General features: G+C 68.8%; 94 protein-coding genes, 1 tRNA gene, 6 pseudogenes and 1 riboswitch (1 of these 102 only partly in view). Of the genes and pseudogenes, 46 read left to right on the top strand and 55 right to left on the bottom strand.

Translation table 11 applies throughout. The annotated features are described in order from the left end of the window. Positions 1–107 carry the 3' portion of a non-homologous end joining protein Ku gene (ku, locus tag OHT77_RS15740; protein WP_443048031.1) on the top strand. Its footprint begins 973 nt before the window's first position, so the window shows 107 of its 1,080 coding nt (coding positions 974–1,080); its start codon lies off the left edge, out of view; its stop codon occupies positions 105–107. Between the two features lie 188 nt (positions 108–295). Here ku and OHT77_RS15735 read toward each other — a convergent pair. Together OHT77_RS15735 and OHT77_RS15730 are read right to left on the bottom strand one after the other, a co-directional pair. Beyond that, positions 296–1,548, bottom strand: a protein-coding gene (locus OHT77_RS15735; protein WP_328829066.1) for an IS3 family transposase whose coding sequence is annotated in 2 segments (ribosomal slippage) — positions 296–1,266 and positions 1,266–1,548 — 1,254 coding nt in all. Because the reading frame shifts where the segments join, the coding sequence is not laid out codon by codon here. A 381-nt stretch (positions 1,549–1,929) separates the two neighbouring features. Further along, complete coding sequence (locus tag OHT77_RS15730) at positions 1,930–3,654, bottom strand: beta-ketoacyl-[acyl-carrier-protein] synthase family protein (RefSeq protein ID WP_328829065.1); 1,725 nt, start codon at positions 3,652–3,654, stop codon at positions 1,930–1,932. Between the two features lie 456 nt (positions 3,655–4,110). On the opposite strand from OHT77_RS15730, the gene OHT77_RS15725 reads away from it, so the two are divergent. Then, positions 4,111–6,507 (top strand): endonuclease/exonuclease/phosphatase family protein, encoded by a 2,397-nt coding sequence (locus OHT77_RS15725; RefSeq protein WP_328834251.1) that lies wholly within the window; start codon positions 4,111–4,113, stop codon positions 6,505–6,507. Between the two features lie 169 nt (positions 6,508–6,676). Here OHT77_RS15725 and OHT77_RS15720 read toward each other — a convergent pair whose 3' ends face one another. Next, positions 6,677–7,993, bottom strand: a complete 1,317-nt coding sequence (locus OHT77_RS15720) for an acyltransferase family protein (RefSeq protein WP_328829063.1) — start codon at positions 7,991–7,993, stop codon at positions 6,677–6,679. Between the two features lie 445 nt (positions 7,994–8,438). Between OHT77_RS15720 and OHT77_RS15715 the strand changes: the two genes are divergently transcribed. Together OHT77_RS15715 and OHT77_RS15710 are read left to right on the top strand one after the other, a co-directional pair. After that, positions 8,439–8,975 carry a lamin tail domain-containing protein gene (locus tag OHT77_RS15715; RefSeq protein WP_328829062.1) on the top strand — a complete coding sequence of 179 codons (537 nt, stop codon included), beginning with the start codon at positions 8,439–8,441 and terminating at the stop codon, positions 8,973–8,975. 193 nt (positions 8,976–9,168) lie between these two features. Next, positions 9,169–9,396, top strand: a complete 228-nt coding sequence (locus OHT77_RS15710; RefSeq protein ID WP_328829061.1) for a hypothetical protein — start codon at positions 9,169–9,171, stop codon at positions 9,394–9,396. A gap of 214 nt (positions 9,397–9,610) precedes the next feature. On the opposite strand, the gene OHT77_RS15705 is transcribed toward OHT77_RS15710, so the two are convergent. Beyond that, entirely contained in the window at positions 9,611–9,814 is a 204-nt protein-coding gene (locus tag OHT77_RS15705; protein ID WP_328829059.1) for a hypothetical protein, read from the bottom strand. Between OHT77_RS15705 and OHT77_RS15700 the strand changes: the two are divergent. Further along, a pseudogene (locus tag OHT77_RS15700) lies at positions 9,769–10,715 on the top strand (tyrosine-type recombinase/integrase); the annotation flags it as partial. The gene OHT77_RS15705 and the pseudogene OHT77_RS15700 overlap by 46 nt on opposite strands. Positions 10,716–10,793: 78 nt before the next feature. Here OHT77_RS15700 and OHT77_RS15695 read toward each other — a convergent pair. The 7 genes from OHT77_RS15695 to OHT77_RS15665 form a co-directional block, all read right to left on the bottom strand. Continuing rightward, positions 10,794–11,303, bottom strand: a complete 510-nt coding sequence (locus OHT77_RS15695; protein WP_328829058.1) for a hypothetical protein — start codon at positions 11,301–11,303, stop codon at positions 10,794–10,796. A gap of 190 nt (positions 11,304–11,493) precedes the next feature. Further along, positions 11,494–11,554, bottom strand: a tRNA-Arg gene (locus tag OHT77_RS15690). A gap of 893 nt (positions 11,555–12,447) precedes the next feature. After that, a complete protein-coding gene (locus OHT77_RS15685; protein ID WP_328829056.1) occupies positions 12,448–12,921 on the bottom strand; it encodes a hypothetical protein in 474 nt (157 codons plus the stop codon). Between the two features lie 63 nt (positions 12,922–12,984). Further along, a complete protein-coding gene (locus OHT77_RS15680) occupies positions 12,985–14,742 on the bottom strand; it encodes a hypothetical protein (protein WP_328829055.1) in 1,758 nt (585 codons plus the stop codon). 5 nt (positions 14,743–14,747) lie between these two features. Next, positions 14,748–15,380, bottom strand: coding sequence for a hypothetical protein (locus OHT77_RS15675; RefSeq protein ID WP_328829053.1), 633 nt, complete (start codon positions 15,378–15,380; stop codon positions 14,748–14,750). 171 nt (positions 15,381–15,551) lie between these two features. Then, on the bottom strand, positions 15,552–15,839 hold the full coding sequence (locus tag OHT77_RS15670) for a hypothetical protein (RefSeq protein WP_328829051.1): 288 nt from the start codon (positions 15,837–15,839) through the stop codon (positions 15,552–15,554). Continuing rightward, the gene (locus OHT77_RS15665; protein ID WP_328829049.1) at positions 15,826–19,185 is read right to left on the bottom strand and encodes a CHAT domain-containing protein; all 3,360 of its coding nucleotides are present in this window, start codon (positions 19,183–19,185) and stop codon (positions 15,826–15,828) included. Before OHT77_RS15665 ends, OHT77_RS15670 begins: the two co-directional genes overlap by 14 nt. A 160-nt stretch (positions 19,186–19,345) precedes the next feature. Between OHT77_RS15665 and OHT77_RS15660 the strand changes: the two are divergent. Both OHT77_RS15660 and OHT77_RS45030 read left to right on the top strand, forming a co-directional pair. Further along, positions 19,346–19,441 (top strand): annotated as a pseudogene (locus OHT77_RS15660) (IS5/IS1182 family transposase); the annotation flags it as partial. 486 nt (positions 19,442–19,927) lie between these two features. Next, positions 19,928–20,347 (top strand): transposase, encoded by a 420-nt coding sequence (locus OHT77_RS45030; protein WP_443048210.1) that lies wholly within the window; start codon positions 19,928–19,930, stop codon positions 20,345–20,347. A 75-nt stretch (positions 20,348–20,422) separates the two neighbouring features. Here the strand turns inward: OHT77_RS45030 and OHT77_RS15655 are convergent, their stop codons facing one another. Genes OHT77_RS15655 through OHT77_RS15640 form a run of 4 tightly spaced genes read right to left on the bottom strand, consistent with a single transcriptional unit; the run spans position 20,423 to position 28,683 of the window. Beyond that, on the bottom strand, positions 20,423–24,472 hold the full coding sequence (locus OHT77_RS15655; protein WP_328829048.1) for an SAV_2336 N-terminal domain-related protein: 4,050 nt from the start codon (positions 24,470–24,472) through the stop codon (positions 20,423–20,425). Then, a complete protein-coding gene (locus OHT77_RS15650) occupies positions 24,469–25,536 on the bottom strand; it encodes an AAA family ATPase (protein WP_328829047.1) in 1,068 nt (355 codons plus the stop codon). The genes OHT77_RS15655 and OHT77_RS15650 overlap by 4 nt, the downstream gene beginning before the upstream one ends. 25 nt (positions 25,537–25,561) lie before the next feature. Further along, complete coding sequence (locus OHT77_RS15645) at positions 25,562–27,481, bottom strand: VMAP-C domain-containing protein (protein ID WP_328829046.1); 1,920 nt, start codon at positions 27,479–27,481, stop codon at positions 25,562–25,564. Further along, positions 27,478–28,683 (bottom strand): hypothetical protein, encoded by a 1,206-nt coding sequence (locus tag OHT77_RS15640; RefSeq protein ID WP_328829045.1) that lies wholly within the window; start codon positions 28,681–28,683, stop codon positions 27,478–27,480. Before OHT77_RS15640 ends, OHT77_RS15645 begins: the two co-directional genes overlap by 4 nt. A 421-nt stretch (positions 28,684–29,104) precedes the next feature. Here OHT77_RS15640 and OHT77_RS15635 point away from each other — a divergent pair, with 421 nt between their 5' ends. From OHT77_RS15635 to OHT77_RS15625, 3 genes are all read left to right on the top strand, one after another. Next, complete coding sequence (locus OHT77_RS15635; protein ID WP_328829043.1) at positions 29,105–29,479, top strand: hypothetical protein; 375 nt, start codon at positions 29,105–29,107, stop codon at positions 29,477–29,479. Next, complete coding sequence (locus OHT77_RS15630; RefSeq protein ID WP_328829042.1) at positions 29,476–29,793, top strand: hypothetical protein; 318 nt, start codon at positions 29,476–29,478, stop codon at positions 29,791–29,793. Before OHT77_RS15635 ends, OHT77_RS15630 begins: the two co-directional genes overlap by 4 nt. 160 nt (positions 29,794–29,953) lie before the next feature. Beyond that, on the top strand, positions 29,954–30,703 hold the full coding sequence (locus OHT77_RS15625) for a transposase family protein (RefSeq protein ID WP_328829041.1): 750 nt from the start codon (positions 29,954–29,956) through the stop codon (positions 30,701–30,703). A 28-nt stretch (positions 30,704–30,731) separates the two neighbouring features. Here the strand turns inward: OHT77_RS15625 and OHT77_RS15620 are convergent, their stop codons facing one another. The 4 genes from OHT77_RS15620 to OHT77_RS15605 all read right to left on the bottom strand — a co-directional run bounded on the left by OHT77_RS15620 (position 30,732) and on the right by OHT77_RS15605 (position 39,580). Further along, positions 30,732–33,674 (bottom strand): RNaseH domain-containing protein, encoded by a 2,943-nt coding sequence (locus OHT77_RS15620; protein ID WP_443048030.1) that lies wholly within the window; start codon positions 33,672–33,674, stop codon positions 30,732–30,734. 32 nt (positions 33,675–33,706) lie between these two features. Continuing rightward, positions 33,707–37,024, bottom strand: a complete 3,318-nt coding sequence (locus OHT77_RS15615) for a hypothetical protein (protein ID WP_328829038.1) — start codon at positions 37,022–37,024, stop codon at positions 33,707–33,709. Further along, entirely contained in the window at positions 37,021–38,292 is a 1,272-nt protein-coding gene (locus OHT77_RS15610) for a restriction endonuclease-related protein (RefSeq protein ID WP_328829037.1), read from the bottom strand. The genes OHT77_RS15615 and OHT77_RS15610 overlap by 4 nt, the downstream gene beginning before the upstream one ends. A 64-nt stretch (positions 38,293–38,356) precedes the next feature. Further along, a complete protein-coding gene (locus OHT77_RS15605; protein WP_328829036.1) occupies positions 38,357–39,580 on the bottom strand; it encodes a helix-turn-helix transcriptional regulator in 1,224 nt (407 codons plus the stop codon). A 246-nt stretch (positions 39,581–39,826) separates the two neighbouring features. On the opposite strand from OHT77_RS15605, the gene OHT77_RS15600 reads away from it, so the two are divergent. The 3 genes from OHT77_RS15600 to OHT77_RS15590 all read left to right on the top strand — a co-directional run bounded on the left by OHT77_RS15600 (position 39,827) and on the right by OHT77_RS15590 (position 45,436). Further along, the gene (locus OHT77_RS15600) at positions 39,827–41,218 is read left to right on the top strand and encodes a tyrosine-type recombinase/integrase (protein ID WP_328829035.1); all 1,392 of its coding nucleotides are present in this window, start codon (positions 39,827–39,829) and stop codon (positions 41,216–41,218) included. 1,042 nt (positions 41,219–42,260) lie between these two features. Further along, positions 42,261–44,807, top strand: coding sequence for a NucA/NucB deoxyribonuclease domain-containing protein (locus OHT77_RS15595; protein ID WP_328829034.1), 2,547 nt, complete (start codon positions 42,261–42,263; stop codon positions 44,805–44,807). Positions 44,808–44,881: 74 nt separating this feature from the next. Next, on the top strand, positions 44,882–45,436 hold the full coding sequence (locus OHT77_RS15590; protein ID WP_328829030.1) for an SMI1/KNR4 family protein: 555 nt from the start codon (positions 44,882–44,884) through the stop codon (positions 45,434–45,436). Positions 45,437–46,193: 757 nt separating this feature from the next. Here the strand turns inward: OHT77_RS15590 and OHT77_RS15585 are convergent. Next, positions 46,194–48,863 carry a lectin gene (locus tag OHT77_RS15585; protein ID WP_328829029.1) on the bottom strand — a complete coding sequence of 890 codons (2,670 nt, stop codon included), beginning with the start codon at positions 48,861–48,863 and terminating at the stop codon, positions 46,194–46,196. Beyond that, positions 48,856–49,266, bottom strand: coding sequence for a hypothetical protein (locus tag OHT77_RS15580; protein WP_328829028.1), 411 nt, complete (start codon positions 49,264–49,266; stop codon positions 48,856–48,858). The genes OHT77_RS15585 and OHT77_RS15580 overlap by 8 nt, the downstream gene beginning before the upstream one ends. A gap of 51 nt (positions 49,267–49,317) precedes the next feature. Beyond that, positions 49,318–49,469, bottom strand: a riboswitch (M-box (ykoK) riboswitch). Between the two features lie 227 nt (positions 49,470–49,696). Between OHT77_RS15580 and OHT77_RS15575 the strand changes: the two genes are divergently transcribed. After that, entirely contained in the window at positions 49,697–49,852 is a 156-nt protein-coding gene (locus OHT77_RS15575) for a hypothetical protein (RefSeq protein ID WP_443048029.1), read from the top strand. A 196-nt stretch (positions 49,853–50,048) separates the two neighbouring features. Here the strand turns inward: OHT77_RS15575 and OHT77_RS15570 are convergent, their stop codons facing one another. From OHT77_RS15570 to OHT77_RS15560, 3 genes are all read right to left on the bottom strand, one after another. Continuing rightward, on the bottom strand, positions 50,049–50,444 hold the full coding sequence (locus OHT77_RS15570) for a type II toxin-antitoxin system VapC family toxin (protein ID WP_328829027.1): 396 nt from the start codon (positions 50,442–50,444) through the stop codon (positions 50,049–50,051). Positions 50,445–50,455: 11 nt separating this feature from the next. Beyond that, positions 50,456–50,737 (bottom strand): type II toxin-antitoxin system Phd/YefM family antitoxin, encoded by a 282-nt coding sequence (locus OHT77_RS15565; RefSeq protein WP_328829026.1) that lies wholly within the window; start codon positions 50,735–50,737, stop codon positions 50,456–50,458. 159 nt (positions 50,738–50,896) lie between these two features. Beyond that, positions 50,897–51,160 carry a CopG family transcriptional regulator gene (locus tag OHT77_RS15560; protein ID WP_328829025.1) on the bottom strand — a complete coding sequence of 88 codons (264 nt, stop codon included), beginning with the start codon at positions 51,158–51,160 and terminating at the stop codon, positions 50,897–50,899. Between the two features lie 284 nt (positions 51,161–51,444). Between OHT77_RS15560 and OHT77_RS15555 the strand changes: the two genes are divergently transcribed. Further along, positions 51,445–53,406 (top strand): ATP-binding protein, encoded by a 1,962-nt coding sequence (locus OHT77_RS15555; RefSeq protein WP_328829023.1) that lies wholly within the window; start codon positions 51,445–51,447, stop codon positions 53,404–53,406. 342 nt (positions 53,407–53,748) lie between these two features. On the opposite strand, the gene OHT77_RS15550 is transcribed toward OHT77_RS15555, so the two are convergent. Then, positions 53,749–54,012 (bottom strand): hypothetical protein, encoded by a 264-nt coding sequence (locus OHT77_RS15550; RefSeq protein ID WP_328829021.1) that lies wholly within the window; start codon positions 54,010–54,012, stop codon positions 53,749–53,751. Between the two features lie 170 nt (positions 54,013–54,182). Beyond that, positions 54,183–54,737, bottom strand: a complete 555-nt coding sequence (locus tag OHT77_RS15545) for a TerD family protein (protein ID WP_328829020.1) — start codon at positions 54,735–54,737, stop codon at positions 54,183–54,185. A 464-nt stretch (positions 54,738–55,201) separates the two neighbouring features. Between OHT77_RS15545 and OHT77_RS15540 the strand changes: the two genes are divergently transcribed. Further along, positions 55,202–55,957 carry a DUF4118 domain-containing protein gene (locus OHT77_RS15540; protein WP_328829019.1) on the top strand — a complete coding sequence of 252 codons (756 nt, stop codon included), beginning with the start codon at positions 55,202–55,204 and terminating at the stop codon, positions 55,955–55,957. An 11-nt stretch (positions 55,958–55,968) separates the two neighbouring features. Here OHT77_RS15540 and OHT77_RS45025 read toward each other — a convergent pair whose 3' ends face one another. From OHT77_RS45025 to OHT77_RS15530, 3 genes are all read right to left on the bottom strand, one after another. Then, on the bottom strand, positions 55,969–56,112 hold the full coding sequence (locus OHT77_RS45025) for a hypothetical protein (RefSeq protein ID WP_443048028.1): 144 nt from the start codon (positions 56,110–56,112) through the stop codon (positions 55,969–55,971). Next, on the bottom strand, positions 56,112–56,453 hold the full coding sequence (locus OHT77_RS15535; protein WP_443048027.1) for a hypothetical protein: 342 nt from the start codon (positions 56,451–56,453) through the stop codon (positions 56,112–56,114). The genes OHT77_RS45025 and OHT77_RS15535 overlap by 1 nt, the downstream gene beginning before the upstream one ends. 93 nt (positions 56,454–56,546) lie before the next feature. Continuing rightward, positions 56,547–57,350, bottom strand: a complete 804-nt coding sequence (locus tag OHT77_RS15530) for an alpha/beta fold hydrolase (protein ID WP_328829018.1) — start codon at positions 57,348–57,350, stop codon at positions 56,547–56,549. Positions 57,351–57,708: 358 nt separating this feature from the next. On the opposite strand from OHT77_RS15530, the gene OHT77_RS15525 reads away from it, so the two are divergent. After that, positions 57,709–59,109, top strand: coding sequence for an amino acid permease (locus OHT77_RS15525; RefSeq protein ID WP_328829017.1), 1,401 nt, complete (start codon positions 57,709–57,711; stop codon positions 59,107–59,109). 848 nt (positions 59,110–59,957) lie between these two features. Here OHT77_RS15525 and OHT77_RS15520 read toward each other — a convergent pair. Beyond that, positions 59,958–61,400: an NB-ARC domain-containing protein gene (locus OHT77_RS15520; RefSeq protein ID WP_328829016.1), complete on the bottom strand. Its 1,443-nt coding sequence runs from the start codon at positions 61,398–61,400 to the stop codon at positions 59,958–59,960. A 293-nt stretch (positions 61,401–61,693) separates the two neighbouring features. On the opposite strand from OHT77_RS15520, the gene OHT77_RS15515 reads away from it, so the two are divergent. From OHT77_RS15515 to mctP, 5 genes are all read left to right on the top strand, one after another. Beyond that, positions 61,694–62,104 carry an OsmC family protein gene (locus OHT77_RS15515; protein ID WP_328829015.1) on the top strand — a complete coding sequence of 137 codons (411 nt, stop codon included), beginning with the start codon at positions 61,694–61,696 and terminating at the stop codon, positions 62,102–62,104. A gap of 33 nt (positions 62,105–62,137) precedes the next feature. After that, positions 62,138–62,902, top strand: a complete 765-nt coding sequence (locus OHT77_RS15510; RefSeq protein WP_328834250.1) for an FAD/NAD(P)-binding protein — start codon at positions 62,138–62,140, stop codon at positions 62,900–62,902. Between the two features lie 20 nt (positions 62,903–62,922). Further along, positions 62,923–64,125: a hypothetical protein gene (locus tag OHT77_RS15505; protein WP_328829013.1), complete on the top strand. Its 1,203-nt coding sequence runs from the start codon at positions 62,923–62,925 to the stop codon at positions 64,123–64,125. Next, entirely contained in the window at positions 64,125–66,218 is a 2,094-nt protein-coding gene (locus OHT77_RS15500) for a histidine phosphatase family protein (protein WP_328829012.1), read from the top strand. The genes OHT77_RS15505 and OHT77_RS15500 overlap by 1 nt, the downstream gene beginning before the upstream one ends. An 85-nt stretch (positions 66,219–66,303) precedes the next feature. After that, positions 66,304–67,947: a monocarboxylate uptake permease MctP gene (gene mctP / locus OHT77_RS15495; RefSeq protein ID WP_328829011.1), complete on the top strand. Its 1,644-nt coding sequence runs from the start codon at positions 66,304–66,306 to the stop codon at positions 67,945–67,947. Here the strand turns inward: mctP and OHT77_RS15490 are convergent. Then, positions 67,940–68,542, bottom strand: a complete 603-nt coding sequence (locus tag OHT77_RS15490) for a TetR/AcrR family transcriptional regulator (protein ID WP_328829010.1) — start codon at positions 68,540–68,542, stop codon at positions 67,940–67,942. The genes mctP and OHT77_RS15490 overlap by 8 nt on opposite strands. Positions 68,543–68,997: 455 nt before the next feature. Here OHT77_RS15490 and OHT77_RS15485 point away from each other — a divergent pair, with 455 nt between their 5' ends. Beyond that, positions 68,998–69,648 (top strand): peroxiredoxin-like family protein, encoded by a 651-nt coding sequence (locus tag OHT77_RS15485; protein WP_328829009.1) that lies wholly within the window; start codon positions 68,998–69,000, stop codon positions 69,646–69,648. Between the two features lie 525 nt (positions 69,649–70,173). Here OHT77_RS15485 and OHT77_RS15475 read toward each other — a convergent pair. Then, on the bottom strand, positions 70,174–70,935 hold the full coding sequence (locus OHT77_RS15475; protein ID WP_328829008.1) for a class I SAM-dependent methyltransferase: 762 nt from the start codon (positions 70,933–70,935) through the stop codon (positions 70,174–70,176). Between the two features lie 131 nt (positions 70,936–71,066). Next, a complete protein-coding gene (locus OHT77_RS15470) occupies positions 71,067–71,396 on the bottom strand; it encodes a TfoX/Sxy family protein (protein ID WP_328829007.1) in 330 nt (109 codons plus the stop codon). A 406-nt stretch (positions 71,397–71,802) separates the two neighbouring features. Between OHT77_RS15470 and OHT77_RS15465 the strand changes: the two genes are divergently transcribed. Next, positions 71,803–72,534, top strand: a complete 732-nt coding sequence (locus OHT77_RS15465; protein ID WP_328829005.1) for a flavodoxin family protein — start codon at positions 71,803–71,805, stop codon at positions 72,532–72,534. Here OHT77_RS15465 and OHT77_RS15460 read toward each other — a convergent pair. Continuing rightward, complete coding sequence (locus OHT77_RS15460) at positions 72,525–73,022, bottom strand: MaoC family dehydratase (RefSeq protein WP_328829003.1); 498 nt, start codon at positions 73,020–73,022, stop codon at positions 72,525–72,527. The two genes, OHT77_RS15465 and OHT77_RS15460, sit on opposite strands and share 10 nt — an antisense overlap. Positions 73,023–73,288: 266 nt before the next feature. On the opposite strand from OHT77_RS15460, the gene OHT77_RS15455 reads away from it, so the two are divergent. Beyond that, the gene (locus tag OHT77_RS15455) at positions 73,289–73,843 is read left to right on the top strand and encodes a hypothetical protein (protein ID WP_328829002.1); all 555 of its coding nucleotides are present in this window, start codon (positions 73,289–73,291) and stop codon (positions 73,841–73,843) included. Between the two features lie 132 nt (positions 73,844–73,975). Here the strand turns inward: OHT77_RS15455 and OHT77_RS15450 are convergent, their stop codons facing one another. Next, a complete protein-coding gene (locus OHT77_RS15450) occupies positions 73,976–74,371 on the bottom strand; it encodes a DUF302 domain-containing protein (protein ID WP_328829001.1) in 396 nt (131 codons plus the stop codon). A gap of 175 nt (positions 74,372–74,546) precedes the next feature. On the opposite strand from OHT77_RS15450, the gene OHT77_RS15445 reads away from it, so the two are divergent. The 3 genes from OHT77_RS15445 to OHT77_RS15435 all read left to right on the top strand — a co-directional run bounded on the left by OHT77_RS15445 (position 74,547) and on the right by OHT77_RS15435 (position 77,122). Beyond that, positions 74,547–75,914, top strand: coding sequence for an MBL fold metallo-hydrolase (locus OHT77_RS15445; RefSeq protein ID WP_328828999.1), 1,368 nt, complete (start codon positions 74,547–74,549; stop codon positions 75,912–75,914). Positions 75,915–75,983: 69 nt separating this feature from the next. Continuing rightward, the gene (locus OHT77_RS15440) at positions 75,984–76,379 is read left to right on the top strand and encodes a rhodanese-like domain-containing protein (RefSeq protein ID WP_328828998.1); all 396 of its coding nucleotides are present in this window, start codon (positions 75,984–75,986) and stop codon (positions 76,377–76,379) included. Beyond that, a complete protein-coding gene (locus OHT77_RS15435; RefSeq protein ID WP_328828997.1) occupies positions 76,376–77,122 on the top strand; it encodes a sulfite exporter TauE/SafE family protein in 747 nt (248 codons plus the stop codon). Before OHT77_RS15440 ends, OHT77_RS15435 begins: the two co-directional genes overlap by 4 nt. Positions 77,123–77,143: 21 nt before the next feature. On the opposite strand, the gene OHT77_RS15430 is transcribed toward OHT77_RS15435, so the two are convergent. Then, a complete protein-coding gene (locus OHT77_RS15430; protein WP_328828996.1) occupies positions 77,144–77,431 on the bottom strand; it encodes a metal-sensitive transcriptional regulator in 288 nt (95 codons plus the stop codon). Between the two features lie 80 nt (positions 77,432–77,511). Between OHT77_RS15430 and OHT77_RS15425 the strand changes: the two genes are divergently transcribed. Next, entirely contained in the window at positions 77,512–78,099 is a 588-nt protein-coding gene (locus OHT77_RS15425; protein WP_328828995.1) for a rhodanese-like domain-containing protein, read from the top strand. A 47-nt stretch (positions 78,100–78,146) separates the two neighbouring features. Here OHT77_RS15425 and OHT77_RS15420 read toward each other — a convergent pair whose 3' ends face one another. The 3 genes from OHT77_RS15420 to OHT77_RS15410 all read right to left on the bottom strand — a co-directional run bounded on the left by OHT77_RS15420 (position 78,147) and on the right by OHT77_RS15410 (position 79,087). Beyond that, positions 78,147–78,518: a thioredoxin family protein gene (locus tag OHT77_RS15420; RefSeq protein ID WP_328828994.1), complete on the bottom strand. Its 372-nt coding sequence runs from the start codon at positions 78,516–78,518 to the stop codon at positions 78,147–78,149. Positions 78,519–78,569: 51 nt separating this feature from the next. Then, positions 78,570–78,794: a hypothetical protein gene (locus tag OHT77_RS15415; protein WP_328828993.1), complete on the bottom strand. Its 225-nt coding sequence runs from the start codon at positions 78,792–78,794 to the stop codon at positions 78,570–78,572. A 107-nt stretch (positions 78,795–78,901) separates the two neighbouring features. Then, positions 78,902–79,087: a hypothetical protein gene (locus OHT77_RS15410; protein WP_328828992.1), complete on the bottom strand. Its 186-nt coding sequence runs from the start codon at positions 79,085–79,087 to the stop codon at positions 78,902–78,904. Between the two features lie 455 nt (positions 79,088–79,542). On the opposite strand from OHT77_RS15410, the gene OHT77_RS15405 reads away from it, so the two are divergent. Continuing rightward, positions 79,543–80,496 carry a Ppx/GppA phosphatase family protein gene (locus tag OHT77_RS15405; protein ID WP_328828989.1) on the top strand — a complete coding sequence of 318 codons (954 nt, stop codon included), beginning with the start codon at positions 79,543–79,545 and terminating at the stop codon, positions 80,494–80,496. Positions 80,497–80,864: 368 nt separating this feature from the next. Here the strand turns inward: OHT77_RS15405 and OHT77_RS15400 are convergent. Next, positions 80,865–81,017 (bottom strand): annotated as a pseudogene (locus tag OHT77_RS15400) (Asp23/Gls24 family envelope stress response protein); the annotation flags it as partial. Beyond that, entirely contained in the window at positions 80,981–81,358 is a 378-nt protein-coding gene (locus OHT77_RS15395) for a MerR family transcriptional regulator (RefSeq protein WP_328834249.1), read from the bottom strand. The gene OHT77_RS15395 and the pseudogene OHT77_RS15400, both read right to left, overlap by 37 nt. Positions 81,359–81,517: 159 nt before the next feature. Here OHT77_RS15395 and OHT77_RS15390 point away from each other — a divergent pair, with 159 nt between their 5' ends. Next, positions 81,518–82,183, top strand: coding sequence for a class I SAM-dependent methyltransferase (locus OHT77_RS15390; protein ID WP_328828987.1), 666 nt, complete (start codon positions 81,518–81,520; stop codon positions 82,181–82,183). 926 nt (positions 82,184–83,109) lie between these two features. Here OHT77_RS15390 and OHT77_RS15385 read toward each other — a convergent pair. After that, positions 83,110–84,126, bottom strand: a complete 1,017-nt coding sequence (locus OHT77_RS15385) for an IS110 family transposase (protein WP_328828985.1) — start codon at positions 84,124–84,126, stop codon at positions 83,110–83,112. A gap of 191 nt (positions 84,127–84,317) precedes the next feature. On the opposite strand from OHT77_RS15385, the pseudogene OHT77_RS15380 reads away from it, so the two are divergent. Continuing rightward, positions 84,318–84,670, top strand: a pseudogene (locus tag OHT77_RS15380) (DNA-binding protein). 207 nt (positions 84,671–84,877) lie between these two features. Here the strand turns inward: OHT77_RS15380 and OHT77_RS15375 are convergent. Then, positions 84,878–85,567, bottom strand: coding sequence for a response regulator (locus OHT77_RS15375; RefSeq protein WP_328828984.1), 690 nt, complete (start codon positions 85,565–85,567; stop codon positions 84,878–84,880). Continuing rightward, on the bottom strand, positions 85,564–87,228 hold the full coding sequence (locus OHT77_RS15370) for a sensor histidine kinase (protein ID WP_328828983.1): 1,665 nt from the start codon (positions 87,226–87,228) through the stop codon (positions 85,564–85,566). The genes OHT77_RS15375 and OHT77_RS15370 overlap by 4 nt, the downstream gene beginning before the upstream one ends. Before the next feature lie 245 nt (positions 87,229–87,473). Between OHT77_RS15370 and OHT77_RS15365 the strand changes: the two genes are divergently transcribed. The 3 genes from OHT77_RS15365 to OHT77_RS15355 are packed head-to-tail and all read left to right on the top strand — an operon-like array spanning position 87,474 to position 90,357. After that, positions 87,474–88,334, top strand: coding sequence for an ABC transporter ATP-binding protein (locus tag OHT77_RS15365; RefSeq protein ID WP_217560939.1), 861 nt, complete (start codon positions 87,474–87,476; stop codon positions 88,332–88,334). Continuing rightward, the gene (locus OHT77_RS15360; protein WP_328828981.1) at positions 88,331–89,209 is read left to right on the top strand and encodes an ABC transporter permease; all 879 of its coding nucleotides are present in this window, start codon (positions 88,331–88,333) and stop codon (positions 89,207–89,209) included. Before OHT77_RS15365 ends, OHT77_RS15360 begins: the two co-directional genes overlap by 4 nt. Before the next feature lie 59 nt (positions 89,210–89,268). Continuing rightward, the gene (locus tag OHT77_RS15355) at positions 89,269–90,357 is read left to right on the top strand and encodes an ABC transporter substrate-binding protein (protein WP_328828980.1); all 1,089 of its coding nucleotides are present in this window, start codon (positions 89,269–89,271) and stop codon (positions 90,355–90,357) included. 72 nt (positions 90,358–90,429) lie between these two features. Here the strand turns inward: OHT77_RS15355 and OHT77_RS15350 are convergent, their stop codons facing one another. Both OHT77_RS15350 and OHT77_RS15345 read right to left on the bottom strand, forming a co-directional pair. Then, positions 90,430–90,897 carry a hypothetical protein gene (locus tag OHT77_RS15350; protein WP_328834505.1) on the bottom strand — a complete coding sequence of 156 codons (468 nt, stop codon included), beginning with the start codon at positions 90,895–90,897 and terminating at the stop codon, positions 90,430–90,432. 904 nt (positions 90,898–91,801) lie between these two features. Next, positions 91,802–92,080, bottom strand: a pseudogene (locus tag OHT77_RS15345) (alkaline phosphatase family protein); the annotation flags it as partial. A gap of 329 nt (positions 92,081–92,409) precedes the next feature. On the opposite strand from OHT77_RS15345, the gene OHT77_RS15340 reads away from it, so the two are divergent. Further along, positions 92,410–94,161, top strand: coding sequence for a hypothetical protein (locus OHT77_RS15340; protein WP_328828979.1), 1,752 nt, complete (start codon positions 92,410–92,412; stop codon positions 94,159–94,161). A 295-nt stretch (positions 94,162–94,456) separates the two neighbouring features. Here the strand turns inward: OHT77_RS15340 and OHT77_RS15335 are convergent, their stop codons facing one another. The 4 genes from OHT77_RS15335 to OHT77_RS15320 form a co-directional block, all read right to left on the bottom strand. Then, on the bottom strand, positions 94,457–95,362 hold the full coding sequence (locus OHT77_RS15335) for a COG4705 family protein (RefSeq protein ID WP_328828977.1): 906 nt from the start codon (positions 95,360–95,362) through the stop codon (positions 94,457–94,459). A gap of 158 nt (positions 95,363–95,520) precedes the next feature. Continuing rightward, positions 95,521–96,030 (bottom strand): hypothetical protein, encoded by a 510-nt coding sequence (locus OHT77_RS15330; protein WP_328828976.1) that lies wholly within the window; start codon positions 96,028–96,030, stop codon positions 95,521–95,523. A gap of 397 nt (positions 96,031–96,427) precedes the next feature. Then, the gene (locus OHT77_RS15325; RefSeq protein ID WP_328828975.1) at positions 96,428–98,191 is read right to left on the bottom strand and encodes a phosphatidylglycerol lysyltransferase domain-containing protein; all 1,764 of its coding nucleotides are present in this window, start codon (positions 98,189–98,191) and stop codon (positions 96,428–96,430) included. Between the two features lie 446 nt (positions 98,192–98,637). Then, complete coding sequence (locus OHT77_RS15320; RefSeq protein ID WP_328828973.1) at positions 98,638–99,075, bottom strand: hypothetical protein; 438 nt, start codon at positions 99,073–99,075, stop codon at positions 98,638–98,640. A gap of 82 nt (positions 99,076–99,157) precedes the next feature. Between OHT77_RS15320 and OHT77_RS15315 the strand changes: the two genes are divergently transcribed. Both OHT77_RS15315 and OHT77_RS15310 read left to right on the top strand, forming a co-directional pair. Continuing rightward, positions 99,158–100,669: a hypothetical protein gene (locus OHT77_RS15315; RefSeq protein ID WP_443048024.1), complete on the top strand. Its 1,512-nt coding sequence runs from the start codon at positions 99,158–99,160 to the stop codon at positions 100,667–100,669. A gap of 408 nt (positions 100,670–101,077) precedes the next feature. Then, on the top strand, positions 101,078–101,362 hold the full coding sequence (locus OHT77_RS15310) for a hypothetical protein (RefSeq protein WP_328828971.1): 285 nt from the start codon (positions 101,078–101,080) through the stop codon (positions 101,360–101,362). Between the two features lie 53 nt (positions 101,363–101,415). Here the strand turns inward: OHT77_RS15310 and OHT77_RS15305 are convergent. Further along, a pseudogene (locus OHT77_RS15305) lies at positions 101,416–101,814 on the bottom strand (GtrA family protein); the annotation flags it as partial. Between the two features lie 462 nt (positions 101,815–102,276). Further along, positions 102,277–103,599, bottom strand: coding sequence for a sensor histidine kinase (locus tag OHT77_RS15300; RefSeq protein ID WP_328828970.1), 1,323 nt, complete (start codon positions 103,597–103,599; stop codon positions 102,277–102,279). A gap of 156 nt (positions 103,600–103,755) precedes the next feature. Here OHT77_RS15300 and OHT77_RS15295 point away from each other — a divergent pair, with 156 nt between their 5' ends. From OHT77_RS15295 to OHT77_RS15270, 6 genes are all read left to right on the top strand, one after another. Continuing rightward, a complete protein-coding gene (locus OHT77_RS15295) occupies positions 103,756–104,397 on the top strand; it encodes a hypothetical protein (protein WP_328828967.1) in 642 nt (213 codons plus the stop codon). A gap of 5 nt (positions 104,398–104,402) precedes the next feature. Continuing rightward, positions 104,403–105,107 carry an ABC transporter ATP-binding protein gene (locus OHT77_RS15290; RefSeq protein ID WP_328834247.1) on the top strand — a complete coding sequence of 235 codons (705 nt, stop codon included), beginning with the start codon at positions 104,403–104,405 and terminating at the stop codon, positions 105,105–105,107. Further along, positions 105,094–105,756 carry an ABC transporter ATP-binding protein gene (locus tag OHT77_RS15285; RefSeq protein WP_328828966.1) on the top strand — a complete coding sequence of 221 codons (663 nt, stop codon included), beginning with the start codon at positions 105,094–105,096 and terminating at the stop codon, positions 105,754–105,756. The genes OHT77_RS15290 and OHT77_RS15285 overlap by 14 nt, the downstream gene beginning before the upstream one ends. Next, positions 105,753–108,401 (top strand): ABC transporter permease, encoded by a 2,649-nt coding sequence (locus OHT77_RS15280; RefSeq protein WP_328828964.1) that lies wholly within the window; start codon positions 105,753–105,755, stop codon positions 108,399–108,401. Before OHT77_RS15285 ends, OHT77_RS15280 begins: the two co-directional genes overlap by 4 nt. A 47-nt stretch (positions 108,402–108,448) precedes the next feature. After that, positions 108,449–109,177, top strand: coding sequence for a response regulator transcription factor (locus tag OHT77_RS15275; protein WP_328828962.1), 729 nt, complete (start codon positions 108,449–108,451; stop codon positions 109,175–109,177). 513 nt (positions 109,178–109,690) lie between these two features. Then, entirely contained in the window at positions 109,691–110,569 is an 879-nt protein-coding gene (locus tag OHT77_RS15270) for an ABC transporter permease (RefSeq protein ID WP_328828961.1), read from the top strand. A 147-nt stretch (positions 110,570–110,716) separates the two neighbouring features. Here OHT77_RS15270 and OHT77_RS15265 read toward each other — a convergent pair whose 3' ends face one another. The 3 genes from OHT77_RS15265 to OHT77_RS15255 all read right to left on the bottom strand — a co-directional run bounded on the left by OHT77_RS15265 (position 110,717) and on the right by OHT77_RS15255 (position 113,133). Next, on the bottom strand, positions 110,717–111,646 hold the full coding sequence (locus OHT77_RS15265) for a M48 family metalloprotease (protein WP_328828960.1): 930 nt from the start codon (positions 111,644–111,646) through the stop codon (positions 110,717–110,719). Next, a complete protein-coding gene (locus OHT77_RS15260; RefSeq protein ID WP_328828959.1) occupies positions 111,643–112,005 on the bottom strand; it encodes a BlaI/MecI/CopY family transcriptional regulator in 363 nt (120 codons plus the stop codon). The genes OHT77_RS15265 and OHT77_RS15260 overlap by 4 nt, the downstream gene beginning before the upstream one ends. A gap of 327 nt (positions 112,006–112,332) precedes the next feature. Next, positions 112,333–113,133 carry a COG4705 family protein gene (locus OHT77_RS15255; protein WP_328828957.1) on the bottom strand — a complete coding sequence of 267 codons (801 nt, stop codon included), beginning with the start codon at positions 113,131–113,133 and terminating at the stop codon, positions 112,333–112,335. 117 nt (positions 113,134–113,250) lie between these two features. Between OHT77_RS15255 and OHT77_RS15250 the strand changes: the two genes are divergently transcribed. Both OHT77_RS15250 and OHT77_RS15245 read left to right on the top strand, forming a co-directional pair. Further along, positions 113,251–114,414 carry a sensor histidine kinase gene (locus OHT77_RS15250; protein WP_328828956.1) on the top strand — a complete coding sequence of 388 codons (1,164 nt, stop codon included), beginning with the start codon at positions 113,251–113,253 and terminating at the stop codon, positions 114,412–114,414. Beyond that, positions 114,411–115,073 (top strand): response regulator transcription factor, encoded by a 663-nt coding sequence (locus OHT77_RS15245; protein ID WP_328828954.1) that lies wholly within the window; start codon positions 114,411–114,413, stop codon positions 115,071–115,073. Before OHT77_RS15250 ends, OHT77_RS15245 begins: the two co-directional genes overlap by 4 nt. The last annotated feature ends 270 nt before the right edge of the window (positions 115,074–115,343 follow it).

The raw sequence follows: 115,343 nt of genomic DNA, 5'->3' as shown, positions 1-115,343 counted from the left end.
CCAAGAAGACCGCCGCATCCGCCAAGAAAACCCCGGCGAAGACAACAGCGAAGAGCGCAGCGAAGACCCCGGCAAAGAAGGCAACTCCGCGCAAGCGCACTGCGTGAGCCTCAACTCGCTTGGCGGGTGCACTGCTTGGGGCGGGTCTTCTTCTCGGCGGGCGGGCGGTTCGAGCGAGGCTTGCGCCCGGTAGGCGTCTGGCGTGGTCCTGAACTCGCGTGGCGGATAGACGGCTTGGGCCGCGCTCCTTTTCGGTGGGCGGAGGGTTTGAACCGCCCCGGGTTCGGTAGAGATCTCAGATTATGGTTGTGACCTGGGGTTTCGTGGGTTCCATGTAGTGGTTGGCTTCGTACTCGACGGGCGGAACGTGCCCTATCTCACCGTGGAGTCGGCGGTGGTTGTACCAGTCGACCCATTCCGCAGTGGCCAACTCGACCTGGGAGAGAGACTTCCAGGGCCGTCTGGGCTTGATCAGCTCGGTCTTGAACAGGCCGATCGTGCTCTCCATCAGGGCATTGTCGTAGGCGTCGCCGACCGATCCGATCGAGGCGGCGATGCCGGCGGCGTCCAGATGCTCGGCGAGCCGGAAACTCGTATATTGCGACCCGGCATCCGAGTGGTGGATCAACTCGCCTGGCTGAACTGGGTGTTGGTCGCGGTCGCGTTGCCACACGGCCATCTGCAGGGCGTCCAGGACGAAGACCGTTTCCTTCACGGTGGCCGCGGACCAGCCGACGATCCGGCGGGAGAACGTGTCCACGACGAAGGCGACGTAGACGACTCCGGCCCAGGTCTTCACGTGGGTGAAGTCCGCGACCCAGCAGCGGTTGGGGGCGTCGGCGACGAAGTCTCGGTCCAGCAGGTCCGGCGCCCGTTCGGCCTGGCCGCCGGGCAGCGTGGTGATCACCTTCCTGCCGCGGACGGCGCCGGTGATGCCGAGTTCGCGCATGAGGCGCTCGACGGTGCAGCGGGCCACGGCATGTCCCTGCCGGTTCAGTTCGCGCCAGATCTTGCGGGCCCCGTAGACGCGGTAGTTGGACGTGTGGACCTCTTGGATGCGCTCTTTGAGTTCCTCGTCGCGCACGGAACGGGCGGAGGGGGCTTCGAGGCGTTTCTTGTGGGCGTAGTAGGTGGAAGGGGCGATCTTGCAGTCGTGCTCGGTGAGCGTCCTGCAGATGGGCTCGACGCCGCCGAAGCGGTCCCGGTGCTCGTCGATGAACGCTACGAGCGTGTGTGTGGCCGGTCGAGCTCGGCCGCGAAGAAACTCGCCGCGGCCTTCAGGATCTCGTTGGCCCGCTTCAGTTCGGCGTTCTCCTTCTTCAACGCCTTGAGCTGGGCGGACTCCTCCGTCGTCGTTCCCGGACGCTGGCCCCCGTCGATCTCGTGCTGCTTCACCCAGTTCCGCAGCGTCTCGCGGGAGCCGATGCCGAGCTTCTCGGCCACCGCCTGCAGGGCGGCCGTCTCGTTCGGGTAGTCGTCGCCTACCTCGGCGACCATGCGCACCGCGCGACGGCGGAGCTCAAGCGGGTAACGGGAAGGTCGTGCCATGACCCGATCCTTTCATGAAATCGAGTCTCCATTCGAACCGGGGCGGTTCAGTTCGAGCGTGGTTCGCGTCTGGCAGGCGTCTGGCGTGGGCCTCAACTCGCCTGGTCGATGCACTGCTTGGGCCGCGCTCCTTTTCGGTGGGCGGGCGGTCCGAGCGTGGCTTGCGGCCGGTAGGCGTCTGGCGTGGTCTCAGCCATAACTCGCCTTGCAGGCGCACCGCTTGATTCCTCGGCCGTTCCAGCCGCACCCGCCTCGCCAAACGCCCGGCGCGGGCCCCCGCAAAGAAGCGCCCCGAACCGAAACCCGCCTACCTTCCCCGCAAGCGCAACCCGCCCCCCAACTCACCCTGCACGTAAGCCGCTTGAGCCACCCCGCCCCGCCCTACCCAACCCGCCGAAGCGCCAGCACCGCGTTATGCCCCCCGAACCCGAACGAATTGCTTAGCGCCAGATCCCCGCCCCCGGGCAACTCCCGCCCCACCCCCGTCACCACATCCAGCCCGATCGCGTCATCCACGTCCGCATCCCCCACCCCCACGGTCGGCGGCACCACCCCGTGATGCAGGGTCAGTACCGTCGCCACCGCCTCCACCCCGCCCGCGGCGCCCTGCAGATGCCCGAGATGCCCCTTGATCGCGGTGACAGGAACGTTTCTGCGGCCGAATACCGCGCGCAGCGCACCCGCCTCCGCGAGATCCCCCTCGACCGTCGCCGTCGCATGGGCGTTCACATGGACGACGTCCGCGACATGCCCGCCCGCGTCCCGCACCGCCCGCCGCACGGCGAGTGCGACCCCGGCGCCCGACGGATCCGGCGCCGCCATGTGGTGCGCGTCGGCGGACAGACCCCACCCGGCCGCCTCGCAGTAGATCCGCGCTCCCCGCGCGCGTGCGTGCTCCTCGGCCTCCAGGACGAGCACCCCCGCGCCCTCCCCGTTCACGAACCCGTCCCGGTCCTTGCCGAACGGCCGCGACGGCGACGACCCGTCCACCACACCCCGCGTGGACAGCGCCCGCATCGCCGCGAACGACGCCATGATCGCCGGCGTGACGACCGCCTCGGCCCCGCCCGCGAGGGCGACGTCGATCCGGCCGTACCGTATGCGGTCGATCGCCGACCCGATGGCCTCCGTGCCGGAGGCGCACGCCGCCGTGACCGTGCGGGCCTCGCCGGTGATGTGCAGGTCGAGGGAGACCTGGGACGAGGCCTGCGACGGCACCGTCATGGGCGTGGTCAGCGGGGAGACCGCGCGCGGCCCCTTGTCGCGCAGCTTGCGGTCGCCACCGACGAGGATGGACGCGTCCCCGAGGATCGTCCCGAGGCTGATCCCGATCCGCTCGGGATCGAGCCCGCTCTCGCGCGTGCCGCCCGCCACGAACCCGGCGTCGCCCCACGCCTCCCGCGCGGCCAGCACCGCGAACTGCGCGGCCCGGTTCATCCGCCGCGCCGCCGCCCGCGGCAACAGCTCCGCCGGGTCCACGGGCACGGTCCCGGCCACCCGCACGGGCAGCTCCGCGAACTCCTCGCCGTCCAACTCCCGTATCCCATGCCGCCCTTCGAGCAGCCCCCGCCACAGCTCGCCGACCCCGACCCCGAGCGGCGTGACGGCACCGAGCCCGGTCACCACCACCCGCCGCGGCCCACCGACCGCCGCCGTCGCCCGCTCCGGCCGCGGCAGATGCCGTACGACATGCTCCGCGTCCGCCCAGTCCCGGACCTCGGCGTCGGACGCGACCTCGTCCGTGCTCCCGTCGAGGTCCCGGTGCCACACGCCCCAGCGGCGTACGTACGACACCTCGTCCGCGCCCGGGTCGACCACCCGCAGCGAGGTCACCCGGTCGCCCTCGCGGAACTCGGCGCCGGTGAGGTCGTCGGAGACGAGGTGCGGGATCGCGCCGGGGTTCAGGCGGCGGCACGCGCTGATGACGCGGCGGTCGCGGCCGAGCACCTCGTCGTGGTCGGTGCCGCCGAGCGGGGGCCGCAGGGTGACGCGGATCGTCTCGGGGGTCTCGGGGAGGGTGTGCGTCACGACGTACCAGCAGGCGCGCCCGGCGTCGTCCGGGGTCAGCGCGATCAGATCGCCCGGGATGACCTCGGCGGCGGACACCGGATGGGGAGCGAACGGAACGTCCGACGAATCCGACGAGTCATGCAAATGGGGCGAATTGGACATAGTTCTACACACTCCCTGGGTCAGAACGGACTTATGGTGCGCTGCAAACCATCCCGAGTGAACTGGACGAAACCGGAAAAGGCCACGGTTGAAAGATGAACCGATTACGCCCCGGGAGCTCTCAAGGTCCGCTGAAATAGGGTGAGTTGTCCAATTGATCACCAGGGTTATGTGTGGAACGTCACTTTCGTGGCCGTCCCAGCCGTCCCCGCACTCACTTGTTCCCTGGATTTAACGCAAGGCCCTCTGGCAACTCCCTTTCTACGCGCGTAACTTGAGCCGACTCCCCACAGGCACCCCGGTATCGGCAGCCAGACGAAGCACGAGGAGACCGCCAGCGTGTCCAGACCTGAAGGGCGCGGACCCCGCGCCCACCGCACCGCCCAAGCGATCGTCGCGGTCGGCGCCGCGGGAGCGTTCGCCTTCACCGCCCTGCCCAGCGCGTCCGCAACTCCCTCCGCCTCGGCGGTGATTGCCGAGGTGTACGGCGGCGGGGGCAACTCGGGAGCCACCCTGACCCGGGACTTCGTGGAGCTCGGCAACGCCGGTTCCGCGGCCTACGACCTGTCGGGCTACAGCGTCCAGTACCTCCCCGGCACCCCGTCCGCCGGCTCCACCTGGCAGGTCACCGCCCTCACCGGCGCGATCGCCCCCGGCGCCCGCTACCTGGTCGGCGAGGGCACCGGCAGCGGCGGTACGACCGCGCTGCCCACCACCGACGCCACCGGCTCGATCGCGATGAGCGCCACCTCCGGCACCATCGCCCTGGTCTCCGGCACCGCCGCGCTGACCTGCAAGACCGCCGCCGACTGCGCGGCCGACCCGAGCATCGTCGACCTCGCGGGCTACGGCACCGCGGTCGTCCGCGAGGGCAGCGGCCCGGCCACCGGCGCCTCCAACACGGGCGCGGTCGCCCGCGCCGACTCGCTCGCCGACACCGACGACAACGCGGCCGACTTCACCGGCGGCACCCCGACACCGGTCAACTCGGCTGGCCAGACGGCCGGTTCGGGCGACGGCGGAGGTGACGGCGGCGGCGACGGCGGTTCGACCGACCCCGGCACGGTCCGCGTCCACGACATCCAGGGCACGACCCGCCTCTCGCCGTACGCGGGCCAGACGGTCACCCGCGTCCCCGGCATCGTCACCGGCGTCCGCGGCAGCGGCTCCCTCGGCTACTGGATCCAGGACCCGACCCCCGACACCGACCCGCGCACCAGCGAGGCCGTGTTCGTCTACACCGGCTCCGCCAAGCCCGCGGTGGCGGTGGGCGATTCGGTCCTGGTCACCGGCAAGGTCACCGAGTACTACCCGAGCAGCACCAGCCAGTCGAACACCGAGATCGGCGGACCGACCACCACGGTCCTCTCCAGCGGCAACCCGCTCCCCGACGCGGTCGCGCTGAACGCCACCTCGGTCCCCGACGCCTACATCCCCACCGCGTCCGGCGGCAGCATCGAGTCCCTCGCGCTCCAACCGGCCGTCTACGCCCAGGACTTCTTCGAGTCCCTGGAGGGCATGCGGGTCACCTTCGCCGACGCCCGTGTCGTCGGCGCGAGCGACGCGTACGGCGAGCTGTGGGTCACCGTGAAGCCCAAGGAGAACGCCACGGCACGCGGCGGCACCCTCTACTCCTCCTACGACCAGCCCAACACCGGCCGTATCGAGGTGATGTCGCTCGACACGACCTCAACCTTTTCCGCGGCCAACGTCGGTGACGAGCTGTCAGGTGTCACGACCGGCCCTCTCGACTACTCCACCTACGGCGGCTACAACGTCCAGGCCACCCAGCTCGGCACTCTCGTCGACAAGGGCCTGAAGCAGGAGGTGACCCGCCGTCAGAAGAAGGACGAGCTCGCGGTCGCCACGTACAACGTCGAGAACCTGGACGCGCTCGACACCCAGGAGAAGTTCGACCGGCTCGCCGAGGGCGTCGCGGTCAACCTCAACTCGCCCGATGTCGTGGCCCTGGAGGAGATCCAAGACGACAACGGCGCGACGAACGACGGCACGGTGACTGCCGAGGCCACCCTGAAGCGCTTCACGGACGCGGTCCGCGCGGCCGGCGGCCCGGCGTACAAGTGGCGTTACATCTCGCCGACGAACAACGCGGACGGCGGCGAGCCCGGCGGCAACATCCGCCAGGTCTTCCTCTTCAACCCGAAGCGGGTCTCCTTCACCGACCACAAGGGCGGCGACGCGACCACCGCCACGAGCGTGGTGAAGACCCGCAAGGGCGTCCAACTCACCTACTCCCCGGGCCGGATCGACCCGACCGACGCGGCCTGGGAGGACAGCCGCAAGCCGCTGGTCGGCGAGTTCACCTTCCAGGGCGAGCAGGTCTTCGTGATCGCCAACCACTTCGTCTCCAAGGGCGGCGACCAGCCCATCCACGGCCGCTACCAGCCCCCGGCCCGCAGCTCGGAGACCCAGCGCGCGGCCCAGGCGGCGGAGGTCAACACCTTCGTCAAGTCCCTGCTGGCGGCGGACAGGAACGCCAAGGCGGTCGTCCTCGGCGACCTCAACGACTACGAGTTCTCCCAGACGGTGACCACCCTGACGGCCGGCAAGGTCCTCAAGCCCCTGATCACCACCCTCCCCGCCGCCGAGCGCTACACCTACGTCTACGACGGCAACTCCCAGACCCTGGACCACATCCTCACCAGCCCCGCGGTGACGTCCTTCAACTACGACGTGGTCCACATCAACGCGGAGTTCGCCGACCAGGCAAGCGACCACGACCCGCAGATAGTCCGCATCGACCTGTCGAAGTGCCGTAGGCACTAGGCCTGTTGGAGGCCGACGGGGGGCGAGACCGGCGCAAGCCGTCCCGCCCCCCTTGGCCTCCAGTGCCAGGGTCCCGTCAGCCTTCCAACGCCGGGCAGGGCAGCTCCCCAGGGGCGCGGGGAACTGCGCGACCAGCCCCAACGCACCCGCACCCGAAAGACAACACAAGCTACACAGACGTAAGACGCACACCCCGGCCCACCGAACTCCGCCCCGTCACCATGACCAGCCCAACCCCCACCACCAGCCCCACCGCAGGCACCACCGGAAACCGCCCCCCATAGGCAAACCCATGCCCGGCAAACCACACCAACGCACTCACACTCGACACCAACCCAAGCCCCAACGCCCAAGGCCGCCGAGGCAGATCACCAGGCCGCGTCCGCTCGTACACCGCGGAAAGCCCCCGCTCCAACGGCCCCAACACCCCGACCACCCCCACCAGCAACACCCCGAGCACAACCACCCACGGCACCCGCAACACCCACCAGCCCCCCGACCCGTACCCCGGTTCGGGAGCGAGCCCGGTGAGGTAGAAGCCCGCCGCGACGATCAGCACCGGCACCATGTGCCACAGATAGAGCGTCATGCTGACACCCCCCAACGGCCGCACCACCCGCCAGAGCCGCTCCCGCTCCAACACCCGCCGCAGCACCGGCGCGACCACCAGCGCCACCCCCACCTGCCCGACCACCCAGGCCAGCATCGCGGCGGACGGAGGATTGGTGTTGCTCGGACTCTGCCCGGTCACCAGGATCAGGCTCACCGGAAACGGCCCGAACGTGACCAGCGCGGCGAAGGCGAGCGCGCCACCCACGGCCATGCAGGCGGGGAGGCCGGAGCGTTCGGTGAGGAGCATGTCCCGCCAGCAGAAGCCCAGTTGGTAGGTGACACCCCACACGAGCACGTAGTTGAGGAGCCCTACGAGCGGCGCGTGCAAGCCGACCACCAGCGCGTCCGCGACCAGAGCGACCGCTCCCATCACCACCGGCACCCGCAACCCCCACCGCCGATGTGCCGCGTACAGCAAGGGAGTTGCCGCACTGAGCAGCAGATACACGGGCAGGAACCAGAACTGCATGGCCATCGCCCACCCGACGAGCGCGAGGATGCCGCGATCCACCCCGACCGCCGAGCAGACCGCGACGGCGACCAGCACCAGCCCGCTGTACACCCCGGCAGGCAGCAGCAGCCGTAGCGCCCGCTGCCCCACCCAACCGGCTGCCGTACGCCCCTCGTTGCGGGCCCGCGCCCAGGAACCGCCTGCCGCGTGTCCGCCGGCCAGGAAGAACAGCGGCATGATCTGAAACCCCAGGGTGAGCCACTGGGTCCAGTGCACGGTGGCGAGCAACTCCGGCGCGCTGATGGTCCCGTCGGGGTCCCGCACCAACCCGGTGATCAGCCAGTGCCCGAACACCACGAGCACGATCGCCCAAGCGCGCAAGAAGTCGACGTAGCGATCCCGGCCCCCGCTCAAGGTCCCCATGGGTCGCCATGGTGCCTTCGCCGCAACGGAGTTGACGGTCAGTGGCGCCGTCCCGCAACCAATCCGTGCCCGTCACGACACCCGCCTGGACGCCGAAGTACTGTTACTACCAGTAACAACGTGCAGGTGGGAGGCCTGTCGTTACTCACTTTCGGGTGACGCTCCCCACGGGCCCGGGGTGGCGCACCGTGGCGATCGCGGAGCATGGACCAGTGCCCGCAAGGGCCGTCCGCTCACCGGCGCGTCAACCTGGTGCATCAGGTACATAAATGGACGGTACAGGCGACAGTCACGGAAACACGACTGACTCGTAACACGATTCACGTATCGCTCATATCCCGAGCGTGCGGTGGAGAAGGTGTGGGTGTGCGGCCAACAGGCCGCCACCCGCACACCGCACAGCCCGGGGTCCGGCCGTAGCCGTATCCAGGGAGGTGCCCGCACCATGCTGGGGGAACCCGTGACCTCTTCACCTTCCGTGTCCGTCCGCCGTCTGGCCGCCGCCGCGCTCGCGGCCGGCGCTCTCGTCGGCGCGGCGGCACTGCCGGCGACCGCTGCCGACCACCACGCGGCCCGGTCGAACGTGGAGATCAGCCGCGTGCAGTACGACTCTCCGGGACCGGAGGACCGCTCCAACCGCTCCCTGAACAACGAGTGGGTGGAGATCACCAACCACACCCGCACCGCCGTGAACCTCGACGGCTGGAAGCTGTCGAACAAGGGCGGCGAGACCTACACCTTCCGCCACTACCGCCTGGGCGGCCACGCCACCGTCCGCGTCCACACCGGTGTCGGCCGCGACACCAACCGCGACCTCTACCAGGACCGCCACAACTACATCTGGGACAACCGCGCCGACACCGCCACCCTCCGCAACGACCACCGCCGCCTCGTGGACGACACGTCCTGGGGCAACCACGGTGGCGGGCACGGGGGCGGCGGTCACAACGGGGGCGGTCACGGTGGTGGGGGCCACCGCTGATCGCCTGCAGTACGACGTCATGACGCCGAGGCGGTGACGTGATGACGGGCGGCGCGCTTCCCTTTCCAGGGGGCGCGCCGCTCGCGTCTGTTCCCGGACGGCTGCCGGCCGCCAACTGCCCCACCACCCGAGCCGATTTGAGCACTGGATAGCCTCGTTGCGATCACATGGCAGCGACGGGGGAGTTCACGCGATGGCGAAGAAGCCGGTACGCGCGGCACTGGGAGACATCTGGCTCAAGTGCCTTGTCTGCCAAGGAGATCTGTTCCGAGACCGAGGCGTCCTGCTCAACAGCACCGGCATGGAATTCATGAAACTCGCCTGGGCCGACGAAAACGCCACCGGCCTGATCTGCTGGCGCTGCGGCTACGTCCACCTGTTCGTGAACAGGGACATCAAGCTGTACCGGGCGGACGGGTAGCGGGGGCCGAGGGGTAAGTGGCTTCGCTGGCAGGGTTGTTGGGGTTGGGGTTGGGGTTGGGGTTGGGGTTGGGGTTGGTGCCGGTGCCGGCACCGGGGCTGAGGCCAGGGCTGAGGTCGGGGCTGGGGCCGCGGGCTGGACGTGGAGCGGGGGCGGCAAGCCGGCGGAGGGTCCGGGCATCGCAATACCCGGGTCACTTCGCTGCGCGGCGCGCCTACCGACCCCCGACGACCGGCCCGGTGGCCTGGACTCGCTCTGCGGCGAGCATCCGCGCGAGGTCGTCGCGCGCGCTGTCGAGCGTGGCGAGCATCTGCATCCGGGTCTGCTCGAAGCGGGGCTCGGTCTCGACACCGAGGTCATGCCGCAGCGTAGCGGCCGGAAGCGATCGCGGCGGCCGTGCGGTGGATCGAGAAGGCATCGCTCCCCGTGGGTGAGCTGCAGAGATCGTGCGAGTGCATGAGCTGATCGACGGGTTGGGCCGGAGGATGGACGGCAAACCTGCGGCGACGCAGGCGTACCGCCGACGCAGGGCGGTGGTCTTCAACTCACTTGAATACGCAGTGGAATTGGAGTACTTGCAGTCCAACCCGCTGAGCCGGGTGCGGCGCAAGCGGGGCAAGCGTGCGGTGCAGGAGGTTGACCGTCGGGTGGTGGTCAATCCTCGGCAGGCTCGTGAATTGCTGACCGCTCTCACCTGCGTGGGTGGCTATGAGCGTGCGAGCGGCCGACGGCTGAAGGCGTTCTTCGGGTGCCTGTACTACGCGGCCATGCGGCCGGGCGAGACGCTGGGACTCCGCCGCTCCGACTGCACACTTCCGGCGTCCGGCTGAGGGCGGATTGAGCTGGCGGAGACCCGCCCCACGGCAGGGAAGGCGTGGACGGACTCCGGGGAGGCCCACGATCGGCGCGGCCTGAAGCAACGGGCCAGCGGCGAAGTGCGCATCGTGCCGATTCCGCCTCCGCTGGTGCGACTGCTCCGCGAGCACCTGAAGGAGTTCGGTACGGCGAAGGACGGCCGGCTGTTCTCCAGCGAGCGGGGCAACGTGATCGCGGCCTCGTCGTACTCCCGCGCGTGGAAACAGGCTCGGGAACTGGCGCTCGTACCGCATCAGGTGTCGTCGGTCCTGGCCTTCCGGCCGTACGACCTTCGGCACGCGGGCGTCTCTCAGTGGCTCAACTCCGGTGTACCCGCACCTGAAGTGGCCGCACGTACCGGTCACTCGGTTGACGTCCTGCTGAAGATCTACGCCAAGTGCATCGACGGCCAGGAGCAGGAGATGAACGACCGGATCTTGAAGGGGTTGGGGGAGGGGGTGTAAACGCGAGGCGCATGACCAGCGAGTGGCCTGGTCAGGTTCGCCGAGGGAGCCCCGGAGAGATCCGGGGCTCCCTCGGCGTTACTGCACATCTGAGGAAGCAAGCTTGATGAATTGCTCCACGACCTCGCGTGCCTGTGTGGCCAGGGCTTGCACTTCCGTCTTGTCGACTGCCTTGTGCAAAGTGGACGTCAGCGCGTAGGCATCCTGCGCGGCATCGATCAGTGTCTGCCCGCTCGCTATGAGCTGGACGCGGAACAGGGCGTGGAGGGCGGTCCCGCGGAGCCGGTAGGCCTCCGTGCGAGCTTCGACGAACGCAATGCTGTCGGGGTCCTCGTGTCTGCGGTACCAGCGATCTTGTTGCCCCCGTCGGAACTCCGTCAGCGCTCCGGCGAAGTCGCTGTAGACGGTCATCCGGTCAGAGCGCAGTTGACGCTGGGCCGCGAACAACTGGTCCCGTGCGGTCGCCTTGCGCTGAAACGCGTGCGTGACAGCCGAACCCAACAACGTCCCCACAATGGCGATTAACGCTGAGATAGCACCATCCACTGAAGCAGGACACCACAAGATCGTTTGCTTGCCCAGATCCATAATGAGCCTTGCTTGGACCCCTCGGAAAGAGGGCCTGGCCTGCGGAGAGGTTCGACAAGATCATTACGTCGTCATTGCGTGATCACTGGCAAACGGCTGCTTTCGGCGGCACTCGCCTGCATAAACGCGAAGACCCCGTCTTCAGCTAGAGCGCTGATGGCGGGGTCTTTAGGCACCAAATACAAGGTGCCCCCGGCAGGATTCGAACCTGCGCACACGGCTCCGGAGGCCGTCGGATTCCCAGCTGTTCTTGCAGGTCAGGAGCCTGCCTGACAGGTTGTCAGGCTCGCCGTCCCGCGCATGTCCCACGGAAATGAAATGCCCTGTTTGGTCGTCTTGTGTCGATCATTCCCTGCGGTGGTCGATCCATGCACCATGACGTAGATCACGACTTCCGCGGCCAAGCGTAGGGGGTATATGGTGCGCCCTTCAATCGAACGGGGCGGCGGTCCGGAGTGCGCGGGACGAACGAAGTGCGCCGGCTGCGCGCCCCGCTCGGTAGGGGTGCTCCTGTGCGGTGCCCAGGCAAACGGTGGTCGGCTGCGCGTCCTACGGCTACCTGTCGGGATGCGCCGGAGCGGGTGGCCATGGTGAGTTTCCTGCTTCCGGTGGGTTCGGCGCGCAGGCTCGGCGACGCCGTGTCTGCGGGCAGGCGCTGCGGCCCTGCCCGGCACGGTGAGCGGCGTCGGCCGGCGGGCAGGACTCGAACGGGCCCCGACAGCGAACATGCGAGTCGGACGCCGGGCGGATTGCCGACGGCTGCAGACCGGCGGGTGAAAGCCGGCTTGGGACGGACAGCGCACTCTCCGAGGCTGGGTTGCGCAGCGAGGTCCGCGACCCCTTTTGTGCCGTAGCCTCGGAGGTGCGGGCTACGGGGAGCCGACGGTGCCCCGAAGGGTTCGCCGGAAGGTTCGGCCGCATCTGGCCGTGAATGCAGACGCTGTCGTGTGAAGTTGTGGGCTGGTTCGGGACAGGGCCTTTCGACGTGCGGGCAGGTGGTGACGGTGGGCTATCAATGATCCGCGTGATCGCCGGTTTCGGTAACCGGCGATCGTCGGCTATGTTGCGCGGCTCGAAGCGGGGAACGTGACCGAGGACGGGCTTCTGAACTCCTGCGCTGGACCGTGCGTTGTCGGGAGTTGATTCAGAGTGCACGCCTTCTGCGGATGGGCAGGATACTCAGGGCCATGACGCTGCCGTCGCCGTGGAACGAGATCGGGCCGTTCCATTTCCCGGCTGCATCGGTGGTGTTCATTTTCGAGCGGAGTTCGTAGGCCGCTTGCCGGTACTCTTCCACGCGGCCGTCTCTGATGAGTTCGTACAGTTCCGGGATCATGCCGGAGAATGTCTCGATGCGTACGGTCTCCATGCGGAAGACGTGGTCGGTGCCGACGAATTTCGTGTCGCCGACTTCGATGTCTGCGTCGTGGTAGCCGGATGTGGCGGCGAACGTGAGCGCGGCGTAGTGCTTTTGCCCTTGGCGTGCGGTGAGGTACCGGGCTGTGGTCGGTACTCCGCCCCCGAATGCGCTCAAGGCCGCTGTCGCGGTGCGGGCCAAGAGCTGGCCGAACCAGCCGAGGTCGTCCTCGGACACCTGGAAGCCGTCGATGGTCCGCACCCTTTTGCCCCCGCTGGCTGGTATGCGAATGGCGTTGGGGTGTGGGGGAGACGTCACGGCTGTCTACTCGCCGGGCTTGAAGTACGTCGCGTCCATGCACGGATCAGGCTGGAGGTCCCGGATGCCGAGTAGGCGATGGGCGTCCTCCGCGCACCGGGACCTCAGCCGCGCTGTGGCCGTGTTTACCTCTCGGCACTGCTCTGACGAAAGGTAGAAGCTCAGCGGCACCAAATGATCCCATGCGTCGAAGACCGGCCAGAGTCTCCCCGACCCATCCGGTCCCGACTCCGGGTTCCGGCCAGCCAGTTGTACGTAGTGGTGGACGGCGGCGGCCACTACTCCTTCGTCCACTCGTGGCGGAAGGGCAGGGAGGATGTCCACCCCGCCGTCGGAGCTGTAGACGAGGACGATGGCCTTCGGCGTATCGCTGCCGAGGTATCGGACGGGGTTGTTGTAACGGCTGCCCCTGCCGGGGTCGCCCAGTCCGGCCGCCAGACCGTCGAGAATGACACCGAGCGCATGACACCGTCCGTACGGATCGACGAGAAGAGCACCGTCCATCGCGGTGAGCCGGGTGACTAGATCCTCGGTGAGCCTGGCGGGCTCGACCGTGATGGCCTGGGGGTACAGCCGCGCGGCCTCCGCGGCGGCGTCGTCAGAGATGACGAGCATCGCACCATGTCGGTGCCGCCCGGCGGCGTGCGCGAGGCGCACGAGTAGATCGGTGTCCGCGTTCGGAAAGAAGCGGTCGATCAGGTCTCGGAGCCGTCTGTCGTCGAGGGGAGGCGACGGCAGGGTGGCCTCGCCGTCCCGGACACTGAGCAGCCGTTGGCCGTTGTGAACGAGGTCCCATGCTCCCCGTCCGTTGAACGACACAAGGAGAGCTGAGCCCTCGTGACCGCGGGTGACTCGGCCCAGTCCATGAACGCGTCCCTCGTCATCGAGCAGCAGAGCGGTGTCCTCGCCGCTGGTCTCCATCAGCTTGCGCAGCATCCGCTTGTCCCGCAGGGCGATCGCCGTGTTGAGGCGCAGCGAGACTTCGACGTCATCCACGTCTCGTGTCGCGAGCACGAGGGCCCCGATACCCGGCCGCCCTTCGTACGGCAGCGTCGAGAGCGCGTTGAGGAACGTGTCCTGCTGCATCGAGTGGCGGCCGGTGATGCCTGCCTGGGCCCCCCGCACCAGACGGCCGGCCGCGCAGCGGACGATCTCGGAGGTCGATGCTCTCAGGGGCATGATCCGGTCCTCGGGGACAGGAGCCCGTAAGGCAGCCCACGACCGGTCCAGAACCTCCTCCATCAGGGCATGCACCAGCGACGGAACCCTGCCGCGGTCACGCTGGGGCCACGGCAGCAGGGGCACCCGGTCCAACGGTTCCGTTTCAAGTCCGAGAAGGACATATGTGTCGAAGCCTTCCGCGCGCACCGAGCGGCCGGCGAAGAAGGTCCAGCGCGAACTGGCAGGATGCCTGGTGAGCACCTCCGCGACGAGGCGACCGCGCCGTTCGTCGAGCAGCTCGCGACTCCGTCCATTGCCGACGGGCGTGACACGGGAGGGCGGGTGGTCGAAGTGATCCCCGTCGTCGGTCTCGGCCAGCAGGGCAGGGACATCCTTGAAGTCATCCGGTATATAGGGTGTGTCCGCGGGCCCGACACGAATCTCGGTGCTCTGGAGCGTGTCCGTACGAAGACCTACCAACAGGGCTGTGCAGGCGCCGGGAAAGCCGATCACCCGACACGCCTCCTGCGCGGCTCTGCGCACGGCGTCGCAGTAGGGCTCGTGGCGGTCCCAGAGCCGGTCCGGTCCTTCGATACGGTTCACCGCTCTCATCGTCGGTGGGCGAAGGGACGTGGTGTCTGGAAGTCCGTTGCCCGAAGGGCCGATTCGGCACTGGCGTACCGGACCGGGCTCCATTCGTCCAGCAGTATCTCCCCCCGGGTCAGGCGATCGGTGAAGTACTCGCCACGGAGGACCTCGCCGTCAAGACCTCCGAGGACCGCTTCGGCCGATCCACGGTGGCGGTCGCTCCGGTGACGCAGAGCGGGGCGAGGTGTGTTCTCGTACGCCCAGCTCAGCGACCATCGCTCGTCCGGTAGATGCCTCAGCCGGGCGTGTGACGAAGTGGAGGACGATTCCTCGGTGAAGAGGGTGACCCCGACGTGGAAGGGCGTCTGTGTGACGAGGACGGCTATCGACACGGGCACCGTGGCGACGCCGTCGGGATCGACATAGGACGAGACCAGGGTGCCTCGCCAGGTACCGGCGAGCAGTGGCACACCGGTGAACCGGCGCACCAACACCCAACGCCATATGTACCGTTCATAGGCCAGCAGCAGCATGGTCACCACCGTGCCCGCGACGGAGTAGAGCCGCAGGGGAGTCGGCGAGAGCCGCTGTCCCGTCAGGAGAGCCAGGACCAGCCAGACCAGCGCCACGATGCCCACGGTGATCTGCGCCATGATTCGACCTTGCATCTGACCCCTTTTCGGCACTGGCACGATTCGCTCGACCAGGGGCCTCCATGCCCGGCTCCCCTTTTCCGGCACGACGATGCGCCATACATACCCGGCGACTCGTCCCTTTGACCGTCCAGCCGCCGTGAGCGGGCGCCCAACCCTCGACATGGAGCGTCACCACGGTGATTTCGCCACGATGCGTTCGAGTTTGGCGGCCACCTGCTCCCAGGTCGGCCGTACGGTGTCGCCCTTGGTGTCGTCGATCAGGAGGGCGGCGAAGATCGAGTGACCTCTGGGCAGCGCGGGCGCGACGTGGTCGATGATGACACTCATCAGTTCCTCGTCGTCGTGTGCCAGAGCGCGCATGGCACCGATGACGCGGCGGCCGTCCTCCGGATCGAGCCGTGGCTCCACGTCCTCCCATCGGTCGGCAAGTTCGTTGATGGCGTCACGCAGGGCCACTGCCCGTTTCACCATCCTCACGGTGCCGCTCGACCCGGACACCGTAATGGGCGAATCCGCCCCATGTTTCAGGGTCCGCGTAGGGACGTGCCAGGGAGTCCTTCATGAGATCGGTGAACCGCAGGGCCGCCAGCTCCAGTGCGAGACCGCGCGGAAGGTTCGGATGCCGCCCCTGAGCGGGTCGCCCTCTGCCGAGTTCCACCAGGTCCTGGACGGTCAGCCGGGCAAGCCACAACTGGGCCGTGCGTAGGGCTGTGGCGGCCTCGGTTCCGTTTGCGATCTCCTCGTAGAACACGCTGAGGAGCAACGCGCTGACCCTGGCAGTGATAGGCCAGTTCGTCACCACTGCGGCCTTGGCGCCTGCCAGCAGCATTGCCGTGCCGAAGCCCACCAACTCGTCGGCAAGTACTTCGGAGGCAACCCCCGTCTCGCAGCAGGAAGCCACCACCAGGTCCAGCGCCAGCCCGTCCAACTTCAACAGATCTTCGAGGAGCAGCTTCTGACGGGAACTCAACCCGATCCACGAGCGCAGCGGGTCACCGTCGAGTGACAGGGCGTGGCAGCTGAGAAGCAGATGGGACGCGCCGGGCAATACACCGAACAGCCAATGCCTGCGATCCCCTGAATCCGGGGCACGCAGGACCGAGCCCATCGCCTGGCCGAGCAGTTGCACCTCGTGTCTCCCTAAAGGGAGTTCGGGAACCGTGACGGCCACCGCCTGCTCCGCCGCTGCGCTCGGCAGCGCTTCGATGTGCCGGGCGATGGCTGCGCTGGGCAGGTACCGCACCGTGGCCAGGTCCAACCAGCAGTCGCCGGTCGCGGACGCTCGCAGAGTATGGAGCGGCAGGCCGCTGAGGAGACCGGACGCGATGACGCCGACGTCGGTGATCGCGTACGCGGCCAACAGGTCGTGGACGGGGCCGGTGAGGGTGCCCAGCAGGAGATCGGCGAGTGCGGCCAGTGCCGCCGACCTTTCGACGGCGTCCGTGGCCCGGCGAAGGGCGAGCACGGCCGGACGGAGGTCGCCGGCGGCCAGCGGGGTCACGAAATACCGTGCCTCGCCGGCTGGAGGCACCAGCACCACCCAGGAGCTCAGTGCGCTGGTGCCGACGTAGAGCAATGCTCCATGGGACGCACCGTCCTTGGCTTCTGCCCCCGCCACGGTGACGCGGAATTTGTCGCGCAGTAGCTTGCCCCGGGACTCCTCGATGACGGCGACGACCCCCGCAGGGTCGCCTGCCTGAAGCGACGCCGAGACGAGCCAGCCAGCCAGGGACGACCACGACAACTGTTCCACCGGTGAGCCCAGCTCGGCGAGTTGCGCCTCGGGATGTGACGCCTGGCGATAGAGGAGATCCACGGCGGTCATGGCCGTCCTGAACGCCTCACAAGCCGCCGCCCACTGCCCTGTCGCGCAGTGCGCGCGTCCCAGGTTGTTGGCGATCACGGCGGTATGGGCCGGCAGCCGTCGCGCGGGACATGCTGCCAGGAGTTCCGTGAGGAGCCTTCTGGACCGGTCGCCGTCGAACGGCTTCACCACTGCTCCTGGTTTCCCGGCATCTTCCTCACCCGTCACGGGCATCCCGAGCATGGCGGCGTGGTTGAGCCCGGTGCGGAGCGTCTCCGGATGGTCGCGGCCCAGGCAGCTCTGTGCCTCGGCGTATGCCTTGCCCGTCAGATCGACGGCGGAAGCCAGGCGCGAGGACTCGTTGAATCCGTCCTCCAAGTACAAATCCCCGATGACGCTGGCGACGTTGGACAACGACTCGAAGCGCGCGACGTCGCCGGTCCCGAGCTGTTCCGCCGCGACGGCGACGGCTTCCGCCTCCTCGGCGATCTGGTCGAGGGTGCAGGTCCCGGGATCGAGCAGCCGCAACTGGTGGCGTGCGGACACCCGGTTGGACCGGAGTCGTACCTGTTCCGACAGGCTGAGCAGGCCGCGCTGTTCACCGTCCCGGAGGACGTCCTCGAAAACGGCCAGTGCCTGCGCGGTGGCGACACGGCGATCCCCTGAACGACGCTCGCGAAGAACCGATCCCCATGCCAACCTGGCCACCAAACGATTCCGCGGGCGCTCCGGGGTGAGGATTCCTGTCACGTGGACGGCCCACGCGAACAGCTTCTCGGCCCGCTCCTGGTTGCCGACTCGCCCGTCCTGCTGGCGATGGGCGTATGCGGCCCCGAGATTCTGCAGGATGTCGCCCAGGATACGGTCCTCGGCGGTGATGGCGGCTCGCGCGGCCTTGCCCAGAGACTGGACGGCCTCTTCTCTGGCCGAGTGGACGTCCCCCTGCTGCTGGTCCAGCAACGCGGCCCCGTAGTCGTTGAGGGCCATCAGCGTCATCGGATGGTCCGGGCCGAATACCGCCTCGGCGAGTGGCACTGCCGCACGCCCTGCGGCGATGGACACTTCCAGATCGACGGCAGACCGGTGCGGGGACTCGTAGGTCTTGACGAAGAAGACCGTGAGATCTTCGGTCAACAATGCCCGGTGAGCGGGAAGTTCCTCCACCAGCCGTAACAAGTCAGCCAGCAGGACCCGCCGTTCGTCGGCGCTCACGGCCACAGAGTCACGGATCCGCGTCAACCGTTCCCGGTCCGCAGGGTGCAGGCGGTCCATGGCATCGGCGGGTACGGGGTCGTGCGGCCAACGGCGGCGGTCCAGTTCCTCCAGCCGGTACCGAGCCGTCCGCTGGGCCTCCGGAGTGTCCAGTACAGCGAGAACCCGATGCCTGAGGGCGCCGAGCACCGGTGCCCAGGCCCGGTCCAGCAGGGCAGGATGGCGGCCCAGAACGTCCGGGACTTCCTTGGAGTCCGTCACCTCGCGGAGGGTGCAGAGGGAGTCGACCAGGTCGGGTACGACGATCTGGGAGCGCGCGCTCTGCAGCCAGGCGTTCGCGTTCTCCGGGCGGACCGGTCGACCCTCGTGCGACAGGGAACTCAGCAGGAAACCACTGTAGCGATCCACGATCTCGACGGCCTGGGCGTGTCGGAGACGGACCGTTGGACCAGCCGTCGCACCGTCCGTGTGTTTCCATGCGGTCTCCAGCAACGCGCGCTCCGCCTCGGATTGCGCGTCTGTGGGTGTGTCCGCCTGCACACTCACAAGCCAGCGGATCGGGTCGCCAGGCCGAGACACCACCACAGGCGTTGCCACGGGCACCGGTTCGTCGCACGCGGAACAACTCAGCGCCGAACAACAGCCCTTGAACAGGGCGACAGCCTCATGATCACGCCAGTCGAAAGCCCTGGGCACACGGTAGGAGTCCCGGTGCCCGCAGCTCTCGCACACGAGGAAGGGCTCGTCGATCACACGCGGGAACACGACCTCGGGCTCCGGAGTCACCCGACGATTGTGCCACCCCTGGAGACTGCGCCGCTTCAGCACCTAACGGCCGTCTCGACGGTGGAAGGAGCGGGCTCAGTCGGCAGGCCGGACAGGCGTACTGCCGACTCTCCTCGCCTGCATCACCGGATTCTCCACGGCCTGCAGCCCGACCAGCACCCTGAAATTCTGGTGGATCTTCCGCAGATCCCGATGCAGCCCAAACCACGTGCCGTCAATCGCCCAAGCCGTCCTCATCCTGGAGGGGCAACGCTGAAGAAGCTCAATGTACGAGTGGGCATGCGCCCGAAGGGGGGTCGCTGCTGATGCCCTGTCGGACTGCCGCATGCCCAGAACTGGAAGGGGCGACTGACTGCGCACCACTTCCTGCTCGCCGAGCTGAACGCGGTCGGCGAACTCGACTGGCCGCGCGTGCGTGGACGGCTCTCACGTCCGCGCAAAAAAAGGAGGGAGCGACTGGGGTCCGTCCCCGGTTGGCTTTAACGGCGCAGTTGGCCCCACCAGAATCGGCCCGACGTGAACCCATAAGCGCGTTCGATTCCGGTCCGACCTGGCCCCACCGTGCGCCGTCGGACCTGGCGAGTGGTGGGGCCGCTTCGGACCGGAACTGGGTCTGTCCGCTTTGGGCGGAGCCAGCGCAAGCCGGAGAAGTGGGGCCGCCGCAGAGCGTTAAAGCCACCCGGTTGACCGGCGGAAGACGGGCAGCACGCACTACTTGATCTGAGACGGTAAGGGCACCCCGCTGCACGTCATCACGACCGCCGTCAACGTCAACGACATCACCCAGACCCTCGACCTGGTCGATGGCATCCCGCCCGTCGCCGGACGGCCCGGCCGACCACGACGGCGACCCGAGTCCGTCCTGGGCGACAAGGCGTACGACTCCAAGGCCGTACGTCGGCAGCTGCAGCACCGAAGGATCCTGCCGGTGATCTCCCGCAAGGGCGCCCGAACATCAAGGGCCTGGGCAAGCTTCGCTACGTCGGGGAGCAGGTCTACGCCCTGCTCCACCAGTTCAAACCCCTTGCCATCCGAGCGAACGCCGCCTCGAAGTCCACGATGCCTTGGTCTCGTTGGGCTGCAGCCTCATCTGCGGGAGGCGCCTCAAGAAGGCCGGATCATGATCGCGTTACGAACTCTGAGGACTGTACGTGAACATTGATGACGAGGAGTTGCTGTCCCTGCAGTGTCATGACCAGCTCAGGAGTAGGCACTGCATATGACTTGACCATTCGCGTCACACTTCGAACGGAAGGGGACGAACGCTCTCGGCCTGCGGGCCGCGGTTGCCCTGGGCGATCCGGAGATGGACGCGCTGGCCGACCTCCAGCGCGCGGAAGCCGGTCATCTGGATGGCGGAGTAGTGGACGAAGACGTCACGGCCGTTGTCGACGGCGATGAATCCGTAGCCCTTCTCCTTGTTGAACCATTTGACGGTGCCTTCGAGCGGGCGTGCGAAAGCGGGGTTGCGCAGGAGGAGGCCCTGGGAATCGGGACCGGTGAACTCAAAGATGTGAACACGACTGGCAGGCATGCGGTCGCGGATGCTCGCAGTCATGTCCCCGAGGCTGATGAACTCCGGTGCTTGGGGGATGCCTTCGGTGAGCACGGTGGCGAACTCCTTCGTGAGCGTCAACCGCGGCCGATGGAGGCCCTGGGAGGCGGTGATCAGGGACCAGTACCCATGCATGGATCGGGGCTTAAGCAACGACCACATTCTGTCCGCGTCCGCAAGGTAGGCATCGAGGATGAGGACCTTGAACCGGGCGGGGCTGTCCTCCATCAGCGAAGCCAGATGCCGGACGGACAGGGCGGTGGGGGCGGGCCGGTCGCGACGGGAACTGGGGAAGACGAGAAAGGCGTCGTTGCGTGTTTCCAGCAGGTGACCCGTGAAGTGGACGAGAAGCGTGTGCTCGGCCCGCTGGGAGAGGTCCTCCAGCGAACGGACGAGAGGCTCGGGGAAGTGCTGGTTCCAGACGAGTGACACGTTGGGATCGTCGAACGGGCCGGAATCCTGAGTCTGTCCCAACGCACGCGCCAGCGCGAGCACCTGCTCGGTGGAGCCGGGCAGGTCCGGGAACTCCTCGTATCTGTCGGCTCCGATGAGCACGGCGCGTGAACGCGCCGGTTCGAGCACGCCGCGGCTCGACGCGGACTCCGGGGTCCGGGAGGCCGTCTGCGAGGAAGGCAGGATCCGTGTGGCGTGGAGCCGGTGCTCCCCGTCACCCGTGCTCCGGTACACCATGCCGATCACAGCGCCCTGCAGGTCGACGACTGCTGCCCCGGACAGGGGCACGGGGTCGGCCGCCGCTGACTCCAGTACGAAGTTGTCGCCCCGTATGGACGCGACCCGGTAGCGGGCCAGTGTCGGAGGCGTGGATCGAGGGGCGCGGTCCCGCGTGAATCCGATGACCAGGGTCAGGTCCCCCCTTGTCGGTGAGGGAGCGGATGGCAGGGGCGGCTCCTGCGGGGCGCGCTCGGGGCCCACGTTCGTCAGCAGGGCCAGCGACGAATGCGCCGTCTCAGCCGCCAGCTGGGCGTGCCACGTACGCGGATCCTCCCACGGACGCCCTTCGAGGCGTAGGAGGGGGGCGAGAGCACCCGCTGGGAACAGACCGGCCGGCATCGCTACCTGCCCGCCTGCGAGAAGGATTCCCGAGCCCAACTCCTCACGGTCCCGGCTGATCCTCACCAGCCGTTTCTCGGCGGCTCGGGTCAGGCTCCGGATCGCGGGGGAGCGAGTGTCGCTGTGGAATGCCGCTGCGTTCCGGAGGAGCCGGGACACCTCGCGCAGACCTTGCTCCCGAGCGGTCTGGGTCAGTACGTCCAGTGAGTTCGTGTCGGCGAAGCGGGCCAGCACTGGCCAGAGTTCGTCGGGTGGGGAGAGGTTCGGGCGGTCCCGTCGGTCAGCCCACTCCACGAAGTCGTGGAGCACGTAGTGATCCCGTCTGCGCGACGCCGCGGCCATCACCGACTGGCCTTCGGGCACCGCTGCGCAGGCGTATTCCAGCGCTGCCGAAAGCCAGTTGCGCGGAGCGTCGTCTCGGCCGGAGTCGGGGGATCGATAAATCGGTGCCGCCGCCTCCAGCAGTTGGCGCGAGATCTCGGCCGTGTGTCCCAGGCGCCGGATGTCCAGCGCCGCTAGGAGCAGAGTCCTGGCGAAGGACGGAGCGTTGCGGACGCGCGCGAGGGTTTCCGACTCCGCGGTCAGCGAATAGACCCGTATCAAATCGATCCGGCGGAGGGCATATTGAAAGGACTCGGCTTCCTCCGAGCGGTCCGTTCGCAGCGCATGGAAGTCCTCGGGTCTGAGTTCGCTCAGCACCAGCATGGGGCTCAGTACGGACATCAGTTCGATGAAGTCGCTGATCGTCGTGGGCGACCGACGGTCTGACGCCAGAAGGAAGGAGCGGAGGTCGGGCACGACCACAGCCGTCCGAGGGTGCAGCCGTTCACTCGCACCTACCAGTTCGTCCGGTGACTGCGGCGTCCACCACGTCCAGTCGTCCGGCAGGGCGGCCACCGCTCGGACCATGGCCGTTGTCTTCCCCGACCCTGCATCGCCCAGCAGCAACGTGAACGAGCTGTGCCCCCGCTGCGCCCGAGCCAGTACCTGCCGCAACTGTTCGTCCACGTAGCGGTCGACGAGTTCGGGCATGGGCTGGAGCCCTGGCAGGGGGTCCGAGACCCAGCTTCCCGCACCGGCAGTCGGCGCGGCCGCACGTGCCGCACCCTCCCGAGCTGCGAACGGCACCGCCTCCGGCACGAGCCCCCGTTCACCGGTGCTGTCTCCTCCCCCGCGCCCAACGAGGAAGTCGCCGCCGCTGACCGCGCCGTACTCGCTGATCCCCGTGCCCATCTCGCGCCGCACCAGTTGCTGCACGGACGTGATGGCATCCCGGCGCTGACCGCCCAGCAGTGCTTCCCGAACCCCGGGGCGGAAGTCGAAGGGGATGCGATCCGGGTCGGCCGCCGCCTCCTGGCCCCAGGGGGCGAAGAGGCCGCCGAGGGCGACCTCCGCCAGGTGGCCGTGCTCCGCCTCGGGGAGCATCGTCTGGCGGACGAGGTTCATGACCGGGAGGCTCAGGGGCACGGCGGACAGATATCCGGCCAGCCGTTGGGCGAGGGGGGACGCACCTGCCCTGAAACGGCGCAGTACGTCGGTGACCTCCTCCCGGGCAGGAGCGGGGGGTTCGGCCCGTAGCGGCGCCAGCGGCGACGGCGCGCGGGGAAGCACCAGGCACGGCACCCGCGTCCACTGGCCGCTGCCCGCCACCAGCTTGGCCAGGAGCAGCACGGACGCCGGTTCGGCCTCCACTACCGGGATCGCGAGCACCTGCGGGGTGCGCCGCAGCCGTACGCTCCTGCGGCGGCTCCGTGCGGGCACGCCCACCCGCCACGACGTGTTAGGCGACGCCGGACCCACTGAACGCAACGGCAGCGAGCGAGGCCGCACCGCGCCACGGTCCCACAGCCGGCGCGGCAGTACGTTGAGTAGCGCCACAGGGCCGTGGGACGCCCACTGCCGCAGTATGCGCGCGACGTCCGCCTCGGCCCAGCCGCTCGCCACCGTGTCCGTGACGACGATGACCAGACGGTGCCCCGACGGGTCGGACACCTCCTGCACGCTGCGCCGCTCACCGTCGGGCGTACGGGCCACAGACAGCGGCTCGGCGGCGTCCGGGTCGGTGCCGAGCAGGTGCCATGTGCGTACGTCGCGGAAGATGCCCGTTTGCACGAACACCCGCCGCAGTTCGCCGACCAGGTCGTGCCAGAGCAACATCGAGTGGTGGGCGTCCACCACGAGGGCCAGGTCCAGCCAGCGGCCCCGGCGCGGACGCAGCACCGGCGTCGGAAGGCGCTGCTCGATGGTCCTGCGGACTGTCAACTCCTCGTCGAGTTCGCAGTCGGCCGGGTTCCCGCCCGAGGTGTCCTTCGAACGGCCCAGGGGGCGCAGCGCCCGCATCACCGCCAGCGGATCCCGGACGGACGAGGCTCGGCGGACGCGGACCAGTTCGACGCCCTGCCGCGCCGGGCCGGGCACATCTGTGACGTCGCCCGCGGTGTAGAACTCCTCCTCGGGCGCCCGGTCTGCCTCCTCGGGGCCCTCGGCCGGATACTCGGTCAGCGGCGTGGCCTCAGGCTCGTCGAGGACATTCCCAGCAGACCCCGCGTCCGGGTCCGCAGCGCCACCGACGCGCGCCGCCAGCCAGAGGATGTCCGCCAGCTCCTCCGGTCCGGCATTCGCGCCGGACTCCTCCAGTGCCCGCAGCAGCCGCTCGATCACGCCAACGGGCCCGTCAGCCGTTGCAGTACGACGTCCAGGAAGTCCTCGCGCTCGCCCGCGCCCGACCACGCGCCGCTCAACCTCAGCTGGACGGCGTTGAGCAGCTGGTCCGTCGCCAGGTCGCCCTCTGTGCGGCGCTCGATGAAGGCGGTGATGAGGTCCTGGTAGCGGTCGTCCCGGGTTGTGTCGTCGAGCCTCAGCCGCTGCCGGACGATCTGCTTCAGCTTCTCCTCGCGCGGCGGCTCGACGTGCAGGCGGATACAGCGGCGCAGGAAGGGCGGCGGGAAGTCGCGCTCGCCGTTGCTGGTCAGCACGACGACGGGGAACGCGCTGCACTGGACCCGTCCGCGGCCGATCCCGGCACGCAGCTCGGGATCGTCCTGCGTACCCACCCTGACCCGCGGCTGACGGGCGGCGATCCGTGCCAGCTCCGGGATCTCGAAGGAACCCTCCTCGAACACGGTTAGCAGGTCGCCGGGCAGGTCGATGTCGCTCTTGTCGATCTCGTCGACGAGCAGTACCCGGGGGCGCTCCTGCGGCAGCAGCGCCGTGCCGAGCGGGCCGAGACGCAGATATGGGGCGAGAGCGCTGCCCGAGGAGGGTCGCCCACCCTGCTGCCGCCGGGGCGGCGCGCCCCGGCCGGCCTTCAGGTGGCGAAGGCTCGCATCGTGCAGACGCCCGATCGCGTCGTACTGGTAGAGCCCGTCCCGCAGGGAACTGCGGCTGGTCACCGGCCAGTGCAGGACCGGGCCAAGTTCCAGGTCGGCCGCGATGCTGTGCGCCAGTGTCGACTTGCCGGCTCCGGGCTTGCCGGTGACGAGGAGCGGGCGGCGCAGGTACAGGGCCGTGTTCACGGCATCGATCTCCGCGTCGTCCGGTACGTATCCGTCGCCGCGTTCCCAGGTGTCGGTCCAGGCCGGTCCGGCGGTGCCGGGCGGGGCGTACTCCGGGTCGGGGGTACCCTTGAACTCCCGCCACGGCGGCCGGTTCTGGTCGAGCCGGGCGCGCTTCTCCGCGACCGTGCCCGTGCCCCGGTAGATCCACCAGTCCTTGGCGGTGTTCATCGGACTTCCTCTCGTAGACGACGGTTCACGAGGACAGCGACCGCCTCAAGGGCACCCGACCGGGGTTGTCGTAGAGCAGCGCGAGCGGGTGTTGGTCCACCCGGGCTCGCCTGAGTCCGTCGGGCAGTGATGCCACGTCGAGTGCGTGCGGAGGGTCGGCGTCGAGCGCTGTACGTATGGCCGTGCCGAGTGCTGGGGAAGGGCGACGCCAAACGGCGATCGGTATCCCGCCGTCCACCAAGGCTTCCAAGACGTCCATGACCAGCTCCTCGGTCACCTCGGCCAACACGCAGACCGGTGACGCGTCCAGTTGCAGCTTGTCGGCCAGGTTGCCGGACACATCACAGTCCGTAACGTCCCGCACGGCGTCCGGATGCAGACCGCCGTGAGTCTCGTACCACTGCCACTTGGCCAGCCAGAGTTCGAGATCCTCGCGTTCCTCGGGGCAGCGCAGCACCACCTCGTAGCGGCAGCCGAGCTGGACGGCCCGCTCACCGCGGCCTCTGCGCGCGGGGCGCGGCACCGTCCAGGTCTCGAACGGCACTTCCAACAGGTCGAACGGAACGTGGAACTCGATCCGCGCCGGCTTTGCCGGTTCCGTCAGCAGGTGATGGGTGAGCGCCTTCCGCACGGCTTCCAGGTCCATGGGGTTCGGAAAGTCGCCCACGTAGTCCCAGCCCTCCTGGAACAACCAGAGTTGCAGTCGGTAGGAGTCCTCGTCATCCTCGGTCAACCGCACGTGCAGCGCGGGGGGCTCGACCGGACGAGAGGGCGGAACCGGGACAGGATCCGCGCCGAGGCGTTCACGCGTACGCTCCACCCATCCGTTCGCCGCCACGACCCAGGGAGAGGGCGCGGCGCGGGATGCCAAGTGCTTGACGAACGGCAGAGCGAGCGGAACGGCACGGCTGGTGCCCTGCCGGTCATCGAGATCACGCACGATCTCCAGCAAGTCCGACGACGGCAACTTGTGGTCCATCGGCGGAACGCAGCCCGTCACCTCGAAGGCCCAGCGGTACGCCGCGTAGGTGTCACGGGGCAACTCGGTGCTCTCGGAGATCAGTTGCCCCAGTTCCGTCCAGGCGACCTGGTCGAGGACGAGACCGCCGGTCGGCCCGCTCGCCGTACCGCCGTCCGCCCAGGTGTCCCCGTGGAGAGAAGAACCGTCCCAGCCCAGGGCGATGTCGAACTGCGGATGCTGCCAGGCCGTGCCGTTTGCTCGCATCACGGTGAAGTCAGCCTGCACGTCCCGGGCGATGTCGGGCAGGTCGAGTGTCGCCTGTTCGAGCGTTCGGCCCTCCAGACGTCTGAGGAGGGTATCCGTGAACTGGCCAGCCCGGACGGTGTTCTTCGCGGTCTCACCGGGCCGGGACGCGTAGAGCGTGAACTGCATGCGCCTGGTGGGGGCGCCAGCCGGGTAGTTCACCTGAGGGAACTTCCCTGTGAGCCGTCCGATGTCCAGCCGGCAGGCATCACCCACGGTGACGATACGGCGGAAGCGGCCACCAGCGATCCCGTCGGACTTCCACCGGCGCAGAGCCGAGCTGAGATTGAGGTGAGCGAAGAGACCGGCCGTGGCGTCGGCGTACGGCAGCAGCAGATCGTGGCGGCGGTCCAGGAAGCCGTGTCCGGCCCAGTAGATCCACAGCAGGTCACCGTCGCACTGGGGGAGGTCTGTGAAGAGCGCGTTCTCGATGTTCTTCTGTGTCGCGGGCTTGGCTTCCCCCTCGACGTCGGTGCCGGCCAGGGGCGACAGCAGCAGACGTAGGTTGCTCTTCGGTATGCCGGCGGTGCCGGTGAGCCAGTCGGCGAAGCGGACAGCGTCGCGGGCCGGGCCGGGGAGGCTCAATTTGGCGTCGATCTCGTAGGACTCGACGCCCACCACGAGCGCGAAGGACCTCTCCGGTGTGATCGGCGGCTCGACGGCTGGGGAGCCGTCCGTCACCGCAGTGCCTCGGCGATCCGCTCGAAGACCGAGGGGAGTTTCCAGTAGGCGCTGTGCGAGACGGGGAACGGCATTCCGCTGTGCACCTCATGGTCGGCGACCCGGCTGTCACCCGGGAAGACCGGTTCGGCGAGGTAGGAGAGGACATCCCGACGGTCGTAGATGTTGAGCCAGTGCGGGAAGTCGGAGGGCAGTCGGTCGCCGGGCTCCAGGCCGGCCAGGGCGCCGAGTTCGTGCAGGAAGGGGGCCTGGGAGCCGACCGTAACCAACAGGCGCACGGGCAAGGGAGGTTGGCGTCGGGCGGCCAGGGCGAGGGTGTCCACGAGGGCGATGCCGCCGAGGCTGTGGCCGATGACGACCGGGGGCTCCGGGCTGTTGCCGATCACCTGCTCCAGGTGAGCGCGCAGATGCTCACCGCGTGCCTGGTAGCGCAGGATGTCACCGATCTCGGATGCCTTCTCGGAGGTGACCTCGCCCCGCTTGCGGTCCAGGAAGGATTGGGTGGCCACGCGCTGTGCCAGCCGGGACAGGACGCCCGCCGTGCGTGTCAGCACGCCCCGGGCGGTCCCGCCGAGCCGCTCGCTCAGCAGGTCGACCAGCCTGTCGCGTTCCGTGTCGGTGCACAGGGCGGTGTCGCGGGCCTCGGAGAGCATCACGGCGACCAGGGCCCGGCCGGTGTGGACCCTGAGTTCGGCGGCAGTCGCGTCGTCCTCGGCAACGAGGCACGCGGCGTGGAACTCGTCGGCGCGTTCCACCGTCCACAGGGCGTGCCCGTAGCCGTCGGCCAGGCCGGTCTCCCGCAGCAGTACGGCGAGTTCGTCGTCCGGTGCCAGGACGCCGGGCAGGGCGCGCAGGGCGTTGCCCATGTCCTCGCCTGGCGACTGCGTCCCCAGCCGCCCGAATCCGTCGTCCTCGGCCTCGGTGCCGAGTTCGGCCAGAACCCTCAGCTCGCACAGCGGATCGGCGAGGAGCAGCAGCCACTCGGCGGTCTCGGGATCCTCCGGCCCCGGCCCCGGATGCGGCCTAATGCCGGGAACCGACGCGCCACCTGCGCTGAGTTCCGCACCGAACTCCGTGCCCCAGTAGCAGCGTTCGACCTCGGCCTTCGGGAATTCCTTCAGCAGTCCGGTCTCGACCAGCGCGAACAGTTCCTCGAACCGGTCCCGGCGGACACCGGTCCCATGGACAAAGACGAACCTCATGTGTCCCCCCGACCCCGACGTGCCTGTTCCACAACGAGAATAGTCCGTCGGCACAGTCGGGGGAGGCGGTGTGACGAACCCGCCTGACTGTGCGTCACGTTCAGACGGTGACTCCCAGGACGGAGCCCAGGGGCAGCCAGCGGAAGCGGGCGCGCAGGGGGCCTTCGCCGGTTCCGCCTCGATCTGCCGTCGGCCCCCGTGGAAGTGCGACCAGCCCTCGTAGTGCACGGGCAGTGCGGTGTGCGGGCGCAGCAGGCGCACAGGTCGATGGCGTGCCGCGCGGTCAGGGCGTAGCAGAACGGGGCGATCGCTGGGAAGGGCAAGCCGCCCAGGTGCAGCACGCCGTACCCACCTCCAGACGCCTGGCCACCTCGCGCACACCGTCGTACAGGACCGCGTCGCCGGAGACCCACGGCGTTCCGTGGCGCTGGCCGTCCCAGCGCAGGGCGAAGCCCATGACGTCCCCGAGGAGCGGACGGGACAGGGGCGGGCCATGGCGGGCGGGTGTGGCGGTGATCTCGATCGGCGGGAGGCCGGGGGTGTGCAGCCGGTGGGTCTGCCACAGGGCGAGGCCGAGGGCATTGCCGCCCAGGCGCCGGTCGCCCGCAGGTGTGGTCAGGACGATGGCGGCGGGGAGCAGGGCCGGCCTGCGGTGTCGAGATTGTCGGCGTGGTGGGCGTACTCCGGCGCCCCCGACCTGATGGACCAGGAATTCGCCCGGCTACTCCTCGCCGATGACGTCAACGCACGCTCCACGGCAGCACTGACACAACAGAGGCCGGCTGTGGAGCAGTGAGCACCGAGAGTTCCTGCTCCGCAAGGCCACCTACCTGGACCGCGCGGCACGCGAGCTTCGAACTGGACATGTACCGCACGCTGTACGCCGAAGCGGCCGTGGACCGGGCGAGCACGATGGCAGCCCATGCCGCGTTCGACTTCCTCAAGTTCGACCTCGACCACGCGAGCGCCCACCTCCTCGGCCCGATCGGGCCCGGCTCCCCGGAGTTCGACGCCGCTGGCGGAAGCCGGCCCTACGTCTGGCAAGAATTCCTCGTTTCGTTGGCTTGCACCCTGATCTGCTGGAGGCACCTCAAGCAGGCCCACTCATGATCCTGTTACGAGCTCTAATGTGATCTTTTATCCTTCCAAATCAATGAGGGTTTTCAGGGTGGTCCCCGGACGGGTGACGGCGGGACCGTACGCAACGGACAGGGTCCCCGTGCCGTTGAGAGAGGTGTCTAGGTCTCAACTCTCCAGCTCAGGAACCCTGTTGGTCCCGTATCCTGCCGCACTCGACCTGCCGCGCGCACTCGTGGAGTGGGTGACGATGCTGATCGTCACCCGTGAGGGTGACCGGCGCTGCAAACTCCGGCCGTCCGAGCGTGCGGTGATCGCTCTGGCATACCTGCGCCGGCACGACCCCCTGGCTCAGCTCGCCGCAGGCTTCCGTATCTCCGTCGGCACCGCCCACGCGTACGTCACCACCGTCGTCGAGCACCTGGCCGACATGGCGCCGGGCCTGCTGAAGGTCCTGCGCGAGACAGACCCCGACTACGTTCTCGTGGACGGCACGCTCGCCGAGTGCGACCGGGTCGGCGACGGGCGCGCAGACTATTCGACGAAGCACAAGCGGCACGGTGTGAACGTGCAGGTCATCACGGACCCGGCCGGTCGCACGCTGTGGCTCTCACCCGCCCTGCCCGGCCGCACACACGACCTGACCGCCACCCGCACCCACAAGATCCTCCGGATCTGCGAGCGCCAGGGCGTCCCCGTCCTTGCCGACATGGCCTACATCGGCGCGGGCGAATGGGTCACCACCCCCAAACGCCGACCGCCCCAAGGTGAACTCACCACGACCGAGCGGACGGTCAACCGGGCGCTGTCCGCCGCTCGCGCACCCGTCGAACGAGGAATCGCCCGCCTCAAATCCTGGCGAATCTTCCGCAGAGCCCGATGCAGCCCGAACCGCATGACGTCAATCGCCAAGGCCGTCCTCACCCTGGAGCGGCACCGCTGAAAACCCTCAATGAGCTGCTGCCCTGTGGCTACTCGTCGGCGGCCTCGGCTCCCTGTTCTTCCGGGGGCGCGGATCGCCGGTACTGCGGGTGGTCGAGGTCCAGTTGCTTCGCCGCGTGAAGCGGTACGGGATAGCGGGAGCGGTCGGACCATGCGACGGTCTGGTGGCACAAACGCGCGGTTGCGCGTACGAGCATCGTCTGATCGACTCCGCCAGCGACGCCGACTGGGTAGATCTCGGTCGCCGTCATGGCCCACCAGGGCGTCTTGAGCTCGTTCGTCTCGCGATCCCCTTCCTCGCCGCCCTTGCCGGGGTCGGCGTCCCAGCGGGTGATCTTGCTGCCCAGATCGCCGCCCTTGGCCTGGTAGTTGCGTGGGACGTTGAAGAGGACCCAGAACGGGTTTCCGAAGTCCACTTTGGCTCGGTGGAGCTTGGCCGACGTGAACTGGATCGCCTCCATTTCGACGTCGGGGTCGCTTTCGCGGGCGACGGGAACGTACTGGGGTACCTCATCCGCGGCGACGTTCATTCGGATGACGGCGGCTGGCCTCCTGCGTGGGGCGTTCTTCCCCTTGCCGTGGCCGGGGAGCCAGGTCCGCGGATCGGCGATGTCGTCTTCCTGGTAGCTCTGGTTCTCATTGTGTAGACCCGTCCACATCCGACGGCAGGCGTGCCCGTCGACCATGACGACGTAGCCCATGTCCGATTCGAGCTCGTCGCGGACGAGGTCGGCGAGCGCGTCTTCGACGTGTGCTGCGGCCTCCGCCCAGCGCTCCTTGTCCGTCTGTCCCTTGCCGTCGACATGGAGTGCGTAGTCGCTGGCGTGGAAGGCGGCGATCGCTTGTCGGTAGGGCACCCACGCTCCGATGAGGGGAGTCCACGCCTTCATCGTCCAGGCGCCGTCCTCTTCCTCCGGCGGGAACAGGGCTGTGACGACGATGATGCGCTTGGTGTGTTTGCCGTCGGCCGTCTTGGCTTGCCTGCGGGCGTGGATACCGCAGTACACGAGGTCTGCGGCCTCATTTCCCTTTTTGTCCTTTGCGATGGCACGTGCGAGGCGTTGGTCGATGATGCCGAGCGAGCGGTACAGGTCGAGCAGTGACATGTAGCCGGAGTGGTCCTTCCCCGGTTTGGGAGGGTTGATCTCCGTGCTGGGATTTCCGAAGGACCCGGGCTTCATCCCCGTCGTGAACTGGCACACGAAGTCCTTCTTGGCCAGGAAGCGGCGGACTTGGAACTTCCCGTCGTACCGCTCCTTGCGCAGCAAGAACGTGGTTCGCTTCTCTTTCTCTTTCCGCTTGAGGGCCGGGATTTCGGTTTCACACCAGACACCGACCATGACCTGTGAATCGCTGCCGGCGAAGTCGTCTTCGAAGGCTTTGAACTCCACGGCGCGGTTGATCTCGTCGCCGTGGGACAGGAAGCGCTCCGCCTTGCGGAAGATCACGCTGATGGTGGGGGTGAGGAAGACTTCGTCGCCGTCTTCTGGGTCACCGATGGGTGTGCTGTCCGGGAAGGCGAGAGACAGTGCGTTGATCATCCGCAGGCGGGTCTTGTGGCGGTACCACAGGCATACGATCCGCAGCTGCTCGAACCCCTGCGCGTGCACGGACGCGGTGATCTCTTCGGGCGGCGGGAAGCCGATGCTGTGGAGGAGTTCGCCGGCCTCAGTCCGCAGGGCTCGCTCTTGCGGGGTCATCTTCTGCTTGTCCGTGGGGCGTGGCTCGAAGTTCATCGGTTCCACGGTGAAGTCGACCCAGGTGGCCTTCTCGCCCAGCACCTTCGTGACGTGCTCGGCGAGCAGCCGCAGGTGAAGGGTGCCCGGTCCTGTGCCGACGGCGAAGTTGTCGTTCTTCGGCATGAGCGGGCGGATAGCCCCGGGGCCGGGGGTGATGAACGAGGGGAACTCGCTGTCAGCGGCGGCTTTTTCCACCACGGCACGTTCCCGTGTGATCCGTGAGTTCAGTTCCTGCAGCAGGCTGACGTCCATCTTGTCGCGCGCGAGCAGCTCCAGGGCGCGCTGGTTGACTTCCCTGACGCTGCCGCTGCGCACCAGTTCGGTGTGGAGGATCGGGAGGCCGTCGCCGCCCTGGTAGATGTGTGTGGACTTGGCGAACACCATGTTGCTGTGGACGCGGGTTACGTGGGCTTCCAGGAAGATGACGGGGTCCACGACGTTGGGCTCGGTCTTCATGACCACCGAGAGCCGGGACATGGCGTACTGGGCCTCGGTGGCGGCGTTCACCGGGGTCCCGTCGCTGCGGACGTTGTATTTGCGTCCGACGGGGTGATCCCAGGCGATGAGCCCGCCCCGGCTGTCCGGCAGGTAGGTGACCTTCCGTTTGTTGGGGTTGGCCTTCCAGCCGATCGTGCGGCTCTTGTAGACCTGTGTGCCCTCGGCGTCGAGCTTGGGGGAGCCGTCCTTCTCGTTGTCCGGGACCTGCTTGGTGATCGGGACCAGGTCGTAGATGGTGAACTGCTGCTGGGCGAGCTTCTTCGAGATCACCCAGGGCACGGCCACGTACATCCAGTCGGGGCATTTCGGCTGTTTGCCCTGCAGCGGTTTGAGGAACCGCGTCATCTCGAATTCCTGCTCGGGTGTGCCTGCGATGGCGTTGGCGAGCGGTGGCACGTCGAGGAGGATGGCCTGGTCTGTGGACAGACCCTTGCTGTAGCCGACCACGCACCGGAACACGTGGCGCAGCATGTCGTCGTCGATCTTTTCCAGCGAGACCAGGTAGTTGAGGTACCGGTCGAGGTGGACGTATCCGCCGGTCTTGAACTTCAGGTAGGTGATTGCGGTGGAGTACGGCAGATTCTTCTGCTCGTCGTCTCCGTCACCTTTCAGTTTCTCCCATTCATCGCGCACGCTCCGGGGGAAGTTGCGTACATACACCTTCTGGCCCTGGACGAGTGCGGGAGTGCAGCGCAGGGTGAGGGTGCTCGGAAGGGAGACGGTGTTCTCGGCCAATGCTGTGATCTCTTTCGGGGAGAGGTGACGGGCTATGCGGAGAGGGAGAGGTCGACGCCTGCGTAGGACAGGAAGGCGTTGACCGCTTCGCCGTACAGGTCGGCCATCTGCCGGCGTTCTTCCGGGAGCCAGCGGGAAGCCATCCGGTCGATGATGCTGGCCAGATCGGAACTCCAGGTCTCGTCGTGGAAGGCGTAGTCCACGAAGTGGAGCTCCATGTTGGTTCCGCCGCGCCGTGCCCGGCCGGCGAGCTGGATGAGGGAGACCAGCATTCCGGCGACCATTTGCTCCTGGAGGATGAGATCCATCGTCGACAGCTGTGGGGACGAGCGCAGGATCGTGGCCAGATGATCGCGTGCCGCGGCGCGTGCCGTCTTCAGCGCTTCGGTGGGGTCTGCACAGCCGTTGACGGGCAGCGAATTGATGCCTGCTGCGTTGACGCTGCCGTACATCCAGGTGGGGTCGTCAATGATCAGCGGGGGCCTTACGCACAGGTAGATGGAGTGGATGGCTGAGCGGAGATTGACGACGATGTTGAGCCCCCTGGCGATGTTAGCCAGGGGTGCGATCAGGATGTCGCCGAATTGGGGGAATTCCTCGACCTCTTCGACAGTGATGCGTCGGGCCAGTGACGGGTCGGGGAGGTAGCGGACGTTGCTGAGACGGTCTTCCTCCCGGACGAGGACACACACGCGGTGAGAGAGCCCTTTTGCCTTGGCCAGGCCGGTGGCGAGGTGGCCGCACTGTTCGTAGCTGTTGGCCGTGAGAATGACACGGGCCCGTGCATGGTCCGACTTGGCCAGCCGGGCAAGTTTCCTCGACAGCTTTGTCTCGTACAGCCGTTCGCCGATTTCGCGCAGGGCTTCGGGCTTGTCGGAAGGGAACTGGCCGGCGATCGGAATGCGATCTCCAGCTCTGCTGTGGCCGCTGCCGTAGGTGACGGCAGAGGATTCGACCAGGATGGAATCCTCCTGGGCGTCCGTCATCCACCACATCACGGGCGCGTGGACGTGTTCCTTGACTGCTTGCGGAAAGTAGGCCGTGGCGGAGAGCCCGAAGACAGGCCGCTCCACGCCGGCGGTGATGAGGGAGACCAGCCCGCCGAGTTCCGACACGTACGTGTGCGGGTCACCCGCCATGTGCTGCGTGGACAGCTTGGCGTCCTTCTCCGGGTTCTTCATGCCGGTGACCCGGTATCCGTTGATCGGCCTGCCGATGGCTCCGTGGGGGAGCACGTCGGCGATGCCGCCGGAGCGCATGGCGTCGATGATGCGGTTGGCAGAGAGCAGGCCGGAGTGTCGCAGGGACTGGGCGGTATCGCGCAGACCGGCCAGGGCCCCGTCCAGTTCGCCCATCAGCGTCCGGATGACAAGGTGGTCGATGGCCCGGTTGCGCGCACGGCCGTCGCTGACCATCGGGGCCAGGACTTCGTGGAGCCTGAGCTTGAGCACGTCGCGCTGGTTGACGCCACGCGGTGACACGACGGACCGCAGGATGTCGCTGACCCGCTCCCATTCGGGGTCCAGAAGCATGGGCGGGGGAGCCAGCTCGTCGTCATCGGGCACCTCGGGGCCCGGCACCAGGGCGTTGAGCCGGTCGACCGCCTCACGGGGAAGGGGCTCTCCGTCGCTGACTTGGTACTCGGGAAACAGCAGGCCGATGAGCTCGCGGTCCCTGGAGCGGGGCAGACGCCATCCCTCGTAGTCGTATTCCTGCCGCAGCCGGGGGACTCGGACGTCGTCGTGGTGATTGAGCCGGAACGCTTTGGTGCACAGCCCGGTCAGCAGTGACTCGGCCATGAGCCGGACGTGGCTGACCGGCTCGATGAGCTGGTCTTCGAAGCGGAGGGGAAGATGCTTGGCCGCCGTGTCCAGGATCTGCGGTTCCGCGGTCCACGGCCGTCGGGAGTGCAGGTCGACGGTGGTGGCGCACCGGTCTACCGCGACGGCCTGGAAGGCGTCGATCTCGTCGATGATGACGAAGTCACTGGCCCGCAGGACGAATTCACGGACGGTGACAGAACGGACAGGACGGCCGTCGATCTGGATGCCCACCCGCATGGAGCCCTGGATGAAGTTGTGATGGTTGGTGACGATCACCGTGGCATCGGCGGCCTGATAGGCGGGCGTGAACTTCCCGCAGGTGGGAATCCAGGGGCAGGCCAGGATCTCGCCGCCGCCGCGCAGACTCAGGCAGTTCTCCTGCCCGGGACGGTAGATCCCGGCGGAGTCGAGCCAGTGACGCTGGGCGCACCCGTACGCGAGATGGTCGACGTCACGGCGCCCTCGCTTGCCCCACTCCCCGGGGCTGTCGGGATCTTCCTTGACAAGGGACGCGTGCTTGAGGGCCCTCTCGTGTCGTGAGTACGGAGACATCAGCGGGGCGCACGTCGCTAGATGCTTGGTCTTCTCCGCCCTGTGCAGGATCTTGAGGTCGTGGCTGATGTCCCAGACGGAGGCGAGCGTGGCCTTGACGTCGGGGACGAGGAGGGTGACGCGGTGGCCGTTGAGCGCAGCCCACGAGCCCATGAGGCGGACCAGGACGGACTTACCGGTTCCGGTGGGGGCGTGGAAGATCTGGGTTCGGCCGGCCAGGAGGTCCAGCACATCGACGGTGTCGGTGTCACGGGCCTTGACCCGGTCGAGCAGGCCCGTCAGGACCTGGTGCAGCCAGGGGCCCGATTCGGTGTCCTCGTACTGGGTGTCCAGGATCTTGGCGATGTCCTTGAGCTCCTGGACGGGGACCGGAACCTTGCCGAGGCCGGGTCGGGTGGCAAGGGCGGGAAGAGTGTCATGACCCAGCGGCTGGGTGAAGGCCGGGAAGCGGGGGATGGTGACGCGCCCATGGACGATCTCGTTGCCCTCGTTGCGTTCACTGGTCTCGTACGTGTGGCCCGGCGCGGCGAAGTCGTGGGGTTTGCGCCGGTTACTCGGGCGCCGGAAGGGCGCGAGGAGGCTCCTGGCGTAGCCGAGGTAGTCCCCGCCCAGCAGGGGGTAGGCCGCGTCGGCGGTGAGAGGATCGCCGGCCAGGGTGAACAGCTGGAGGTCGGCCTCGTCTTCCTCCTCGTCGCCAGTTTCCATAGCACCCAGGAGGATCCGGGCCGTGGAGGCGAACCGCTTCTCGTCGGCGAGGTCGGGGTTGGCAAGCTTCATCACCTCGGCCACGAGCAGCCGCTCCTCGCTGTCGAGCTCGTTCCAGCGATCCCATGCCTGCGGTTTGCAGGTGGCGAAAAATGCCGCATGGCGGAATGAAGCCAGAGGCTTGCCGTCGTCGTCCTGATGCGGGAAGTAGTAGGCGGCCAGGGCCAGCGCGGCCCGGACGAACGCGTCCTTGACGGTCAGTTGGCTCATGCCCACCTCACCCCGGCGCTCTGGCAGACCCTCTTGGCGAAGTCGGTCATGGTCGCGGCCTTCATTCCGTACTTGTCACAGGTCAGGGTCAGCAGCGGGATCTGGTCGGCCCGGTGGTCGGGAACGACGAGCCACTCCGCCCCGCCCTTGTCACCCTCGTTACGGTGCAGGCTCTCCGCCAAGACCCGGGCATGTGTGTAGTCCTTCACATCGACGGTGAAGATGTGGGATCTCCCGTCAGGGCCCTTGACCTCGACGCGATGGTCATAGGCATCGCTCATCGGCCACAGCATGACGGCCTCTCCCACATCTGCCTGCGTGGCCGCCAGCCGCTCCCTCAGGACGCTGTGGAGACGCAGTTCATGCAGGCCGGGGACGCAGGTGTAGCGCCACACACCCCGCTTGAGGGCCAGATGCCCCTCAACGGGCTTTGCTTCCGGCAGGGCACCGTCCGTGCCGAGGAAGAGCGCTGATTCATGAGGAGCGGGCCCGTCGGGGCTGTCGGGATGCAGTACCGGCGCGTCGCCGGAAGTGGGCCAGAACATGAAACTGGCACCGGTATCCGCGTGGCGGCCGTAGAGGCATGCGACGCGGTAGTACTCGCGGCCAGTGCTCATCCGCTTACTGACCTTCATCGGCCACTTGCACACCGTGCAGGGGAACCACCAGGTGCGATAGACGGCGTGATAGGGGATCCCCTCGTAGTAGCGGATCGCGTTGAGGGGCAGGCCACGCTTATTGAGCTCCTCGGCGGTGCCGGCGGGGCATTCCACCAGCGTGGTGCGGTCTTTCACGTACTGCTCGTCACCGCGACCCTTGAGGATCTCGTACATCTGGTCCTGGTCGATCTCGTCCTGGAGCTGCTCCTCGGTGAACCGCATCCGGCCGATCCGCCGCAACCGCTTCAGGATCCGGTGCAACTGGGAGGTCTCCCATTGAAGATCGAAGGCGTTACCGGTGACGCAGCCCTCGGCGTCGACGACGGCGAAATCGAGGTCACCGAATCCCGAGCGGTCGAGCCACGGTGGGAGCAGGCCGTCAATTGGGCCGCGTAGTTTCCGGCGGAACTCGCTGAACGGCAACGGCACTCCAGGGCCGTACGCGGCGAGCAAGTCACCGTGATACCGCATCAGCTTCTCCGCCCGGTCTCGGGGACTCAGGTCCGGCGCGGTGACTGCTTGGCAGGCTTTGATGAAGGTGAAGTTGATCAGGCGGAACGCCTCGAAATGAGAGAACGTCAGGCCGTCATCATCGACAGTGGTCGTCACGTGAGCGACCGTAGAGCACGGGTCTGACAATGGGCCCGGAACGGCCTCAGATCGCGCGAAACGATCAATCTGCGGGAGGGATGACCTCTGGGTACATCTCCGTGTAGACGTGCAGGTACGTGGCCATGTGCTGCTGTCCGAGCCGGGTGACGTGCCACCGGTATTCGAGGACATGCGTATCGCCTGGCGCCATCCTTGGACGCAGCTCGATGAAGCCCCTACTGGGATGCGCTTTACGCTTCGGCCGGTAGCCGACGGCCAAGTAGAACAGCGACTTGCCCGTCAGTTCGCTCTCATGGAGACCGTCAGGGCCGGCAGAGGCAACACGCACCAGAACAGCCCACAGCCATTCGGACAGCAGATGAGCAGGCGTCGCCGGCTCCAAGGGCTCTCCCAGTCCTGCACGGGCACAGGCGCGGCCCCGGCGCGTGATCTCCACCAGGGTGCGGTCGACTTCGCCAGCCCCGGCAACCTCGACACGGTCCCTGGTGACCTGGATCAGTCCCAGCCGATCGAGGGAACGGAGGGTGGCCCCTGCTCCTTGATCGTGAACACCGGCGCTCCGCAGGCGCTGCTGCAGACGGGTGTGGCCGACGAGTTCAACGGGCGCGTCGAGAGCGAACGGCAACTGCCGCCACTGCCTGGCGGGCGGGACCCTGACATTGTTCTGCCGGCGCATCCACATCTCAGCCTCGGTCATCCGGTCATCCCGCATGATCTCGCCGAGATAGACACGCTGCCGCTCATTCAAGTCCCCCCAGACTCCGACTGCTGAAGCCGAGGGGCCCTTCCGCTCCCGTTCGGGCAGGCACGGGGGTTCATCAGCCGGCCGCGTACGCATCCAAGCGTCCATGACCATGCGGACCGGCACCTCGTACACGGCGGCGAACTGCTGCACGAGTCGGCCGGTGTATTCGGCCTTCTTCCAATTCCAGCCGGACACCCGTCGGTTCCGCTCCAAGCTGCGGATCTTATGGGCGTCCACGAAAAGATCCTGCCCGATGGCAGTGGCTCGCAGTCGAGTTGCGACCTGCTCAGCAGTGAAGCCGGATGCGTACCGGAGGTCGGCCAGTGTCTCGGTTCCGCTCGGCGTACCCGTGAGATCGGAGGTGGCGCATCCCAGGGCATCGGCGAGACGCCGCACATTGCGGGCTTCCGGCACGTACCTGCCCTCCTCCCAGTACATGACCACGCGATACGTGACTCCCAGGCGGTCAGCAAGTTCCTGCGGAGTCAGTCCAGCCCGCTCGCGCAGCGTCCGGATCTTCGTGTGCTCAATCGCCAGCAAGCGCCTTGGCATACCGGCCAGAGAACCTCAGTGAAGTCTTCATGGCAACTTGTTTCGCCCAGAACGGTTCAAGGCGTCAGCGCGGGACTCGCCGCGCGTGGCACGGCCATAAATTCTCGCGGCAATGTCGAATGTCCGAAGATCGCCACCCGTCAATCCCGCCCGGGCGAAGCTCACCGTTGTAGGTGGATGCCAGCGCCGAGGGTGAGGGCAGTCATGCTCCCGCCGATCAAGAAGGAGGCGGGTATGGACCTGAACGAGTACCACGGCGCTGCACCGGAGCCCGAGCAGCCTGCGTACCGATCCCCGGCGCAGCCGCATGGTGGTGGACGGCCGGACGGCGGCAGCGCGGTCGCGGGCTTGGCGGGCGAGTTCGGTGCGGAGCTGGTGCGGGCCATCCGTGTGGGCCTGGCCGAGGTGAGCAGCTCCGGCCACGGGTCCCGGGGTCCGTCGCAGCTGAGCTGGTACGACTTCGCGGCCGAGTACGCGCGGGCTCACTGGCCAGGTCGGGCGGCAAAGACCCGGGACGAGGTCAGCGACGCGCTGACTGCCGTCACGGTGGCGATGTTGTGGGATCTTCCGGGGCGGCCGAGCGGGCAGCTGGTGCGCCGTGCTCTGCGGCACTGGGCGTTCGTCGTGCCTGGGCCGGGACGGGGGGAGATGCCGGCGCAGGACCGGCTGGTGCTGCAGTGGGTGGCGAAGGCGTCCCGGCCCCTGGTGGACCTGAATGATCCGGTACTGGCGCGTGATGTGCTGGAGTCGCTGCGCCGCAAGCTGGACGGCGGTGAGGCGGCGGTGGAGACGATGCGCCGCAAGCGCAAGGTGCTAGTGCACGCGCTCCATTACGCCGTGGAGCGGGGCGAGTTGGGCAGCCACCCGCTCAAGCGGATTCGGTGGCGGGTGCCCAAGCCGGCGGTCACGGTGGACCCGCGGGTGGTGGCCAATCCGCACCAGGCACGGGATCTGCTGGACGCCGTCTCCTACGTGGGCGGCTACCGGCGGGCCCGCGGCCGTCGGCTGGTCGGGTTCTTCGCCGGCATGTACTACGCGGGTCTGCGTCCGGAGGAGGCGGTCGCGGTGGCCCTGCCGGACTGTCGGCTGCCCACCACCGGTTGGGGGCGGTTGATCCTGCACCGCACCCGGCCGCAGGCGGGCAAACGGTGGACCGACACCGGCGAGTTCCACGACGAGCGCGGGCTGAAGAACCGTCCGCCGGGGGAAACGCGGGTGGTGCCGCTGCCTCCGCATCTGGTGGCCATGTGGCGCGAGCATGTTGCCACGTTCGGCACGGCCGACGACGGGCGGCTGTTCTTCACCGAACAGGGCCGGATCATCAGCTACGGCACCTACCACCGGGTCTGGCACGAGAGCCGCGACCTCGCCCTGCCGCCCGCCCTCACCGGCACTCCGCTCGCGAAACGGCCCTACGACCTGCGGCACTCGGCGCTGTCCACATGGCTGTGCGCGGGCGCGGATCCGGCCGAGGTCGCCCAGCGGGCCGGCAACAGCGTCGAGGTCCTGCTGACCCGGTACGCGAAGTGCCTGTACGACCGGCAGTCCATCAACAACCAGCGCATCGAAGGGCTGTTGAGCTCCTACGACCAGCCGCCTGAGCCCGATGAGCCGTTCGAGGTGTAGCTGCCTCGCCCGAGCGTTAGAGGGCGCGAGGGCAGCCCGCAAGCTTCAGCTGGAAGGGCTGGACGCGACCCGACCTTCTTTCCAGATCGGGTCTCCCCGGTATGAGGGGAAGCACACCCGGTGGCGGTTCTGCCGAGACCTCGCCATCCCCGCCGTGACGGCTGGCCGGATCGGCTCCCCCGCTTCATCCGGTAGATCACTTGGGTGCGGCTCACGCCCGCCCCCTCCGCCCAAGACCGCACCTACGGCCGGCCGGGAAGCCCCGGAAAGCAAACCCCCTCTTGCGCGCGGTGGAACTGCCGGCTCCCGCCGGACACCTTCCTCGCTTCTGTCCTTTTCGAAAGCTCGCCCATCCGCTGACAAGCGCTACCTCGACCTGCACGCCACTCCGGTTCGCTGGCGTGTGGTCTCATCTCCGGAAAGTTCTTCGAGGAGATCCAACGTGATCGCATCGCGAACTCGAGGCGCCACTGCCTTGCGCGTGCCGAACGGGGCATTCCCCTTTTCGCGAGTGGAATAGGACGGTCCTTTTCCGCTCGCGTCACTCAACCTCGCCAGCATCAAGCCTCACTATGGCCACCAGGGTTGACGGAACTTATCATGTACGCGTAAATTCCTGTCCCTGAATAGGTCAGGGGCGTATGCACGTCCCTCGCCACTTGACGGCTTCCTGCATCCGCAGGGAGGAAGCATCTATTCAGCTGCCCGCACGTCAGAGGTTTCAGGTTCTTGGATCCCTAGCGCCTCGATGCGGGTTTTGTTATCGCGGCGGCCGCAACGTGGGTCAGCAACCTCACACCGGTCCTTAACCTCACGCCGGTCTTTCGGTTTCCCGTCTCTGTGAGATCTCTCATGAGGCGCCGTTGTTGCTCCGGCGTGTTCTTGCGCACTGAAACTCGGCCTACCGCTCGTGATGTCAGTTCTATGAGGAGGGGTATTGAAAGCGCGAAGATTCTTACCTTTATCGATAGCGGCGGCACTCATCACGCTGCTCAGTCCGGCAGCAAGCAAGGCAGCAGATCCGACTCCCAATCCACAGCAAATGTCCGTGGCGCGTGAGGGCACTCAAAAAGGCGCTGGACAGGGCGGCGAACTGGGGGCAGAGCAAACAAAGCGAGAAAAAGGGCCAGAGGTCCGCGCTGCAGCGGATAATAAACCGGCTCCCACTGAGCCGGCACCAACCGAGCAGCCGATCAAGGGTGCAAAGCCCTGGCGGCATGGCAATAAGTACTACAGCAGCCGGGTCATCGTCTCGCCGAAGCCCCGCGAAGTGTCGGCCACGGCTAAGAGCGAGACCAAGAGTCAGGCGAAGGAGCGAACGGACTACGTCGCGAAGCTCAGAGCCCGCTCTGCCAGCGCTGACGCCGAGGCGGTCGCCACCTGCTGGTATGACACACCAGGAGCTGACACGGCCGGCGGCGTCGTTCTCGATCACATGAACTGGTGCAAGGTCGCCAGGGTCACCTACGTCTCCGAAGTGTGCGACTCCAGTGATCCGGCATCGTGCCAGCCGGTCGGCACCGTGGACTTCCGTGCCAGGTATATAGGTTCAGGCAACCAGGGCAACGCTTCTGCGGCAGAGCGCAAGCTGAACGTCACCGTCGTGCTGGATGATCCCAAACCGTCCGGGGCTCCCCGCATGACCGATCCCATGACCGTGGAGGGCGTCTGCGACACGCTCACCAGCACCACACCCGCTTGCGCGCCTGGCGGAACGGCAACCAAAACGCTTGATGCGTGGATGACACCCGAGACCGGAACTGCCTGGCTTACCTTCACGTCATCCGAAGGGGCCCTCGCCGGAGACAAACTCGGATTTTACGGATTCGGGACCAAATTTTCCGGAAACAAGAGTTCCGTCACTGACTCAGGAACCCTGTTCCGATGCGATTCGGCCACCTACCTCGACTACCACTACGGCTGCATCTTCAAAGACGTGAACGACGTCTTCACCCTCACAGCCGACTCAGAGGTCAAGGAATCCGCCGATCTCATCTGGACTGCCCAGCACCGGCCCGACGAAACCTTCCCGATTTCCGAGGCCAGCAAATCCATTCCTGGGTCGGTCGCCAGCGGTCATCCTCTCACCCGCACGACGGAAGCCAATCAGCAAGCGAACCGGAACGAGTCCATCAGGCAGTGCAAGGTCTTCTTCGGGCAGAAGTACTCCCGGGGAGGGCGCGACTGCGACGAGTACCCGTACGCGTCCACCGCCGAAGGGTCCAAGACAGGAGGCGTCGGCACCGCTCACTACGCAGCCCAGCCCCTTGACGGACCGCAGAACCAGAAAGCCGGGAGCCGACTCAACAGCTTCTTCAATGATCAGCGCATTCTCAGGGAGGAGGACGCGTTCTACGTCAAACTCGTCGATGCTGCTGGTAGCGACTACGCCGGGCCGACCAAGCCCTCCGGCATCGCCATGCCGGTGACCTACCCCCAGTGCCAGAACAGCGCCCTGCCCGATGTCCAGCCGGTCCAGACGCAGGCCCCGCCCGTCGACAGGTTCCTCGACTACGCCAAGACCACCCCCGACGGTTGGACCGGCGGAGATTCCACCTACTCCGTCAAACTGCCCGACGGCCGCATCGCCTACCTCTTCTCCGACACTTTCCTCGGCCCACTCAACGCCGATGGCACTCGCCCCACCAACGCCAGAATGGTCAACAGCTCGATCGTGATCGACGACAACGGAACCCTGTCGACGATCACTGGTGGCACCAAGAACAACCCCGATGCCCTCATGCCGTCGGCAATCGACAACCGGTGGTACTGGCTGGGCGACGGCATGATCGCCAATGTTGACGGCACCAATTACCTGCAGGTCATGTTCCAGGAGTACAGGGGAACGCACGACGGGTCGGCGCTACCCTTCGCCTTTGCCCGCAATGTCGTGGCCACGTTCAGCCTGGACGACCTCAGCACGCCGATCTGGATCGACCCCCTGCCGTCGAACATCGGGGTGGCGTGGGGCTCTGCCCTCCTGCCGGCCTCTCGCAGCGGTGACGGCTACACCTATATCTACGGTGTCAGCAACGATCAGACCAACAAGAAAATGCACATCGCCCGGGTCAAGGGCAGCGATCTGACCAAGGTCGACGACTGGCAGTTCTTGCGGACCGACGTCACCGGTGACAACTGGATGCGCGCCGAAAGCGAAGGGAACACGATCCTCCCCGGCGTTGCCAACGAGTACAGCGTCACACCCTGGAACGGCCAGTTCGTCGTCATCAGCCAGGACAGCACCGAAGCGTTCAGCAACAAGATCCGAATCTGGTCGGGGTGCGACCCCTACGGGCCCTTCGGCTTCTGGGTGGACCACGACGAGGTCTACCGCATGCCCGAGACAGGGCTCTGGGGCAGCTATGGCGATCCCAATATCTTCGCCTACAACCCGCACGCCCATCCCGTGCTGCAGTCAGGGGGCCGCTGGACGTTGTCCTACAACGTCAACAGCTTCGACAACTCCGTCTCACCGACCGGCACTCACTACCGGGATCCGAGCGTCTACAAGCCGCGGTTCATTTCCTTCCTGCTGGTACCATCCACGACCGTCACGCGCAGCAGCAAACAGTTCCAACTCATCGAGTAGAGATCACTTGACCAGGGGTGGCGCCCCTGTGTGAGCGCCACCCCGGCGTCTCGGCCCGGAGGCCAGGAGGACCTATGAAGCTGCGCCCCATCAGCGAATCATGGCATCGCATCGAAAGATGGCTACAAGATCGTGAACGTATCCGGGAACTAGCTCCTCCGGCCGCCGGTCAGGACATCGCCCGGATTGCCGAACGCCTCGGCGTGAACCTCCATCCGGACCATATGCAGCTCCTGCTCGGTCACAACGGCAGTGGCAGTTTCACCTTCCCTCCGTACTACGAGATCCTCAGCGCCAACGAGGTCGTGGACGCCTGGCGGATCAAGACGGATGTCTGGGCCGATCACCCCCACTCCCCCTACCGCCCTCACTGGGTGCCTTTCGCGTCCGACCGGGCCGGCGGCGTGCTCTATCTCGATGTCTCCCGACCCGACGAACACATCGGCGCTCACGACCGGGAGGGCAGCTCTCTGTTGTCGTCGCACTCCATGTGGGCGTCGCTTCCGTCACTCATGCACCACACCGCTGATGCACTGGAATCCGGACACGTGCTGGACCGCTACCGCCGCCCCAGCGACGAGGACGACTTTTTGTTGTGGGAGGTGTTCCCGGACGCGGCCGACAACTGACCACGCAACGCTCATGAGCGCACGACGTCAGAGATAGCTTGTCGGACGGGCTGCAAGGGGCCTCACGCCCACTATCTTCGTGAACATGCCATTACAACGCTGGATCCCGCTCGCCGTGATCGCCGCAGTCGCTGTGTTCGCGACTGGTTGCGGAACTCAACACGCCACCGGCAGCACCCCGTTGACCTCCGGCGCGACACCCGATCCATACGTCAGCGTCATCCCCGCACCGACGGCCACGGATACCAGCGGACTTCGCAGCATCGTCACCGCTGGCCCGATCCCCTCGCCGGCCCCGGCCAAGGGTGCCGTATGCCATCGTGAAGGAGCGCGCGGCTCTGACGCGAGCGGAAATTCCTATGTCTGCCACACTGGGCATTGGGTGCTTCTGAAATTCGCTGCGCCGAAACCGGGTAGCCCTTGTGGAGCTGCGGGACGCTATTTCTACGTACACAACGCTCCGGCTTACGAGTGTTATAAGGGAAATTGGCGGCGCGTTCCCGCAACCACGTCGCCAACCTCGTGACTAAAAGCTCCAAAAGACCCCCCTGGAACTGGCAACGCGAGCGCACGAGGCGATGCGCGCGACCCGGGGCGGCGTGCTGGGCGCATGCCTGATCGACGCCGAGCGGGGTGAACTCGCCTACGCGGCCGTCGGCAACATCGGCGGCAGGGTCTTCAACGGCACGCGGTCCCAGAATGCTGGACCATCCCGGGACGATCGGTACCCTCCCCTCCACCATGTTCCCTTCGCTCCTCACGTTGACGGAAGCATCCAACGCTGGCCGACCGCGGCCGTGCAGGTGGCGATGGTCAGCTGGGTCTTGTTCGTGGCGCCGTTGCCGGAGTCGGTGAGGCAGAGGCCGGAGACCGGGTTGACGATCTCGCCGGACGCGTTCGCCTTCCACTGCTCGGCCTGGGTGCCGTTGCAGGTGTGCAGTTGGACCTTGGTGCCGGAGGCCGTCGCGCCGTCGGTGACGTCCATGCAGTCGTTGAGCACCTGGAGGGTGCTGTCGGGGACGGCCTTCCAGGTCTGCGCGGTGGTGCCGTTGCAGGTGTAGATCTGGATGGCCGTGCCGTTCGAGGTGCCCGAGCCGGCGTCGTCGACGCACTTGCCGGTGGCGGTCTCGGTGAGCGTGCCGCTGGGCTGGGTCACTCCGGTGCCCGGGGTGCCGTCGTAGGACGGCGGTGCTGCCGAAGTGGCCGCGGCCCAGGCGGTGTTGGCGGACGAGGAGAGGGTGAAATCCAGCTGCGCAGAGCTGGCGAGGTACGAGGCCGGGACGTACGCCTTGTTCCAGGAGCTGCCGTTGAGGCTGAGCGACTGGACGTACGGTGACCCGTCCGCCGCCGCTGGGGCATTGACCGTGAGCGTGTGCCCGCCTGCCGCGACGACCGCGGAGGTGAACATCGGGCTGCCGATGGCCAGGTCGGCGGTGCCCGGGATCTCCGGGTAGAGGCCGAGGGCCGACCACACGTACCAGGCGCTCATCTCGCCGAGGTCGTCGTTGCCGGCCAGGCCGCCTGCGGTGTTGGTCCACAGCTGGTCCTGGACGGCGCGCACGGTGGACTGCGTCTTGTACGGCTCGCCCACCCAGTCGTACTCCCAGGGCAGCCCGAAACTCGGCTCGTTGCCCATGTTGGACTGGGTGCCGATGACGCTGCCCAGGCCCTGGTAGCCGCCGAGCACGCTGTCGAGGTACGAGGCCAGCGACGACGTACCGCCCTCCAGGGACGCCAGCTCGGCGAGGTTGAACGGGATCATCGGGGTGTAGGTGAAGGCGTCACCCTCGGCGAAGTCGTTGCTCGACGTGCCGGTGATCAGCTTGGCGTTGAAGCCGTCCATCCAGCGGCCGTTGGAGTGCCGGGGCTGGATGTAGCCGGAGGACGAGTTGTAGATGTTCTCCCAGTCCTGCGCCCGGTCCTGGAACTTCTTCTGCGTCGCGGTGTCACCGAGGGCGCCCGCGAACACCGACAGGGCGAAGTCGTCGGTGTCGTACTCGAGTTGGGTGGAGGTGGTGGCGTACTCGTGGCAGCAGCCGTAGAGCGAGTTGGTGGGCAGGTAGCCGAAGGAGTCCAGGTAGGTCACGCCGGGGGTGACGTCGGTGTTGGTCGTCTGCTCTTTCACCATGGCGGACAGGGCTGTCGACGTGTCGAAGCCGCGTGCGCCGAAGGCGTAGAAGTCGGCGAGCAGCGGTACGGCGGAGTCGCCCACCATGATGTGGGTCTCGGCGGTGGCCATGCCCCACTTGGTGAGCGTGCCGCCCTGCTGGTAGTCGTCGACGATCGACTGCGCCATGTCGGACGCCACCGACGGGTCGAGCAGCGCGGTGAGTTGGGCCTGTGAGCGGTAGGTGTCCCAGGTGGAGAAGTCGGCGTACTTCGCCGAGTGGCCGCTGCCCACCGTGTGCACCGCTTTGTCGAAGCCGCGGTAGGAGCCGTCGGCGTCGCTGATGACGGAGGGGAAGAGCGAGGCGTGGTAGAGCGCGGTGTAGAAGACGTGCTGCTGGTCCGAGGTGCCGCCGGTGACGGTGATCTTCGACAGCTCGGAGCTCCACGCGGACGACGCCGCCGCTTTGACGGCCGCGAAGGTCTTCCCGGTCACCTCGGCGTCCCGGTTGGCCGCGGCCTCCGTCACTGAGGTGTAGGAGATGCCGACCCGGGCCTCCACGGTCCGGCTGCTCGTGGTGTCGAAGGTCAGGTACTCGCCGCCGGTGAAGGTGCCGCTGGCGGTGTAGGGGTGGTCGAAGGTGATCGCGTAGTAGAGCGTGATCGGGGTGGTGTCCTCGCAGAAGCCGGTGCTGGTGATCGACCCTGTCACCGTGTTGCCGCCGCTGAGGTCGAGCGTCGAGGAGGTGTACGGCGTCTGGGTGTCCTGCACCTTCAGGAGCAGGCTCGCCTGGGTGGAGGACGGGAAGGTGAACTGTCCGATCCCGGCGTGCGTGGTGGCGGTCAGCGCCACGCTCGTGCTGTTGCCTAGGCTGACGGAGTAAGTGCCGGGCGAGGCTGTCTCGGTGGAGTGCGAGAAGGACTCGGTGGTGGAGGCGGGGTCGGAACCGAGGGAGCCCACCACCGGCAGAATCGGCAGGTCCCCGGCCGCGTCGCAGCCCACACCGGACACATGGGTGAGGCTGAAGCCGGAGACCGCCGAGTCGGCGTAGTTGTAGCCGCCGCCCTTCGGACGTGACGTCGTGTCGGGAGACCACTGCAGCATGCCGTGCGGCACGTCGGCGCCGGGGAAGGTGTTCCCGGCGCTGAAGTCGCCGTTGCCACCGGTGCCGATGTAAGGATTGACCAGCGACACGGGATCGGTCACAGCCGCCACCGCCCGTGTCGTACCGGCCAGTTGACCGGACACTGCGAGCGCGAGCGCCGCGGCACCCGTCACCAGGAAGCGCAGCAGAGCGCGGGGGCTCGGGGAATCAGCCACGGGTCAGCACCTCGTCGAGTACGCCGTCGGCCGGCGCGGTGATCCAGTCGGTGGAGGCGTAGGGCGCGCCGTTGGCGGCGAGTTCGGCGACCCTGGCCTGAGCTTCGGCCAGGGACGGGGCGCTCGACCTGAGCGCGGGCGTGACGTCGAAGGCATCGGTGCCGACCGGCGGGTAGTGGTGCGTGTCGGACCACTGAGGGGCACCGTCATCGACCCGGGCGCCCGCGTCCGCACCGGACCCCACGAACCAGGGACACAGGGTGGTGTCCGCGTACCGGGTACGGGGGGCGAGGGCCTGCCCGCCGAGGATGTCGGAGTGCGCGGCGGGCGTCGCCGTGGCGGCGAGCAGCCGGGCCGACACGGACACGAGCGTGGCCCGAAATCTTCGGAAGACCATGAGCATGCCAGACCCCTTCGCAGCGTTCGGCGACCGCGCAGAGCCTAGGGGGCACAGATGTCCAGCCGCTACGCCCGGGTAACAAGGATCGCGGGGAAGCCACTTGGGGTCACCCCTTGGGCCGGGAAGACCTGTCCTGATCCGGAGCGTCTCTCGACGGGTGGGATCAGTGGCCTGTGTCCGTGAAGATGCCGCCTTCGACCGGTTCTGGCGCGCTTCGGACTCCCACCACGACGGCACTGGGCCTGCCCATCGTCCGTCACCTGGTCAACACCTCCGGCGGCGAGATCACTCTCCACCCGGCCTGGACCCCCGCGTCCGGCTGCGCCCCATGTGCAGCGACTGCTCCTACTAGCAGTCGCCGGGCGGGATCAGGAGCCAGGCAGGGCCAAAAGTGTGACGACCCACGTGGCTGTGTGAGGGCGCGGGCCCGGCGGTGGTCGCCCAGCGGGCGGGGAACAGCGTCGAGGTCCTGCTGAGCAGGTATGCGAAGTGCCTGTACGACCGGCAGTCCATCAACAACCACCGCATCGAAGGGCTGTTGAGCTCCTACGACCAGCCACGTGAGCCCGGCGAGCAGGACGAGGAATAGTGCTTCCGGACGCATAATGCCGGATGCCAGAGTGCGGGCGAACAGACGGATCCTGTCTGTTGGCTCATGGCGCGCCCCAACACGCTGGAGTCCTTCTTCGGCTGCCCACTGCCGCCGATCGCGCCCGGGCTGGGCGGGCCCTGATGGAGGAGGGGCCTGACAGGTCCGTTGGGAGGGCGGAGTTGTTCCGGCTCCATCATGCGGGTGCGAGATGCGGCAGTCCGAGCGCTGTGACAGCGTCCGCCAGCTCCTTGTCGTAGGTGACGAAGCCGTCCAGCTCTCGGTGCAGAGGGGCGGCTGTTGCCAGGTGGATGGCGTCCAGAGTGCCGAGTCTTTGCACCTCGAATCCGGCGGCGCGGGCCAGGGCGTCGTCACCGAGCACGATCTGGTCGATCCCGGTGAGCGTGTTGCCGACCAGGAACGGCACGCGCTGCCGGTCGACACCGGCCCGCCGGAACGTGCGCGCGATCTCCACCCCAGCCAGCTGGGAGGTCACCAGGCGGCCGTCGACGCCCAGCGCTGCCCGCCAGCTGCGAAGCGCCTGCGTCTCCGCCTCCTGCTGTACGAACTTCAGCAGAGCGCAGGTATCCATGTAGTAGAGGCTCAACGCGTGCGCTCCCGGTCGCGTTCGGCGATCAGCGCATCCGACAGCGAGGGCAGCTCGGCCAGATCGCTGATCAGCTCGGGCAGTGCGCCCGGATTCACTGCACGGCGAACCTGGCCGGTCGCCATCAGCTGGTCCAGGGCCGATGTGGGCTCTTCGGCGGGGGACATGCGGATGACAGGCTTGCCGTGCTCAGTGACAACGAGCGTCTCACCAGCGCGAACCCTCGCTGTGACCTTCGACGGATGGTGGTTCAGCTCTCCAAGCGGGATGGTCTCCATGCCATAAAGGTACACAAATAATGTGTACAGCGGCAGGTTGAAGTGAGGATCGTGACGGGGCCGGGGGCGGCGAGGGCGGTGGCGGTGAGCGTCGCGTACCTGTGGCCGTGCGGGCCGGAGTCGGCGGGGAGAGCCTCGCGGACCAGGGTCGCGAGTGGGTCACACGGCGTCGGCCCCGCCCTGCGTCTGCTGCTGTCGGGCCTGGTGGAGCTGGTCGCGCAGCGCCTGGATCTCCTCGTCGGTGACGGGACCGTGCTGGGCTTCGGCGACGGCAATGAGTTCGTTGAGGTTGTCCCGATCGATCTGCCGGGCCACGGCCGCGGCGACGTAGGCGGACAGTCCGGAGGGGCCGCTGCGGGCCGTGGCGGCTTCGGCGATGTCGCGCGGCATGGTGATCGAGTACTTGGCCGTGGGCTCACTCATGCTCCTCATCCCGCCCATCATCCTCCCTGAGTGTGGGGTGCGGCCCCGAGAGCCTCGTGCCTCGTGCCTGCCGTCGTTCATGCGGCGGAGGCTATGGCGCTGCGTCCTGTGAGAGGCGAGGCGTTCCGGCCGGGGGCAGAAGGCTCTTTGGCGGAGCACCTCGACTGCTGCTCTTCAAGAACACTGACTGGCGGTCAGCCCGTTGAAGTTGTGATCGCGTGGAAGACGGCGGGCGTCTGGACGAAGTCGGACACAGGTGGTCCACCTCGTGCTTTCATGCACGCATGCATTCCCTGACCGTGCAGGTGGACGGAGATCACCTGGCCCGCCTTGTCCGTAGTCCGCGCGCCGGCCTGACGGAGCTCATCTGGAACGCCCTCGATGCGGATGCTGACGTCGTTGATGGCGGGCTTGAATTCAGCCAGCTGGGTGCTGTGGAACGCGTCTTCGTCGTGGACCGCGGTCACGGCATGTCGCCTGACGATGTACAGCAGGGCTTCGGCGCGCTGGGGGGCTCGTGGAAGAGGACCACCCGGACCACACGGCAGCAGGGCCGGCGCCTCCACGGAGAACAAGGCAAGGGGCGGTTCGCGGCATTCGGCATCGGTGATGTCGTCGAATGGTGCACGGTGCACGAGGACGACCCCGCGACCGAGACGAGAATCCGCGCCGAGCGTCACAGCCTGCGCCGCTTCGAGATTACCACCGCTCCGGCCGAGGGAGACGTCGGCACCACGGTCTCGGTTGTCTCGGTCAATGAAGTGGCCGGTAAGCAGCTTGAGCAAGACTCGCTGATCGACACCCTCTCGGCCGAATTCGCGATCTATCTCGAATCCTACCGGCAGGTGGAGATCTCGTGGCGCGGCCAGAAACTCAATCCGGCTGCGCTGCAGGTCGAACGCGAGGAATACGATCTGGAGGTCGACGGACTGGACGACCGGCCGCAGCTCGTTGTCATCGAGTGGCGTCGCCAGGTCGACCGGGCCTTGTATCTGTGCGATGAGGCCGGCATGGCACTCCACGATATCAAGCCCGGAATTCAGGCACCCGGATTTGATTTCACCGCATATCTCAAGTGGGATGGGTTCCGAGGGCATGACGTGCTGCTCGCTGAATCCGGTCTGGAGCCCATGAGTTCCGTCGTCGCGGTGGCAAAAGAGAAGCTGCGTGAGCACTTCAAACGCCGTAGTGCGGACAAGAGCAGGTCGATCATCAGGGAATGGGTTTCGGAGGGCAGTTACCCGTACAGTGACGGGTCGTCCTCTGCTGCCGAGAACGCGGAGCGGCAGGTTTTCGACCTCGTCGCGTTCAGTGCGTCGAAAGTGATCAATAACGGAGACTTCCGCTCGCGAAAGTTCACCCTGCGGCTCCTCCGTGAAGCCCTGGCGTCCAACCCGGGGAACCTCCACAACGTCTTGAGGAGCGTTCTCGAACTGTCGGCGGAACGCCTGGCCGAACTCAGCGAGCTGCTCAACAGAACGACCCTCTCGTCGATCATCGCCACCTCGAAGAAGGTCGGGGACCGGCTCAGCTTCCTGTCCGGACTCGACACGATACTGTTCGACAGTGAGCCGCGGCGCCAGACGCTGGAGCGGCGGCAGCTTCACCGGATCCTGGCCAACGAGACATGGGTATTCGGCGAAGAATACGCCCTGACCGGTGACGACGAGTCCCTGACCAAGGTACTCGCGAAATATCTCCACTTCCTCGGCGACAACGTCGAACTCACCGGCCACACGCAGCCCGTACTGCGTCATGACGGCACCAATCCCATTCCCGATCTCGTACTCACCCGCACATGTGAGATCGCGCAAGACCGAGTTGAGAACATCGTCGTCGAGCTGAAGCGGCCGAGTGAGGTAATCGGCGCGGACGAACTCACGCAGATCGAAAAGTACGCGCTGGCGGTCATGCGCGACGAACGGTTCAACAAGCCGAACGTCTCGTGGGATTTCTGGATCATCGGCAACACCCTGGACGAGTTCGCCGAGTCCCGCCGTAACCAGACGGGACTGCCGTTCGGCTATATCCAGCGTACCGACCGCCACCGCGTACAAGTGCGCACCTGGTCCGAGGTGATCAATGACGCCCGGCACCGGCTGAAGTTCGTGGAACGCAGCCTCGATTACCGGGCTAATCATGACGACGGAGTGGAATACCTGCGTTCAAAGCATGCCCAATTCTTGCCGCCCAGCCTCAGCGAGACCACTGGCCCATCGCAACCTGAGCAACGCGGCCAGGACTGACCAACCCGGTCAGGAACTCGGGCCATAGAGATCCACGGCCCCTCCAGAAGCCGGCAACCAGGATGGCACCCAAAGGCGGGACTCCCAGCCATGATCGAGGATCGTGCTTCGGTTGCCCTGGCGCCGTGTTGGACAGCGTCTGGCCTCGCGTCAGGGGCCGGTTCCGGGCGGCCTTGTCATCGCAGCGCCCCGGAGTCGGACCGGGTCGGCGATACAGCAGCCGTGACGTACGGGAAACCTTGCCGCTCCCGCCAAGCTCCTTGACAGCTGCCCGAGCCCGATAACGCCAGTGGGGCTCCCCGCCCAATAGAACGGGAAGCCCCACCTGCCTGTCTGCGCCGGTCAACCGGTCATGGCCGCGACGACCAGCGCAACAGCCGCACCGCACAGCAGCACCACAAGCGGCCATGCCGGCCAGCCGCGCCCGGTACGCCTGCGCCACAGCACGAGCCACAGCGCACACGCGGCCACGAACGCGACTGTCACACCGCTCAGCTCGCCGTCCCGCCACGCCACCCGCACGGCGCCAGGGTCAGCACCCCATACAAGGAGTGCAACGAGGACGCCCACAGTCAGCGCACACACCGCTTCCAGCAGCCTGCTCATACGGTGCCCTTCTTTTCCGGCGTCTCCGTCAGGTCAGTGCGCGGGCGGAACAGACGCCTCGACCTCGACGGTCTCCGTCATACGGCCTTCTGTGTCCGTACTGGTGGACCGCTTCTCCCCGGCCCGGGGACCGGCTAAGGGCGCCTGGGGCGCACCGGACTGCTGCTTGGTCAGGGCTGGGGGGTGCTGCCCATCTCGACGGTGAAGATCACGGGGTCGCTGTCGAATCCTCGGACCATCTCGTGGAACTCCCATGTTCCGGAGGTGTCCCTGGTGAACTCCGCGACCGTCGCGGCGGTGTATCCGGAGAGCTGTGCGAAGTCGTCCTTCAGTAGCTCCGTGTACCCCTCGACAACCAGAACTCCGGCGTTCGATATGCGGCCGAAGGTTTTGGGGCCGCTGTTCTGGTGGATCGCCACACCCACCACCACCCGTGCGAAGGAGGGGGCGAGGCGATCGAGCTCGATGGTCATCGCTTCGACGTAGCCGTAGCCCTGACCGGTTTGGCTGTGGCGGCTCATGTTGATGGTGCCGTCCGGTGAGCGGCTGTCGAAGTGGACGACGTACACCGGCCGCCCGTAGGGGGCATCCGCCGAGTAGGTTGCGGCGATGATGTCGAGATGGTGAGGTGGCTGGTCCCAGGGGCTCGGGTCCCATTTGAGCCGGACCTCGGCCTTCCCGACTCCATGGCTGTCGCTGCTCACCGGATTTGCTGTCTCTCTCATTTCAGGCCACCACGGGATGGCCCCCCCGTATGGGCAAGTATGGCTCTCGGCCATCCTGTTGAAGCCTCGTGCGGCATCTCGTGACTGGGCTCGTCTTGTCCACATTCTGTGGACGGTGGGAGGCGGCCGGCAGGTCCCACGGCGCTGATCGATGCAACTGGCGCCGGGGCGCTCATCGTCCGGGCGTCCATGCCGCGCGTGAAGAACGGCGGGATGCCGTCGTGGTCCAGCCCCAGGGACTGGTGGGACCCGTGCAACGGCGTGAGCCCCCCTGCTGGTGATCTTGAAGCACGTCCACCGTGGTGAGAGAGGCGTCAGGATTGCATCAAGAGCGTGTCCGTCCCAGTACCGGGGCGGGTGCGGCAGCGGGATTCTTGCCTTGTCGGCCGTCTTGTCGCGTCGACCCCGGTACGGGCGGCCCCTTGGGCAAGGGGCTGCTCCTCGCTCCCGTGAGGTGGTGGACCATGCGGATGCCGCTGCGTGACCGGATCGCCCTGGTGGCTGCCCTGCTCGCCCCGCTCGTCGTCGCGCTCGCCCTGCCACCGTTCCGTACGCACATGACGTCCGCGAACCTGGCCCTGATCCTCGTCGTGGTCGTCGTGGTCGTCGTGGCGGTCGCGGCCCTGGGCAGCCGGGCCGCCGGGGTGCTGGCCGCGCTGTCGGCCGCGGCCTGGTTCGGCTTCTTCCTCACCCGCCCCTACCAGCGGTTCACCATCTCGCACGGCGACGACATCACCACCACGCTGTTGCTGTTGGCAGTAGGCGTGGCCGTTTCCCAACTGGCCGCCCACGCCCGTACGTTGAAGCTGGTCACCGTCACGGACGCGGCTCTCCTGGCACGGATCCACGACACGGCGAGCCTGGTCCAGGCAGGGGCCTCGTATGCCGTGGTCGATCAGGTGTCCCAGCAGCTCGTCGAGATCCTGGGACTGCGCAGCTGCCGCTTCGAGCACGGGACGCTGCTCGGACGGCACCCTCGCCTGGAGCAGGACGGCTCGGTGAGCGTCGGCCGGGTGTCCTGGAATCTGGAGAAGGACAGCTGGCCCGGCGAGGAGATCGAACTGCGGGCCTCGGTGGGCAGTCGGTACCTCGGCCGTTTCATGCTGGTGCCGGAACCCGGCGTGGCACCGCCGCCCCTGCAGACACGCCTGGTCGCCGTGAGCCTGGCCGACCACGTCGGTTCGGCGCTGGACACCGCGGGACCGGTGCTCGACCGCTGACCCGACAGGTTTCAGGCGCCCGGCGTGCTGCTCAAGGTGCCGGTCTTCCCCAGGAGTTCGTGCAACAGGTGGGAGGCGGTGATGACGCCGAGGAGGTGCGTGCCGTCCTTGGTCTTCTCCGCGACCGCCACCAGGACACTGCGCACCTGCGCCATCAGCGCGGCGACCTCCCGGGCGGTGTCGTCCGGGTCGGCGATCGGCGGCGGGGCCCCGTCTTGGAGAGACAGTCGCCGACGCGGCAGCCGGCCAGCGCCTGGCACAGCCGGTCGGCGTGCTGCTCGTCGACCACCGCGCCGAGCGTGGGGTCCTCGATGACGTAGACGGGAACCGGCACTTCTCTCATCTGAGAGGCCGGCAGGATGGCCATCGGCTCCCCGCACGTGTCGAGGACGAGCGGCCCGGGCAGCTTGTGCTCGGCCATCAGCCGGGCCGCGTCCAGGCCATTGCCGTCGACGCTCACCGACTCGTATTCCACCGCCAGGTCACGTGCGCGCACGGTCGGCTCGTCGTCTGCCTCACAACGTCCCTGCGCCCGGCGTCGTACGTCTCCCGACCCGGGGCCAGGTCATCGAAGGGAAACATGCGCAGCCTATGCGCCGTCCCCGCTTGACGCGGCCAGGGCCCGCCCCACCAGCGCGACGATCTCGTCGGGCGCCTCGTCCAGCAGCAGATGCCCCGAGCCGTCCAGGATGTGCAACCGGGTGTCCAGGTGCCGCTGGGCGGCCGGCCCCATTCGCCGGGGCGGCAGGAAGACGTCGTAGCGGCCGGTGGCCACGAGACAGGGCACCGCCCGGCGCTCGGCCAGCAGCGCCGGAGGCAGCGGGGGAGGGGCGAGGCTGCTGTGGCAGCAGCGGGCGACCAGGCACATCCACTCGGCCAGCTCATCCGGCACGCGGCCACCGGGAGCCACCATGCGCTGCAGCATCCGGGCTGTCCGTGGCACGGTCGGCCGGGTCAGCCACGGCACGGTCGCGACTACGACGGCGGGCGGGAGGAGCAGCCGCACGAGTCCGGCGCTGGAGAGCACGATCCGCCCGGCGATCCGCGGGGAGGCGGAGGCGAGCACGATGGCTCCGCCGAGCGAGTGCCCGACGACCAGGGCTTTGCCCGGCACCGTCTGCTCCAGTGCCTCGGTGAGCCACTGCCCGTACCACTCCGACCGCCCCCGCCGCGGACGGATGTCCGCGCTCAGCCCGGGCTGCCCGGGTACGTCGAGCACCACCGTGGGCCACCGGGCGGCCAGCGCCTGGGCGATGTGCCGGTAGACGGCAGCGTTCGTGTTCGTACCGGGCACCAGCACCACCGTCGGCGACGAGGCTGCCGGGTCCGGGCCGACGGTGACGACGCTGGTGGCTCCGGCTGCCGTCGAGATCTCCCGTCGGTGGTGCGGCACGCTCCACTCATCGAGTCGCGCGAGACACCATTCCCGCACTTGCTGACGGCACGTGGGGCCGCGATAGACGGAGGGCACGTCGGCAGCGTAGCCCTGCAGGCCGGTCTCGGAACCAGGCTGGCATCGGCGTACAGGGGGCCGTGAAGCGGCCCGGATCGGCTGACCACCTGGCAGCCGTGTCGCGCCGGCCGTCGTCCGTGGCACCGGGCGGTGCCCGGCGGGGGTCCCTTATGCCTTCTTAACGTCTTACTTGCGTTTCTCTGACGTAGTGTCGGGGGCGGAGTGCCGGGAAGTCTGGTCGGCGAAGTGTCCTGTCCTCGACGAATGCGTCCGCAGAGACGCCAAGGAAGGTCTTCGCGTGACCGTCTCGAAGTCGGCCGCCGCCGGCGCGGCTGCTCCGTCTGCTGTCGTGGGTGGCCGTGGCCCGCGCCGTTCCGTTCTCTTCTTCGCGTTCGCCTTCGCGGTGATCGCAGACCCGGTCTCCTCGGTGGCGTACGCGATCGAGGCGGCACTGCGCGCCCTGCACGGCGACCTGGCGCTGCTGCTGCCCACGATGAGTCTGGTCATCGGGCTCGTCGTGGTCGTCACCGCCAACTACTGGCAGCTGGTGCGGCGTTTCCCCAAGGGTGGCGGCGCGGCTGCCGCGGCCGGGCGGGTGTTCGGCGCGCGCTGGACGTTCCTGCCCATCGGCGCGCTGGTCGTCGACTTCGTCCTGACCATCGGGATCTCGATCGCCGCCGCGGCCAGCGCGGTCATCGCCCTCTTCCCCGGGCTTGCCCCGTGGCGCATCCCGATGGCGCTTTTGCTGCTGGTCGTGGTGGCGGGGCTGACCTGGTTCGGGCACGGCGGGCGACTGCTGTTCGCTGTCATGACCGTGGCCTTCGTCATCATCTCCGTGGCCGTACTGATCCTCGGCTTCACCTCGCCTCACGCCACCGGCCACGCCGCCGCCTCGGCCGACCCGGGCCGCTCGGCGATGCTCGCGGTGGTCCTGGCGTTCCCGGTCGCCATGGCGCTGGCCACCGGGATCGAGGCGCCGTCGACCGCCATCGCCCAGCTCGGCCAGCTCGACGACACCCACCGCCGCCGCTTCGGCCGCGGCACCCTCGCGCTTCTGGTCGTGATCGTCGGCGGACTGACCCTGGCCCTGACCGCGCTGGCCGTGCAGCTGCACATCGGCGTCCCCGGCACGGACTCCACCCAGATCGCCGACATCGCGCACGCCGCAGCCGGACCCGGCTGGCTCTACAGCGCCTTCCAGCTGACCAGCTCGCTGCTCCTGCTCGCCGCGGCCAGCTCTTCCTTCCAGGCCGGACCCGGACTACTCAAAGCCCTGTCCGGCATGCCCGAACGGCCCGGAGTACTGCCGCCGGTCCTCGGCCGGGCCAACCGCCACCACACCCCCTACTGGTCAGTCGTCGTCTACCTGGCCGCCGCCGCGCTCATCATCGTCGCCGCGGCCGGCCAGGAACAGGAACTCGTCCTCTTCTACGCCGTCGCTGTCTTCGTCAGCTTCCTCGTCGGCCTGATGGCCATGGCCCGCTTAGCCCACCGCGAGCACAAGACGGCCCTGATGTGGATCAATGCCCTGGCCGCCGTCGCCGTCGCCTTCACCCTCGTGGTGAACCTGCTGCGCGGATGGCCGGTGCTGTCCCTGGCGGCCACCCTCCTCATCGCGGCCGGCCTGTACGTGCGGTGGACGCGGGCCGGCCGCCCCACCGGCATCGAAGACGTCGAGGCGCGCGCCGAGGCGGAGTGACGGCGTGATGCGTACGGCAGGGCGGAACGACTGAGGCAGCGGCCCAGGACTGTGCTGGTGGCCCTGGCGGCGCGTAGGGTGACGACAGCTCACCTCGCCGCTCGGGGGTGGGTGGTGTGCCGGGAAGTCTGGTCGGCGACGTGTCAGTCCGCGCCCGAAAGGCTTGCTGTGCCGCTCACCCTCCCTCCACGCTCTCGTGCGGTCGTCCGGCTGCGGGGCAAGTTGACCGCCGGTGATGCTCATCATGCCCGGCGAGAACTCCCGAGAGCCTTGGCCCGGGCCCCCGGCGTCGTGGAAGCAGCCCCCGGCAAGGTCCCTGTATTGCCCCGGAGACCAGCGCGCTGCTGCTGGCTCCTGCAGCCGGTCCCACATGCGGCTCGTCATCGCCTGCGCTTCGCCCCGCAGCGTGCGCGTTCCCCGGCAGCCGGGCATGCGGCGCCTGATGGACACACTGCTTCTTCCCGATTCGCAGCCTCGCCATGAGATAAGAGTCCGGCCATGTCACTCCGAAACGGACCCTCCTCCACACCTTCCCCCACGCCGCAGGAGGTGGTGATCCAAGAGGTCCTCACCTGCTTCGATGTCTATGCCCGCGTCCGTGGGGCGCGCGACAGTGTCCTGGCCGCCTCCCGCGCCGACCCGTGAGAGGAAGAACGCGCCTTCAGTGAACTGCGGCAGGCCATCACACGGCTCCGCGCCACCTCCTGACCCGGGTGACACCAGACGGCGTCCAGGCTGCCTGCCCCTTCAGCCGTCGCCGGCGTCCGGGCCTTGGCAGGGGTGAGGCGGTCAGGACTCGGTACCGGCCTGGATGGTGGTGTCGTGGGAAGTGACCTCGTCGAGGCCCGTCAGGCTGCGAGTGGCCGCCGCGTCGGCAGTCGGTCTTCGTCCAGGTCGGTGTGCTGCCAGGGCATGGGCAAGCGGGATCTGCGGATGGTCGGGGCCCCGAGCCGCATGGAGGTACCGCGGCTGCGGCTGTGTTCCAGTAAGCGGCCCAGGGCCTGTCGGATGCGGGTTGCCGGTTCGTCGATGCAGATACGTTCTTCCGCATAGGCGTGGGTGAGTGGGTGAAGGCGGAAGCGGCCGGGGGCGGTTCGCTGGATCAGGTGTGCTGCCGTCAGGGTGGCGAGGTGGCACTCGGCGGTGGTGGACGTATCCCCGAGGAGCGCGGTGGCGGTGGCGCCGTCCAGTTCCTGCGGCGGATGGAGGGTCAGCAGGCGCAGTAGCCGACGCGTACCCTTCGGCAGCCGTGCGTCGGAGGCGGCCAGCGCGGCTCGTACGCCGTCCTCCAGGGCCAGGGTGATCAGGGGTTCGCGGTAATAGTCGCCGAGCGCCCAGGCCGGATGGGCTCGCATGTGGCGGCCGATGGCTGACAGTGCCAGCGGGAGGTGCCCCAGCAGGTCCGCGATCTGTTGGACGGCCGGGATGTCCGGGTCGACGCGTTCGGCTCCGGCCGTGGCCCGCAGCAGTTCCAGGGAGTCGCCCGGATCGAGCAGCGGCACCGGCAGATGGCTGGTTCCGCGGAGGCCGGTGAGGGCGCGTCGGCTGGTGATCAGGGTGCGGCATCCGCGGATCCCGGGCAGGAGGGGCCGCAGCTGTTCCGTGCTCGCCGCGTCGTCCAGGACGATCAACGCGCCGGTTTCCGCCAGCAGTTGGCGGTAGAGAGCCGTTCGTGCGTCCGGCCCGTACGGGATGCGGTCGCCGCTGACGCCGAGCAGCCGCAGGAAGGTCTCCAGCACTGCCGTCGGATCGGCGGGAGGTCCCTGCGGTGCGGAGCCTCGCAGGTTCGCGAACAGGACGGGCACGTCGGTGCGTTCCTCGGCGAGATACCGGTGGGCGATGTGCAGGGCCAGCGACGTCTTGCCGACGCCCGCCATGCCTTCCAGCGCCAGTGCGGACACCTCGTTGCCGGCGTTCAGCAGAGCCTGCGCCCGGGCTGCCAGGCCGGCCCTGCCGACGAACGAAGGAAGCCCTGTGGGCAGCCGGTCGTAGGCACTGACCCGTGCCGCGGCCTCGGCTTCGCCGAGCACCGTACGAAGCGACTGCCGCCAGACGGAGACGACGGCCTCGTCGGCGCCGACCAGTGCCTGCACCACGGCCAGCAGCAGGTCGGAGTTGGGCCGGCGGCGGCCGACCTGGAAGCAGTTGCCCACCGTCGAACGGGCCGGCCATTCGCCGCGCGGCCGACCGGCGCGCTGCCAGTCCCGGTGGATGCGCCGCGTGATCTCGGTGATCGACGGGTTGTTCGCCCACGCCTTCAACAGCCTCAGTTCCGCGATGAATTCGTCCATGGTGCGGGCTTTCCCCGGATCCAGTACGTGCGGCACGAACATCCTCCCCCATCGGACACGTGGGCCACGAAAAAACTTGGAACGCTTGTTTCAAGTTAGATGGAGTGGGGCTGTGGCTGTCAAGCGGTGTTCCGTCTGTCGGCACCCGGCTACGGAGCGCATCCAGGATCGTCCACGATCCGTCCGGAAGTCCGAACTCCGTCCTGATGCTGAGGGCCGTCCCGTTCACCGGCACCGCGGCAACCCCGGCCGGCCATCGTGTGCCCCGCTCCAGGACAGGAGTCCGTACCGCCATGTCTGACATCGGTGTGTCCCTTCGCCCCGTCGGCGGCAGCGTCGTCGTGGGCCAGGCCAGAGACCACACGGTCACCATCGACCGGCCCAAGGAGAAAGAGGGCACGGACGCCGGCCCCATGGGCGGCGAACTGCTGCTGCTGGCTCTCGGCGGCTGCTACGTGAGCACCTTCCTGGCCGCCCTGAGGGCCCAGGACCCGCAGGCCGATGCCTCCGAGGTCGGCTTCCAGGTCGACGGAACGCTCGTGAGCGCGCCGACCCGCTTCTCCGAGATCACCGTGCAGGTGTCCGCGCCTGCCGCCCTTGAGGACCTGATCTCCAAGCCCCTGCTCAAGGCCGAGCGAGGCTGCATCGTCCACAACTCGATCCGCGACGCCGTGACAGTCCGCTTCACCCACGAGTGGCGCTGACGCTTCCCCACCGAAGGAGACAAGACCGTGGAAATGCAGCACAGCACGATGCAGGACAGCGCCATGGACAGTGCGGCTCCCGGCACGCGGCGCGTCACGATCATCGGCGCAGGGTTCTCCGGAACGCTCACCGCCATCCGGCTGCTCCATTTCGCCGATTCGCCCCTGGAGATATGCCTCATCGAGCGTGAGGAGGGATACCGCTACGGCGGACTCGCCTTCGGCCGGGCGGCCACCAACTGGGAGCACATGCTCAACATCCAGGCCGGCCGCATCACCCTGCGCCGCGAGCGTCCCGAGGACTTCCTGGAGTGGGCCAACGAGGAGGCCGACCGCTCCACCTGGCCGCAGAAATGGCAGTACCACAGCTTCGGCGTCGCCTGCGTCGTACCGCGGCGGATCTTCAGCCAGTACCTGGCCGAGCGGCTGCGGTCCGCTGTCGCGGACGCCCACTCCGAGGTCACCCTGCGCGAAATGGCCGGCGAGACCATCGACGTGCGCGCCGAAGGCGAGGGCTACGTGGTCAAGTACGTCGACGCCGACCCGCAGGGCGGGGTGCACGACCTGCCCTCCGACCAGGTGATTCTGGCGACCGGTCACCTCTCGCCGGTGCAGGCGCCGTTCTACCACCGGCTCAGGGGCTGCGACCGCTTCCTCGCGGACCGTACGCCCCGGATGCCCAGGAGCGGTTCCAGGCCGTCGGCCCCGACGAGACGGTCCTGGTCACGGGATCCGCGCTCTCCGCCTTCGACACCGTCGTCTCCCTCGTCCACGCGGGGCACCGGGGACAGATCCTGATCTGCTCGCGGGGCGGCCACATGCACGGCCTCTACCCCGTCGACCACGAGCACGACATCTGGCAGGCCCGCCGCCCGCCCTTCCTCGACGCGGAGAACCTCACCGCGGAGACGGTCGTGGAGGGGGTCGAGGCGGAGTACGCCCACCTGCGCGACGAGCACGGTGTGGAGCCGGGCAGCGCGCTCGACGCCGTCTTCCCCGAGCGCGTCATGAAGGCGTGGGAGCCGTACGTCATCGAGCTGGTCTCCCGCATGGACCCGCGCGACGTCCGGATGCTGCTCGACCGGTACAAGAGCCTGATCGTCACCAACCGCACCAGCACGGTCCGGGAGATCGGCGGCATCGTCCGCAGCCGGATGCGCGGATTCAGCGGCGCCCCGAAGACCGTCACCGTCCTGTCCGCCGCCGTCCAGGACATGCGCCCCGTCCAGGACGGCACGAAGATCCGGGTCGTCTTCGCCGACCAGCCGGACATCGTCGTCGACCGGGTGGTCAACTGCCTGGGCAACAACACCGACTACGAGCGCACCGGCCACCCCCTGTGGAACGGACTGGTCAACGGCCACGGCTACGCGCAGCCGCAGACGAAGACCCACCGCGGCATCGAGGTCGGCACGCACGGACAGCTCGTCGGCGCCGACGGCGAGGTCGCGCGGAACCTCTTCTGCGTCGGCCCGATGCGCCAGGGCGACGAGACCACCCGCCGCGGCCGGCTGGGCGCGTTCGTGTTCAGCATCGGCACCCTGCGCAACCAGTGCTTCGACACGGCGATGGAGGTGCTGCGCGCCGTCAGGTCCGCGAACGGCGAGGAGCGGATGGACATCCCCGAGGGCATCCACCACTGCCTGGTCCGCAGCTGTGACTGGATCGTCGACGACCTCGCCCTCCCGGCCGGAAAGCCCGACGCGACCCGGCTGCGGGAGCGGCTGCTCGGCTACGCCCGCGCGACCGCGTACCTGAATGCCGTCAACTACCTGCAGGCGCAGGACCGCACCGAGCGCCGCAAGTACCGCGGCATCCTCGACGACGACCTGGCGCAGTTCGGTGCCGCCGTGTCCCGTGAGTTCGGGTTCGGCGCGCAGCAGGCCCGGCGCACGGTCTCCATGCTGACCACGCTGGTGGAGAAGCACGCCGTGCACAATCTGTGCGACATCACCAGGCTGGCGGGCTGGGACTCCCAGTACGGCGACCAGGTCAAGCACGCCCCGAAGAAGGACGCGTGATGACCGGCCAGGACGAACAGGAGCTGCTCGGCCGGCTGTTCATGGTCCGGCACGGCGAGTCCACCTGCAATTCGGTGCACCGCATCGCCGGACAGCGCGATGCCCCGCTGACGTTCCTGGGCCGGATCCAGGCCGAGAAGGTCGCGAAGAGCCACCGGGGCCAGCACTTCGACCGCGTCTACGTCTCCCCGCTGAGCCGCGCCCACGAGACCGCCGGCATCATCTTCGACCTCGATGAACTCGGCGAGGACGCCCCCGAGGTCGTTGTCGACGAACGCCTCATGGAGCGCGACTTCGGCAGCTACACGCTGGAGAGCAAGTCGATCCTCCAGCGCCGGCACGGCATCGCCGAGTACGAGCGGGCCATGAACGCCGACAGCCCGACCATGCACGGCGGCGAGACGTTCGCACAGTTCAAGGACCGCGTACACGCCTTCTACGAGCAGGAGTTGCTGCCCGCGCTGCGCCGCGGCGAAGTGGTCTGCGTGGTCTCGCACAAGTACGTCGTCGAGCTGATCTGCCGGTTCATCCTGGACCGGCCCGCCGACGAGTCGTACGACCTGCGCCTGCCCAACTCCCAGATGCTGCAGGGCGATCGGATCCACAGCTATGTGAAGAACGAGAACGAGACCATGAACATGGTCTACGACTGGGTCGTCGTCAACCATCCCGTGGTCTTCTGCGCCGGCCTGGCCGCCGGTCTTCTCGCCAACCTGGCGGGGCTGCGCGTGTCCACCTCGCCGTACCTGCTGCTTCTGCTGCTGGTGCTGGCCAGCGTCATCACCATGTGCCGCATCGAGCTGGAGAACGCGCGCACGTTCGTGACCGACCGCGGCACGCTCCGGTCCGTCGCCCTGCGCTACCTCGCCCTGCCGATCGCTTTCGCGGCTCTGCTGCGCTGGTGGGACGTGGGCAGTACGAGTACGGCGGCGATCGCCGCGGTGTTCCTCGCGACGCCGAGCTCGGTGGTCGCGATGACCGTCAGCCGCTGCCTCGGCGGAATGATCATGCCGACGTTCGCGCAGGTCCTGCTCTCCTCCCTGGCCGCCACCGTCTCGTTCTCGACCGTCCTGGCCCTGACCCTGCGCGAGGACGTCGCCCCGGCGGTCGCCATCAGCGCCGCCACTTCGACCGGCATCGTCACGGCGGCCTACGCCCTGGTCAAACGCCTGCGGGAGCGCTCTCCCATCCGTACGGCCAAGTACGGCGAGCGCAACGGGTATGTGGCCGTGCTGCTGCTCACCGCGTTCATCGTGCTGGTCTGCCTGAAGCTCGACCTGAACGGCTTCACCACCTACGCGCCGACCGCCGTCGGTATCGCCGTCGGCCTGCGCCTGGTCGCCGCACTGCTGTCCGCCATGCACAGCGGAGCAGGCGCCCTGCACGTCCTGCGCACCATCGGGCTCACCGCACTGTTCGCCCTGGTCATGCTCACCGTCGTGGCCCGCCTGCTGCGGCCGATGGGCGCGCAGGTCGAACGCACCGGCCACTTCGGCTTCGACCAGATGTACCTCGTCGTCGCCATCGTCCTGCTGTCCGGCCTGTTCACCGACTACATCGGCATCTACTCCGTCTTCGGCGGCTTCCTCGCCGGACTCGCGATGCCACGCAACCCCGCATTCCGCGAGGCCCTGCACAGCCGCATGATGGATCTCGTCTGCGTCCTGCTCCTGCCGATCTTCTTCGCCTTCTCCGGCCTCAACACCGAACTCGGCGGGATCGCCGGATGGGCCATGATCGGCCCGTTCGCGCTGATCCTCGCGGCGGGCTTCATCGGAAAGTACGTGGGCTGCGCGACCGCCATGCGCACGGTCGGCTTCTCCTGGCGCGAGTCCTGGGCGGTCGGCGGCCTGATGAACGCCCGCGGCCTGATGATCCTCATCTTCATCAACATCGGCCTCGCCCAGGGAATGATCACCAAGGACGTCTTCTCCATGCTGGTCCTGGTCGCCGTCATCACGACCGCCGGCGCCATGCCGCTGTACCGCTGGGCGCTGCCCGAACGGTTCGAACAGCAGATGTCCCCGCCCGCACCGGATCCCGCACCCACCTCACAAGCGGCCTCGCCCGAGGCCGAGCCCGCTCACGCCTGACCCACAGCCGGCCGGACGCACACGCGTCCGGCCGGCGCCCATGCGATGCCCGCCCGAAGCCCTTCGTCCCCGCACGGGAGCAGCCATGCCCAACGGCGTGAACCGCGTCGCCCTCGCCGTCTTCGTCCTCTTCTTCCTGGCCGTCACGGTCATGGGCTTCCTGGCCGCCCGCTGGCGCCGGGCCGACAACGAGCACAGCCTCGACGAATGGGGCCTGGGCGGACGGTCGTTCGGCACCTGGATCACCTGGTTCCTGCTCGGCGGCGACGTCTACACGGCCTACACGTTCGTCGCCGTCCCGGCGGCGGTCTACGCGGCGGGCGCGGCCGGGTTCTTCGCGGTGCCGTACACGATCCTCGTCTACCCCCTGATCTTCACGTTCCTCCCTCGCCTCTGGTCCGTGTGCCACCGGCACGGGTACGTCACCACGGCGGACTTCGTGCGCGGCCGGTTCGGGTCGAAGGGCCTGTCACTGGCGGTGGCCTTCACCGGCATCCTGGCGACGATGCCGTACATCGCGCTCCAACTGGTCGGCATCCAGGCGGTGCTGGACGTGATGGGCGTCGGCGGCAGCGAGAACACCAACTGGTTCATCAAGGACCTGCCGCTGCTGATCGCCTTCGGCGTGCTGGCGGCGTACACGTACTCCTCGGGGCTGCGCGCCCCCGCGATGATCGCCTTCGTCAAGGACACGCTCATCTACATCGTCATCACGGTGGCGATCATCTACATCCCGATCAAGCTCGGCGGCTTCGACAACATCTTCGCCAGGGCCGGCGAGGCGTACAGCCAGACCAACCCGGCGACCGGGAAGCCACGCGGCGCACTGGTCAGCGCCCCCGACGCGCAGTGGACGTACCCGACTCTGGCGCTCGGCTCCGCGATGGCCATGTTCATGTACCCGCACTCGATCACGGCAACGCTGTCGTCCCGCAGCCGCGAGGTGATCCGCCGCAGTACGACGGTGATGCCCCTCTACACCCTGATGCTGGGCCTGCTCGCGCTGCTCGGCTTCATGGCGATCGCGGCCGGAGTCAAGGTCACCAATGGCCAGTTGGCGATCCCCCAGCTGTTCGAGAACATGTTCCCGGACTGGTTCGCGGGCGTCGCCTTCGCGGCGATCGGCATCGGCGCCCTCGTCCCCGCGGCGATCATGTCCATCGCGGCGGCGAACCTCTTCACCCGCAACATCTACAAGGACTTCATCAAGCCCGACGCGACCCCGGCCCAGGAGACCAAGGTCTCCAAGATCGTCTCCCTCCTGGTGAAGGTCGGCGCCCTCGCCTTCGTCCTGACCATGGACAAGACGGTCGCCATCAACTTCCAGCTCCTGGGCGGCATCTGGATCCTCCAGACCTTCCCGTCCCTGGTCGGCGGCCTCTTCACCCGCTGGTTCCACTGCTGGGCCCTGCTGGCCGGCTGGGCGGTGGGCATGATCTACGGCACGTTGGCGGCCCACGGCGTGGCGTCTCCGACCCAGTCCCACTTCGGCGGCTCCGCGAAGGAGATCCCCGGCATCGGCGAGATCGGGTACATCGGCCTCACGGCGTTCATCCTGAACGTCGCCGTGACGGTGGTGCTGACGTTCGCCCTGAAGGCGCTCAAGGTTCCCGAGGGCATCGACGTCACGGCCTCGGAGGACTACGTGGCAGACGACGCGGCAGCAGCGAACCCGAAGGCGGTGCCCGTCCCTCGTCCGGGTACGTCGCCTGCCCCCAACCTCAGTTGAGAGCCGCCCGGCCGGCGATCGAGTCCAGCGCGGTGGCCACAGTCCTCCGCAGCGTCGCTGCATCGGCGCCGGCGCGGGAGCGCAGGTTGACCCCGTAGGCGACCAGCGCCAGCAGGTCGGCGGAGGCACCGGGATCGGAGCCGGGGGAGAGCTGCCCCCGGGCCCGGGCGGTGACGAGTGTCGCGTATATCGCGTGCCGCAGCTCCTGGTGATGCCGGTCAAGGACGGCACGTACGTCCGGATCGCTGCTCTCAGCCCCGGCGTGCGCGTTGGAGACCATGCACCCCCAGCGCGCGTACTCGCCCGAGCACCGTGCCTCGATCAGGTCGTCGAAGAACTCGGAGACGGCGGGCAGTCCCCGCTCGTCCTCCGCCAGGCGCCGGAACATGGGCTGGGACCGCTGCTCCAGGTAACGGTGCAGCGCGGCGAGGTAGAGCTCCTGCTTGCCACCGAACGTCGCGTACAGGCTGGAGCGGTTGAGCCCGGTAGCGGTCACGATGTCCTGGATCCCGGTCGAGGCCACGCCCTGGCGCCAGAACAGCCGCACCACGGTCTCCAGTGTCGCGTCAGGATCGAAGTGCTTGATGTCCGGCATGTTTCACCCCGCCATCTTGAAATAATGATTCCAAGATACTCCCCGTTCACCGCGCCGCAAAGGCGCTGACGGGTACGGAGCGCGGCAGGCCGCCCACCTGCGCAAGGGCGTCCAGCTTCGTCCACGATCCGCCCAGCCGCTGCTGTGCGCCGCGACCATGCCCCTATGAATCGCATACCGGCCCTATGGGCCGCCGCCTACGGGTCCCATACGTCCTCACTCCGCCGTTTCCTGGCGCGACGCGCAGTCCGCCTCGCCGCCTTCGTCCGGGCTCTGGCGCTGACCGACCACCGCCCGTTCACCAGCCTCTGACCCACCGATGTCTCCGCACGGCTGGTGCGGGGTCACGCATGGCCCTATCTTGAAACAGTCATTCCAGGATTTGGGGTCGACGTCGGTCCAAGCCCGACGTGCGTCTGGCCCCGCCCAGTCACCAGCCAGGAGGAACAAGCGTCATGACCACCCTCAATGCCGAACTGCGTACCTTCTACGAAGCCCGCCAGCAGCAGATCCCCGCCGAGATCAGGGAGGTCATGCAGCGGGCCAGCCAGGAACTGGCCGACTCCGGCCAGGCCGACCGTGCCCTGGCCACCGGAGCACAGGCCCCGCGTTTCAGGCTCCCCACCGCGACCGGACGCACCCTGGCCCTGGACGACCTGCTCGCCGACGGCCCGGTCGTCCTGACCTTCTACCGCGGTGCCTGGTGCCCGTACTGCAACATCGCGCTGCGTTCCCTCCAGCAGCACCACGCCGACGTCACCGCACGCGGCGCCCGCCTGGTGGCCGTCTCCCCGCAGATCCCCGACGAGTCCCTCACCCTCGCCGAGAAGCACGGGCTCGCCTTCGACGTCCTCAGCGACATCGGCTCCGACACCGCCAAGCAGTACGGTCTCGCCTTCGACCTCCCCGACGACCTCGGTGCCGTGTACGACAAGCTCGGCTTCGACCTCCAGCGCGTCAACGACGGCCACCCGCGCACCCTCCCGCTGCCCGCCACCTACGTCATCGACCGTGCCGGCGTGATCCGCTGGGCCTTCGTCAGCACCGACTACACAACCCGCGCCGAGCCCGCCGACATCCTCGCGGCCCTCGACGCACTGGACTGATCATCCCCTGGTCGAGTACACCGAGATCCGGGCAGCCGCAGGGCCGGGCAGCACCTGCTCGGTGCGTTGCCGGCGCGCGATGATGCTGTTTGATCGAGTCACCGACCCCGAGTGGGAGGCGAAGCCGGACAGGATCGAGGAGGTGCTGGTCCGTTTCCCGGACCGGGTCCTCGCCTTCGACGAGTTCGGCCCGCTCGGGATCAAGCCCGCCTCCGGCGTCGGCTGGGCCGTGTGCAAACGACTCGGCCGTCTGCCGGCCACCTCTCATCGCACCCGCGGGGCGCGCTCCTTCCGCGGCTGCTACTCGGTCGGCGACGGCCGCCTCCGGGGCGTAAACCGCCGCAAGGAGGGCGCCGGAATGCTGGCCGTGCCGCAGTCGGATCCGCGCCGCCCGGCCCGACAGTGCCCCGATCTCCGTGATCCTGGACAACCTGTTCGCTCACCAGGGCTCCGACATCCAGTGCCGAGCGAAGAAGAACGAAGCGAGGTGTGCTTCACCCCGGCCCATCCCGCTGCCCCGCACGGTCAGGGACAGAGCGCCACCAGGAGATCAACCACGTAGGTCTCCTCCACCTCCGCGCTGGGAAAAATCCTGCCCAGCTGCTCACGCTCATCGACGAAAAACGCATGGCGGCCGGCCTCTTCAAGGACGAGGAATACAGAGCGGCTGCCGATGTTGGCGAGATGCATGTCCAAAGAGACGGTGCGGCTCCAGCGCACCTGACGGCGCGCAACCCTCAGCCCCGCCAGCCCCGCCAACCGGACGGCATCAGTGTCCCAAGGACGCACCGCAGACCTTGGTGTCACCCCGCAGTGGCGCGCGATGCGCTCGTGCTGCTCACGGATCCACGGTACGTCGAAGGCCGTCGTGTTCCACCAGATCGCCAGCGCACCGCCCGCTCGCAGGACACGCAACGCCTCCGGGACAGACCGGCCGGGGTCGGTCCACTGCCAGGACTGCGCATACGTGATGAGGTCGCAGGAAGCCTCGGCCAGCGGCAGGGCATTGCCGTCACCTCTCACGATCGGCACCCCCGGGAGCGCCTTGTGAAACTCGCCGGCCATGGCCTCACCCGGCTCCACGGCAATCACCTCGGCGCCGCGCTCCCGCAGCAGCGCGCTGGCGATTCCGGTGCCCGCGCCGACATCGGCGACCCGGGCACCCGTCAGACGGCAGCCTGCGAACTCCTCGACGGAGTCAAAGAGCGCGGGTGGATAGGAAGGCCGGCTCGCCGCGTACTGCGCCGCGGCTGCATCGAACGACTGGGCGCGAGAGCTGGCGGTCATGCCCTCATCATCGCTTTCCCGCACCAAGCATTCGACCATCACCAACCCCATTGATCGTTTCCGGCCACAGCAGTAGCTGACCTGACCCGGCACCATGACCCTGCGGGGGTCGGCACGCGGATCAGGGGTTCCTACTTGGGTGGGAGGCTCGCGGCGAAGCCGTGGCCCTCGTCGACCCACGCACCCAGTTCCTCGTCCTGGGCGACGGCCTCGGCCGCGACCACGATCCAGCCGCGCATGGGACGGCCGGTCATGTCGAAAATCCGCGCACCCGGCCGGGCAAGGGCCGCGTCGGTGGCGTCCGGACCGACCCGGACCATGAGATCGTCGCCGGTCACGCCGACGGCCATGTTGCCGCAGAGAAGGAAAGCGATGCCGCCGAACATGCGCTTCTCCGTGATGCCGGGCTCCGCCTCGAATCGCCGGCGAACGCGCTCGGCGAGTCCTTCGTCATACGCCATCGGGAGTCACCCTTCGGGCTGCGGACAGGAGCGGTACGGTCAGGCGGGAGAGGCCGCCCCGGGCCGGATGCAGCCCAGGGTGCCCCGCGGGTGGGGCTCGAACGAGTACATCACGTGCATCGGTCTTGGGACCGCCGCTCGCACTGTCACGTCGGTCGTCATCGGGCCACGGTCTTGCGCTCGTACACGAAGGTTTTGGTCCGAGTGGCGCCGTGCTGGATCCAGGATGGCCGTGAACGGCGCCGAGTGGCCGCCCGGCAGGGCTGCGCCGGAAGACCGGGGGAGAGGAATGACGAATCGGTGACCAAGTGACGACATAGAGCGACAAAGAGAGATCCTTGCGAGAGGCTGCCGCTGAGCCCGCCTGCGGACCGATCCGCCCGCCAGCCTCGTGAAGGAGCCCGCCGTGACCGCCCCGAGCCCTGCCGACGACGCATACCGCTTCGACGACCTGAACGCCCTGTTCATCAACTGCACACTCAAGCCGTCGCCGCAGCAGAGCCACACCGAGGGGCTGATCGACAAGAGCCGGGCGATCATGGACGCGCGCGGGGTCACCACGGATGTCGTCCGCGCCGTCGACCACGACATCGCGCCGGGCGTCTACCCGGACATGACCGAGCACGGCTTCGCCACGGACGCCTGGCCGGCGTTGTGCGAGCAGGTGATGGCCGCCGACATCCTGGTGCTGGCCGGGCCGATCTGGCTGGGCGACAACAGCTCGGTCACGAAGAAGGTCATCGAGCGGCTCTACGGCGGCTCGGGACTGCTCAACCCGGCGGGCCAGTACGCCTATTACGGGCGGGTCGGCGGCTGTCTGATCACCGGCAACGAGGACGGTGTGAAGCACTGCGCGATGAACATCCTCTACAGCCTGCAGCACCTCGGCTACACCATCCCGCCGCAGGCCGACGCGGGCTGGATCGGCCCGGCGGGCCCCGGACCCTCCTACCTAGACCCCGGCTCGGGCGGCCCGGAGAACGACTTCACCAACCGCAACACCACGTTCATGGCCTGGAACCTGATGCACATGGCGGCCATGCTCAAGCGCACCGGGGGCGTCCCGGCGCACGGCAACCAGCGCTCCGAATGGGACGCCGGGTGCCGCCTCGACGCGGCCAACCCCGACTACCGCTGAGGTACGCGCCGCAGCAGGATGTTCATCGCTGTCACGGTGAGCACGGGTTCACCGCGCTGGTTGAGCACCTCGACGGCGGTGTGCACGATGCCGCGGTCCGGCTTGGAGCGGGAGACGCGGGCTTCCTGGACCATCGTGCGGATCGAGAGGCTGTCACCGGGCCGGACCGGCCGGACCCAGCGCGACTCATCGACGCCCGGGGAAGCCAGGCTCGCGACCTTGCTGACGAAGTGGTCGGCGTACAGGCGCATCATGACGCTGGCGGTGTGCCAGCCGCTGGCGATCAGTCCTTTGAACGGACCCCCTTCTGCGGCCTCGGGATCCGTGTGGATGTTCTGCGGGTCGAACTCCCCGGCGAACCGCAGAATGTCCCGCTCGGTCATGGTGATGCTGCCGTAGACGTACACCGAACCCGGGACGTAGTCCTCGAAATAGCGGTTCTGGATCGGAACGTTGTAGTCCACGTTGCTCAGCGTGGTGGTCGTCATGGGCGGCACGATAGCCGGGGGCGATTGTCCGCGGGGACAGGGAACTGCCGTCTGGCGCCGACCGGGAACCCCAACCGGGTTCCACGAAAGTGTTCGGGCCGTTGCATCAGCTATATCCGGTGAGACATGGCCGCGTGGAACCTCTGCCGGCCTCCAAGCCCCGAGCTGCTTGGCCCCCTTTGAGCCCGTCAGCCTGAGCTGCCCCGAGTCTGGTGGCCGTTCCGGAGGCGGTAGAGGCCGACATGGGCTGTGCCAGGCTGTCCACCATGGCGTACGCGACGGTCCGGGGACTGACCTTGCCCGCACGGCTGACTTCCCTGCTCGATCAAGGCCGGTGGCGCCATCCGGGCGACGCCGAGATGGCGACACTGATGCCGTGGTTCGAGAGCCCGATCGACTTCCTCGCGACCACGCGCCAGATGGAATGGGAGTCCGGTTCACTGGACACCTTCGACGATGACCGGTACGCGGCCTTTTTGCACGTGGCGCGAGGCGGCGGTCAGGAGACTCCGGTCGAACTGCCCTGGCTGGATGTCGAGAAGGCGTTCTTCATCGCGGTGAACCGGGTCCCCGGTGATGACGTCGGCCTCGCCCTCGACTACCGCACCGACGCCCACGACCCGCGGGTCGTGGGCAGTTACGTCTCGATGAATCCACTGTTGTACGAGTGGCGAGTCGTGGCGCCCGCATTCTCTGCCTTCGCCGCTGCCCTGCCCTGGATTTTTAGAGCGACCAAAGAGGCGCGCTCATCGGCGCAGAGTCTGGAATGGCCAGTGACTTGCCGCGAAGAACCTCAATGCCAACGCGTCATTGCACCGTGATCGCTGAGGTCCTTCGACGGCTTCCCGGCGGCAGCGAGTACGTGTGGCCCTGCCGTGATCCTCGGGAGGATACCGAGGTTGGGAGGCGGCAACGCCGGACGGTTCGGTCGGAGGCGTCCCGCGGCGAGGTCGTCAGGCGTCCTTGGTGAGGGCGGCGAGGGCGGCGTCGAGGCGGTGGGTGGCCTCCTCGGCGACCGGGCGCAGCGCGTCGAGTCCGGTGAGGGTGACCATGGTGTTCGGGTCGAGGGCCTGTACGGCGGTTCGGTTGCCGTCGCGGCGGACGACGACGTTGCAGGGCAGCAGCAGGCCGATGGTGCGGTCGGTCTCCAGGGCGCGGTGGGCCAGAGGCGGGTTGCAGGCGCCGAGGATGATGTAGTCCTCCATGTCGTGGTCGAGCTTCGCCTTGAGCGTGGCGGTGACGTCGATCTCGGTGAGGATGCCGAAGCCCTGTGCGGCGAGGGCTTCGCGGACGCGGCCGACGGTGGTGGCGAAGTCGGTGTCGAGGTGGACTGTGCGGTCGTAGCGCATGGCGAAGACCTTTCTCGTCGGTTCGCGTGGCGTGGGACGGGTGTCCGGCCGGATGCGAGGTACTCGTGAAGCGTTTCCCGGACTTTCCCTGCCCTTGGAAATACCCCCCGGGGTACTAGTGTTACGGTCGTAAGCATACCCCCCTGGGTAATTCTTCGCTGGAAGGGAGTACCGCGTGTTCTTCGTCGACACGATCGAGGTGTCAGGGCTCGGCAACCGCAGCTATCTCGCGGGCGGCGAACGGACGGCGGTGGCCGTCGACCCACCCCGTGACGTGGACCAGGTGATCGCGGCGGCGGCCCGGCGCGGTGTGCGGATCGCGCAGGTCGTCGAGACGCACGTCCACAACGACTACGTCACCGGCGGTCTGGAGCTCGCCCGGCTCACCGGCGCCGCCTACCTCGTTCCCGCCGCGGCCCGCGTCTCCTTCGCGCGTGTGCCGGTGCACGACGGTGACCGCACGGAGATCGACGCCGAGGCCGGTCTGACCCTGCGCGCGCTCGCGACGCCCGGCCACACTCCGCACCACACCTCCTATGCGCTGGAGGAGAACGGCACGGCGGTCGTCGTGTTCACCGGCGGTTCGCTGCTGATCGGCACGGTGGGCCGCCCGGACCTCGTGGAGCCCCGGCTGACCGAGCAGCTCGCCCGCGCCCAGCATGCCTCCGCACGCCGTCTCGCCGCCGAACTGCCGGACGAGACCGAGGTGTTGCCCACGCACGGATTCGGCAGCTTCTGCTCGTCCTCGCAGACGGAGGGCAGCGCCACGACCATCGGCAAGGAGAAGGCGTCCAACGAGGCCCTGACCCGGGACGTGGACGACTTCGTCGCCGGACTGCTGGCCGGGCTGGACGACATCCCCGCCTACTACACGCACATGGGCCCGGCCAACGCCGCCGGACCCGCGCCGGTCGACCTGACCCCACCCGCCGTCGCGGACGCCGGGGAGATAGCCGCCCGGCTGGCGGTAGGGGAGTGGGTGGTGGACCTGCGCAACCGCGTCGCCTTCGCCGAAGGGCACGTGTCCGGCTCGTTCAACTTCGAGGCCGAGGGGCAGCTCGCCACGTATCTGGCCTGGCTGATTCCGTGGGGCAAGCCCGTGACGCTGCTGGCCGAGTCGCGCGAGCAGCTCGCCGCCGCCCAGCGCGAGCTGGTCCGGGTCGGCATCGACCGCCCCGCCGCCGCGGCCACCGGCGCACCGGCCGAGTGGGTGCCCGAGGGCACGGCACCGGCCTCCTTCCGGCGTGCGACGTTCGCCGATCTCGCGGGTCGGCGTCCCGTGGAGGGTGTCGTCGTCCTCGATGTGCGACGCGGCTCGGAGCGGGCGGCCGGGTACATCGAGGGCTCGGTGCACATCCCGGTCCACGCCCTGCACCGCCGTCTCGGCGAGGTGCCCGCCGGTGAGGTGTGGGTGCACTGCGCGGGTGGGATGCGTGCCGCGATCGCCGCCTCGCTGCTGGATGCGGCCGGTCGCGAGGTCGTTGCCGTGGACGACTCCTTCGACGCGGCCGAGAAGGCGGGACTCACCGTACGGACGCCCTGACGGCGTCGGATGCCGTAGGCGTTCCACCGATTTTCACTGCCGACATGGAATCAGGAGCGAGAAACCGATATGAGCATCTTCCGTCGAGATCGGGGCGGCGCGGGCCGCGTGAGCGTGCAGGAGGCGGCCATACGCACCGGGCACGGCGCCGCCGCCGGCGGTGGTAGCGGCGGTGACGCCGTGCTGCTGGATGTGCGCGAGCCGTACGAGTGGCAGGCGGGACACGCGCCGCGCGCCGTACACCTGTCCCTCTCTGCGCTGGCCGCCGGGGCCGGGCTGCCCGCCGAGGCGCAGGCGCGGCCCCTGGTCGTGATCTGCCGCTCCGGCAACCGCTCCCGGCAGGCCGCGGAACTGTTGGCCACTCGCGGCGCGGAGGCCGTGGACGTGATCGGCGGCATGCGGGACTGGGCGGGGGCGGGTTTGCCGGTGGTGGATCCGCAGGGGAGGAACGGCGCCGTCGCGTGAGCACTCTCATACTTGCCCTGGCCGCGGGTGCGGTCATCGGTCTCGCGCTCGGTGCGCTCGGGGGCGGCGGCAGTGTGCTTGCCGTGCCCGCCCTGATCTATCTGCTCGGCTTCAGTCCGGTCGCTGCGACGACCGCGAGTCTGGTCATCGTCACGCTCACCTCGGTCACCGCGATGGTCGCGCACGCCCGCGACGGGAACGTCCGCTGGCGTACGGGGCTGCTGTTCGCGGCGGCCGGGATCGGTCCGGCGATGCTGGGGGGCGCGCTCGCCGGACGTATTCCGGCCGCAGTGCTGACGGCGGCCTTCGCCGTGGTCGCGGGAGCGGCAGCCCTGCGCATGCTGCGGTCCCGGCCGGCCGCGGAGGGCGCTGTGACGGTGCGGCCGGTGCGGGTGGCGGCAGCCGGTGGCGGGCTCGGCGCGGTCACCGGTGTCCTCGGTGTCGGCGGCGGCTTCCTTGCCGTACCGGCGCTGGTGAGTGTGCTGGGCCTGCGGATGCGGAACGCGGTGGGCACCAGCCTGCTGGTCATCACCGTCAACTCGCTGGCCGCGCTGGCGATGCGCGCCGGTACGGTCGAGGGGCTGGACTGGGCGGTCGTCGGGCCGTTCGTCGCGGCTGCGATCCTCGGGGCATGGGACGGCAAGCGGCTGTCCGTGAAGGTCTCGGGACACACGCTTCAGCGGATCTTCGCGCTGGTGCTGCTGGCGGTGGCGGTCTTCATGCTGATCGACGCGGTGCTGTGAGGGCCGCCGTGTCGGGAGCCCTCACGCCAGGGACAGGAACAGCTTCTCCAGGCGGGCGCGCATCTGCCGGGCGTCCTCGCCGTTCTTGCGGCCGGATTCGATGTCGGTCATGCACTGCTGCATGCCGGTCGCGATGATCGCGAAACCGGCACGGTCCAGCGCGCGGGAGGCGGCGGCGAGCTGGGTGACGACGTCCTCGCAGTCGCGCCCCTCCTCGATCATCCGGATCACGCCGGAGATCTGACCCTGCGCACGGCGCAGGCGGTTCAGCACGGCCTTCAGGTCCGCACCCTCAAGCTCCAGTTCCACGATCACTCCTCAGAAATACCCCTAGGGGTACTGTACGTCCCGGTTCGGGGCGGCGTCGACCATTAAGGATCACACCTGTCATGACCAGCTCTCCCAACCCCGTCACTCTCGCCACCGAGCAGGCCCGCACCCGGCTGCACGAGCTCACCGTCATCGACGTGCGCACGCCCGCCGAGTACGCCTCCGGCCATCTCCCAGGCGCCCTGAACATCCCGCTGGACCACGTCCGCCGCGCCCTGCCGGAGATACGCCACGCTTCCGAGCAGGGTGACGTCCTCGTCGTCTGCGCCTCCGGCGCCCGCTCCGAGAACGCCTGCAAGCTCCTGGCCGAGCAGGGCATACCCACAGCCACCCTCTCCGGTGGCACCGGCGCCTGGGCCGCCGAGGGACACGACCTGCACACACCGGCCGCCTGCGACACACGGGCCGGCTGGAGCATGGAGCGCCAAGTGCGCTTCACCGCCGGCACGGTGGTGCTCCTGGGCCTCCTCCTCGGCCTGCTCGTGCACCCGGCCCTCCTGCTGATCTCCTCCGGTGTCGCGGGCGGCCTGGTCTTCTCCGCCCTCACGAACACCTGTGGCATGGCGGCCGTGCTCGGCAAACTGCCGCACAACCGCCCGCGCACGGCCGATCTCGACGCCGCGCTGGCCGCTCTGCGCAGCCGCTGAACCCGCGTTCCAGGGCGCCCGTGGAGACTCCACGGGCGCCCTGGAGGTCAGTTCGCTCCCGTCGAGCCCGCGGCGGTCTTCCGGCGCACGTCGTCCATGTCGACTGCCCTGATCTTTCCGACGAGCTCCTCCAGGGCCAGCGGCGGCAGGGCGCCCGGCTCGGCGTACAGGACGGTCCGGTCGCGGACGGCCATCAGGGTGGGGATGGAGGAGATGCGGAAGCCCGCGGCGAGTTCGGGCTGTGCCTCGGTGTCGACCTTGCCGAAGACGATGTCCGGATGCCGCTCGGCCGCCTTGTCGTAGACGGGGGCGAAACGGCGGCACGGTCCGCACCAGGCGGCCCAGAAGTCGATCAGCACGATCTCCGAACCGGTGACGGTCTCCTCGAAGTTGTCCTTGGTCAGTTCCACGGTGGGCATGGTTTCCGGTCTCCTCTCATATACCCAGTGGGGTATCTGGATCTCTTCGGTTCAACCGGTGCCGGTCCGGGTTTGTTCCAGGCAGACGGGCGGCAGCGGGAACCAGCGCATCCGCTCGAAGTCGGCCGGAAGCCCGGTGGGGCCGTCGTCGAGGGAATCCGCACGGCGGGTCAGCACCTCGCGGGCACGGCCGAGCTGTCCCGGCAGCGCTTCCTCGCCCAGCCGGTGGTGGCGGACCGTCGACGCGGTGATCCGACCGTCGGCGGCGAAGCGCACGTCGGCCAGCCGCAGCGGGGGAGAGGACGGGCCGGTGCGGTGGCGCCACAGGTCGGTGTGCGGGTCGAAGCGGTAGTCGGGAAGGAGCCGGTGGCCGTACGTGGCGATCAGCTCGACTGCGTCGATGAGGTATCGCGGGCGGTGTCGCTGATGAAGTAGTTGAAGTTGAGGCGGATCCAGCCGGGTTTGATGCCGTCGCAGCCGTGGACGACCTCGTCGAGCAGGGCGTGGGAGGCGGCGGCACTCTCGCGATCAGGCTGGGGTGTGGTCTCGGGTTCCGGGGCACGCACCACAGAGCAAGAATCTCGCGTGCTGCCCTGCCGTGCATCACGGCGGTGGGGAGGGGCGCATGCAGTGCGCCTGCCCGATCACATGCACGCAAATCCCATCGTCCGGTCAAGGGCGACAGCGCTCGAACACCGCAGGTGGCTCCATATCAACGACACATCAGCACGAGCGTTCTCCCTGAGCCCGGGCAACTGGAAGGCAGCCACGCGTTTGAGTCCTGAGCTGGTCAAACGTTCAACGGAGCTCTTCGTGGCCACCGGGGCGGACACCCGCATGTGCCCCCACGGGCCTGCATTTGACCGGCGGTTCTCTGCTGCTCCGGGGATGGGGCGGAGAGTGCGCGAGTGGTGACGATATGCTCACGAGGTGGGCCGGAATCCTGCTCACCTCGTCGGAGGTGCTGTCCAAGGGCGGGAGAAGAAGCCGGTCCTGTCGAGCGCGGGATCAGGGGAGGCATGGGGTGCGGCAGGCAGGTGTGCTCGATGTCGGGTGCCACAGTGCACTGCTGACGGTTGTGCGGCGGCGTCCGGGTGCGGTGCTGGAGCCGGTGTTCTCCCGCAAGGTGCGGCTGAGACTGCACGAGACCCTCGACCACAAGGGACGGCTGGACCGGGCCGGCATGAGAAGCGTCGAGCGGGCAGTGGCCGAGACCGTCGCCGCGAACCCGCGTCCTCGCGGCGCGGAAGTGTTCGCGTTCGCCACCTCCGTCATCCGGGACGCGCCCAACCGGGACGCGATCATCGCGCACGTGGCACGCACCACGGGCACCCGCCTGCGCGTGCTGACCGGCGAGGAGGAGGCGCGGCTGGCCTACGTGGCCGCCCGCCAGTGGGCGGGCCCGGCGGTCGGCCCCCTGCTCGTCCTGGACATCGGCGGCGGCACCGTGGAGATCGCCTCCGGCACCGGCGACCAACCCCACACCGTCCACTCGCTGCCGCTGGGCGCGCGCAGGATCACCCGGGACTGGCTGCCCGGCAACACGGCACCGTCCCCGCGCCGCCTGGCCGAGGTCCGGAAGTACCTGCGCCAGTCCCTGGAAGCCGTTCCCGACCTGCCGCGGGCCGAAGCGGGTCTGCGGGTGCTGGCCTGCTCCAAAACCTTCGAACAGCTCGCCCGGCTTGCCGCAGCCCGGGGCAAGGCGCCGCGAGCCCGACGACAACTGACCCTGCCCCAACTGCGCACTGCGGTCGACCTGTTGGCCGGGGCGAAGCCGTCCCGCCGTGGCAAGCTGCCCGGCATTTCCCAACACCGCGCCGAACAGTCCCTGGCCGGAGCCCTGATCGCTCAAGCGCTCACGGAAGCCTGCGGGGCCAAGAGCGTCGAGATCTGCCCCTGGTCCACCCGGGAAGGACTCCTGCTGGAACACCTCGGCGTGACCGCCACCACGGTCGCCCGCTCCCGGCACACCGGCTGAACCCCAACGCTCTGCACCGCAACCGTCGACAGTCTCGTCTTCGGCGGCAACATCATCGAGTCCGGCACCAACCCGTTCAGCCTGACCCAGGCGAGGCCCAGGCTGAACGCGCTGACACCGGCTGCCCCATGGACGCTGTCACCGACCTGGCGCCGTTCCTCCACTAATTGGTTGGACGAAGAGGAACGCCACGCTGCGCTCTTCCACGAACTCGCCTGCCCGGTCTCACACAAGACAGGGCGCGCCAACTGCCCTCACCCCTGCCCCGCCCGGAAGCTCGCCCCGGTCTCCATCCACCGGGTTCTCACCGGAAGAGAGCCTGCCGTGAGATCGTGGCCACACGACCGCCAACGGCTGAGAAGCTGTTGTCAGTGCAGCCGGTCCCCACCGGTCTGCGGTGTGTCCTCGTCGGGCAGGTGTACGTCGTTGACGGCGATGTTCACCTCGACGACCTCCAGGCCCGTCATCCCTTCCACCGCGGCGATCACGTTCTCGCGGACCGCCGCGGCGACCTCGCGGATGCCAGGTGCTCCAGCGCACTGCGCAGCGAGGCGGCGAACGCCTGCAGCTCGGCCAGACGCCCTTGGACCTCGTCGAGGCGGGCGGCGATCTGGGGCCGCAGGTCGGCCTTCACGTCCGCGCAGGCACCGGCCTCCCACACCGCCAGCAGTTCGCCGATCTCCTCCAGCGGCAGCCCGAGATGCTTGGCCGCACCGATGAACTCCAGCCGCTCCACCGCGTTCTCCCCGTACACCCGATACCCGGAGGCGGTGCGGCCGGCGGGCAACAGACCCGCGCTCTCGTAGAAGCGCAGGGTGGTGGCCGGGACGCCACAGCGTTCGGCGAGCTGGGAGATCCGCATCGTGCTCACACCTCTGACGGTAAACCTTCCATCCGGCTCGAAGGTCAAGCGCGGCGCGCGACGAGAGCGCCCGCGGGAGAGCCTTCGCCGGTGTCCGAGGCGGGTTCTAGGCTGGGGACTTCCCCGCCCCCGGGGACGCGTGGAGAGGCAGGAACACCCATGCCCGAGCAGGACCTGGAGCTGGCCGAGGCGCAGCGCGCGCACTGGCAGCAGACGTATACCGTCCATCCCGGCATGTACGGCGACGAGCCCTCCGCCCCCGCTGTCCATGCCGCCGACGTCTTCCGCGCAGCCGGTGCCGAACAGGTCCTGGAGCTGGGGTCCGGGCACGGGCGCGACGCCCTGTACTTCGCCCGGCGCGGGTTCACCGTCACCGCGACCGACTTCAGCCCCGTGGGCCTGGACCAATTGCGTGACGCGGCCAGCCATCTAGGTCTGGGCGCGGCGGTGGACACCACCGTCCACGACGTACGCGAAAAGCTGCCGCTGTCGGACGCCTCGGTGGATGCGGTCTTCGCACACATGCTGCTGTGCATGACCCTGTCCACCGAGGAGATCCGCGTTCTTGTGGGCGAGGTGCGGCGTGTGCTGCGGCCCGGCGGCACCTTCGTCTACACGGCCCGCCACACCGGCGACGCCCACTACGGCACGGGCATCGCGCACGGCGACGACATCTTCGAGCACGGCGGCTTCGCCGTGCACTTCTTCGACCGTGCCCTCGTGAACGCCCTCGCCGACGGGTGGCGCCTCGACGAGATGCACGCCTTCGAGGAGGGCGAACTCCCGCGTCGCCTGTGGCGGGTCACCCAGACACTGCCTGGATAAACGATCAAGACCTGCACCGTCCTGGAGGGCGCGCACGTCCCCCTACGGCTCCGGCTGCGCTACCGGACTACGGTGGAATTATGAGAGAGCTGGGGACGGGACGTACTGGTGGGGGACGGGCCCGACCGGACTGGCCCTCGGGGCTCAGCTACGGGCGTGCGGCATCGACCGTGCACTTGATCGGGCGCGCGAGCCCCGGGTGCCACCGCTCGGCCTTCCCCGTCGTCGTCGGGTTCGGTCGTCCGGGGCGCAGGAGCCCGCAGTCCGTCAACAGTGCATCGGAACGCTTGTTGTGGACAGCGATCAACTGCCCAAACCGGATCACTAGCGTCTGGGGCGAAACGGCAACCCACCAGACCGTGTGCACATCCGTGTGCTCTCGGCCACATCAGGGCAGGTCACGCGCGGTTTTACGAGTATCGCGCCAGGAATCCCATAGTGCCGCAAGGTTTCGGGACTTGTTGGCGAGCGAGGCCATCGTACGCTCAAGCTCATGCCCTTGACCTGCGGAAATATGCCAGCAGGCGAGGTTATCCACAGGGTGTGCGGTGGTGCGTGGACTAAAACAAGCAACCAAAAGACCGTGTGCGTTTTGACGTGAACCCAAAAAACTCCCGACCTGTATTTATGCACCCATGAGGGCTGGGGCTGTCAAGGCGCACGACACCCCGGCCCGGGGTGTTCCGGAAGGAGACACGCCGGGTTGATCACGTTTGTTGGCAGGAGTGTTGGGCCGTGGTCCCCCGAGTCGTGGTCGTGCGGAGAGGACTCGCACGCACCCATTCGATCCCGGCCGACCGGGCCGGATCATGACCTTGCTTCGGGGGCCGGGCTGCTCATTCAGGTCACCGAGCGTGGCGATGGCCGGCTCATGCAAAGATGCGAGCTCGCCCGGGGCTTGTCGTCCCGTCCGTGGGATGTGGCCGTCATGTCGTGCTGCACGGCTCCTTCGGCTGCTGGGCCGCGTCGAGTTCGCGCAGCACGTGGTAGGCGTGGGTGAGGAGCTTGCGGGCCACCGCGATCGTGGCGATCTTCCGGCCACGGCGGTGCGCGATCTGCTCGAAGCAGGCCGCATAGGGCTCGGTGCGCTTGGCGGTCTGCGCGGCCTGGTTCATGATCCAGCGCAGCCACGGGTCGCCCTGCTTGGAGATGTGCCCGTAGCGCACGGTGCGGTCCGAGCCGCGGACCGTGGGGGTGAGCCCCGCCCAGGAGGCGAGCTTGCGGGCCGAGGGGAACCGCCGGATGTCTCCGATCTCCGCCACGATGACCAGCGCGGTGAGGGGCCCGATGCCGGGCAGCGCGGTTAGCGCCTTGACCCGCACATCCGCCCTGGCCGCCTGGGCGAGCACGGCGTCGAGCCGGTCGATGACCACCTGCAGCGCATCGATGACCTCCAGCCGGTCGGCCACCGCATCTCGGGCGCTGTCCGGCAGCGGCAGCGCCTCCAGCCATGCGCGGCCCACCCCGTTCCAGCAGCTGGCCCCGCGGTCGCAGCCGTAGTCGGCGAGGACCGCGTGGATCCGGTTACGCAGCAGGGTCCGCAGCCGCACCAGCCGGGCACGGTGCCGCAGCACGGCCCGCTGCTCGCGTATCGCTGCCGGAGCGATCCATGCCTCGGGCAGCAGGTCCGTGCGCAGCAGATGGGCCAGGGTGGCGGCGTCGACCTTGTCGTTCTTCAGCCGGGCCGAGGCGATCGCCTTGCACTGCAACGGGTGTGCCATGTGCGGCTCGAAGCCGTAGTCCTGGAGCAGCTCGATCAGCCAGCCCCAGCCGTAGGCGGCCTCGAACGCCACCGGCGTGCCTGTTGGCAGATCACCGATCACGCCCAGCACCGTCTCGCGCCCGTTGACGACGTTGCGGTTCACCGCCGTCCGGCCGCTCTCGTCGAGTACAGCGATCTGCGACCGGCGACGATGCACATCAATCCCTACAAAAGCCTGCATCGCGGGCCTCCTGACCCGGACTCGGCTCCCCCAAGGGAAGGGTGCTCCGAACACACCACGAGGGGAAGCCCCAGCCCTCATAGGGTCAGGTCAGCGGCACCTTTCTGCTATCGGAACGTCAGATCGCCCAATTCCGCTGAATACACAGGGTTAATCGTGACCGCGCAATCTCAATGGCGTGATGGTGAGCGTTGGAGAAGGGGCCGATAGTCCAACGACCCGAACTCGCCCCCGCCGCCGACCTGCGCGTGATCACCTCCACGGCAACCTCAGTCGAGGGTGCCCGCCCCCGGACCAACCGCCCGGCCCCGGAGTGGGCTCTCTCCCGCATGGTCGTCGAACCGGTCACCGACCCATCGCCCACCAAGCTGCCGCGCTGCTTGCAGACGCTGACAGTCACGGCCGCAAGTACGTCATCGACGTCATGCTCAGCGCGACCGCCCTCGCCGCACCCGGCCCCGTCACGATCCTCACCTCCGATCCCGAGGACCTGACTACCGCACCACGCTTTACGGGCAGCGGTTGCCACAGGGGCGGCGGATGAAGGTCAGCAGTTCGACGTCGCAGGCGAAGTAGAGCGGGTGGCGGGCCGGAGTCCGTTCGGCGGTGATCTCCATCCTCTTCGGCTCGGGCCTACGCCGAGACCCGCTGCCTCTCCTTGAGCGACGAGACCCGGACTGCGGCCGAGGGCGTCGCACTGACCCTCGATGATCAAGAGAGTGGTCATGGTTGGAGGGTCTCGGCCCTCGGTTCATCGGGCGATCCGGTAGAGGTGTTCGGGGCGGCCGGTGGCTCCGTAGCGGAGTTCGAGGCGGACCATGCCCTCCCGGACGAGGTAGGAAAGATATCGCTGGGCCGTGGCGCGAGAGACGCCGGTGAGTTCGGCGGCCTGGGCGGCGGACAGGGGGTCGTGGGCGGTGCGCAGGACCTGGTGCAGGAGGGCGAGGGTGGGTGCGGAGTGCCCTTTGGCAGGGACGCGGGGGACGGCCGGGGGGCGGGCGGCGCTGAAGAGGGCGTCCACGTCGGCCTGGTCGGTGCGTGGGGCGAGGCCCAACGCGGCTACGCGGTGCTGGAGTTCGCGGTAGGCGGTGAGCCGTTCGGCCAGGTCGCCGGAGCCGAACGGCTTGACCAGGTAGCCCACGGCGCCGAGCTTCATGGCGGTCCGTACCGAGGTGATGTCCCGGTCGGCGGTGATCATGATGACGTCGGGGCGGGCGCCGCCCTCGTCCGAGCTGAGCTGCCGCAGCACGTCGAGGCCGCTGCCGTCCGGCAGGAAGACGTCGAGCAGCAGCAGGTCGGGGTGGAGGGTGCGCACCGCGTCCAGCGTCTCGGCCACCGTCGCCGCCCGGCCAACCACCTCGAAGTCCTCGACGCGGGACGCGTAGTCGCAGTGGATGTGGCTGACCCGGAAGTCGTCGTCCACCACCAGGGTCCGGATCATCCGCGATCACCTCCTGTCGGCGAGGCCGTCGTGAACTGTGCGTCCCGCGGTACGGGGGTGGTGTCCGGTAGGGGCAGTACGACGGTGAAGACCGCGCCCGGCCCCTCGCTGACCGTGATCGTCCCGCCGTGCCGCTGGGTCAGCCGGTGGACCAGGGCCAGGCCCAGCCCGCGCCGGGCGGTGCCCCGGTCGGGCCGGGTCGACCAGCCGTCCTCGAAGATCGACTCGGTGGCGCCCGGCGGAATCCCCGGGCCGCTGTCGGCGACCCGCACCATCACCAGGTCGACGGCCTCGACCAGCGAGAGCAGCACCTCCCGGCCGCCCGCCGGGGGCGGTCCGCCGGAGGCCGCGTCGATCGCGTTGTCCAGCAGGTTGCCGACGATGGTCAGCAGCCGGCGCAGATGCGGCGGGTCCTCGCCGAGCGCGGAGTCCTCACTGAGCACCATCCGTACCCCGCGTTCCGCGGCCACCGTGGTCTTGGCGACGATCAGCCCCACGAGCAGCGCGTTGCCGATCCGTTCGCGCACGGACTCGGTCAGCGCCTGCTCGGCGCCGGCCGACTCGACGGCGTACTCGAAGGCGGCGTCGTGGTCGCCGATGTCCAGCAGCCCGGCCACGGTGTGCATACGGTTGGTGAACTCGTGCTGCTGGGCGCGCAGGGCGTCGGTCAGCCCGCGCACCGAGTCCAGTTCGCGCAGCAGCCCGATCAGCTCGGTGCGGTCGCGTACGGTGACCACCGCGCCCAGTTCACGGCCGTGCAGCGTCACCGGCATCCGGTTGACCACCAGGCAGTGGTCGTCGGTCAGCACGTTGAGGTCGGTGCCGGTCAGGGCGCCGTCCAGGGCGCGGCGCAGCCGCCCGTCGGGCAGCACCTCGTCGAGCCGGCTGCCGAGCGCCGTACCGAGGCCGAGCAGAGTGCGGGCCTCGTCGTTGACCACGGTGATCCGGCCGTCGGGAGCGAAGGCGAGCACGCCCTCCCGGATGCCGTGGAGCATGGCCTCGCGATCCTGGAACAGTCCGGCGATCTCCTCCAGCTCCAGCCCGAAGGTCGACCGCTTCAGCCGCCTGGCCAGCAGGAACGCGGCAGCCGAGCCGAGGGCGACGGCGATCGCGCTGTACAGGCCGAAGGTGGGCAGCTCCCGCCACAGCTCGCCGAGCACATCGTGTTCCGGGATGCCCGCCGAGACCTCGCCGACCAGCGTGCCCGTGGGCCCGTACAGCGGAGCCTTGCCGTTGGCCGACCGCCCCGTCGCGCCCTGGTCGGAGCCGACGTGGGGACGGCCGTCGAGGACCACGATCGGATCGCCCACCGGCTCGCCGATCAGCGCCGGGTCGGGGTGCGAGTGGCGGACGCCTCGTAGGTCGATCACGACCACGTACGACGCCCCCGACGCCTTGCGGATCCGTTCGGCGACCGTCTGCACGACGTCGCCACCACCGCCGTACTCCATGGTGTGCCGGATCTGCGGGTCGGCGGCCGTGGTCTGCGCGATGTCCAGCGCACGCTGCTCGTAGGCACGGTCGATCTCGGCCCGCTGGGCGAACGCGAACAGAACGAAGCCGATGGCTCCGGTGAGGGCCAGGATGGCCAGCTGGTTGGCCAGGATCCGCGCGGAGAGCCTCCCCTTCCCGCCGCGGCCGATCCTGATTCGGATGGGCATCACAGGTGCCTTCGCCCTTGTCGTACGGCCGGGCCCGGCCCCTTCGCCGTACCCGTGGTGGCGTGATTGTGTCCCACCACGGACATTCTGCCCACCCCCCGAACCACTGAGCAGAATGCGCAGAACCCCCGTTAACACGACTAACGCGGGATACGTCTGAAACAGCGACGTAACACCGCACGGCCTCTAGCGTCTGCCTTCCTCGACCTCCGAGGACCTCCGAGAGGGGAAGGAGACAGCCTCAGATGGCTTCGCGAAACGACGTCGCGACGGGCCCCGTCGCCGAGACGACCGGCCAGGACAGCGCGCGAGTCGAGATCTCAGGGCTCACCAAACGGTTTCTGACTCCCGCGGGTGAGGTGTTCACGGCACTCCAAGACGTCTCGTTCACCGTGGAGCCGGGCCAGTTCTGCGCGGTGGTCGGCCCGACCGGCTGCGGCAAGTCGACGACGCTGAGCATGGTGTCCGGGCTCGACCGGCCCAGCGAGGGCTCGGTCAAGGTCGGCGGCCGTGAGGTGGACGGCGTCACCGACGGCGTCAGCTTCATGTTCCAGACCGACGCCCTGCTGCCCTGGAAGACGGTCCTCGGCAACGTCCTGATGGGCCCCGTCTTCCGCAGGGTGCCCAAGCAGCAGGCCCACGCCTCGGCACGCGACTGGCTGCGCCGGGTGGGCCTGACGGGGTTCGAGGACCGCTACCCGCACCAGCTCTCCGGCGGCATGCGCAAGCGCGTGGCGATGGCCGCGGCGCTCATCAACGAACCCAAGATCCTGATCATGGACGAGCCGTTCGGCGCCCTGGACGTGCAGACCAAGGCGATCATGTCGACCGAACTCCTCGGCCTGTGGGAGCAGATCCGTCCATCGGTCATCTTCATCACCCACGACCTCGACGAGGCCGTGGCGCTCGCCGACCGGGTCGTCGTCATGACGTCCAGCCCCGGCTCGGTCAAGGCGGTCTTCGACATCGACCTGCCGCGCCCGCGCGGCGCGGTCCAGGAGATCCGCTTCCAGCCCCGCTTCATCGAACTTCAGCACCAGATCTGGGACTGCCTGCGTGAAGAGGTGGAGCGCGCCTACGCACGCACCGCAGGAGGTACGGCATGAGTACGACGTCCGCTGTTTCCACCGCCCCGGCCGCGAACGGCTCCCAGGTCTCGGCCGCGGCCGCCGCCAGGAGCGCCGTCCGGCGGCGTACCGCGTTGGTGTGGGCGGGACGGGTCGGGCTCGCGGTCTTCGTCCTCGGTGGCTGGCAGGCTTTCACCGCCTGGGGGATCGTCGACCCGTTCTTCTTCGGGCAGCCGTCCGGCATCGCCAAGCGGCTGGTCGACCTCTTCCGGCACGGCACCGAGTTCGGGTCCTTCTACTCGAACATCTGGACAACGATCCAGGAGGCGCTCGTCGGCTTCGCCCTCGGGGCCGTCACCGGAGTGGTCTTCGGCGTCGCGCTCGGCCAGAGCCGCTTCCTCGCGGACGTGCTGGGCCCCTACATCAAGATGGTCAACGCGATCCCGCGTATCGTCCTCGGCTCGATCTTCATCGTCGCGTTCGGCATCGGCGTGCTGCCGAAGATCCTGCTCGCCGCGGTGCTGGTGTTCTTCATCGTCTTCTTCAACGCCTTCCAGGGCGTCCGCGAGGTCGACCGCAACATCCTCGCCAACACCAGGGTCCTGGGCGCCTCGCAGCTGCAGATCATCCGGCACGTCACCGTGCCCTCCGCACTCACCTGGATCATCGCCAGCCTGCACAGCGCCTTCGGCTTCGCCATCGTCGGCGCGCTGGTCGGCGAGGTGCTCGGCGCGCAGAGCGGCCTCGGCCTGGTCATCAAGACCGCGCAGAACAACTTCGACCCCAACGGCGTGTTCGCCACGATGCTCGTGATCTCGGTCATCGTGCTCGGCGCCGAGTGGCTGATCGGCAAGCTCGAACACCGGTTGCTGTCCTGGCGCCCGCCGGCCCCGACCGAGGCGAACTCCCTCTGACTCCCCGCGCTTACCCCCCTCTTCATCTCAACACCCTCAGCAAAGGAATGTGATCAACCATGTCCAGACGACCCGCCGCCGTCGCCGCGTCCGTCCTGACCGTTCTCGCCCTCGGCGCCGTCAGCGCCTGTTCCGGCAACTCCTCGGCCTCGACCGGCGGTTCGGGCTCCACCCCGACCGTCAAGCTCATGGCCGGCGGCCTCGACAAGCAGATCTACCTGCCCTACCAGCTCGCCCAACAGCTCGGCTTCTACAAGAAGTACGGCGTCAACGTGCAGCTGAGCACCGAGCAGGACGGCGGCGTGGGCGCCGAGGAAGCCATGGCCTCGGGGCAGGTGGACATGGCGGGCGCCTGGTACAACCACACGATCGAGTTCCAGGCCAAGGGCAAGGCAGTCGAGGACGTCGTGCAGCTCTCCGGAGCGCCGGGCGAGCGCGAGATGTGCACCACCAAGTCGGGCGTCCACTCAGCCGCCGACTTCAAGGGCAAGACCCTCGGCGTCACCGACCTGGGGTCGGGCACCGACACCCTCACCCAGTTCCTGGCCGCCAAGAAGGGCATAAAGACCAGCCAGTTCCACCGGATCGGAGTCGGCGCGGGCTCCACCGCCATCGCCGCGCTGCAGAACGGCAAGGTCGACTGCGTCATGACGACGCAGCCGACGGTGGCCGCGATCCAGAAGAAGGGCGTCGGCACATCCGCGATCGACCTGGCCATCACCTCCGGCGCCACAGCGGCGATGGGCGGCGCCTACCCCGCCGCCAGCGTGCTCGCCCGCACCGACTGGGTGAACTCCCACAAGGCCACGGTGCAAAAGGTCGTCGACGCGCTCGTCGCCACCATGCACTGGATCAACACGCACAGCGCGGCCGACATCGCAAACAAGCTGCCGCAGTCGTTCGTGCAGAACCAATTGGTGACCAAGGCCGACTACATCTCGGCCCTGAACGAGGACAAGGGACAGTTCCTCCCGGACGGTCTCATGCCGGCCGGCGGTCCGAAGACCTCTCTGGCGACGGAGAAGCTGGTCGGCAACGTGAAGGGGTCGGTGGACCTGAGCAAGACGTTCACCAATGACTTCGCCGTCCAGGCCAACAAGACCGAGGGCTTCAAGACGACCACGACCCCGGCCGGGCCGAACGGCTGAGCCCGCTCCATGCCCGAGGCCGCCCAGCTGATTGCCAGTTGGGCGGCCATCCGGCTTTCCCGAGCGGACGGGTCAGCGGACCGGCAGCACGGTGGTGTGTTCCTCGCGTACGGCCTGAAGGGAACGGGGGTCGAGACCGAGCAGGCTCAGGATCGTCGGTGCGATCTGCTTGGTCTGCACGCTCGCGGAGTCGCGCACCCCGTCCGGGACGGAGGCGCCGGACACGACAAGGGGTACGGCGAGGTCGTCGGAGTGGCCGCCGCCGTGCTCGGCGATCTTCTTGGTGCCGCCGGTGTAGACGACGCCGTACTGCGCGACTCCGAAGAGGTCCGGGACCCGGGCGTCGCCGGGCTTGACGTGGAAGTAGTCGGCGGCGGCCTGGCCGGCGTAGACCTTGCTGAGCCCGCTGTGGGTGTAGCCCTTGGGTGCCTTGTTGATGTCGGTGCCGGTGCCGTTCTGTGCGAGCAGGTACTTCTTGGCGAACGCGGTGGCGGCTGCGGAGCGGTCGGAGAGCCAGAGCAGCATGGCGTCGTCGTCCACGGCGTGGGTCACCAGGTCGGGGGCGGCCGGGGTGGAGCTTCTTCCAGGCGGCGTTGAGGCCGTCAAGGAGCGGGCCGTCGTCGACGCGGGTGAGCGCGGCGGGGTCGGTGGGCGACTGGCCGTGCTTGGCGGAGAGGATGACGGTGGTGCTGCCGGAGAGGTGTCGCTTGGCGATCTCGGCGGTCAGGGCGCCGATCTCCGTGTTGACGAAGTCCAGGTTCTTCACCAGCAGCGGGCCCGGGACGTTCTTGGCGGTGTAGCCGCCGGTGAGGCCGTCCGAGGCGGGCAGCTTCTGCGCGGTGGAGACCGACTGGAAGTTGAGGCCGAAGATCGCCGGGGTGCCGACCTTGTGGGTGCCGCTGTGGTCGTAGCCGTCGATCTCGTTGAGGACGGCCTTCACCTTGTAGCCGTCGTACTGCTCGGTGGCCTTGTTGTCCGTGGTCCAGTCGTTGCCGGCGGCGTAGCCGAGGGCGTCGCTGTTGATCTCCGGGGTGAACAGGTCCTGAACGCCGGTGCCGGAGGGGCCGTTGAGGATCTCGTAGGCGGCGTGCTTGTCCGACCACGCGGTGCGCAGACCGGCCTGGCGGGCCACCTCGAAGATCGTGTTCACCTTGAGGTAGGAGTGCGGGGAGACCGGCTTGCAGGTCTTCGGGTCGACGGGCAGCTTCGACGCGTTGATCAGGCTCTGCGGGTGGCCGGTCATCGACAGGATGCTGTCCGGCAGGCCCGCGAGGCCCTGGCCGGCATCGATGGATGCCTGGTTCTTGTCCAGGTCCTCGGTGAGGTCCACCTCGACCCCGGGCTTGACGCCCTTGCAGCTGGTGGTTCCCGCCGGGAGGAGCGCGGCGTTGTAGGTGTCGTCGTAGTAGACGCCCGTGGTGCCGGGGCTGCCGCCGGTCGCCTGGGCGACCATGCCGGGGAAGGAGTCGGACGGCGTGGTGGTGCGGGCGTGGGTGTACTCCACGCCGCCGCCGACCAGTTGGGCCAGCGCGGACTTCGGGTGCCCTGCGGTGTACCAGGCCAGGTCCGACTGGTGCAGCCCGTCGACGGAGACCAGCAGGACGTGCCGGGCGGCGGCCGGGCGGTGGGTGGCGGCGAACGCGGCGGGCTGGGCGGCGGTCACCCCGGTGAGAACTCCGGTCGCGGCGAGGACGACTGCGGTCCTGACGTGGCGTCTGGACATCTGGTCTCTCCCGGATGTTCGGGGCGGCTGCGGGTGCCGGGCCCATCAGAGGCCCGCCTCGTGTACCGGAACCGGCGCACGTGTGAACACACCCGGAATGCGCGGTCGGGTCTTCACCAAGCGGACCTGGTTTTCCCCAAGAAGGAGACGTTCGCAGGGCTGCGGTCTTGAAGCGGGGAGAGTCGGCGGAGGCGCCGGGACATGCGAGCGTCGCGCGCGTGATGGCACCGACCGTTCCTGAACGCCGGCCCACTTTCTTGTGACGCTCTCACCTCATCTGGACGAACCTGGAGCGCCCGTCTCACCTCTACATGATGTAGTAGCCGAGTATGGAGAAGCTGGACATGGCCGCCCATACCGTCGACACCGGAGTGTGGCGGCGTTACACACGACCGCCCGCCGCCGACCGGCCGCGGGCTTCCGACGACGCGGACAACCCCCAGCAGTGGCACCGGGCCATGACGCTGATCGGCACGATCAGCCTGTTCATCGGCACCCGCTCGGCCTGGACCCAGGCGATGCTCTCCGATCCGCCCGTCGCCGCGGTCATCTCCGTCTGTTACGCCGGGATCCTCGTGTGCGGGGTACTCGCACTCGCCGTACGAGGCCGGCGGGCCCTGGTCCGGGTGGACGCCGGAGTTCTCGTCCTCGCGGTGGTCCTGGTGGTCTGCGGTTACTGGCTGAACCACGCCGGTACCGACGAGGGCGTACTGACCGCGCAGGCCGCCGACCAGATCGTGCACGGCCGCCCCGTCTACGGACAGCCCTGGCCCTGGCTGTTCGGCACATCCCATTCCGGCCTGACCAAGACGATGTCCGGCTCCGCGGACTACACGTACGGCTATCCCCCGCTGACCGCCCTGCTCGCAGCTCCGGTCCACGCCCTCCTGCACACGTCGGCCGCCGCCACTCTGGTCACCACGGGGGCGCTGATCGCCGGAACGGTCACGCTGTGGCTGCTGCTGCCCGCCCCCTGGCGGTCGGCGGCCACCGCTGTGTGCCTCGGCTTCGGCATCCTCCCCGGCTACGCCCGCTCCGGCTACCCGGCGATCGTCGCCCTGGCCCTGCTGATCCCGGTGACGGTCTACTGGCCGACCACCGGAGCAGGCGGACGCCTGGGACAGAGCGGGGTCCTGCGGGCCGTATGCCTGGGAGCCGCCTGTGCCACTCAGCAACTGGCCTGGTTCTTCGCCCCGTTCCTGCTGATCGGCCTGTACGCGGTACGACGTGGCGAACTCGGGGCCCGCCCCGCGGCGGCCGTACTGGCCCGTTTCGCCGGAGTCGCAGCACTGACATGGGCAGCCATCAACGCCTACTTCGCCACTCAGGGCTTCTCCGCCTGGCTGCACGGACTGCTGCTGCCCCTCACCCAGAAGGCGATCCTGCACGGCCAGGGCCTGATGGGCATCTCCTACTACTTCACCGACGGCAGCAGCCGCCTCGACTACTACTCCTACGCCAGCGAACTCCTGCTCATCGGCCTGCTCGCCGCGACCCTGCTGTTCGCCCGCCGCCTGGGAACGGCTCTGACCGTCCTGCCCTGGCTGTCCTTCTACCTTGCCACCCGCTCCCAGGACGGCTACTTCCTGATGATGACCCCGCTGTGGCTGGCCGCCGCCGCGACAGTCCCCTCCTCGGCCCTGGCCCATGCCTGGCAGCCCCGTATCCCCCGCCTCACCGGCCGCCCCGCGAAGGCCGCCGTGGCGATGGCGCTGGTGACCCCGGCACTGCTGTGCGCCTGCGTCGCCGCCGCCAGCCCGCCGCCCCTGCGCATGGCCCTCACCACTCACCTCACCGGCCGGTCTCACCGCGCCGTCACCTCCGTCACGGTACGCGCGGCCAACACCACCGGCACCGCCCTCACCCCGCACTTCGCCAGCCGCCTCGGCCAGGGCGCCTCCAGCTGGTGGACCATCGCCTCGGGACCCGCCACCCTCGCCCCGCACAGCACGGCCGTGTACGTCGTACGGCCGGTCGGCGGCCACCGCGCACTGCCGGGCGCGCATCGGCGCATGTACCTCATCGCCGTGACCGGCACACCCATGACGATCAGCACCGCACCCATCGAGGGCACCCGGTAGGCCGTGCATCGGTGAGGGGCAGCCAAACGAGAACTCGGCGCCTGCCCGGGAAGCAGCGATCCACAGACGACTCCTGCGGCGGGGACCGTGCGCACGATCGGCCCGCAAGAGGGGCCGACCACACGGTCACCGCCCCTGGGTACGAAGGCCACGGCCACCCGCCGGGCAAGACGTCCTTCGCACCATTCACGTCACCCGGCCGATGGCGAACTCCGGCCGGGTGAGGTCCTTTCGCGTGACGGCCAGGCGCATCGGACTCGCCCACCCGAACCGGGCAGTCCGTCCTCCGAGCGGCTCAGTCGCGCGCCGAGCCGCGGAGGCTACGGCGGAGACAGGCGGGGCGCCGACGCTCCTGGAATTGGGCGTACCCCATGAGGCCGATCAGGACCGTCAGGAGCACGGCCGACGAACCCGGCGTACCCAGATCGAGGCCGCCCTTGGCGACCGGCTTGGTCAGGAAGTCGCCGGCGGTGGCGCCGAGCGGACGAGTCAGCACGAACGCGATCCAGAACAGCAGCACGTTCGGCACCGCGGGCACCTTCATCAGGGCGACGAGCACCAGCAGCACGCCGGTCACGAGCGCCGCCCCGCCGGCGTAGCCGAGGCCCGAACTGTCGGACAGGAAGTCGCCCATCGAGGTGCCGAGGGTGTTGGAGACGAGGATCGCCGACCAGAACAGCGCCTCGCCGCGGAAGGTGACGATGTCCCGGATGACGAACGTCATCCCGGTCCGCTTCCACACGGCGAAGATGACGACCAGAATCGAGATCAGGATCGCCGCGCCGGTCGGGTAGCCGAGGCCGAGACCCTGCGGCCCCCAGCCCAGTGAAGTGGCGCCGTTCGATAGGTACTTGGTGCTGGCGTCGCGGTTCATGAAGTCGGACATCGTGGTGCCGGCCGTGCTGGTCGACAGGATGACCGTCCAGTAGAAGAACGGGTTGTAACGCCTTGAGCGCAACTGCACGACCAGGGTGACCATGAAGATCACGAAGAGTGCAATCGTGGTGAGGAAGTAGCCGAGCTTCAGGGTCTGGGCGAAGAGGTCGCCGGCCGTCTCGCCCAGGGTCGTCGCCGCGATCTTCATGATCCAGAAGGCGAGGGTGACCTCGGGCAGCTTCTTCATCACCGACTTAGCGGTGGCCACGGTCCGCTGGTGGGTACTGGCCACGTCGGTGTCGGTGAGGGCTTCCGGAATCTCCAAGGTGACGGACACTCCTGCCAGGTGGGGGGCGTCGAAGGGCGCCCGTTCCCGTGGAGAGATCAGGCGCCCTGTAATGCATGGTCCGGCCGCGGAAGACGGCCGTGGTGTCCGACTCTGTCGATCAATTCCTGAACGCTTCCTGAACGCCTCCCCGCTGTTCAGGCCGCCTGTCCCGCGATGGGCTCGCGGTCGATGACGTCCTTGCGGGTCACCGTCAGATACACCACCATGCCGAGGATGACCGCCAGGAAGAGGACGCTCGTGACGACGGTGCCGAGTCCGAGGCCGCCGTCGCCAGTCGGCTGGGAGAGGTAGTCGCCGATCGAGGTGCCCAGCGGACGGGTGAGACTGATCAGGCTGCCGACCACGCTGATCAGCGCCACGGCCAGCCAGTACACGCCCGCCCGGTAGGCACGGGTGCGGAACTGGACGACCAGGACGACCGCGAGCAGCGCGCTCATCAACACGGACACACCGGTCAGGCCCAGGCCCGCCTTCTCGTTGAGCAGGTCGGCCGCGGTCTCGCCGACCGTCGTGCACAGGACCTTGATGATCCAGAAGTAGACGGTGATCTCGGGGACTTTGTTGAGGCGGAGGCGGTGTGCGTGCCGGGTTGGACTGTTGGCGTCCCGTACGGCTTCCGGTGTGTCGGACAGTTCGTAGGTCATGAGACACGACCGTGCCACCGGTTGCCTGAACGCATCCTGACTGCGCGTGCTGACCACCTGCCCCACACGTACCGTCCGAGAAGGATGCCCTCCTGTGCATCCGCCTGTCCCACCTGCACATACCGGCGTCCCGTCCCACCCCTGCCCTCGTGACGGAAGAAGGACGCCGTGAACCCTCCCGGTGTTTCCCACTCACCTGTTGACCGTGCGACGAACTGGCTGCGCCGCCCGCTCGGCCGCGCCGTCCTCGTCTCCTACGCCACCGCTCCTGCCGGGGCGTGGCCTGTGATTGCTTGCGCGGCCCGCACACCGTGCCGCTGGGCGGACCGGTCGAGGGGACCGCAGGGCGTGCCCGTTCGGCTTCGCGGCCGGAAGACCTGCCCGTTGTCGAGCCGCGTCACAAGCCGTGGCTTGCCGGGGCCGGTTCTGCCTCGGAGGCGGAGGAACGCCCTCGGCGCCGGAGCGCGGGCAGCGGCGGCGGGGTGAGGAAGCCCTCGGCGCGGGCGCTGGCCAGGCCGATGCGGGGGATGTCGGCGCTCTTGGCGAACAGCAGGAAGCGGGGCTCCCAGACGGGCCGGTACTTGGCGTTGGCGCGGTAGAGCGACTCGATCTGCCACCAGCGGGAGAAGAAGGTGAGCGTCGAGCGCCACAGCCGCAGTACCGGGCCCGCGCCGAGGCGCCCGCCGCGTTCGAAGACCGAGCGGAACATGGCGAAGTTCAGCGACACCCGCGGTACGCCCAACTCCTGGGCACGCAGCAGCAGTTCAACGACCATGAATTCCATCAGGCCGTTCTCGCAGTCGCGTTCCCGGCGCATCAGGTCCAGGGAGAGGCCGTGCTCGCCCCAGGGAACGAAGCTGAGCAGGGCACGCGGTTCACCGTCGGCGTCGCGGCATTCCAGCATCACACAGCGGCCGTCGCCGGGGTCGCCGAGCCGTCCCAGCGCCATGGAGAAGCCGCGTTCGGTCGGTCCGTCGCGCCAGTGGTCGGCCTTGTCGATCAGCAGCGCCATCTCGTCGTCCGCGATGTCCTCGTGGCGTCGGATACGCACCGTGTATCCGGCCCGGCGCACCCGGTTGTGGGCCTGCCGCACCACTCGCATGGCGCGTCCTTCGAGGGTGAAGTCGGCGATCTCCACGATGGCCTCGTCGCCCAGTTCCAGGGCGTCCAGCCCGTGCCGGGCGTAGATGGTGCCGGCCTCCTCGCTCGCGCCCATCACCGCCGGGGTCCAGGCGTGCCGGCGGGCCTCTTCCAGCCACGCGTCGATGGCGCCGGGCCATGCCTCGGGGTCTCCGATGGGGTCGCCGGAGGCCAGGCTGACGCCGCCGACCACCCGGTAGGTGACAGCCGCCTTGCCGCTGGTGGAGAAGATGGCGGCCTTGTCGCGGCGCAGGGCGAAGTAGCCCAGGGAGTCCCGCTCACCGTGCCGGGCCAGCAGCGCGCGCAGCCGCTGTTCGTCGTCCTCGCCCAGCAGGGCGCGACCGCGCGGGGCACGGAAGCAGGCGTACAGGACGAGCAGGAAGGTCGCGGCGATCAGGATGTTGATGAGGACGTCGACCCAGCGCGGTGCGTGCACGGCGTCGACACGGTCGGCGAGCGGCCCGACGCTGACGCCGCGCAGCAGGGTGTACGCGATCTCGTCGGTCAGTGTGGCGCCGGGCAGCTTGTTGGTGGCGGCGACCAGCAGCGTGCCGATCGTGCCGCTGACGAGGAGACCGCCCGCTCCCGCGACGAGGGCCAGCTTCGGGTTGGAGCGGTCCCCGACGGCCGTGAACTCCCCGCGCCCGACGAGCAGCGCGGCCACGAACAGGCCGGTGAGCAGCAGGGAGCCCCAGTTGGTGACGTGCTCGCGGTACGCATCCTGGGTCATGGCCAGTGTGTAGAGCGCGAACAGCCCGCCGGCCAGCAGCAGGTTGAAGATCCACGCGGCCCGTTTGCGGCGCCGCATCACCATGGCGAGGAAGAGTGCCAGCGCCGCCGAGACGAGCCCGGCGGTGGCCAGGTAAGGGGTGAAGTACTCACCGACGTTGTGCTCTTGGACCTCGTCGCGGAACGACAGCGAGACCACCGCCGCCAGGTTGAGCACGGCGAGCAGCCGCAGGTACCAGACCGTGGCCGAGGCCGCGCCCCCGCGCAGCCGCGTACGTGGGCGCGATGGCACGGCCGGGGAGGGAACGCGGTCCGTGGGCGTGGGCTGTCGGAGGTTCGAGGGCGAGAGGTGTGCGGGCACCTTGGGAGTTCACCTCGGAAGGGTGGCCGGGGTCACCGGCGTGGACGGGGACGAAAGGGAGGCCGGGGCGGCGGGTTCGGGTACGCGGATCTGATGCATGACCTGGCTTCTTCGCTCGGCGGCGCATCGTACGGCTTCCCGCGCGCCGAGGTCGTCTCCGATGGGCTGGACGGACCCAACCCACGAAGTCACCGGAGGACGGCCTGCGGCAGGTCAACGGGGACACCGCCGCCGCGCCCTCCTGGATATCGACCGGTGCCAGGCCCTGCCGATGGGCCACGGTACGTCGAGGAGGTCGCGCTCAAGCCGTCCCGTTCGCCGAAGAGGCGTCACGCCGGACGGAGTCGGGGGCGCTGGAGCGGACACAGCAGCGGAGCTCACCGCTTCTCCTCCCGCACGCAGGCGATCGACAAGTTGTCCGAGACCGTGCAGTACAACTGCACCCGCATCCCGGCCACATGCTGCGCCGGGCAGAGGAAGACGTTCCTCTCACCGTTGATGCCGTCCGGGTGCCTGCCCAGCCGCAGCGGCGCTCCCTCCGTCCCCGCGTCCAGGTAGAGATCCCAGACCCATTCCCGAGCGGTGCACGCGGTGGCGAGGGCGTCCAACGGAAGCCGTACCTGGAACCGACCGCCGTGACTCTCGGCGGGCAGCCGCGACTCGGCTCGGCCTCCGTCACGGGCCCGGAGCACGAGGGTGGCCCGGTCGGCGACAACTCCGACCAGGGACAGCCGCAGCACGATCCGTCCCTGGCGCGGCCGGACCTCGTCGACCTTCGCGGTGCGCTCCGGGAGCGTGCGAGCTAGTTCGACCATGTGTGACCCGGCCCCTACAGGTGACCCTACAACCTGTAGGGTCATCACCACTTTACCTGCCGTCAGGGGCGAGGGACGGACGATGACCAGAGCCGTGCACACCGTGACACTCGACCGCGTCGGCGGCCACGAGCCGCCACTCGGCCCGGCCGCGGGCTGGAGCCGCAGGGGCCAGTGGTGGCTGGCGGCGGTGGCGGGCGCCTTCGTCCTGGCCCAACTGGTGGTCGTAGGGCCGGGGATGGGGCTGGGCTGGGACGAGTCGGTGTACGTCAGCCAGGTCAGCTCCCACGCCCCGGCATCGTTCTTCAGCGCCCCGCGCGCCCGCGGCATCTCACTGCTGGTGGCACCGGTCGCTTCGTGGTCGTCGTCCACCCCCCTCCTGCGCGTCTACCTGGCACTGCTGGCGGGTCTCGGGCTGTTCCTGGCACTGCGCTCCTGGCGCGGCCTGTTCCCGGTCCAGGTACTCGCGCTGGGCGGCGCCCTGTTCGCGAGCCTGTGGGTGACCGTCTTCTACGGCCCCCAGGCCATGCCCAACTACTGGGTGGCGGTCGGCGCCCTGGCAGGTGTCGGCTGCTTCCTCCAGGCCCGGACCCAGCTCACCCGACGTGGTCCGGTGTGGGGGCTGGCGGCAAGTGCCCTGCTGATGGCGGGGATGCGGCCCACGGACGCGGTGTGGGTGACCTTGCCGCTGCTCTTCGCCCTGGTGGTTCTTCGCCGGTGGCGGCACCGGCGGCTGCTCATCGCTCTGGCGGGTGGTCTGGCGGCCGGGGCGGCCGAATGGGTGATAGAGGCGTACGTCCGCTTCGGGGGCCTCGGCCAGCGGCTGTCCGAGGGATCCGACATCCAGGGCGGTCTGGGCTGGCACGTCGCCATCGGTGACCAACTGCGCAGTCTGGGCGGGCGTTCGCTGTGCCGACCGTGCACCGGCGCGATGCCGAACCCCGCGGTGACGGCCTGGTGGTTCGCTCTGCCGGTGCTGGCGGCCATCGGGCTGGCCGTGGCCGTACGGGGCCGGCGCACGCCGCGCACCGCACTGCCATTGGCGTGCGCGGTGACGGCGGCGATCCCCTATCTGTTCCTGATCGGATACGCCGCGCCCCGCTTCCTGCTGCCCACCTACGCGCTGCTGGCCATCCCGGTCGCCGACGTGCTCGTCCGGCTGGTCACCGCGCCGGGCAGGGCCTGGCGCCCGGTCACCGTGACGCTGGTGACGATGGTTCTGGCCGGGCATCTGGCGGTGCAGTACGCGGTGCTGGCACACACCGTTCAGCGCACCACGGCCGCCCACAAGGGCTGGGAGCGCACCGCCGCCGCGCTGCGCCGGGTGGGTGTACGCCCGCCGTGTCTGCTCACCGGGCCGTCGGCCCTCCCGATCGCCTTCTACGCCGGGTGCGGCTCCGCCAGTACCAGCGGCCCCAATGCCAACGCCGACGCCGTGACCATCACCCAGGCGGCCCAGCGGATGCCGGTCGCCGTCCTCACCACCGGCGCGACCCGTCCGCCGTCCTACGCCCGCGGTTGGAGGCTCATCCGGCTGGAGGGTGCCGTGTATGCCTACATCTCCCCCACCGCACGACAAGATCTCGGCGCCTGACCGCTCCACCCCGGTCCTCGCGGGCCGACTCATCCACCGGCACACAGCCGCCGCCCTCCTCATGCTGTCTGCCGTGGCTGTGCTCGCGGCCCTGCACCGAGCTGTCTGTCATCGACGCCGACACCGAGCGACGCGCCGCGGCCGACCGCTGCCGGCTGGGCCGACTGCGGGCGACGCCATCGCCGTCGTGCGACTTGGCAGTGTTCGCCTCCGGCCCAACAGGGCGCGGTCAGCGAGCCGTTGCCCGCCGGCCGGCTGACGGCCGCGCAATTCGCGGCGTCGCCGCCCGTCGCGTCCTGCTTGCCGGCTGGGGTGCGATTTTTCTGGTGAAGGGCTGAGTTGCGGGAGCGGTGCTTGGGGCTGTGCTCGGGGCGGCTCGTCTACCGTGAAGGTGGAGGAGGGCGTCTGATGGGTTCGCTGTTCGAGGAGTTGGAAGCTCGCGAGGCTGCTGCCCTGGTTCAGGTGGAAGGGCTGGAGGCCGAACTCGTCGAGGTGTCCGGGAGGCTGGACCTGGCTAGGGCGGGGCTGGAGCGGTTGCGGATCGCGCGGGAGACGGTCGCCGAGATGACACCGGCGATGCCCGCGGTGGCGGTCGATGCCGGGCAGCGCCTGGGGCTGAGCGGGTGGTCTCGGCGTAGGCGGGGTCCAGCGGCAAGTCGTCGGGGTGCTGACGGTTCCGGCGAGGACCGTTGAACGTCAACGTGCGACGTCGAATGCGCCCGACGAAAACACTCTCAGCGCTGCACTCGGAACACCCAGGTGCGGTAGGACCAGAAGCGGAAGAGGGTCGCGCACGCGATCCCCGCGATCTTGAAAAGGTTGCTCTCAAGCGCCGAGTCCCAGCCGAAGTCGTACGTCGCGACGTACAGCACCCCGTTCTCGATGACCAGGCCGACGACACTGAAGAGACAGAAGAGAGCGAACTCCACGGCACGACCCCGCGGGTCCCGGTGCCGATAGGCGTAATACCGGAAACCCAGGTAGTTGAAGACCATCGCCACGCTGGTCGCAATGACGCTGCATCGCACCACTGGCATTGACGTGACCGCTCGGCTGAGGTTGAACACGGCGAGATTCACCCCGACGCCCAGCCCACCGACGGCACCGAACCTCACGACCTCACGAAGCAGCGCGGAATGTTCCATGCGCTTCGTGTCTGCCTCATCCGCTGTGTTCACCGGACGCACAGTCCTCCAGAGATTCGGGCTTCGCACGGTCACGCTCAGGGGTGGGCTGCCAAGCCTCCGCCCTTGGCGTGATCTTCCTCGGCACCGTATCGCGGACGTCTGCGCGGGACGGTGAGCTCGCACCCGCGTGCCCGACAGGTGTGGTTCGAGGGGGCCTTCCGTTTTCGAGCGTGAGGGTCCGGACAGCATGCGAGGACAGCGACCGGGCGCCGGGCCGGGCATTGGCCGTTCACGGCGACCCACAGGCACCACAGCTCCAGCGCTCCTCCTTCGCGGCGGGCTACCAACGGGCAAAGCGTCTCGACTTCCCCTTCGCACACCCGAAACGCCGTCCTCGCGTCGGCTCGCCACGACTGGCTTGCTGTCGCCACGGGTGCCGAGGGGGCTCGCCGGATACGCAGACTGGTCGTGCCGGCGTCCTCAGTCGTCGCCGTCCCCCGTCCTGTCTTCGGTCCCGTCCTGGCGGACCGGTACCAACACGGTGAAGGTGGTGGGGCGTCGGCCGGTCAGGGAGAGTCTGCCGCCGAGGGTGACGGTGAGGTCCCGGGCCAGGGCGAGGCCGATGCCCTCTCCCTCTCCGTCCCCGGTGTGTCCGCGCTCGAAGGGCCGGGTCGTCTCGATGGCGCCCTCGTCGGCGACGTCGAAGGCGAGGGCGTCGCCGAGGTCGCGGACCGTGAAGTGGACGATGCCGCGGCCGTGCACGCGCGCGTTGTCCAGCAGGATGCCGAGGATCTCGGCGACCGGGGCAGCGGGGACGCGGGCGTCATCCGGCGTGTCACCCGCCGTGCACAGCAGCCGCCTGCCGTCGCGGGCGAACAACCCGTACCAGTGGTCCTCGATCTCCCCCATCAGCCGAGCGACCGGCACGGAAGGGACCCGAGTACCGGGCAGTCCAGGGGAACGGGACAGCCGCAGCACCTCCTCCACCGTGCCGTGCAGGCGACGCGTGGTGGCCAGCGCCTCCTCCAAGGCGGGGCGCAGCAGGGCGTCGTCGTCCTGGGCGAGGCCCGCCTCCAGGGTGAGCTGCAGTCCGGTCAGCGGGGTGCGCAGCTGGTGGGAGGCGTTGGCGGTGAAGTCCCGTTCGTGGCGCAGGAGTTCGGTGAGGCTGTGCAGCATCTCGTTGTGGGTGCGGGCGACCTGGTCAATCTCGGCGACGCTGCTGGACGTGGCGCGTGCGCTCAGGTCGCCGGCGGTGACGGCCCGGCTGTGGCGGGAGAGGTCCTCCAACGGGGCGGCCAGCACCCGCGCCTGGCGGCGGGCGACCAGGACCGCCACGGTCAGGGCGAGAGCGCAGGCACAGGCGAGGACGGCCCACACGGCGAGGACCCGGTCGCGTACGGCGGCGCTGGGCGAGGAGGCGAGGACGACGCCGATGACCTGCTCGGCGTGCGACACCGGCACGGCGACGGTGAGGTCACCACCGGAGTGACCGCGCACCACCCTCGCGCCGAGGGCCCGCCGCACCGTCGCGTCACCGGTCCTTGGGCCGCTGCCCGCCCGCAGGCGCAGATGACTGTCGTACAGGCCGAGGTGCCCTCCGACCGGCGGCGCGGGCAGTTCGACCGGATCGCCGGTCGTGTAGTCCGGGCTGACCCGCACGGCACCCGACAGGGCCGCCCGTTCCAGGGTGTCGCGCTGGCCGGCGTACAGGGACGACCTGATCGCCAGCGCCAGCGGGACGGCAAGGAGGACCACGGCGACCAGGGCGGCGGTGAGGGCGACGCGCACGACACGCTGTCTCATGCCCTCATCCTGCGGGCCGGCGGCCTGCCCGGAGGCGATGCGCCACGCGCTTTTGCCGTCGTCTAGCCCTCGGCGTGCCGGGCGTTAACCGGCCGCCTCCTAGCGTCGGTGCCATGACCGATCTCCGGTCGCAGGCTTTCCGGGAGGGCAGTGGCCATGGCTCCTGTACGCACATCCGCCGCCGTAGGACTGGCGCTGGTCGCGGCGGTGATCACCGGCTGTTCGGGCTCCGGCTCGCACTCGGGTTCGAGTTCGAGTTCTGCACCGTCCGCTTCGGCAGCCAGGGGTAGCGGCAAGCAGGCCAATCCGGCGCCCACCGAGTCGAATCCGCCAGGCGACATCCCCGACAACCAGGTGTACGTGGCCTACCGGCCCGGCAGCGGCTTCACCGGCTTCACGGTGAAGGTGCCCGAGGGCTGGGCCCGTACCGGGCAGGGCGCCACGACCGTGTTCACGGACAAGCTGAACACCGTCCGCGTCACCACGGCCACCGCCTCCGCCGCACCCACGGTCGGATCCGTCACGAACACCGTCGTGCCCCAACTCAAGGCGCAGGTACCGAAGTTCGCCGGGCCGAAGGTGACCGAGGTGACCCGGCACGCCGGTCGTGTCGTCCGGCTGACCTACCAGGGCGACTCCGCCAAGGACCCGGTCACCGGCAAGGTGGTGCGTGACGCGTTCGAGCGCTACGCCTTCTACCGGCAGGGCCACAAGGTGGACCTGACGTTGTCCGGGCCGGTCAACGCCGACAACGTCGACCCGTGGCGGATCGTCAGCGACTCCTTCGGGTGGCGGTGACCGTCATGCCCACCCGGTCGTACGACGACGCGCTCACCGCCCGCGAGCTGTACCGTTTCTACCGTGCGGGCGAGGAGGAGACTCTGGCCCTGCGTGGGGTGTCGCTGACGGTGCGGCGCGGCGAGACGGTCGCCGTCGTCGGCCCCTCGGGAGCGGGCAAGTCCACCCTGCTGGCGTGCCTGGCCGGACTCGACGAGCCCTCCGGCGGTGACGTCCATGTGGACGGTGTCCGTATCAGCCACCGGCCGGAGACCGAGCGAGCCCGGCTGCGCGCCCGCCACATCGGCGTCCTGCTCCAGAGCCGCAACCTGCTGCCGCACCTGACCGTACGGGACAACATCCGCCTGGCCCAGCGAGCCGTACGCGGCCGTCCCTCCGTCTCCCCCGAGACGCTGCTGGAGCAGGTGGGCCTCGGCCGGCGCACCCGTGCCCTGCCACGGCAACTGTCCGGCGGTGAACTGGCACGCGCCGGACTGGCCGTGGCCCTCGCGAACTCCCCCGCCGTACTGCTGGCCGACGAACCGAACGGTGAACTCGACGGCGGCACCGAGCAGTTGGTGCTGCGGATGGTCCGGGAGCGGGCCGCGGACGGCTGTGCGGTGCTGATCGTCACGCACAGCGCGGAGGCCGTCCGGATCGCCGACCGGGTGATCACCCTGGAGGACGGGCAGGCCCGGGAAACGCGGGAGGCGAGCGATGTCCGGCACTGAGGTACTCGTCGTCTGCGAGAACGCGGCGCTGACCTTCGGACGCGGCACGACGGCCGTGGTGGCCGTGCACGGGGCCGACCTGAGCGTCCGGCGCGGCGACCGGCTGGCGATCGTGGGCCCGTCCGGGTCGGGGAAGTCGTCCCTGCTGCATCTGCTGGCCGGACTCGAACACCCCACCAGCGGCACCGTCTCCTGGCCCGGCGTCGACGGGAGCCCCGACATCGGGCTGGTGTTCCAGGCCGACAGCCTCGTCCCCGCCCTGGACGTCGCGGAGAACACCGCCCTTCCCCTCGTCCTCGCCGGCCGGCCGGAGGCGCAGACACATCGTCCGGTCGCCGAGGCCCTCGCTCTGGTCGGGGCGGCCGACCTCGCCGACCGGCTGCCCGAGGAGATCTCCGGCGGCCAGGCCCAGCGGGTCGCCGTGGCCCGCGTACTCGCCCAGGAACCACGCCTGATCCTCGCCGACGAACCCACCGGCCGCCTCGACCACGCCACCGGCGCCCGCGTCCTGGACGCCCTGCTCACGGCGGCGGACCGCACGGGCGCCGCCCTCGTCGTCACCACCCACGACCCCGCCGTCGCCGCCCGGCTCACCGTCCGGCGGGCCATGCGCGACGGACGGCTGCTCGCACCGGAGGACACGCCATGATCACCTCGTGGGCACGGAGCCTTGCACGCCATCGAGCCGGACGGCTGCTGGCGGCCATGACCGGCATCGCGCTCGCCGTCGCCCTGGTCGCCGCCCTCGGCTCCTTCCTCACCGCCTCGAAGGCGACCATGAGCCAGCGCGCCGTCCGCTCGGTCGCCGTGGACTGGCAGGTCGAGGTGCAGCCCGGCGCGGACGCCAACTCCGTTCTGCGGCAGGTCCGCACCGACCCCGGCACCCGGGCCGCCCTCCTGGTCGGCTACGCCCGCACCACCGGCTTCACCGCCCGGGTGCAGGGCAGCACCCAGACCACGGGCCCCGGCATGGCCCTCGGCCTGCCACCCGGCTACCGCCACCTGTTCCCCGACGCGATCCGCACTCTCTCCGGCTCGCCCGACGGCGTGCTGCTCGCCCAGCAGACCGCCTCCAACCTGCACGCCGCCCCCGGCGACACCGTCACGGTCCAACTGCCGGGCACCGGACCGCGCCAGGTGCGCGTGGACGGCGTGGTCGACCTTCCTCAGGCCGACTCCCTGTTCCAGAAGGTCGGCGCCCCCACCCAGTCCCAGCCGACCGCACCCCCCGACAACGTCATCCTCCTGCCCGCCGCCCGGTTCACCTCCCTCACCCGCGGCGCCACCGCCCTCACCACCCAGATCCACGTCGCCCGCGACGCCGGACTGCCCGCCGACCCGGCCGCCGCCTTCAGCGCCGTGACCGGCGCCGCCCACCACCTCGAAGCCAAGACCGCGGGCGGCGCCCTGGTCGGCGACAACCTCGGCGCCGCCCTCGACTCCGCCCGCCAGGACGCCCTCTACGCCCAGATCCTCTTCCTCTTCCTCGGCGTACCCGGAGCAGTCCTGGCCGCTGCGCTGACCGCCGCGGTCGCCTCGGCGGGCGGCCAACGGCGCCGCCAGGAACAGGGGTTGCTGCGGCTGCGCGGGCTGCGCCCCCGTCAGATCACCACGCTCGCGGGCCTGGAAGCCGCACTCGTGGGCGGCGTGGGCGGATTCGCCGGTCTGGGCATCGCGGCGCTGACCGGGCGCCTCGCCTTCGGCGCCGCCTCCTTCGGCGCGAGCGCGGCCAGTTGGGTCATCTGGTACGGCATCGCCTTCGTCCTCGGCGCCGCCGTGGCCGCCTGCGCCGTCCTCGTCCCCGCCCTGCTCGACCTGCGCTCGGTGACCGTCGCCGACACCCGCAAGGAGACCGGCGTCCGCGCCACCCGCTCGCCCTGGTGGCTGCGCTACGGCCTTGACTTCGCCCTCCTCATCGGCTCCTGGCTGGTTTTCCGCGCCTCCTCCGGCAACCAGTACGCCCTCGTCCTCGCCCCCGAGGGCGTGCCGACCCTCTCCGTCTCCTACTGGGCCTTCCTCGGCCCGGCCCTGCTGTGGATCGGTGCCGCCCTGCTGCTGTGGCGCCTGACCCTGCTCGCCCTGACCCACGGCCGCCGGGCCCTGGCCCGCCTCGCCCGCCCCCTGACCGCCACCCTCGCCGGCACCACGGCCGCCGTACTGTCCCGGCGCCGCCGGCCGCTGGCCCGCTCCGTGGTGCTGCTCGCCCTGGCCGTGTCCTTCGCCCTCTCCACCGCCGTCTTCAACGCCACCTACCACCAGCAGGCCGAGGCCGACGCCCGGCTGACCAACGGCGCCGACGTCACCGTCACCGAACCGCCCGGCGCCCACGTCCCGCCCGCCGCCGCGAGCACGCTGGAGGTCCCCGGCGTACGGCACGTCGAGCCCGTCCAGCACCGCTTCGCCTACGTCGGCTCCGACCTCCAGGACCTCTACGGCGTCCGCCCCGACACCATCGCCCACGCCACCTCGCTCCAGGACGCGTACTTCGCCGGCGGCACCGCCCACCAGCTCATGCGGCGCCTCGCCCAGCGCCCCGACAACCTCCTGGTGAGCGTGGAGACCGTCCACGACTTCCAGCTCTCCCCGGGCGACACCGTCAACCTCCGCGTCCAGGACGCCCGTACCAAGGCCCTGCGCACCGTCCCCTTCCACTACGCCGGAATCGTCAAGGAGTTCCCCACCGCCCCCAAGGACAGCTTCTTCGTCGCCAACGCCGCCTATGTGGCGAAGGCGACCGGCAGCGACGCGGTCGGCGCGTTCCTGCTCGACACCGGCGGCACCCACCAGCAGCAGATCGCCGCCCACCTGCGCAAGCAGCTCGGCGCCGGCGCCACCGTCACCGACCTCACCCAGACCCGCGGCACCGTGGGCACCAGCCTCACCTCCGTCGACCTGGCCGGCCTGACCCGTATCGAACTCGCCTTCGCCGTACTGCTCTCCGCCGGAGCGGGCGGACTCGTCCTCGCCCTCGGCCTGGCCGAACGCCGCCGTACCTTCGCCATCGCCACCGTGCTCGGCGCGAGACCCCGCCAACTGCGCGGCATGGTCCTCACCGAGGCCCTGCTGCTGACCTCCGGCGGACTGGCGGGCGGCGCGCTCATCGGCTGGGCGCTGTCCGAGATGCTGGTGAAGGTCCTCACGGGCGTCTTCGACCCACCTCCGGCGAGCCTGTCGGTGCCCTCCGGCTACCTGATCCTGACCGCGGGCGCCGCGGTGGCCGCCGTACTGGCCGCCGCCCTCAACGGCATCCGCAGCGCCGGACGCCCGGCCGTCGAGGAACTGCGCGACCTGTGACCGCGCCGTACCGGACCGGCGGGCCGCCCGCTTCTAGGCTGTCGCCCATGCGTATGCCCGTCACCGCCGACCGCAGCCGACCGCGCGTCCTGGTCGTCGAGGACGACGACACCATCGGCCGCCACCTCCACACCGGTCTGCGCGGCAACGGCTACGCACCCACCTGGAGCCGCACCGGCTCCGCCGCCCTGGCCGAGGCCGCGCGATCCTCGTACGACGTCCTGCTCCTCGACCTGGGCCTGCCCGACATGGACGGCCTCGACATCGCCCGCGACCTGCGCGCCCGCCGGCCCGACCTGCTGATCATCATCCTCACCGCCCGCACCGACGACATCGACGTGATCGCCGGGCTGGACGCAGGAGCCGACGACTACCTCGTCAAGCCCTTCAGCCTCTCCGTGCTGCTCGCCCGGCTCCGCGCCCACCTGCGCCGCCGTGCCGTCGCCACGCCGCCACCGGAACCCGTCCGCCTGGCCGACCTCGTCCTCGACGTCTCCGCCCGCCGCTGCACCCTCCACGACGAGGAAGTCCCGCTCCGTCCCAAGGAGTTCGACCTGCTCGCCGTCCTCGCCCAGCACCCGGGCGAGGCCGTCTCCCGGGAGACCCTGATGGCCGAGGTCTGGGACGAGAACTGGTTCGGCTCCACCAAGACCCTCGACGTCACCATGGCCGGCCTGCGCCGCCACCTCACCGAGGCCGCCGACACCTCGGCCCACGCCGGCAGCCTGCCCCGTATCACCACCCTGCGGGGACACGGCTACCGCCTGGAACTCTGACGGGCCCCGGTCGAGCAGCGACCACGGGTCCCCGTCAACTGCGCACCCAGGGCGGCTGAGCAGGTGCGAAGTCCGGGCAGGCAGAGGGTTCGGCGTGGTCGACGGTGACGGTTCCCTCATCGGCGGCCCGCTCGGTGGTGAGCCGGGGCGGCAGAAACTTCGGATCGGTCGCCGTCAGGGGCGACGGTGTCGTGCATCTCCCTGGCGATACGGGCAAGTTCGGCCGCTGTGGCCCTACCCGACCCTCTCGATTGTGAGTTAGGGCGGGCTTCTTTAAGCGTCTACAGATCTGTAGACTGTAGGTGGCCGTGCCGCTGCTCGTGGGCACCGTTGCTTGCGTGACGACGGTCATGTCGCTTTCACGGTGCAGACAGGAGGACGCGGGGTCAGGGACGCTTCCGGACTGCACAATGCCCCAAGACGAGGGCCGGAGCGTCACCCTCTGAGCAGCCCTCCCGTGCAACCGACTCAGCCCGAGCACGGTCGCAGCCAGAGCCGAATCCTTCCACGGTGATGCCATTGCTGACAGCCTCGGCCGCTTTGCTCCCGGTCAACGCGACTCTCGCCTGGGTCCTGGCCGTCCTTCTCGCCGCCGCCGTCGCCGTGGCCGCTCTCGCCAAGCTGACGCCCGATCAGGGCACCAGCCGGGCCAGGGAGATGGTGACCGCCGGCCTGCGCGCGGCCGTCCAGCTCGTGCTGGTCTCCGTGGCCATCGGCTGGGTCGCCCACTCGCCCACCGGACTGCCCGTGTTCCTGGCGCTGATGTTCACCGTCGCCGTGCGTACGGCCGGCCGCCGCATCACCTCCGACAGCACGTGGTGGTGGACGGCCGTGCCGATCGCGGCCGGCGTCGTACCCGCTGTCTCGCTGCTGCTGTCCACCGGCCTCGTGCCGGTGACCGGTATCACGATGATCCCGGTCACCGGCATCCTGATCGGCGGCGCGATGACGGCCACGGTTCTGGCCGGACGGCAGAGCCTGGCAGTGCTGAGGCTGCGTCACGGCGAAGTCGAAGCCGCGCTCGCACTGGGCATGATCGATCGCGACGCCAGGGTGGAGATCGCCCGTTCGGCCGCTTCGGAGGCGCTCGTGCCGGGGCTCGACCAGACCCGAACGGTCGGGCTGGTCACACTGCCCGGCGCGTTCGTCGGCATGCTGCTCGGCGGAGCCGATCCCGTCACCGCGGGCGCGGTGCAGTTGTTCGTTCTCGTCGCTCTGATGGCCGTTCAGGCGGTCGCCGTCGCCACCACCTTGGAGCTGATCGCACGCGCCCGCATCACCGATCTGCCGCGCCATGAGAAAGCACCCGGCCCACGTCCCTTGCGGATCCCGTGGCTCACTCCTCGGCGACGGACCAGACCCGAGCAGGAGAGCCGGACGCAAGCGCCGTGAGAGGCAGTCACGGCAACACCCGCGTGAAGGGCGGCGGGCAGGTGGTCAACGACGACTTGCCCGCCGTATCGGGAGAAGCTCAAGTCCCCCAGCGTGAAGTGCGCGGCACGAGAAGGAGCGCGCCAACCGGTCGCCGGGCCAGACCGGTCATGGGCCCTCCTCGCCCTGGGCGATCTCCACCTGGTGATGAAAGGCGACGACGCCGGTTGTTCCGGCAGCGACGGACAGGACCGTGCAGGCCACCAGGAGGAACGCGGTCCAGCGCGTGGGGCGCGAGCGGCCCTCGGAGGATTCGAGGAGTGCGGTGACTCGCTGCGGAACCGGGCCGGTCGTCGCCGCAGGGGCGAAGTCCGGGCGGGCGGACCGCGCGGCGTTGCTGGCCAGAGCGGCGCGGGCGATGGCCGTGGCGATCAGGCGCCGGTCGCCGATGGCGCCGGCCGCGGCCTCGTCGGCGGCCCGCTCGGCGGCGAGCCGAATGGTGTCGCGGACGGCGCGCAGCGCGGGGTGACCGTGGGCGGAGAGTTCGGCGGCGGCCAGGAAGTAGTGGTGGCCGGCCCGGTTGTGGGCGCGTTCATGGGCGAAGAGGGCTTCGCGCTCGTCAGGTCCCAGGTTGCGCAGCATCGCGGTGGTGACGACGATCCGGTGGGGCCGTCCAGGCAAGGCGTACGCGTCCGGATGGGGCGAGTCGACGACGCACAGGTCGCCGGCGGCAGGGCGGCGGTCAGCCTGTGTTCGGGCGGTACGGAAGGCGCGGGTCTGCAGGAAGGCCGAGCGCACGAGGGTCCAGGCGCCGAGGGTGAGCACTCCGGTGGCCGCCGCGGCGGCGGGGAGGACGAGGTAGTCCGAGGGGGTGCGCAGGGGGTGAACGAGTTCGCCGAGGGCCGCGAAGGCGGGGAACTTCAGCAGTCCCGTCAGAACCAGGGCGCCGAGAGCTGCGACGCAGGTCCCCGCCAGTGCCAGGGCCGAGGCGGTGAGAACCCACAGCGCGGTGGCGGGGGCCAGGCGGCTGAAGGTTCGGCGGGCCAGTCTCGGCGCGAGGAAGGGCAGGATCAACGGTACGAGCAGCAGAGTTGTCATCGCTCGTCACCCTCCAGAAGCCGGCGCAGGAACTCCTCGTCGCCGGGGTTGAGCTGGGCGACGAAACGGGCCAGGACCGTCTTCCGGTCGGCGTCCCGGTCGAGAACGGTGTGCATGCGCCGGGCGGTCAGACCGGGAGCGTCCTGCACGGGAGAGTAGGCGTATCCGCGGCCTTGCCGTTCACGGCTGACGACGTCCTTCTCCTGCAGCCGGGTCAATATCGTCGTCACCGTCGTGCGGGCCAGTCCGAAGCCGAGCCCGGTCTGCACCCGTCCCGGCGTGAGCGGGACACCGGCGGTCAACAGCGCAGCCATGACGGCGGCTTCGAGCTCACCGGCCGGCCGTCTCTCGTCGGTCATGGGGAACGTCCTCACTCCGCCAACGTCTGCAGTTCAACAGACGGTCTACAAAATTGTAGTCGGTTATCTGGCGCTGCCTGCGGACGGGACGAGTGTCGGGCGATGCGGGCGAACGGATCCCGCTCTCCCTCGCCATCCTGGACGCATCCGGCGGCACAGGCCGTTGCTGGAGCGAGGAAGGCGCACGCTGCCGCCGGTTGCGGTGGATCCGCGAGATCTCACCGTCACCATGGCCAACCCCGATGTCTCGGCGCACTCCAGCGGCCTGCCCCCGCATCACCACCCTGCCGAGCCGTGACGGCTACCACCTGAAACACCAGGGCGCAGTCAACGCTCCTCGGCGGCTGCCTCCATAGGCGCCGCTTCCAGGGAATCGGCCCGGAGGTATCGTGTGCCGATCATTCCGACGACTCCCGCGAGGAGAATTCCCAGGACGAGGCTGATGGGTCCCGTACCCAATTGAAGTCCGTCCCCATAAGGGGCAGGTACGGAAAGCCAGTCCGCGACGGAGGCGCCCAGGGGGCGGGTAATGGTGTAGGCGAACCAGAAAGCCAGGACCTCGTTGAGACGGAACCAGCGATAGCCGGCTGCCGGGATCAGAATGATCCCCAGGAAGACGAAGGACGAGGCCAGGGTGCCGAGTCCCAGGGTCACGGCCGCGAAATCGCCCGCGGCTGTTCCCAGGGCGAAGGTGCACAGGACGGTCAGCCAGTAGAACAGCTCACGCAGACGGTTGTTGATGCTGTGCACGTCCAGTGTGCGCTGTGTCGCGTACCAGGCGGCGAAGACACCGATCTGGACGGCCACCAGCATCAGCGTGGAGGCGTAGAGCGGCATCCCCAGATCCTTGTTCAGGAAGTCCGCCGACATCGTCCCGAAAATACTCACCGCCGTCACCGCAAGCCAGTAGACCCACGGGGTGTACTTCGTGGTGGCGAACTGCACGGCCAGGCACACGAGGAGCAGGCCGAGGCCCATGAGCATGGCCGCATGCTGTCCGATGTAGTCGTTGAAGAAGACGTAGTCCGAGAAGGACTCGCCGAATCCAGTGGTGCAGAGTTTCGCGATCCAGAAGATGAGAGCGATCTCCGGCACCTTCATGGCCATGGTTGCTGGTCGTGTTCTCATGTCGCGAAGCTAGAAGCGACCCCGGGACCGGCACATCCAACGATGGTGGTCATTTTCCGGCGGATGTAAGACCTTCGATTGACGCCCCCGGGACCGCCCGTCCGTAATGTCGGCGGGGTGAAGCACCTCCAGCCGGCGCACCGACTGTTCCGGGACCGCCCGCCGCTCTCCCTCATACTGCTGCTCGGGCCGCCCGTCCTGTGCGCCGTCGCCGCGTCGCACGAGTTGCTCTACAACCGGTCCGGCGCACTGAACTGGGTGCTGGCGATCGCGGTGATCTGTCCCCTCGTGCTGCGCCGCCGGGCACCGGTCGTCGTGTTCTGGTTCTGCTGGGCCGTGGCAATGGCGACGTGGGCGCTCGACACGGTCTCGTTCTCCGAGTTCGCGGTGCTCGTCGCGCTCTACACCGTCGCCGCCCACCGCAGTCTGCGGCACTCGCTCACCGCCGCGGCGGCCGTCGAACTCGGTGTCGTCCTGGTGGCGGTGCGGTTCGCCCCGGCCGGAAGCATCAACGACGCCTTCGTCATCCTCAGCGGGCTGGCCGCCGCGGCGTTCTTCCTCGGCACCACCGTGCGGGCCCAGCGCCGCTATCTCGCCTCCATCGAGGACCGCGCGCAACGCCTGGAACAGGAGCGCGCCCAGCAGGCTCAACTCGCCGCCGCGGCCGAACGCACCCGGATCGCGCGGGAGATGCACGACATCGTCGCCCACGGCCTGGTCGTCGTCGTCGCCCTCTCCGAGGCCGCGGCGGCGACCACCGCGACCGATCCGGAAGGTGCCCGCGGGAAGATGCTCCAGGCCGCGTCGACCGGCCGGCAGTCCCTCGCCGGAATGCGCCGCCTCCTCGGCGTCCTGCGGGCCGACGACGGTGGTGACCGGGCCCCGCAGCCCGACCTCGGCTCGCTCAAGGCCCTGGTGGACGAGACCCGCGGCACCGGCCTGGACGTCCGGCTGACCGAGACCGGCAGCCCGGAGACCCTGAGCGCGGAGGCACAGACGACGCTCTTCCGGATCCTGCAGGAGTCGCTCACGAATGTCGTCAAGCACGCGCGGGACGCCTCGACGGTGGACGTCGTCCTGCAATGCGGCGGTGACCTGGTCGGCTTCAGTGTCACCGACGACGGCAGGCCCGCCCCCGGGGGCCGCTCGGAAGGAAGCGCCGGCAACGGGTTGACCGGGATGCGGGAACGGGTCGCGATGTTCGATGGCGACCTCCGGGCGGGTCCCACCGTGTCCGGGTGGGTCGTCTCGGGCGAGCTGAAGCTGGGGGAACCGCAATGACGGTTTCGGTTCTCCTCGCCGACGACCAGGCACTCATCCGCATGGCCTTCCGCAGCCTCCTCGACACGATGCCGGACATCACCGTCGTCGGCGAAGCCGCCAACGGACAGGAAGCGGTCGACCTCACGCGGCGCACGCGGCCGGACGCGGTGCTCATGGACGTACGCATGCCCGTCATGGACGGCATCGAAGCGACCCGCCGCATCACCTCCCACACAGCCTCCCGCGTCCTCATCCTCACCACCTTCGACCTCGACGAGTACGCCTTCGAGGGCCTCCGCGCCGGTGCCTGCGGATTCCTCCTCAAGGACGTCGTCCCGGCCGTGCTCCAGGCGGCGATCCGGGCCGTGGCCTCCGGCGACGCCGTCCTCACCCCGCGCATCACCCGCGGTCTCGTCGACCGCTTCGCCCAGATCGCCCCGTGGCCCCGCGCAGACGACGCAGGCGCACTCTTCGCCCGACTGACGGCCCGCGAAAAGGACGTGTTCCACCTCATCGCCGCCGGACTGTCGAACGCGGAGATCGCCGAACGTCTCTTCCTCACCGAGGCCACCGTCAAGACCCACATCACCCGCATCCTCACCAAACTGCAGCTCCGCGACCGGGTCCAGGTCGTCATCTTCGCCTACGAACACCAGCTGCGCACGCACGGCGGATAGCCTCCAGTCTCGCCATTCTCGTGATCGGTTGTCGGGTTGCGGGTGCCGTTGCGTGAGGTTGGCCGGTCGTCAGGAGCCGGCGGATGGGATGACCCCGCATCCAGGCACAGGACGGGTAGACGCTCGTCCCGGCCTACGGCACTCAGTTACGGACTGCGAAGAGGCATCACTCGGGGGCAGACCCTGACGGTGCGCCGAGTCGGCCTATCCACCTCACCCGCGATTCATCGAAGTGCGGCCCAGACATGACGAGGGCCTCTCGCGACTGCG

The sequence above is a fragment of the Streptomyces sp. NBC_00252 genome, assembly GCF_036187565.1.
Lineage (GTDB): Bacteria > Actinomycetota > Actinomycetes > Streptomycetales > Streptomycetaceae > Streptomyces.
This window is presented reverse-complemented; position numbering and strand designations above follow the sequence as displayed.

Coding starts and splice junctions, on each gene's coding strand:
- OHT77_RS15615 (WP_328829038.1), bottom strand. CDS start 37,024: ATGAGCCAACTGACCGTCAAGGACGCGTTCGTCCGGGCCGCGCTGGCC.
- OHT77_RS15565 (WP_328829026.1), bottom strand. CDS start 50,737: ATGGAGACCATCCCGCTTGGAGAGCTGAACCACCATCCGTCGAAGGTC.
- OHT77_RS15595 (WP_328829034.1), top strand. CDS start 42,261: ATGTCCGTGGCGCGTGAGGGCACTCAAAAAGGCGCTGGACAGGGCGGC.
- OHT77_RS15460 (WP_328829003.1), bottom strand. CDS start 73,022: ATGACGACCACCACGCTGAGCAACGTGGACTACAACGTTCCGATCCAG.
- OHT77_RS15355 (WP_328828980.1), top strand. CDS start 89,269: ATGTCCAGACGACCCGCCGCCGTCGCCGCGTCCGTCCTGACCGTTCTC.
- OHT77_RS15600 (WP_328829035.1), top strand. CDS start 39,827: ATGGACCTGAACGAGTACCACGGCGCTGCACCGGAGCCCGAGCAGCCT.
- OHT77_RS15420 (WP_328828994.1), bottom strand. CDS start 78,518: ATGCCCACCGTGGAACTGACCAAGGACAACTTCGAGGAGACCGTCACC.
- OHT77_RS15695 (WP_328829058.1), bottom strand. CDS start 11,303: ATGGATCTGGGCAAGCAAACGATCTTGTGGTGTCCTGCTTCAGTGGAT.
- OHT77_RS15720 (WP_328829063.1), bottom strand. CDS start 7,993: ATGGGGACCTTGAGCGGGGGCCGGGATCGCTACGTCGACTTCTTGCGC.
- OHT77_RS15265 (WP_328828960.1), bottom strand. CDS start 111,646: ATGACAACTCTGCTGCTCGTACCGTTGATCCTGCCCTTCCTCGCGCCG.
- OHT77_RS15255 (WP_328828957.1), bottom strand. CDS start 113,133: ATGAGAACACGACCAGCAACCATGGCCATGAAGGTGCCGGAGATCGCT.
- OHT77_RS15515 (WP_328829015.1), top strand. CDS start 61,694: ATGTCTGACATCGGTGTGTCCCTTCGCCCCGTCGGCGGCAGCGTCGTC.
- OHT77_RS15540 (WP_328829019.1), top strand. CDS start 55,202: ATGCGGATGCCGCTGCGTGACCGGATCGCCCTGGTGGCTGCCCTGCTC.
- OHT77_RS15320 (WP_328828973.1), bottom strand. CDS start 99,075: ATGGTCGAACTAGCTCGCACGCTCCCGGAGCGCACCGCGAAGGTCGAC.
- OHT77_RS15340 (WP_328828979.1), top strand. CDS start 92,410: ATGGAGAAGCTGGACATGGCCGCCCATACCGTCGACACCGGAGTGTGG.
- OHT77_RS15295 (WP_328828967.1), top strand. CDS start 103,756: ATGGCTCCTGTACGCACATCCGCCGCCGTAGGACTGGCGCTGGTCGCG.
- OHT77_RS15260 (WP_328828959.1), bottom strand. CDS start 112,005: ATGACCGACGAGAGACGGCCGGCCGGTGAGCTCGAAGCCGCCGTCATG.
- OHT77_RS15640 (WP_328829045.1), bottom strand. CDS start 28,683: ATGAGGTTCGTCTTTGTCCATGGGACCGGTGTCCGCCGGGACCGGTTC.
- OHT77_RS15580 (WP_328829028.1), bottom strand. CDS start 49,266: ATGCTCATGGTCTTCCGAAGATTTCGGGCCACGCTCGTGTCCGTGTCG.
- OHT77_RS15395 (WP_328834249.1), bottom strand. CDS start 81,358: ATGCGGATCTCCCAGCTCGCCGAACGCTGTGGCGTCCCGGCCACCACC.
- OHT77_RS15650 (WP_328829047.1), bottom strand. CDS start 25,536: ATGAACACCGCCAAGGACTGGTGGATCTACCGGGGCACGGGCACGGTC.
- OHT77_RS15590 (WP_328829030.1), top strand. CDS start 44,882: ATGAAGCTGCGCCCCATCAGCGAATCATGGCATCGCATCGAAAGATGG.
- OHT77_RS15390 (WP_328828987.1), top strand. CDS start 81,518: ATGCCCGAGCAGGACCTGGAGCTGGCCGAGGCGCAGCGCGCGCACTGG.
- OHT77_RS15245 (WP_328828954.1), top strand. CDS start 114,411: ATGACGGTTTCGGTTCTCCTCGCCGACGACCAGGCACTCATCCGCATG.
- OHT77_RS15555 (WP_328829023.1), top strand. CDS start 51,445: ATGCATTCCCTGACCGTGCAGGTGGACGGAGATCACCTGGCCCGCCTT.
- OHT77_RS15500 (WP_328829012.1), top strand. CDS start 64,125: ATGACCGGCCAGGACGAACAGGAGCTGCTCGGCCGGCTGTTCATGGTC.
- OHT77_RS15280 (WP_328828964.1), top strand. CDS start 105,753: ATGATCACCTCGTGGGCACGGAGCCTTGCACGCCATCGAGCCGGACGG.
- OHT77_RS15705 (WP_328829059.1), bottom strand. CDS start 9,814: ATGCCTTCTCGATCCACCGCACGGCCGCCGCGATCGCTTCCGGCCGCT.
- OHT77_RS15520 (WP_328829016.1), bottom strand. CDS start 61,400: ATGGACGAATTCATCGCGGAACTGAGGCTGTTGAAGGCGTGGGCGAAC.
- OHT77_RS15300 (WP_328828970.1), bottom strand. CDS start 103,599: ATGAGACAGCGTGTCGTGCGCGTCGCCCTCACCGCCGCCCTGGTCGCC.
- OHT77_RS15455 (WP_328829002.1), top strand. CDS start 73,289: ATGGCGTACGCGACGGTCCGGGGACTGACCTTGCCCGCACGGCTGACT.
- OHT77_RS15475 (WP_328829008.1), bottom strand. CDS start 70,935: ATGACCGCCAGCTCTCGCGCCCAGTCGTTCGATGCAGCCGCGGCGCAG.
- OHT77_RS15560 (WP_328829025.1), bottom strand. CDS start 51,160: ATGAGTGAGCCCACGGCCAAGTACTCGATCACCATGCCGCGCGACATC.
- OHT77_RS15570 (WP_328829027.1), bottom strand. CDS start 50,444: ATGGATACCTGCGCTCTGCTGAAGTTCGTACAGCAGGAGGCGGAGACG.
- OHT77_RS15285 (WP_328828966.1), top strand. CDS start 105,094: ATGTCCGGCACTGAGGTACTCGTCGTCTGCGAGAACGCGGCGCTGACC.
- mctP (WP_328829011.1), top strand. CDS start 66,304: ATGCCCAACGGCGTGAACCGCGTCGCCCTCGCCGTCTTCGTCCTCTTC.
- OHT77_RS15315 (WP_443048024.1), top strand. CDS start 99,158: ATGACCAGAGCCGTGCACACCGTGACACTCGACCGCGTCGGCGGCCAC.
- OHT77_RS15385 (WP_328828985.1), bottom strand. CDS start 84,126: ATGCAGGCTTTTGTAGGGATTGATGTGCATCGTCGCCGGTCGCAGATC.
- OHT77_RS15310 (WP_328828971.1), top strand. CDS start 101,078: ATGGGTTCGCTGTTCGAGGAGTTGGAAGCTCGCGAGGCTGCTGCCCTG.
- OHT77_RS15470 (WP_328829007.1), bottom strand. CDS start 71,396: ATGGCGTATGACGAAGGACTCGCCGAGCGCGTTCGCCGGCGATTCGAG.
- OHT77_RS15710 (WP_328829061.1), top strand. CDS start 9,169: ATGGCGAAGAAGCCGGTACGCGCGGCACTGGGAGACATCTGGCTCAAG.
- OHT77_RS15330 (WP_328828976.1), bottom strand. CDS start 96,030: ATGACCTACGAACTGTCCGACACACCGGAAGCCGTACGGGACGCCAAC.
- OHT77_RS15510 (WP_328834250.1), top strand. CDS start 62,138: ATGCAGCACAGCACGATGCAGGACAGCGCCATGGACAGTGCGGCTCCC.
- OHT77_RS15485 (WP_328829009.1), top strand. CDS start 68,998: ATGACCACCCTCAATGCCGAACTGCGTACCTTCTACGAAGCCCGCCAG.
- OHT77_RS15270 (WP_328828961.1), top strand. CDS start 109,691: ATGCCATTGCTGACAGCCTCGGCCGCTTTGCTCCCGGTCAACGCGACT.
- OHT77_RS15425 (WP_328828995.1), top strand. CDS start 77,512: ATGACCAGCTCTCCCAACCCCGTCACTCTCGCCACCGAGCAGGCCCGC.
- OHT77_RS15675 (WP_328829053.1), bottom strand. CDS start 15,380: ATGGCGCAGATCACCGTGGGCATCGTGGCGCTGGTCTGGCTGGTCCTG.
- OHT77_RS15715 (WP_328829062.1), top strand. CDS start 8,439: ATGCTGGGGGAACCCGTGACCTCTTCACCTTCCGTGTCCGTCCGCCGT.
- OHT77_RS15290 (WP_328834247.1), top strand. CDS start 104,403: ATGCCCACCCGGTCGTACGACGACGCGCTCACCGCCCGCGAGCTGTAC.
- OHT77_RS15440 (WP_328828998.1), top strand. CDS start 75,984: ATGAGCATCTTCCGTCGAGATCGGGGCGGCGCGGGCCGCGTGAGCGTG.
- OHT77_RS15490 (WP_328829010.1), bottom strand. CDS start 68,542: ATGCCGGACATCAAGCACTTCGATCCTGACGCGACACTGGAGACCGTG.
- OHT77_RS15450 (WP_328829001.1), bottom strand. CDS start 74,371: ATGCGCTACGACCGCACAGTCCACCTCGACACCGACTTCGCCACCACC.
- OHT77_RS15505 (WP_328829013.1), top strand. CDS start 62,923: ATGCACGGCCTCTACCCCGTCGACCACGAGCACGACATCTGGCAGGCC.
- OHT77_RS45025 (WP_443048028.1), bottom strand. CDS start 56,112: ATGGCGCAGGTGCGCAGTGTCCTGGTGGCGGTCGCGGAGAAGACCAAG.
- OHT77_RS15375 (WP_328828984.1), bottom strand. CDS start 85,567: ATGATCCGGACCCTGGTGGTGGACGACGACTTCCGGGTCAGCCACATC.
- OHT77_RS15275 (WP_328828962.1), top strand. CDS start 108,449: ATGCGTATGCCCGTCACCGCCGACCGCAGCCGACCGCGCGTCCTGGTC.
- OHT77_RS15365 (WP_217560939.1), top strand. CDS start 87,474: ATGGCTTCGCGAAACGACGTCGCGACGGGCCCCGTCGCCGAGACGACC.
- OHT77_RS15550 (WP_328829021.1), bottom strand. CDS start 54,012: ATGAGCAGGCTGCTGGAAGCGGTGTGTGCGCTGACTGTGGGCGTCCTC.
- OHT77_RS15545 (WP_328829020.1), bottom strand. CDS start 54,737: ATGAGAGAGACAGCAAATCCGGTGAGCAGCGACAGCCATGGAGTCGGG.
- OHT77_RS15370 (WP_328828983.1), bottom strand. CDS start 87,228: ATGCCCATCCGAATCAGGATCGGCCGCGGCGGGAAGGGGAGGCTCTCC.
- OHT77_RS15360 (WP_328828981.1), top strand. CDS start 88,331: ATGAGTACGACGTCCGCTGTTTCCACCGCCCCGGCCGCGAACGGCTCC.